This window comes from Enterobacter cloacae complex sp. P17RS, from assembly GCF_014895885.1.
Taxonomy (GTDB): Bacteria; Pseudomonadota; Gammaproteobacteria; order Enterobacterales; family Enterobacteriaceae; genus Enterobacter; species Enterobacter bugandensis.
Genome location: NZ_JADBQK010000017.1, coordinates 1 through 88,258, shown reverse-complemented (window position 1 = coordinate 88,258; position 88,258 = coordinate 1). Strand labels below are relative to the sequence as shown.

Here is an 88,258-nt window from a genome sequence, read left to right as displayed (position 1 = left end):
GACTGTACAGTGGGAGAGGGCCGGGGTGAGGGCATCATGCTGCACCGCACAATTCATCCCAAACGCTTCTCCCACCCGCTCTCCTGCGCCGTAAACCCTAACGCCTGCATAAACGCTGCCATCACGCCGCGGTCTTCCACGCCCACGTCGGCCATCCACCATGAGTTTACGTTCAGGTTTTCGCGGATCACTTCTTCAATTAAATACTGTCCCACACCGCGACGACGGGTCACGTCACGCACGCGCAGCGAGTCCAGCGCTCCCTCCGTGCCGCTCAGGGTCACGCGAACCGCGGCCAGCAGGCGCTCGTTGAAGCGCGCGGCATAAATGCGATGGTTCTCGTCGACATGCAGCGACGAAGGGGAATATTCCGGCCAGATCTTGCCCAGGTCGATATGATCCTGGTCGCTAAAGGTCACCAGACGCACGATAGTCAGTTTCATTAGCAGCTTGTCCAAATCAAATTGAGTAGAGGCAGTGTACTCAATTTATTCACTCAGCGGCTTCCTCTTTTTATTCTCATTAATCAGGTGATTAGTTTTTTAGCAATGCAATGGGCAGTGTGAAAACACATGGATCGAAAAATAAGCAGAATTTTAACCTGAATGGCAGCGATTTATTCGGCGCTTTGTACCGTTATTTTATGCTGCAAACTGCACTTTTATTTGTTTATCTCTGCCTGATTTCAGAATATTATCTTTCCTTAATCGCCTGAAAAATAGAGATTTTAGTCTGGTTTTTGACAAAGAACTGCGCTAAACCATTAAAGGCACTGGTAAAAATAGCGTTGTTCATTAAAAGTACAGAATGCTTTTTAACCATAATAAAACAAAATATAAACACGACATCACGAATGGGGATTCTGAGATGAAAAGGAACGCGAAGACATTTATCGCGGGAATGGTTGCACTGGCGATCTCGCATGCGGCCATGGCGGAAGAGATTAAAGTTGCGGTAGTCGGTGCGATGTCCGGCCCTGTTGCCCAGTGGGGTGACATGGAGTTTAACGGCGCGCGTCAGGCCATCAAAGACATCAACGCCAAAGGCGGCATCAAGGGCGACAAGCTGGTAGGCGTGGAGTATGACGACGCCTGCGATCCGAAACAGGCCGTTGCGGTCGCCAACAAAATCGTCAACGACGGGATTCAGTACGTCATCGGCCACCTGTGCTCATCCTCCACCCAGCCCGCGTCCGATATCTACGAAGACGAAGGTATTTTGATGATCACTCCGGGCGCCACCAACCCTGAGCTGACCCAGCGCGGCTACCAGCACATCATGCGTACCGCCGGTCTGGACTCCTCTCAGGGGCCAACCGCGGCCAAATACATCCTCGAAACCGTTAAGCCACAGCGTATCGCCATCATTCATGACAAGCAGCAGTACGGCGAAGGCCTGGCGCGCTCCGTGCAGGACGGCCTGAAAAAAGGCGGCGCGAACATCGTCTTCTTCGACGGCATTACCGCAGGCGAAAAAGACTTCTCCGCGCTGATCGCCCGTCTGCAAAAAGAGAACATCGACTTCGTCTACTACGGCGGCTACTACCCGGAAATGGGCCAGATGCTGCGCCAGGCGCGCGCCACCGGTCTGAAAACCCAGTTTATGGGGCCAGAGGGCGTGGGCAACGCCTCCCTGTCAAACATCGCAGGGGATTCTGCCGAAGGCATGCTGGTGACGATGCCAAAACGCTATGACCAGGATCCGGCCAACAAGGCTATCGTGGATGCGCTCAAGGCGCAGAAGAAAGATCCGAGTGGTCCATACGTCTGGATCACCTACGCGGCCGTGCAGTCTCTGGCAACCGCACTGGAGCGTACCGGCAGCAAAGAGCCGCTGGATCTGGTGAAAGATTTAAAAGCACACGGGGCGAACACCGTGATTGGGCCGCTGAACTGGGATGAGAAAGGCGATCTGAAGGGATTTGAGTTTGGTGTCTTTAAGTGGCACGCCGACGGTTCGTCCTCGGTCGCCAAATAATTATCCCACCGCCCGGCTCACCGGGCGGGTATAAAAAGGTTTGCATATGTCCGAGCAGTTTCTCTACTTTTTGCAGCAGATGTTTAACGGCGTCACGCTGGGAAGCACCTACGCGCTGATCGCCATCGGCTATACGATGGTTTACGGCATTATCGGCATGATCAACTTCGCCCACGGCGAGGTGTACATGATCGGTAGCTACGTCTCCTTCATGATTATCGCCGCGCTGATGATGATGGGCATCGACAGCAGCTGGCTGCTGGTCGCCGCCGGTTTTGTTGGCGCGATCGTGATCGCCAGCGCCTACGGCTGGAGCATCGAACGCGTGGCCTACCGGCCGGTGCGCAGCTCCAAGCGTCTTATTGCGCTGATTTCCGCGATCGGGATGTCGATCTTCCTGCAAAACTACGTCAGCCTGACCGAAGGTTCGCGCGACGTGGCGCTGCCAAGCCTGTTTAACGGCCAGTGGATTGTGGGGGCCAGCGAAAACTTCTCTGCCTCTATTACCACGATGCAGCTGGTGATCTGGGTCGTGACCTTTGTCGCCATGCTCGCCCTGACCCTGTTCATCCGCTACTCCCGCATGGGACGCGCCTGCCGCGCGTGTGCGGAAGACCTGAAGATGGCGAGCCTGCTCGGCATCAACACCGACCGCGTAATCGCCCTGACCTTCGTGATTGGCGCGGCGATGGCGGCGGTGGCTGGCGTGCTGCTCGGCCAGTTCTACGGCGTAATTAACCCGTACATCGGCTTTATGGCCGGGATGAAAGCCTTCACCGCGGCGGTACTGGGCGGCATCGGCAGTATTCCGGGCGCGATGATTGGCGGCCTGATCCTGGGCGTGGCGGAAGCGCTCTCCTCGGCGTACCTGAGCACCGAATATAAAGACGTGGTGTCGTTTGCCCTGCTGATTCTGGTTCTGCTGGTGATGCCTACCGGTATTCTGGGCCGTCCGGAGGTAGAGAAAGTATGAAACCGATGCATTTTGCAATGGCGCTGCTGTCTGCCGCCATGTTCTTCGTGCTGGCCAGCGTCTTTATGGGCGTCCAGCTTGAGCTGAATGGCACCAAACTCGTTGTCGATACTGCAGCTGATATTCGCTGGCAGTGGGTCTTTATCGGCACCGCCGTGGTGTTCCTGTTCCAGCTGCTGCGCCCGCTGTTCCAGAAAACGCTGAAAAATGTCTCCGGACCGAAATTCGTTCTGCCGGCGATCGACGGTACAACGGTAAAACAGAAGCTGTTCCTCGTGGCGCTGCTGGTCGCCGCCGTGGCGTGGCCGTTTATGGTGTCGCGCGGCACGGTGGACATCGCCACCCTGACCATGATTTACGTGATCCTCGGCCTCGGTCTGAACGTGGTGGTGGGGCTGTCCGGCCTGCTGGTGCTGGGCTACGGCGGTTTCTACGCTATCGGCGCGTATACCTTCGCGCTGCTGAACCACTATTACGGCCTGGGCTTCTGGACCTGCCTGCCGCTGGCGGGACTGGTCTCTGCCGCCGCAGGCTTCCTGCTCGGCTTCCCGGTGCTGCGCCTGCGCGGTGACTACCTGGCGATTGTGACCTTAGGCTTCGGTGAAATCGTCCGTATCCTGCTGCTCAACAACACCGAAGTGACCGGCGGCCCGAACGGCATCAGCCAGATCCCAAAACCGACCTTCTTCGGCCTGGAGTTCAGCCGTACCGCCCGCGAAGGCGGCTGGGATACCTTCAGCAACTTCTTTGGCATCAAATATGATCCCTCTGACCGCGTGATCTGGCTCTATCTGGTGGCGCTGCTGCTGGTGGTCATCACCCTATTCGTGATCAACCGCCTGCTGCGCATGCCGCTGGGCCGAGCGTGGGAAGCGCTGCGCGAAGATGAGATCGCCTGCCGCTCTCTGGGCCTGAACCCGACCCGCATCAAACTGACCGCGTTCACCATCAGCGCCGCGTTTGCCGGTTTCGCCGGCACGTTGTTCGCCGCGCGTCAGGGCTTCGTCAGCCCCGAGTCGTTCACCTTTGCCGAATCGGCCTTTGTGCTGGCGATTGTGGTACTCGGCGGGATGGGCTCGCAGTTCGCCGTTATCCTCGCGGCTATCCTGCTGGTGGTCTCTCGCGAGCTGATGCGCGACTTTAACGAATACAGCATGCTGATGCTGGGTGGTTTGATGGTGCTGATGATGATCTGGCGTCCGCAGGGTCTGCTGCCGATGACGCGTCCACAGCTGAAGCTTAAGAATGTGGAAGCGAAAGGAGAGCAGGCATGAGTCAGCCATTATTATCCGTAAACGGTCTGATGATGCGTTTTGGCGGCCTGCTGGCGGTCAACAACGTGAACCTGGACCTGCATAAAAAGGAGATCGTCTCCCTGATTGGCCCGAACGGCGCGGGGAAAACCACGGTCTTTAACTGCCTGACCGGCTTCTACAAGCCGACGGGCGGCACCATCATGCTGCGCGACCAGCACCTGGAAGGGTTGCCGGGCCAGCAGATTGCCCGCATGGGCGTGGTACGTACCTTCCAGCACGTGCGTTTGTTCCGCGAGATGACGGTGATTGAGAACCTGCTGGTGGCACAGCATCAGCAGCTGAAAACCGGCCTGTTCTCCGGCCTGCTGAAAACCCCGGCCTTCCGCCGCGCGCAGGAGGAGGCGCTCGATCGCGCCGCCACCTGGCTCGACCGCATCGGCCTGCTGCAGCACGCCAACCGTCAGGCGAGCAACCTGGCCTATGGCGACCAGCGTCGACTGGAGATCGTGCGCTGCATGGTGACCCAGCCGGAGATCCTGATGCTCGACGAACCGGCGGCGGGCCTCAACCCGAAAGAGACCAAAGAGCTGGACGAGCTGATTGCCGAGCTGCGCGATCATCACGACACCACCATCCTGCTGATTGAGCACGACATGAAGCTGGTGATGGGCATTTCGGACCGTATCTACGTGGTAAACCAGGGCACGCCGCTGGCAAACGGCACGCCGGAAGAGATCCGCAACAACCCGGACGTGATCCGCGCATACCTTGGTGAGGCATAAGATGGAAAAAGCGATGTTAACGTTCGACAAGGTCAATGCGCACTACGGCAAGATCCAGGCGCTGCACGACGTCAGCCTGCACATCAATCAGGGGGAAATCGTCACCCTGATTGGCGCCAACGGCGCGGGCAAAACCACGCTGCTCGGCACCCTGTGCGGTGACCCGCGCGCCACCAGCGGGCGGATTGTGTTCGATGGTAAAGACATTACCGACTGGCAGACCGCCAGAATCATGCGTGAGGCGGTGGCGATTGTCCCGGAAGGGCGCCGCGTCTTCTCCCGCATGACGGTGGAAGAGAACCTGGCGATGGGCGGGTTCTTCGCTCACCGCGATGAATACCAGACCCGCATCAAGTGGGTGTACGAACTCTTCCCGCGCCTGTGGGAGCGCCGCATTCAGCGTGCGGGCACCATGTCCGGCGGTGAACAGCAGATGCTGGCGATTGGCCGCGCGCTGATGAGCCAGCCGCGTCTGCTGCTTCTGGATGAACCGTCGCTCGGTCTGGCACCGATCATCATCCAGCAGATCTTCGACACCATTGAGCAGCTGCGCAAAGAGGGGATGACCATCTTCCTCGTCGAGCAGAACGCCAACCAGGCGCTGAAGCTCGCTGACCGTGGCTACGTGCTGGAGAACGGCCGCGTGGTGCTGGAAGACACCGGCGACGCGCTGCTGGCGAACGAAGCGGTGCGGAGCGCGTATTTAGGCGGGTAGATAAAAGCAAAAAGGCAACGCAAGTTGCCTTTTTTTAGTGTTTTCTCCCTCTCCCACAGGGAGAGGGCCGGGGTGAGGGCACCAGACCGCACCCAATCATGCACCTAATTCCCTTCACACAACCATCATCCCCCTGACCTTTTACTGTCACTTATCTGTAAACAAACAGTTATTTTTCTGTCATTCGAGCATGTCATGTTACCTCGCGAGCATAAAACGCGTGATATCGCGCATCCGGCACAATAAGAGAGATGACAATGACATCGTTACGACACACAGCTTTGGGTCTGGCACTGGGTCTGGCTTTTGCGACGAACGCAATGGCTGTGACCACCATTCCGTTCTGGCATTCCATGGAAGGGGAGTTGGGTAAAGAAGTTGACTCCCTGGCGCAGCGTTTCAACGACACCCATCCGGATTACAAAATTGTGCCGGTGTACAAAGGTAACTACGAGCAGAGCCTGAGCGCGGGCATCGCCGCCTTCCGTACCGGCAACGCGCCTGCACTGTTACAGGTTTATGAAGTGGGCACCGCCACCATGATGGCCTCCAAAGCTATCAAGCCGGTGTATGAAGTGTTCAAAGAGGCGGGTATCAACTTCGATGAATCCCGGTTCGTGCCGACCGTAGCGGGTTACTATACCGATTCCAAAACCGGTCACCTGCTGTCCCAGCCGTTTAACAGCTCCACGCCGGTGCTGTACTACAACAAAGACGCCTTCAAAAAAGCCGGTTTAGATCCGGAGCAGCCGCCAAAAACCTGGCAGGACCTGGCCGAATACACCGCGAAGCTGAAAGCGGCGGGGATGAAGTGCGGCTACGCCAGCGGCTGGCAGGGCTGGATCCAGATTGAAAACTTCAGCGCCTGGCACGGCCTGCCGGTTGCCACCAAAAACAATGGCTTCGACGGCACCGACGCGGTACTGGAGTTCAACAAGCCGGAGCAGGTGAAGCACATTGCGCTGCTGGAAGCACTGAACAAGAAGGGCGATTTCAGCTACTTCGGGCGTAAAGACGAATCCACCGAGAAGTTCTACAACGGCGACTGCGCCATTACCACCGCCTCGTCCGGCTCGCTGGCGGATATTCGTCACTACGCCAAATTTAACTACGGCGTGGGCATGATGCCGTACGACGCCGACGTAAAAGGCGCGCCGCAGAACGCCATCATCGGCGGGGCGAGCCTGTGGGTGATGCAGGGTAAAGATAAGGGCACCTACAAAGGCGTCGCCGAATTCCTCGACTTCCTGGCGAAGCCGGAAAACGCTGCTGAATGGCACCAGAAGACCGGCTACCTGCCGATCACCAAAGCCGCGTACGACCTGACCCGCGAGCAGGGCTTCTACAGCAAAAACCCGGGTGCGGACATCGCGACGCGTCAGATGCTGAACAAGCCGCCGTTGCCGTTCACTAAAGGCCTGCGTCTGGGCAACATGCCGCAGATCCGCACCATCGTGGATGAAGAGCTGGAAAGCGTGTGGACCGGGAAGAAAACGCCACAGCAGGCGCTGGATTCCGCAGTAGAGCGTGGGAATCAGCTGCTGCGCCGCTTTGAGCAGTCGACGAAATCGTAATCTGTGATTCGCCCGGTGGCGCTGCGCTTACCGGGCCTACGACGTGCCCCATCCAGGCCGGGTAAGGCGCAGCCGCCACCCGGCATTGTTCAGGAACCCAATCTCCATGTCCTCATCCCGTCCGGTGTTTCGCTCCCGCTGGCTGCCGTACCTGTTGGTCGCGCCTCAGCTGGTCATCACCGTTATCTTCTTTATCTGGCCTGCGGGCGAAGCGCTGTGGTACTCGGTACAAAGCGTCGATCCGTTCGGGCTCTCCAGCCAGTTCGTCGGGCTGGACAACTTTACCGCGCTATTCCATGACAGCTACTACCTGGACTCCTTCTGGACGACGATGAAGTTCAGCGCGCTGGTGACCGTCAGCGGCCTTGTTGCCTCGCTGTTTTTCGCCGCGCTGGTGGACTACGTGGTGCGTGGCAGCCGCCTGTATCAGACCCTGATGCTGCTGCCTTACGCCGTGGCCCCCGCCGTTGCCGCCGTGCTGTGGATCTTCCTGTTTAACCCCGGACGCGGGCTGATTACTCACTTCCTGGCAGAGTTCGGCTACGACTGGAACCACGCCCAGAACAGCGGTCAGGCGATGTTCCTGGTGGTGTTCGCCTCGGTGTGGAAGCAGATCAGCTATAACTTCCTGTTTTTCTTTGCCGCGCTGCAGTCCATTCCGCGCTCGCTGGTGGAGGCCGCCGCGATTGACGGCGCAGGGCCGATTCGGCGCTTCTTCAGGCTGTCCCTGCCGCTGATTGCCCCGGTGAGCTTCTTCCTGCTGGTGGTTAACCTCGTCTACGCCTTTTTCGACACCTTCCCGGTGATCGACGCCGCCACCGCGGGCGGCCCGGTCCAGGCGACCACCACGCTGATTTACAAGATCTACCGCGAAGGTTTTGCGGGGCTGGATCTCTCTGCTTCTGCCGCCCAGTCCGTCGTGCTGATGTTCCTCGTCATCATCCTCACGGTGGTGCAGTTCCGCTATGTTGAAAGTAAGGTGCGCTACCAATGATTGAGAACCGTCGCGGGCTGACGATTTTCAGCCATACCATGCTGATTTTAGGGATTATCGTCATCCTGTTCCCGCTGTACGTGGCCTTTGTCGCCGCCACGCTGGACACCAAAGCGGTGTTCGATACGCCGATGACGCTGATCCCGGGCGGGCATCTTTTCGAGAACATGAAAACCATCTGGACCCAGGGCGTGGGCGCCAATAGCGCGCCGTTCTGGCTGATGATGCTCAACAGCTTCATCATGGCGTTCGGCATTACGGTTGGCAAAATTACGGTGTCGATGCTCTCGGCCTTCGCCATCGTCTGGTTTCGCTTTCCGCTGCGTAACCTGTTCTTCTGGATGATTTTTATCACCCTGATGCTGCCGGTGGAGGTGCGTATCTTCCCGACGGTGGAGGTGATCGCCAACCTGAAGATGCTGGACAGCTACGCGGGCTTAACCCTGCCGCTGATGGCCTCGGCGACCGCCACCTTCCTGTTCCGCCAGTTCTTTATGACCCTGCCGGACGAGCTGATTGAGGCCGCGCGCATCGACGGCGCCTCCCCGATGCGCTTCTTCCGCGACATCGTGCTGCCGCTGTCGAAAACCAACCTTGCGGCGCTGTTTGTGATCACCTTTATCTACGGCTGGAACCAGTACCTGTGGCCACTGCTGATTATTCAGGACGTCAACCTTGGCACCGCCGTGGCGGGCATCAAAGGCATGATTGCCACCGGTGAAGGTACCACCCTCTGGAACCAGGTGATGGCGGCGATGCTGCTCACCCTAATCCCACCCGTAGTCATTGTTTTAGCCATGCAGCGCGCGTTTGTCCGCGGCCTGGTCGATAGCGAGAAATAAGATGGCAGGTTTAAAACTTCAGGCAGTTACCAAAAGCTGGGACGGTAAAACCCAGGTCATTCAGCCGCTGACGCTCGACGTGGCGGATGGCGAATTTATCGTGATGGTCGGCCCGTCCGGCTGCGGGAAGTCCACGCTGCTGCGCATGGTGGCGGGGCTGGAGCGCGTGACCTCGGGGGATATCTGGATTGACCGCCAGCGCGTCACCGAGATGGAGCCGAAAGACAGGGGCATCGCGATGGTGTTTCAGAACTACGCCCTCTATCCGCACATGAGCGTGGAAGAGAACATGGCCTGGGGGCTGAAAATCCGCGGCATGGGCAAAGGCCATATCGAGGAGCGCGTGAAAGAAGCCGCCCGCATTCTGGAACTCGACGGCCTGCTGAAGCGCCGCCCGCGCGAGCTCTCCGGCGGCCAGCGCCAGCGCGTGGCAATGGGGCGCGCTATCGTGCGTGACCCGGCGGTATTCCTGTTCGACGAGCCGCTGTCTAACCTCGACGCCAAGCTGCGCGTGCAGATGCGCCTTGAGCTGCAGCAACTGCACCGTCGTCTGAAAACAACGTCTCTGTACGTGACTCACGATCAGGTCGAAGCCATGACTCTCGCCCAGCGCGTAATGGTGATGAACAAAGGCGTTGCCGAGCAGATTGGCACCCCGGTGGAAGTGTACGAAAAACCGGCCACCCGCTTTGTGGCGAGCTTTATCGGCAGCCCGGCGATGAACCTGCTGGAAGGGCGCATCAGCAGCGCGGGCACCCACTTTGAACTGGAAAGCGGGATGGCGCTGCCGATCAACTGGTACTATCGTGGCTACGCCGGGCGTAAGATGACGCTCGGTATCCGCCCCGAGCATATTGGTTTAACCTCTCAGGCGGACGGCGGCGTGCCGCTGGTGATGGACACGCTGGAGATGTTGGGTGCAGATAACCTGGCGCACGGACGCTGGGGCGAGCAAAAAATTGTGGTGCGCCTGGCGCATCAGGAGCGCCCGAAAGCGGGCAGCACGCTGTGGCTCCACCTGCCGGAAAACCATCTGCACCTTTTTGACGGTGAAACAGGACAACGAGTATGAGCAACTGGCCTTATCCCCACGTCGTCGCCCACCGTGGCGGCGGTAAGCTGGCCCCGGAAAACACCCTGGCGGCGATCGATGTCGGCGCGCGCTACGGCCACACGATGATCGAGTTCGACGCCAAGCTGTCGAAGGACGGCGAAATTTTCCTGCTGCATGACGACAATCTTGAACGCACCAGCAACGGCTGGGGCGTGGCGGGTGAACTGCCGTGGTGCGATCTGCTGAAGGTGGACGCCGGAAGCTGGTATAGCGGCGAGTTCAAAGGCGAACCGCTGCCCCTGCTGGCGGAAGTGGCCGATCGCTGTCGGCAGCATGGCATGATGGCGAACATCGAAATCAAACCGACCACCGGCACCGGGCCGCTGACGGGCAAAGTGATTGCCCTTGCCGCGCGCGAGCTGTGGGAAGGCATGACCGCGCCGCTGCTGTCGTCGTTTGACATCGACGCGCTGGAGGCCGCACAGGCAGCTGTACCGGAGCTGCCGCGCGGGCTGCTGCTGGACGAGTGGCGTGAGGACTGGCGTGAACTGACGGGCCGCTTAGGCTGCGTCTCTATCCATCTGAACCACAAGCTGCTGGATGAGGCGCGGGTGAAAATGCTGAAAGACGCGGGTCTGCATATTCTGGTCTACACCGTTAACAAACCCCAGCGCGCAGCCGAGCTGCTGCGCTGGGGCGTGGACAGTATCTGTACCGATGCGATTGACCAGCTCGGCCCGAAATTTATTTATTGAGCATACTGCCGTTCTGCTGGGTCGGCAGCATATGCTGCTGACCGCTGCTTTGCGACATCCCGCCCCCTAACATCCCGCCGTTTTTATTTGGCAGCGGCTGCTCGCGCACCTGTCCCTGCTGCACGCGCTGGGTGTTGGCGTTCATCTGGTTTTGCAGGCTCTGCTGCTGCATCTGGGTCTGTGTTCTCAGCTGCTGATTGAGCATCCCTTTCTGCTGCTGTTGCTGGCTCATCATCTCGGTCTGCATGCGCTGCTGGCTCGGGATAACGTAACCCTGCTGGTTCGGGTTATTCATGGTGTTGAGTGGCTGTGCGAGCGCGGCAAACGGGATCAGCGCCGCAATAATCATCAAGCGTTTCATTGTCATTTCCTCCTCTTGAGGCCTCTCTTAAGTTTACCCTGATTTCACCATGACGATGATTTTTTAGGAGTTGTGAACCAGGCTTAAGCGGGGAATATGGATCCCTTCACCTGGAGAACAATAATGATGAAACCAACCTTCTTGCGCTGGGTCGCCATCGCCGCGCTGATGGCAGGCGGCACATTTACCGTGGCGGCCAACCCGCCCGCCGCTCCTCCCGTCTCTTACGGCGTGGAAGAGGATGTTTTTCACCCCGTGCGGGCCACGCACGGCATGGTGGCCTCGGTTGACGCGCTGGCGACCCAAGTGGGCGTCGATATTCTCAAGCAGGGCGGTAACGCGGTGGATGCGGCGGTCGCGGTCGGGTACGCGCTGGCGGTAACGCATCCGCAGGCGGGGAATCTGGGCGGCGGCGGCTTTATGATGCTGCGCACTAAAGACGGCAAAACCACGGCCATCGACTTCCGAGAAATGGCGCCTTCTCAGGCGTCCCGCGATATGTTCCTCGACGACCAGGGTAACCCGGACAGCAAAAAATCCCTGACCTCGCACCTCGCCTCCGGCACGCCGGGCACCGTTGCGGGCTTCTCGCTGGCGCTGGAAAAATACGGCACGATGCCGCTGAACAAGGTGGTGCAGCCTGCCATCAGGCTGGCGCGGGAGGGTTTTGTGGTCAATGACGCCCTGGCGGACGACCTCAAGACCTACGGCAGTGAAGTCATTCCCAATCACGAAAACAGCAAGGCGATCTTCTGGAAAGACGGTGAACCGCTGAAGAAGGGCGATAAGCTGGTGCAGAAGAACCTCGCCAAAAGCCTGGAGCTGATTGCGGAGCACGGCCCGGACGCGTTCTACAAAGGGGCGATTGCCGACCAGATTGCGGAAGAGATGCAGAAGAACGGCGGGCTTATCACCAAAGCTGACCTGGCGGAATACAGGGCGGTCGAGCGCGAGCCGATTAGCGGCACCTACCGCGGCTACGAGGTCTTCTCCATGCCGCCGCCGTCCTCCGGGGGCATTCACATCGTGCAGATCCTCAATATTCTTGAAAACTTTGATATGCACAAGTTCGGCTTCGGCAGCGCGGATGCCATGCAGGTGATGGCGGAGGCGGAAAAACGCGCCTATGCCGACCGCTCGGAATACCTCGGTGATCCGGACTTCGTGAAGGTGCCGTGGCAGGCGCTGACCAACAAGGCGTATGCAAAATCCATTGCCGATCAGATCGACATCAACAAGGCTAAGCCGTCGAGCGAGATCCGCCCCGGCAAGCTGGCGCCGTATGAAAGCAACCAGACGACCCACTTCTCGGTGGTGGATAAAGACGGCAATGCGGTGGCGGTAACCTATACGCTCAACACCACCTTTGGCACCGGGATTGTGGCGGGCAACAGCGGCATTCTGCTGAACAACGAGATGGATGACTTCTCCGCCAAGCCGGGCGTGCCAAACGTCTACGGGCTGGTCGGCGGCGATGCGAATGCGGTGGGGCCGAAGAAGCGTCCGCTGTCGTCCATGTCGCCAACCATCGTGGTGAAAGACGGGAAAACCTGGCTGGTGACCGGCAGCCCTGGCGGGAGCCGCATCATAACTACCGTGCTACAGATGGTGGTGAACAGCATCGACTTTGGCATGAACGTCGCCGAGGCGACCAATGCGCCGCGTTTCCATCATCAGTGGCTGCCGGACGAGCTGCGCGTGGAGAAGGGCTTTAGCCCGGACACCATCAAGCTGCTGGAGCAGCGCGGACAGAAGGTGGCTGTGAAAGAGGCGATGGGCAGCACCCAGAGCATTATGGTGGGGCCAGACGGCGCGCTGTTTGGCGCGTCGGATCCGCGTTCGGTGGATGATTTGACGGCGGGGTATTGATTATTCCCCTCACTCTAACCCTCTCCCCATAGGGGAGAGGGGAGTGTGTCACTTCATTCTCGCCATGAAGTACGCGTCCACATATTCGCCGTTGCGCAGGGCGTAGCGCTTGCCGGTGCCTTCAATTACGAACCCGTGCTTTTTGTACACCGCGATTGCCGGTTCGTTATCAACAAATACCGTTAACTCAATGCGATCGACGCGCAGCCAGTTGTCGCACATATCAATCATGGTTCGCATCAGCGCGCTGGCAACGCCCCGATTTTGCCATTGCGCACCCACACAAATACCGAAATCGGCAACGTGGCTGCGACGCGGGCGTTGTGCGACGGCAATGCACAGGTGCCCGGCGACGGTCCCGTCGATACAAGCCACCAGCTGTTTAATGCCGGGCTGATCGGTTAGCCGGTCATGCCACATCTGCTCTGAGGGATGAGGAACCTGTAGCGTGTTGTGGTACACCTCCGGCTGGGCGTGGATCTGACGAATGGCATCGTAATCTCTCGGTTCAGCGTGGCGTATCACTATCTCACTCATTCCTTGTTCCTCAGTCGGTTAAAAGTCCCCTCCAACATCAATGACTTTAAAATTTGAGTCAACCGCTATTTTTTGCAAAAAGTATTGGACAAGTGCGAATGAGAATGATTATTATTGCTTTGCATTCAGGAGGACCCCTACGGGAACCTGAAAGCACGACATTGCTCACATTGCTTCCAGTATTACTTTAGCCAGCTTCTCGCTGGCTTTTTTTTTGTTATGGTTAAACTCAGTAACCTTCCAAAAGGACTGAGCCATGACACTACATTGCGCATTTATTGGATTTGGCAAAAGCACCACGCGTTACCACCTTCCGTATGTCCTCCACCGTAAAGACACCTGGCATGTGGCCCAGATTTACCGCCGCCGCGCGAAGCCGGAAGAGCAATCCCCGCAGTACTCCCACATTCACTTCACCAGCGATCTCGATGAAGTATTGAATGACCCGCAGGTAAAGCTGGTGGTTGTCTGCACCCATGCCGACAGCCATTTTGACTATGCGAAACGCGCGCTCGAAGCGGGCAAGAACGTGCTGGTGGAAAAGCCGTTCACCCCGACCATTGCCGAAGCGAAAGCGCTGTTTACGCTGGCGAAAAGCAAAGGACTAACCGTTACCCCGTATCAGAACCGTCGCTTTGACAGCTGTTTTCTGACGGCGAAAAAGGCGATTGAGAGCGGCAAGCTTGGCGACATTGTGGAAATCGAAAGCCACTTCGATTACTACCGCCCGGTGGCGGAAACCCAGCCCGGCCTGCCGCAGGACGGCTCGTTCTATGGTCTGGGCGTACACACCATGGACCAGATCATCTCCCTGTTTGGCCGCCCGGACCACGTAGCGTATGACATTCGCAGCCTGCGCAACAAAGCCAACCCGGACGATACCTTCGAGGCCCAGCTGTTCTACGGCGACCTTAAGGCTATAGTTAAAACCAGTCACCTGGTGAAAATCGATTACCCGAAATTTATCGTTCATGGCACCAAAGGCTCGTTCATTAAGTACGGCATTGACCAGCAGGAGACCAGCCTGAAGGCCAACATCATGCCGGGCGAACCGGGCTTTGCAGCGGACGATTCCGTAGGCGTGCTGGAGTACGTGAACGATGAGGGCGTAACGGTCAAAGAAGAGCTGAAACCGGAAACCGGCGACTATGGCCGCGTCTACGATGCACTGTATGAAACCCTCACCAGCGGCGCGCCGAATTACGTCAAGGAATCTGACGTTCTGACCAACCTTGAAATCCTTGAACGGGCCTTCGAACAGGCTTCTCCTGCCACGGTAACCCTCGCGAAATAAGCAAAAACGGCTCCTCTGGGCTTGTTCATAATTTTTGAACAGAGGAGTCAATTTTCACCCTCTATGATCCCCGACCGTTTGAGTCCACACTTACTCCATCGAAACGAACTGAGGGTGAAAACAATGCTCTACTTACGCAAAGCAAACGAACGCGGTCACGCAAATCATGGCTGGCTGGACTCATGGCATTCATTCTCGTTTGCCGACTACTACGACCCGAACTTCATGGGCTTCTCCGCGCTGCGCGTGATTAACGACGACGTGATTGATGCAGGCCAGGGCTTCGGTACCCACCCGCACAAAGACATGGAAATCCTGACCTATGTGCTGGAAGGGGCGGTTGAGCACCAGGACAGCATGGGCAACAAAGAGCAGGTGCCGGCGGGCGAGTTCCAGATTATGAGCGCGGGTACCGGGGTGCGTCACTCTGAGTACAACCCGAGCAAAACGGAAAAACTGCACCTGTATCAAATCTGGATCATTCCAGAAGAGACCGGCATCACGCCACGCTACGAGCAGCGCCGCTTCGACGCGAAACAGGGCAAACAGCTGGTGCTGTCCCCGGACGCGCGTGAAGGTTCCCTGAAAGTGCATCAGGATATGGAGCTGTACCGCTGGGCGCTGGCGAAAGACGAGCAGTCCGTGCACCAGATTGCCGCCAACCGCCGCGTCTGGATCCAGGTGGTGAAAGGGGAAGTGTCTATCAACGGCACCAAAGCCACCACCGCCGATGGTCTGGCCGTCTGGGATGAGCAGGCGCTCTCCGTGCACGCCGACAGCGAAAGCGAAATCCTGCTGTTTGACCTGCCTCCGGTCTAAATAATTTCTCAACCTTCCCTTTTAAACGGGGAAGGTTGAGCTTTGTCCGTGATAAACTGAGCAAATCTCTCACTTCAAGATTTCTCAGGACGATGAAAAAGAAACGCCCCGTACTTCAGGATGTCGCCGATCGCGTCGGTGTGACCAAAATGACGGTCAGCCGTTTTTTACGTAACCCGGAACAGGTTTCCGTGGCGTTGCGTGGCAAGATTGCCGCCGCCCTTGATGAACTGGGTTATATTCCCAACCGCGCCCCCGATATTCTCTCCAATGCGACCAGCCGTGCGGTGGGCGTTCTGCTTCCTTCCCTGACCAACCAGGTTTTCGCTGAAGTTCTGCGCGGCATTGAAAGCGTCACCGATGCGTTTGGCTACCAGACCATGCTCGCTCACTATGGGTACAAGCCGGAACTGGAAGAGGAACGTCTTGAATCAATGCTTTCCTGGAACATTGACGGCCTGATTTTAACCGAACGTACCCACACGCCGCGCACGCTCAAAATGATTGAAGTCGCCGGTATTCCGGTGGTGGAGCTCATGGACAGCCAGTCGCCATGCCTCGACATCGCCGTTGGGTTCGATAACTTTGAAGCGGCTCGTCAGATGACAGCGGCGATCATCGCCCGCGGTCATCGTCATATTGCCTATCTGGGTGCGCGTCTTGATGAACGTACTATCATCAAACAGAAGGGATACGAGCAGGCGATGCTCGACGCAAATTTAACCCCGTACAGCGTGATGGTGGAGCAGTCCTCATCTTACACCTCGGGTATTGAGCTGATGCGTCAGGCACGACGCGAGTATCCGCAACTGGACGGTATTTTCTGTACCAACGATGACCTTGCGGTGGGCGCGGCGTTTGAATGCCAGCGTCTGGGGCTGAAGATCCCTGATGACATGGCGATTGCCGGCTTCCACGGTCACGACATCGGTCAGGTGATGGAGCCGCGTCTGGCGAGCGTTCTGACACCGCGTGAACGCATGGGCCGCATTGGTGCAGAACGCCTGCTGGCGCGCATTCGTGGAGAGACGGTTACCCCTAAAATGTTAGATTTAGGTTTCACCTTGTCACCGGGTGGATCTATTTGAACTGACAAATTTGAAGTAGCTCACACTTATTCACTTCGCGCACGTTTGGATATTGCTTCTCTTTTGCCCCAGCAGGACAATGTTACCGATAACTGTTACCCGTAACAATTGACTGAGGGACACCCTTTGAGCACGACTAATCACGATCACCACGTTTACGTCCTGATGGGCGTGTCCGGTAGCGGTAAATCTGCCGTGGCGAGCGAAGTGGCGCATCAACTTCAGGCTGCGTTTCTTGATGGTGACTTCCTCCATCCGCGCAGCAACATCATGAAAATGGCCTCCGGCGAACCGCTGAACGATGACGACCGCAAACCGTGGTTGCAGGCGCTGAATGACGCCGCGTTCGCGATGCAGCGCACCAACAAAGTCTCCCTGATCGTCTGCTCCGCGCTGAAAAAAACCTACCGCGACCTGCTGCGCGACGGCAATCCGAACCTCTCGTTCATCTACCTGAAAGGCGATTTCGGGGTGATTGAAAGCCGTCTGAAAGCGCGTAAAGGCCACTTCTTTAAAACCCAGATGCTGGTGACGCAGTTCGAAGCGCTTCAGGAGCCGGGTGAAGATGAAAAAGACGTCTTAGTGGTTGATATCGATCAGCCGCTGGAAGGTGTTGTAGCCAGCACCATCGAGGTCATTAACAAAAGGCAGTAAGTTTTGAGTACATTAACGCTAGTTTTGACAGCAGTGGGTTCGGTATTGCTGCTGCTGTTTTTAGTGATGAAGGCGCGTATGCACGCCTTCGTTGCTTTGATGGTGGTTTCTATTGGTGCAGGTCTCTTTTCCGGTATGCCGCTCGACAAGATCGCCGCGACGATGGAAAAAGGGATGGGAGGCACGCTGGGCTTCCTGGCGATTGTGGTCGCGCTGGGCGCGATGTTTGGCAAGATTCTGCATGAGACGGGCGCGGTCGACCAGATTGCCGTCAAAATGCTCAAATCCTTCGGGCACAGCCGCGCGCATTACGCGATTGGCCTGGCCGGTCTGATTTGCGCACTGCCGCTGTTCTTTGAAGTGGCGGTGGTGCTGCTCATCAGCGTCGCCTTCTCCATGGCGCGCCATACCGGCACTAACCTCGTGAAGCTGGTCATTCCGCTGTTTGCGGGCGTGGCGGCGGCTGCGGCGTTTCTGCTGCCAGGGCCGGCGCCGATGCTGCTGGCCTCCCAGATGCACGCCGATTTTGGCTGGATGATCCTGATTGGCCTGTGTGCGGCCATCCCGGGGATGATTATCGCCGGTCCGCTGTGGGGCAATTTCATCAGCCGTTACGTTGAGCTGCACATCCCGGACGACATCACCGAGCCGCACCTGGGCGAAGGCAAAATGCCGTCATTCGGCTTTAGCCTTTCTTTGATCCTGCTCCCGCTGGTGCTGGTGGGTCTGAAAACCATTGCCGCGCGCTTTGTGCCGGTCGGTTCTACCGCGTACGAATGGTTTGAGTTCATTGGTCACCCGTTCACGGCGATTCTGGTGGCGTGTCTGGTGGCGATTTACGGCCTGGCGATGCGCCAGGGTATGCCGAAAGACCGCGTGATGGAGATCTGCGGTGCCGCGCTGCAGCCTGCGGGTATTATCCTGCTGGTGATCGGTGCCGGCGGCGTGTTCAAGCAGGTGCTGGTGGATTCCGGCGTGGGCCCGGCTCTGGGTGAAGCACTGACCGGAATGGGCCTGCCGATTGCGGTAACCTGCTTCGTGCTGGCTGCGGCGGTGCGTATCATTCAGGGGTCTGCAACCGTGGCGTGCTTAACCGCCGTGGGTCTGGTGATGCCGGTGATTGAACAGCTGAACTACTCCGGTGCGCAGATGGCCGCGCTGTCTATCTGCATCGCGGGCGGTTCGATTGTCGTCTCGCACGTTAACGACGCTGGCTTCTGGCTGTTCGGCAAGTTTACTGGTGCGACCGAAGCGCAAACCCTGAAAACCTGGACGCTGATGGAAACCATCCTCGGCACCACCGGGGCCATTGTCGGGATGATTGCCTTTACGCTGCTCAGCTAAATGCAATGATTTAACAAGTCAAAAAGGCCCGGTAGCGTCAGCGCTTACCGGGCCTTTTTTATTATCCAGGGCATCAGGCCGGGCCATAACCCGGCATTGTGTTACTCGCCCTGCGTCGCGCTCTCAATCGTCAAGCGCACATCCGACGTAATCAGTTCAGCCAGCATCTGGTAAACCTTCAGCGTCTCTTCCGGCTCGGCATCGCCCGTATCGCTGATGAAGCCTTCGTCACGCAGCGTCAGCACCAGCGAGCTGAATACCGCCTTGTCGAAGAATTCCGGGGCGTTAATGCCGTGCAGAACAGACAGGCGCTGCGCCAGCGTCCGGCTCTCTTTCTCCAGCGTGCCGCGGTTGATGGACGGGTTCGCGCTCAGCAGCCAGAACGTAATGGCGTAGCGCTGCAGCGTTTCGCGCGCACCGGCCGCCAGCAGTTGCAGGGTACGGGAGCGTGACGGATTGATGTGCAGCTCGTCGTTCGCAACGGTGATCAGCCCCTGACGGCGCAGCTCTTCCGTCAGTTTATCCAGCTCAACGGCCAGTTCTTCCTTGCTCCAGCGCAGGAATAGCTCCGCTTTAAGCATTGGGTAGAGCGTCTCAACGTGGCGCAACAGCTCCTGACGTGAAATACGGCGATGCTGGGTGATAATGGCCGCCATGAGCGACGGCAGCATCAGCATATGAGCGATGTTGTTGCGGTAGTACGTCATCAGTACGGCCTGCTCGCGCGGCAGAATGATGATATCGCCGATCGTATCTTTCTCGACTTCGAACTTATTCATCTGCAGCGCGTGATCGATAAGCTCGCTGGCGGTAGCAGAAGGAGCTGTCGAATCAACCGAGTATGGCACGTTGCGCATCATGTCCAGATAGCAGTCCAGCTGCTCCGTGAGCTGTTCACGGGTCAGGGAACGCTGACGTGAAGCCAGCAGCGCCGTACAGCACAGGTTCATCGCATTGGCCGCACCGGCGTTGTTAATGCGCACCATCAGTTCGGACGCGATACCGTTCACCGTTGGCGTCAGCCAGGCCGGACGCACCGCTTCGATAGGGTCGATAGACTCGCGCCAATCCGGAACATGATGGTTCAGATACGTCATCAGCGGCATCGGCTCGCCAAAGTTTACGTAGCCCTGACCCAGGTTGCGTAACTTGCTCAGGCCGCGCAGCATCTGCGGCAGGCTCTCTTTCTCTTTGGTCGCACCGCGCAGTTCTTTGGCGTACGTGCCCACTTCCATCACGTGCTCATAGCCAATGTAAATTGGCACAAGCGTGATTGGACGCGTACCGCCGCGCAGCATCGCCTGAATGGTCATTGACAGCGTGCCGGTCTTCGGATCGAGCAGACGACCGGTACGGGAGCGCCCGCCCTCAACGAAGTACTCTACGGAGTAGCCGCGGCTGAACAGCTCGCCGAGATACTCGCGGAACACGGTGGAGTAGAGCTTGTTGCCCTTGAAGGTACGACGAATAAAGAACGCGCCCAGGCGGCGGAAAATCGGGCCTGCTGGCCAGAAGTTCAGGTTAATACCGGCGGCAATGTGCGGCGGTACCAGCCCCTGGTGATAGAGCACGTAGGAGAGAAGCAGGTAGTCCATGTGGCTGCGGTGGCAGGGGACATAGACAATCTCATGACCATCGTGCGCCAGCTGACGTACACGCTCAGCGTTATGCACGTTGAGGCCCTGATACAGGCGGTTCCAGGTAAAGCCGAGAATACGATCGGACAGGCGAATCATCTCGTAGGAGAAGTTCGCTGCGATCTCTTCCATCAGCGCAATGGCGTTCTGCTGGGCTTTCTCATGGGAAATTTTCTTGCTGCGCGCTTCGTCTTCAACGGCGCGGGCGATCGCTTTGGAGGCCAGCAGCTTGTTGAACAGGTCCTGACGCGCCGGAAGACGTGGCCCTACGGCCGCCAGGCGCTGACGGGCAAAGTGCATACGCGCCACGCGCGCCAGTTTTTGCGCGATGATCTTGTCAGTGCCGTGCTCGTCCGCCATTCGGCGAAGGGAGACGGAAGGGGAGAAGCGCACAAAGCTGTCGCGTCCCAGCCAGGAGACCGCGAAGAACTTCTGGATGCCGTTAAGCATGCGCAGCGGCGGGTTCTCTTCGCCTTTTTCGCGGCCCGGACGGCGACCAAACATCACCGATACCGGCACCATCTGCACATCCAGGTCAGGATTGCTGCGGTGCAGGTCGAGATAGTCGTGGAACAGCTTGATGGACTCTTCTTTCGGTGTGTAATAGGTAAACACGCGCGGCCCGCCGTGAATGAACACGTAGCGCGGCAGCAAAGTGCCGTCAACTTCCAGTGGTTCAAGCGGATCGGGTAAATCATGCGCCAGACACTGGGCACGGAGCGTTAGCAGGTCGGCCTTAGAGTTATAAGGCAAAACGTACATAATAGGGCGCGACGTATCGAGCCCCAGTTCCAGCGCGGGTTCTGCTGGGATAGACTTGCTTTTTACCAGTATGCTTAATGGTAAATTAAGTAATTTGTAGTAAATTCGTGGCCAGCCGGACATAAACGATGTAAAGCCTCTGGTTAATAATGCAATTGCGGCGCAAGGATAACAGAAAGCGCGCAAAATTTCTGTTGTTACCCGTCATACTTCAGGCGGCAGCGAAACGCGCTGCAGCTCCTGTTACTGACGCTCTTTTTTAAAAAAGGTTCTTTTAATGGCCAATAATACCACTGGGTTGACGCGTATCATCAAAGCCGCCGGCTATTCATGGAAAGGTTTCCGTGCCGCGTGGGTCAATGAAGCTGCTTTTCGCCAGGAAAGTGTCGCCGCTATCGTCGCGGTTATCATTGCCTGTTTCCTTGATGTAGATGCCATTACCCGCGTGCTTCTCATCGGTTCCGTACTTCTGGTGATGATAGTGGAAATTCTCAATAGCGCTATTGAGGCCGTGGTCGACCGGATCGGCTCTGATTTTCACGAGCTCTCTGGCCGCGCGAAAGATATGGGCTCCGCCGCTGTCCTGCTGGCGATTATCACCGCAGCCATTACCTGGGTCACGCTGCTTTGGTCACATTTCCGATGATGCTCGAGGAATAATTAAGTCCCTGGTTTTTTGTGCAGTTTTTGGTTCCAAAATCGCCTTTGACTGTATATACTCACAGCATAACTGTATATACACCCAGGGGGCGGAATGAAAGCATTAACGACCAGGCAGCAAGAGGTGTTTGATCTCATTCGGGATCATATCGGCCAGACGGGTATGCCACCCACGCGTGCGGAAATCGCGCAGCGTCTGGGTTTCCGTTCTCCGAATGCTGCCGAGGAACACCTGAAAGCGCTGGCGCGTAAGGGTGTGATTGAGATTGTGTCAGGCGCGTCGCGTGGTATCCGCCTGCTGGTGGAAGAAGAGACGGGCATTCCGCTGATAGGCCGCGTTGCCGCAGGTGAACCGCTGCTGGCACAACAGCATATTGAAGGTCACTACCAGGTCGATCCTGGTATGTTCAAGCCGAGCGCTGATTTTCTGCTGCGCGTTAGCGGGATGTCGATGAAAGACATCGGCATTCTTGATGGCGACCTTCTGGCCGTTCACAAAACGCAGGATGTGCGAAACGGCCAGGTGGTGGTTGCGCGCATTGATGACGAAGTGACCGTTAAGCGCCTGAAAAAACAGGGTAACACTGTTCAGCTGTTGCCCGAAAACAACGAGTTCACCCCGATTGTGGTCGACCTCCGCGAACAGAGCTTCTCTATTGAAGGTCTGGCTGTTGGCGTGATTCGTAACGGCGAATGGCTGTAATCTCTTCCTGACAGGCTACGCTTCCGCTGTAGCCTGCTTCATTTACCCTTCCCGGTATCTCTCATGTCACTGCTGACGGCATCTGATAAGGCATTGTGGCGTCTTGCCCTGCCGATGATTTTCTCCAATATCACCGTGCCCTTGCTGGGTCTGGTCGATACGGCCGTTATTGGTCATCTCGATTCCCCTGTTTATCTTGGCGGCGTGGCGATTGGCGCGACGGCAACCAGCTTTCTGTTTATGCTGCTGCTCTTTTTACGTATGAGCACCACCGGGCTCACTGCACAGGCGTATGGTGCGAAAGATCCGTTACGTCTGGCGCGTGCGCTGGTGCAGCCGCTGATCCTGGCGCTTGGCGCGGGGGTACTCATTGTTTTACTGCGCACGCCCCTGATAGACCTTGCGCTCCATGTTGTTGGTGGCAGCGAGGCGGTACTGGAGCAGGCGCGTCGCTTCCTGGAAATCCGCTGGCTCAGCGCGCCCGCTTCGCTGGCAAACCTGGTTCTGCTGGGGTGGTTACTGGGTGTGCAATACGCCCGTGCGCCAGTGATTTTGCTGGTCGTGGGAAACCTTCTCAACATTGTGCTCGATCTCTGGCTGGTGATGGGCCTGCATATGGACGTGCGCGGTGCGGCACTGGCGACGGCGATTGCCGAATACGGAACCTTACTCATTGGGCTGTGGATGGTCTGGCGCGTGCTGGCCCTGCGCGGGATATCCCTTGTAATGCTGAAAAGCGCATGGCGCGGCAATATCCGTAAACTGCTGGCGCTCAACCGTGACATCATGCTGCGCTCGCTTCTGCTACAACTCTGTTTTGGCGCATTGACGGTTTTTGGTGCCCGTCTTGGGCCTGAGATCGTCGCGGTGAATGCGGTCCTGATGACATTGCTGACGTTTACCGCCTACGCGCTGGACGGCTTCGCCTACGCCGTTGAGGCGCATTCCGGGCAGGCGTACGGCGCGCGGGAAAGTGGCCAGCTTAGGGATGTCTGGCGGGCAGCCTGTCGACAAGCGGGACTGGTGGCACTGGCGTTTGCACTCATTTATGCCTGTTTTGGCCGTGACATTATTGCATTACTCACTTCGATCCCGGCTTTACGTGAACTGGCGGACCACTACATCGTCTGGCAGGTGATCTTGCCGGTGGTGGGGGTGTGGTGTTATCTGCTGGACGGCATGTTTATCGGTGCGACGCGCGGAGCGGAAATGCGCAACAGTATGGCGGTTGCGGCGGCGGGGTTTGGTTTGACGCTGCTGACGCTTCCGTGGCTGGATAATCACGGTTTGTGGCTGGCGCTTGCGGTCTTTCTCTCACTGCGCGGCCTCTCGCTTGCCTTTATCTGGCATCGCCACTGGCAAAATAATACCTGGCTTCCTTCCCGTCACGATATATCGTGACGGTTAAAGATTCCGAATATGAAATCAACTGCCGAATCCTCAACTACTATTATTATCACGTCCAGCAGAAAAGAACGTAACGGACGTTACGACCCGACGCTTAACTAAGAGGACACGATGATGAATAAAGACGAAATCGGCGGCAACTGGAAGCAGTTCAAAGGTAAAGCGAAAGAACAGTGGGGTAAGCTGACTGATGACGATATGACCGTCATTGAAGGCAAGCGCGATCAGCTTGTCGGTAAAATTCAGGAACGTTACGGCTACGCGAAAGATCAGGCGGAAAACGAAGTCAAAGACTGGGAAACGCGTAACGACTACCGCTGGTAACGCTGAATAACCCACAGAGGCGGCTTAAGAGCCGCCTTTCTTTTGCTGCTAACGCGGCTTTTTCTTTATCAGAATTGAGTGGTCGTGCTGACACGCATCCTGATGTCGACAGGCTTCCACCTCAACGCATGCAGAACACAGCCCGTGCGCTTCAATCACGTTATGACGCAGGGCAAAACCCATTTTTGCCGCCAGCGTGTGCATAATGTCCTCTACGCCTTCCGCTCCCTCTTCTTTCACTACGCCGCAACGATCGCAGATAAACATGGCCGATGTATGCGTTGGCTGATCGAAAAGATGGCACAGGACATAGCTGTTTGTGGATTCGACTTTATGCACAAACCCTTGTTCCAGCAGGAAATCCAGCGCGCGATACACCGTGGGCGGTTTAGCCTGCGGCTCGCTTTCGCGGAGCAGGTCGAGCAGATCGTAGGCGCTGATCGCCCCCTGTTGCAGGCTCATCAGGCGCAAGACTTCAAGGCGCTGCGGGGTCAGGCGCACATTGCGTTGCGCGCACAGCTTTTCGGCCTGCGCTAACAGCTCTTTTGTGGACTTATCCATTTAGCACCTCGGATGTTCTGGGAGATAAAACCCTCACTTTATCATGTTCTGGCAAAAACACCGATATCCGCCAGGCTGTGCTATACCTGACGCATCGCAAACCGGGAATGTAACAATGAAAAAACCAGACTGTATCAAGCACTGGCGCGACGTAGAAGGGCCAGATGACGCCACCTACCCCGACAGTAACGAGCTTTTTTCCATCGGATCGCCGCTGGCGCGCAGCCTGGGCCTCAGGCGTATAGGCATTCATCATGAACGTTTACCGCCGGGGCGTCGGACGTCCTATCCCCATGCGGAAAGTGACGAAGAAGAGTTTATCTACGTGCTTGAGGGCTATCCTGAAGCCTGGATTAATGGCTATTTGTGGAAACTCGAACCCGGAGACAGCGTGGGCTTTCCCGCCGGAACGGGGGTATGCCACACCTTTATCAACAACACAGAGGAAGAGGTTCGGCTACTGGTGGTGGGGGAGGCCAACAAGAAGCACAACCGCATCTACTATCCGCTTAACCCGGTTTATGCCGCCACGCGGGAAGATCGCTGGGTAGACCATCCGCCACAGTTTTTTGGGCCGCACGATGGAAAACCTGGGAAAAAATAATTTCCTCTTCTATAAATATTGAGGGCCGTCACAAATTACAACAGGCCGTAAGGAAGTTTTACTTAGGGAATGAATTAGCGGGTCTTTTTATCTTTATTCACAGCAATAGTTCGCGCCTGTTTGGGGGATAACAGACAGGGGTTATTTCATAACAGACTATAAGACGGGCATACTGTGAAAAAACATTTTAAATTTTCGGTGGTTAGCATCGCTGTCTCCTTGTTTATGGCAAATCAGGCGGGAGCAGCCAATACCTGGACAGAATCACGTAGCGACGCGATGGGGGGCACCGGCGTTGCTTCGGGCAATTATGGTAGCGGGGCGTTAATTAACCCCGCGCTGCTGGCAAAGGCAAAACCGGACGATGACGTGACGGTCATTTTGCCGTCCGTTGGGGTGCAGGTAACGGATGAGGACAATCTTCAGGATGAGATTGATACCATCAACGACAAAATCAATCACTATAAGGATGTGGTTGATAACCTTACGCCAATCGAGGTTATTACTAATCCGTTAGGCTCCATCAACCAGTTCCAGGGCGCGGCCAAAGATCTGGCCGATGAGCTGGACTATCTCAAAGGCAAAACCGCTCGCGCGACGGCAGGAGCAGGCCTTGCAGTAAGTATCCCTAACGATGTGCTTTCAGTGGCCTTTATGGCGAAAGGGTACGCCCATGGCCGGGTAAGTTCGTCTATCGACCAGCAGGATATTGATTATCTGCGCGGTATTCAAAGAAGCAATCTGGTGGCTGCCGGCGTTGCCCTGGACGCTGCGCTGAACGGCACGGACCAGATCACTAAAAACCTCAACTCAACGGCGTCCGGTCGGGCGGCGATTATCTCCGACTACGGTATTGCCGTTGCCCGCCAGTTTGACCTTGGCGGCGTTCCGGTTTCCGTGGGCGTGACGCCAAAACTGCAAAAAAGCTGGATCTATAACTACACCACCTCGATCTACGATTACGACAGTAATAAGTGGAACGATAGCCGCTACCGTACAGACGATACCGGCTTTAACGTCGATGCCGGTATTGCCGCTGATTTTGGCGAAAACTGGACGGTCGGCGTGAGCGGGCAAAACCTGATGTCGCGCGATATCGACACCAAAGATATCCGCATCCGCAACGGGCGTACGGGGGAAGTGGTGAGCTATAAAGACACCTACCAGATCCGTCCGCTGGTGACCGCGGGCGCTGCCTGGCACAACGATCTGGTGACCCTGACCGCCGATGGCGATCTGACCGAAACCAAAGGCTTTAAGAGCGAAGATACGTCGCAGTATGTTGGGGTCGGTGCTGAAGTGACTCCGCTGAGCTGGCTGGCGGTGCGTGCCGGTTATCGTGCGGATATGAAAGGGAACGACAGCAACGTCTTTACCGGCGGTGTCGGTTTCGCGCCGTTCAATACCGTTCATGTTGACCTGATGGGCCTGTATGGCGAGGACGAAACCTGGGGCGCAGGGGCTCAGCTGAGCATGACGTTCTAAAGTACACCGGAGGCGCTGCGCCTCCGGCTTTTCTTTGTGCTATAGTAGCGCCCCTTTTCCACCAGATGCTTAAAACTTCGCCATGTCGTCAGAACACCAGACCGCTTTTCCTGCACACCGTTTCTCTATTGCGCCAATGCTCGACTGGACGGACAGACACTGCCGCTATTTCCTGCGCCAGCTCTCCCGCCATACGCTGCTGTACACCGAAATGGTGACCACGGGCGCAATTATTCACGGTAAGGGCGACTACCTGGCATACAGTGAAGAAGAGCATCCGGTTGCGCTGCAGCTGGGGGGCAGCGATCCGGTCGCGCTGGCCCAGTGTGCAAAGCTGGCGGAAGAACGCGGCTACGACGAGATCAACCTGAACGTTGGCTGCCCTTCCGACCGCGTGCAAAACGGCATGTTCGGCGCCTGTCTGATGGGTAACGCACAGCTGGTGGCGGACTGCATTAAAGCGATGCGCGATGTGGTCTCCATTCCTGTGACGGTCAAAACCCGTATCGGCATTGACGACCAGGACAGCTACGAATTCCTGTGCGATTTCATCAATACGGTGTCAGGGAAAGGCGAGTGTGAGATGTTTATCATCCACGCCCGCAAAGCCTGGCTTTCAGGCCTTAGCCCGAAAGAGAACCGTGAGATCCCGCCGCTGGACTACCCGCGCGTGTACCAGCTGAAACGTGATTTCCCGCACCTGACGATGTCAATCAACGGCGGTATTACGTCGCTGGAAGAGGCGAAAGCGCACCTTGAGCATATGGATGGCGTGATGGTCGGGCGCGAGGCGTATCAAAATCCGGGCATTCTGGCGACGGTCGATCGCGAAATCTTTGGCGTTGCAGGCGCAGACACCGATCCGGTTACCGTCGTGCGTGCCATGTACCCTTACATTGAGCGCGAGTTGAGCAATGGCACCTATCTAGGCCACATCACCCGCCATATGCTTGGCCTGTTCCAGGGTATTCCGGGCGCGCGCCAGTGGCGTCGCTACCTCAGTGAGAACGCGCATAAAGCCGGTGCCGATATTGAGGTGCTGGAACATGCGCTGCGGCTGGTGGCGGATAAGCGATAATTTCGCTAAAAGATCGTCAAATTCACCACGCCCTGCGGATCCTCGCGGGGCGTTTTGCTTTAAGAACAATAGGTTAGTTTTGGCATGATTCTTGTAATGATTGCAGCATCATTCGGGAACTCGTGGGAGAGCACCATGCTTGAACTACTTTTTGTGATTGGCTTTTTTGTCATGCTGATGGTCACGGGCGTGTCGCTGCTCGGCATTCTGGCCGCGCTCGTTGTGGCCACGGTGGTTATGTTTATTGGCGGATTATTTGCCCTGACGATCAAACTGCTGCCGTGGCTGCTGCTGGCTATCGCCGTGGTGTGGGTAATACGGGCGATTAAAGCGCCAAAACTGCCGACTTATCAGCGCAATAACCGCTTCCGTTACTAAGGTATTGAGGGGTTCGTCACATACTTGTAACTTTTCCGGCAGCATGGCTTAGAACAGAATAGGATTTACTTATCGAATCTGTCACTATGGCTGCCGCTACAGAATTCATCGAGCTGTACCCTACATACAGCCGAACTAAAAAAAGAAAGGGCTTCCCACGGGAAGCCCAATTTCTTTTTGGGGGTCAGGGAATTAGCAAACTGGAACCCTGCGTCGCCCGGCTTTCCAGCACCTCATGCGCGCGCTGCGCATCGGTTAGCGGGTATTTCTGCGCATCCGCCACATCCACCTTAATCACGCCGCTGGCTATTAGCGAGAACAACTCGTTGCTGGCTTCCTCCAGTTCTTCCCGGTTGGTGATGTAACCCTGCAAAGAAGGGCGCGTCACGTACAGCGACCCTTTCTGATTCAGAATGCCGAGATTGATGCCGGTGACAGCGCCTGAGGCGTTACCAAAGCTCACCATCAGCCCGCGACGCTGCAGGCAGTCCAGCGACGCTTCCCAGGTGTCTTTCCCCACCGAGTCATACACGACGCGTACTTTTTTGCCGCCGGTAATCTCTTTTAGCCGCTCGACGATGCTCTCTTCCCGGTAGTTGATCACCTGCCACGCGCCCGCGTCCAGCGCACGCTGGGCTTTTTGCGCACTGCCTGTGGTGCCGATCAGCTTCGCGCCTAAGGCTTTCGCCCACTGGCAGGCAATCAGCCCCACGCCACCGGCGGCAGCATGGAACAGGAACTGCTCATCGGGCTTAATTTCGTAGGTTTTGCGCAGCAGGTAATAGACCGTCAGCCCTTTCAGGAATGAGGCGGCCGCCTGCTCAAAGGAGATGGCGTTCGGCAGCAGGGCGGCTTTGTCCGCCGGGACGTTGTGGATGGAGCTATAAGCGCCCAGGGCAGACTGTGCATACACCACACGATCGCCTTCTTTAATGTGCTTAACCGCACTGCCCACTTTGCTGACGATGCCGGCCGCCTCAGTGCCCAGGCCACTCGGCATTGACGGAGGCGGGTAGAGACCGCCGCGAATATAGGTATCAATGTAGTTAATGCCGATAGCTCTGTTTTCCACCTGAATTTCGTTCTCGCCAGGCGCGGTGGGGGTAAACTCCACCGCTTTCAGCACTTCAGGACCGCCGTGTTTCTGGAACTCAATGCGCGTTGCCATGCTCCCTCCGTAAGAAAAATATGGTAATCTTTCGACCCACTCTTTATCTCGGTAACTCCATTCACTATGGCAGGAAACAAACCCTTCAACAAACAGACTGAACCTCGCGAGCGTGATTTCCAGGTCGCAGGGTTAAAAGTCCCGCCGCACTCGATTGAAGCGGAACAGTCGGTGTTGGGCGGTTTAATGCTGGATAACGAACGCTGGGACGACGTCGCCGAGCGCGTAGTGTCTGAAGATTTCTACACACGTCCGCACCGCCATATCTTTACCGAAATGGCGCGCCTGCAGGAGTCCGGCAGCCCGATTGACCTGATCACGCTCGCGGAGTCGCTGGAGCGTCAGGGGCAGCTGGACAGCGTCGGCGGCTTTGCCTACCTGGCAGAGCTGTCAAAAAACACGCCAAGTGCGGCGAACATCAGCGCTTACGCCGACATCGTGCGCGAACGTGCCGTCGTCCGCGAGATGATCTCGGTAGCGAACGAAATCGCCGAAGCCGGATTCGACCCGCAGGGCCGCACCAGCGAAGACCTGCTCGACCTTGCTGAGTCCCGCGTCTTTAAAATCGCCGAAAGCCGTGCCAACAAAGATGAAGGCCCGAAAAACATCGCCGACGTACTCGACGCCACCGTTGCGCGTATAGAGCAGCTTTTCCAGCAGCCGCACGACGGCGTGACCGGGGTGAACACAGGCTATGACGATCTCAACAAAAAAACGGCGGGTCTTCAGCCGTCGGATTTGATTATCGTCGCGGCGCGTCCGTCGATGGGTAAAACGACATTTGCGATGAACCTCGTCGAAAATGCGGCGATGTTGCAGGATAAGCCGGTGCTTATTTTCAGTCTCGAGATGCCCTCGGAGCAGATTATGATGCGTTCTCTGGCATCCCTGTCGCGCGTGGATCAGACCCGCATCCGTACCGGCCAGCTCGACGACGAGGACTGGGCGCGCATCTCCGGCACCATGGGCATTTTGCTGGAAAAACGGAACATCTATATCGATGACTCCTCCGGCCTGACGCCGACGGAAGTGCGCTCCCGCGCGCGCCGCATCGCCCGTGAACACGGCGGCATCGGCCTTATCATGATCGACTACCTTCAGCTGATGCGCGTCCCGTCGCTCTCCGACAACCGTACGCTGGAAATTGCAGAGATTTCCCGCTCGCTCAAGGCGTTAGCTAAAGAGCTTCACGTGCCGGTAGTGGCGCTGTCGCAGCTTAACCGCTCCCTGGAACAGCGTGCAGACAAACGCCCGGTCAACTCCGACCTGCGTGAATCCGGCTCCATTGAGCAGGATGCCGACTTAATCATGTTCATCTACCGTGATGAGGTCTATCACGAGAACAGCGACCTGAAAGGGATCGCCGAAATTATTATTGGTAAGCAACGTAACGGCCCCATCGGTACGGTACGTCTGACCTTTAACGGACAGTGGTCGCGTTTCGACAACTATGCCGGTCCTCAATATGATGATGAGTAATTTCTAAGGAATTCAAATGCAAGCGGCAACTGTTGTTATTAACCGCCGCGCTCTGCGACACAACCTGCAACGTCTGCGTGAACTGGCGCCCGCCAGCAGGCTCGTTGCAGTCGTGAAAGCGAACGCTTACGGACACGGTCTTCTTGAGACCGCGCGAACGCTCCCCGATGCCGACGCCTTTGGCGTCGCCCGTCTCGAAGAAGCTCTCCGCCTGCGCGCAGGCGGCATTACGCAACCGATTCTGCTCCTCGAAGGTTTTTTTGAAGCCTCAGATCTGCCGACCATTGCAGACCAGCAGCTGCATACGGCTGTCCATAACGAAGAACAACTGGCCGCGCTGGAAACGGCTGAACTGAGCGAGCCGGTCACCGTCTGGATGAAGCTCGATACGGGCATGCACAGGCTGGGCGTGCGTCCGGAAAACGCGGAGGCGTTTTATCAGCGTTTGTGCCAGTGCAAAAATGTGCGTCAGCCGGTCAATATCGTCAGCCACTTCGCCCGTGCCGATGAGCCCGAATGTGGCGCAACCGAGCAGCAGCTTGATATCTTCAACACCTTCTGCGAAGGCAAGCCGGGAATGCGCTCCATTGCGGCATCCGGCGGCATTCTGCTGTGGCCGCAATCCCACTTCGACTGGGCGCGTCCGGGGATTATCCTGTATGGCGTTTCCCCGCTTGAGAATAAACCCTGGGGGCCGGACTTAGGCTTTAAGCCGGTGATGTCGCTGGTATCAAAGCTGATTGCCGTGCGGGAGCACAAAGCGGGCGAGCCGGTGGGTTACGGCGGTACCTGGACCAGCGAGCGCGACACGCGGCTTGGCGTGGTGGCGATGGGCTACGGCGACGGCTATCCGCGCGCGGCACCAACGGGCACGCCGGTGCTGGTCAATGGTCGTGAAGTGAAAATTGTCGGCCGCGTGGCGATGGACATGATTTGCGTGGATCTTGGGCCCGGCGCGCAGGATAAAGCGGGCGACGATGCGGTGATGTGGGGTGAAGGTCTGCCCGTCGAGCGCATTGCTGAGATTACAAAAGTAAGTGCTTACGAACTTATTACGCGTCTGACGTCGCGGGTGGCGATGAAATACATCGACTGAGCTTTAACGGGATGCGATGCATCCCGCTTCTGTTAACATCCCCTCGATCTTATTCCGCTTCCGGTTTATTGTTGAAAACCCTGCCTCATAATAATCCGGAGAACATCGCGTGTTTCAGAAAGTAGACGCCTACGCCGGCGACCCTATTCTCTCCTTAATGGAGCGTTTCAAAGAAGATCCTCGCAGCGATAAAGTGAACCTCAGCATTGGTCTGTATTACAACGAGGATGGCATCATTCCTCAACTGAAAGCCGTTGCCGAAGCCGAAGCACGTCTTAACGCAACCCCGCACGGTGCTTCGCTTTATTTGCCGATGGAAGGGTTAAACACCTACCGTAATACGATTGCGCCGCTGCTGTTTGGTGCGGACCACGCGGTGCTCGCGCAAAAGCGCGTGGCGACTATCCAGACGCTGGGCGGCTCGGGTGCGCTGAAGGTAGGCGCAGATTTCCTGAAAAAATATTTCCCGGATTCCGGCGTGTGGGTCAGCGACCCGACGTGGGAAAACCACGTGGCCATCTTTGAAGGTGCGGGCTTTAAGGTCGAGACCTATCCGTGGTTCGACAGCGAAACCAACGGCGTGCGCGTCGAAGCGCTGCTGGAAAAACTGAACACCCTGCCGGCGCGCAGCATCGTGCTGCTGCACCCATGCTGCCATAACCCGACCGGGGCGGACCTCACCAATGCCCAGTGGGATGCGGTGATCGAGGTGCTGAAGGCACGTAATTTGATCCCGTTCCTCGACATCGCCTATCAGGGCTTTGGCGCGGGCATGGAAGAAGATGCTTACGCCATCCGCGCCGTTGCCAGCGCCGGGCTGCCAGCGCTGGTCAGCAACTCCTTCTCAAAGATCTTCTCTCTCTACGGCGAGCGCGTTGGCGGTCTGTCCGTGGTGTGTGAAGACGCCGAAGCCGCGGGGCGCGTTCTCGGCCAACTGAAAGCGACGGTCCGCCGTATTTACTCCAGCCCGCCGAACTTTGGTGCGCAGGTGGTGGCGACCGTTCTGGGCGACGAACAGCTGAAAGCCACCTGGCTTGCGGAAGTGGAAGCGATGCGCAAGCGCATTCTGTCGATGCGTCAGGAACTTGTTAACGTGCTGAAAGAGGCGGTGCCGGGGCATAACTTCGACTATCTGCTCAAGCAGCGCGGGATGTTCAGCTATACCGGACTGAGCGCGGCACAGGTCGATCGCCTGCGTGACGAGTTCGGCGTCTACCTGATCGCCAGCGGCCGTATGTGCGTGGCGGGCCTGAATGCCGGCAACGTCCAGCGCGTGGCGCAGGCGTTTGCTGCTGTAATGTAAATGCTCACTAACCCAGCCCTCTCCCCGTGGGAGAGGGCTGGGGTGAGGGCATCAGACCGCATAAACACGTCCCCCGGCACTTTGTGATCGTCTTCTTTTTATTCATCTTTATAAGTAAAAACTCCTTTCCTTCCCCTCCCGCCGGGGTTATGGTCGGATAGATTTTTGACCATCCACTCAAAATATAAAGATAACAAACTGAATATTCAGGGGAAAATATGCGCAAGATCACACTGGCGCTCAGCGCCGCCTGCTTATTGTTCTCGCTTAATAGCGCCGTCGTCGCGCGAGCTTCCGCACCGACGCCGCTTTACACCGGCACCACCGCCGCCATCCTTGCCGAGCAGGCACCCATTCACTGGGTTTCCGTGGCCCAAATCGAAAACAGCCTGATGGGCCGCCCGCCAATGGCCGTGGGCTTCGACATTGACGATACCGTGCTGTTCTCAAGCCCTGGCTTCTGGCGTGGCAAGAAAACGTATTCTCCGGACAGCGAAGCGTATCTGAAGAACCCGGAGTTCTGGGAAAAAATGAATAACGGCTGGGATGAGTTCAGCATTCCGAAAGAGGTGGCCCGCGCGCTGATCGCCATGCACGTTAAGCGCGGCGACAGCATTTACTTTGTCACCGGCCGTAGCCAGACCAAAACGGAGACCGTATCCAAAACCCTGCAGGACGATTTTCAGATCCCGGCGGCCAGCATGAATCCGGTCATTTTTGCCGGTGATAAAGAGGGACAAAACACCAAAACCCAGTGGCTGGAGCAGAAAAACATCAAAGTGTTCTACGGTGATTCGGATAACGACATTACCGCGGCGCAGGATGTGGGGGCCAGAGCGATCCGGGTGCTGCGTGCCTCTAACTCTACCTATCGACCGCTGCCGATGGCAGGCAAGTTTGGCGAGGAGGTGATTGTTAACTCCGAGTATTAGTTCTAGAGCGGCGGGTTTGATTCTTTTTTGAACAAATCCGCCGCTGCGGGTTTTACCTTTCGCCTTCTTGCTGCACACTTAGAAAGATTCATCTTTCAGAACGGAGCAGCTCATGTGGTATCAACAGACCCTGACCTTAAGCGCTAAACCCCGCGGGTTTCACCTGGTGACGGACGAAGTCATCGGGCAACTCCGCGACCTGTCGCGCGTCAAAACGGGTTTACTGCATCTGCTGCTTCAGCACACGTCAGCCTCCCTCACGCTTAATGAAAATTGCGACCCTACCGTCCGGTCTGATATGGAACACCATTTCCTGAAGACGGTTCCGGACAACGCCCCCTACGAGCACGATTATGAAGGCGCAGATGACATGCCTTCGCATATCAAATCTTCTCTGCTGGGCGTATCGCTGATGCTGCCGGTTCATAACGGGCGGCTAATGCTGGGAACGTGGCAAGGGATCTGGCTGGGAGAACATCGCATTCACGGTGGTTCGCGTAAAATTATCGCAACGCTACAAGGGGAATAAAGATGACAATTTCGGAGATACTTCAGTACTGCATGAGCAAGCCTGGCGCGGAACAAAGCGTTCACAGCGACTGGAAAGCCACGCAGATCAAAGTGGGAGACGTGCTGTTTGCGATGGTGAAAGAGGTTGAAGGGCGCCCGGCGGCGTCGCTGAAAACCAGCCCGGAACTGGCGGATCTATTACGTCAGCAGCATGATGATGTGAGGCCGAGCCAGCACCTCAATAAGGCGCACTGGAGTACCGTTTATCTGGACGGCTCGCTGCCCGGCTCGCAAATTTACTATCTGGTGGATGCGTCCTACAAGCAGGCGGTTGAACTGCTGCCGGAAGCGACCCGACAGCAGCTCTCCGTGTAACAATTACAGCAACGGTTTAAGGAAGCGCGCGGTGTGCGAGGCTTCGCACTCTGCAACGGTCTCTGGCGTACCGGAGACGAGGATTTCACCCCCGCCGCTACCGCCTTCCGGGCCGAGATCGACAATCCAGTCCGCGGTTTTAATCACGTCCAGATTATGTTCGATGACCACAATCGTGTTGCCCTGATCGCGCAGCTGATGCAGCACCTCAAGCAACTGCTGTATATCCGCAAAGTGCAGGCCGGTGGTCGGCTCATCCAGAATGTAGAGCGTCTGGCCGGTACCACGCTTGGACAGCTCGCGCGCCAGCTTCACGCGCTGCGCCTCACCGCCGGACAGGGTTGTTGCTGACTGCCCCAGGCGAATGTAGGTCAGGCCTACGTCCATCAGCGTCTGCAGCTTACGCGCCAGCGCAGGGACGGCGTCAAAGAACTCGCGCGCCTCTTCGATGGTCATGTCCAGCACTTCGTGAATGGTCTTGCCTTTGTATTTAATCTCCAGCGTTTCGCGGTTATAGCGCTTGCCTTTGCACTGGTCGCACGGCACGTAGATATCCGGCAGGAAGTGCATCTCAACCTTGATCACGCCGTCGCCCTGACACGCTTCACAGCGGCCGCCGCGCACGTTAAAGCTGAAACGTCCTGGCGTATACCCGCGCGAACGCGCTTCCGGTACGCCGGCGAAGAGTTCACGTACGGGCGTGAAGACGCCGGTATAGGTTGCCGGGTTAGAGCGCGGCGTACGGCCAATCGGGCTCTGGTCGATGTCGATAACCTTGTCGAAATGCTCCAGCCCCTGAATATCGCGGTACGGTGCAGGCTCGGCCAGCGTCGCGCCGTTCAGCGCCGTCTGCGCAATCGGGAACAGCGTATCGTTGATCAGCGTCGATTTACCGGAACCGGACACGCCGGTAATGCAGGTAAACAGGCCAACCGGCAGCGTCAGGGTGACGTCCTTCAGGTTGTTGCCGCGCGCCCCTGTGAGCTCCAGCACTTTTTCCGGGTTCGCCGCGACGCGCTGTTTTGGTACTTCAATTTTGCGCTTGCCGCTCATGTACTGGCCGGTCAGCGACTCGGGCACCGCCATAATGTCCTTCAGCGTACCTTCCGCCACCACCTGGCCGCCGTGCACGCCCGCGCCCGGGCCGATGTCGATCACGTGGTCTGCGGCGCGAATTGCGTCTTCGTCGTGCTCCACCACGATTACCGTGTTGCCGAGATTGCGCAGGTGGATCAGCGTGCCGAGCAGACGCTCGTTGTCGCGCTGGTGCAGGCCGATGGACGGTTCATCCAGCACGTACATCACGCCGACTAAGCCCGCGCCAATCTGGCTCGCCAGACGGATACGCTGGGCTTCACCGCCGGAGAGCGTTTCCGCCGAGCGGGAAAGCGTCAGGTAGTTCAGGCCAACGTTCACGAGGAACTTGAGGCGATCGCCGATCTCTTTCAGCACTTTTTCGGCGATTTTCGCACGCTGGCCGGAAAGCTTCAGGTTGTTGAAGAAGTCCATTGCGTGGCCGATGCTCATGTCTGAGATGGTCGGCAGCGCCGTGTTTTCCACAAACACGTGGCGCGCTTCGCGACGCAGACGCGTGCCCTCACAGGTGGCGCAGGAGCGGTTGCTGATGAACTTCGCCAGCTCCTCGCGCACCGCGCTGGATTCGGTCTCTTTGTAGCGGCGCTCCATATTGTGCAGCACCCCTTCGAACGGGTGGCGACGCACGGAGGTATCGCCGCGATCGTTCATGTATTTGAACTCGATGTTCTCTTTGCCGGAACCGAACAGGATCACTTTGTGCACGTTCGGGCTCAGGCTCGCCCACGGCGCTTCAACGTCGAATTTGTAGTGCTCCGCCAGCGACTTCAGCATCTGGAAGTAGTAGAAGTTACGCTTATCCCAGCCGCGAATCGCACCGCCCGCGAGCGACAGCTCGGGGTTCTGGATCACGCGATCCGGATCGAAATACTGCTGCACGCCCAGACCGTCACAGGTCGGGCACGCGCCCGCCGGGTTGTTGAACGAGAACAGGCGCGGTTCCAGCTCGCGCATGCTGTAGCCGCAAATCGGGCAGGCGAAGTTGGCGGAGAAGAGCAGCTCTTCCGCTTTCGGGTCGTCCATGTCGGAGACCACGGCCGTGCCGCCAGAGAGTTCCAGCGCGGTTTCAAAGGATTCAGCCAGACGCGTGGCGAGATCGTCACGCACCTTAAAGCGGTCAATCACCACTTCGATGGTGTGTTTCTTTTGCAGCTCAAGCTTTGGCGGATCGGACAGGTCACACACTTCGCCGTCGATACGGGCGCGGATATAGCCCTGGCTTGCCAGGTTCTCCAGCGTTTTGGTGTGCTCGCCTTTACGCTCTTTGATGATCGGTGCCAGCAGCATCAGGCGTTTGCCTTCCGGCTGCGACAGCACGTTATCCACCATCTGGCTCACGGTCTGTGCCGCCAGCGGGACATCGTGGTCCGGGCAGCGCGGCTCACCCACGCGGGCATACAGCAGACGCAGGTAGTCATGGATTTCGGTAATGGTACCGACCGTTGAACGCGGGTTATGCGAGGTAGACTTCTGCTCAATAGAGATAGCAGGCGATAACCCTTCAATATGGTCGACATCCGGTTTTTCCATCAGCGACAGGAACTGACGCGCGTACGCCGAGAGCGATTCAACGTAACGACGCTGTCCTTCGGCATACAAGGTGTCGAAAGCCAGTGAGGATTTGCCAGACCCCGAAAGCCCGGTCACGACGATGAGTTTGTCGCGAGGGATTATGAGGTTGATATTCTTGAGATTATGGGTGCGGGCGCCCCGAACTTCGATCTTATCCATTCACCTTTCCCGGTTGGAACACGGATTGCCTGGTTTGTTTGAAGGACAAACGGCTGTCAGAAACGGCTAATTATGACACAAAATGACCTGTTTGAATATACAGTATTGGAATGCATTTTCTGATTCACTGTGTAACAATGTTGAGTTCGCGGGAGAACTCTGGAACGTGCTACGCAACTATCAAAGTGCAGCATGGAAATGGTACACTCGCGCGTTTACACTATTAAGAAACGTATTCAGGAGACACGAACATGGCCAGCAGAGGCGTAAACAAGGTGATTCTCGTCGGTAATCTGGGCCAGGACCCGGAAGTACGCTACATGCCGAGTGGTGGCGCAGTTGCCAACATTACGCTGGCTACTTCCGAATCCTGGCGTGATAAAGCGACCGGTGAAATGAAAGAGCAGACCGAATGGCACCGCGTTGTGCTGTTTGGCAAACTGGCCGAAGTAGCCGGTGAGTATCTGCGTAAAGGTTCTCAGGTCTATATCGAAGGCCAGCTGCGTACCCGCAAATGGACCGACCAATCCGGTCAGGAAAAATACACCACGGAAGTGGTGGTGAACGTGGGCGGCACCATGCAAATGCTGGGTGGCCGTCAGGGCGGTGGCGCACCGGCAGGTGGCGGTCAGAACCAGCAGCAGGGCGGTTGGGGTCAGCCTCAGCAGCCGCAGGGCGGCAACCAGTTCAGCGGCGGCGCGCAGTCTCGTCCGCAGCAGCAGTCTGCTCCGGCACCGTCTAACGAACCGCCAATGGACTTCGACGACGATATCCCGTTCTGATCAACGGATGCTAAAACAAAAAACCCAGACATCGTCTGGGTTTTTTTATTGCTGAAGGGATCAGGTAATCACCATCGGCCAGTCTGGTGGGGTGTGGTTCATCGCCTCAACCATCACCACTTTTATATTTTCCCAGACCGCGGCCATATCCAGCAGGGTAATGCCCAGCAGGCCCGTTGCGAACCAGCAGGCCGCGCCAAGCCCTAACAGGGTACTTATGACGGCAAGACCCGCGTAGTCGGATTTACGAAACTGAATGTTCAGCGTGCTGGCTAAAAACATCAAAACCGCGCTCAACAAGGGCCAGCGCAGGAGAACCATGCTGGTAGTAATGGTTGCCATAAAACCCATCCTCTACAAAACAGACGAACTGAATGAAACAGTGTTTCTCGTTACACAATATGTGTGAACTATATCACATTTGTTGATTTATTCGCCAGTGTCTGCGTAGCCAAAAAAGGGGATTTTATTACCCGAAAAAAAGAGCATGCGGTTCGGGACCGCCTTCGCACAGGGGGAGGCGGATCCACAACGCGCTGAGGTAATCCCGTCGGGTGAGTGGGGAAGAGCATCTGGAGGCAGAGAGACGGCCAGTCGTGCCGTTTTTAGGGGGCGCATTATTTTCTGATAATATTGTGGTGATGTCTGATTATTTATAAAACAACGAACAAAATATACCCGCAGAAATAGGATGAAACGTCACGTTGGTGTTGTACTTTTTTCATGCCGCCAGAAGTTTTGCTTAATCAGCGATCCTCTGTTGTGTTCTCTTCAAACCTCCCGTACGCGATGGATAATTATTTTCCTTAATTAAAACGGAACGAATACTTACAGTTTAGCTTACGGGAAAATATTATCGTCATAACGAAATTTAAGATTTTTAATACTAAAAGTCAGTTGCTAACTTCGCATGATTCATGCAACGTAATCACCTGTTTAACAAAGCATCCGGCCTTCATTACTACAGGCGTACAACATGCAGGGATATAGGGCGGGAAATGAATCGTAGCGCGCGGCGCAAAATGCTCAGAGTGGTAGGGATCATCATGGTAGTTATGCTGCCGGTGATGCTTGCTCTATGGTTTGCCCAGCTACGAGCCGAGTCGGAAACGAGCGCTCAGCTACGGACATTTGCTGAACTGGCTTTAGACAAAACAGAACTGGTAATTCAACAAGTTGAACTGGCCAGGGGCGAGGCAGAAAAATATCAGGGTGAACGTTGTACGCCGGAACATCGTCAATATATGTTGAACGTTGTTCGTGGCCGCCTGTTTGTCGCCGATTTAATTTATGCTGAAGGTCAGAATTTTCTTTGTTCGACCGTTTTTACACCGGATCAACCCTACGTCATTCCGGTCGCTAATTACACGCGTAAACCTGACGTTGCTATCTATTATTTTCGCGATACGCCATTTTATACTGGCTATAAAATGACATATATGCAGCGCGGAAATTATGTCGTGGTGGTCAATCCGCTTTCTTACAGTGAAGTGATGTCTACCGATCATTCCCTTGCATGGGGGGTATACGACACGGTAACTAATGCCTTCTTTTCCGTCAGCCAGAAAGCCAATGCGACTTTATTAAATTCGATGATTCGGGATAAGGAATCGGTATTTCAAAAAGATAACCGTTTCTATACCGTCGTGAAATCGACAAATCGGCCTATTGCCGCCATCGTGTCGACGTCAGATAAACGTTTTTATGAAACGCTCTATCACCAGGCGACGTTGACGCTACCGCTGGGAATGATCTGCAGCATTATTATTTTGCTGGTGTGGTCCCGCACCCATCGTGAGCTTAATTCGCCGGGGCGCTTACTGCACCGGGCGCTGAACAAGCGCCAGCTTTGTGTGCACTATCAGCCGATTATTGATATCAAGAACAACCAGTGTGTGGGGGCAGAGGCGCTGTTGCGCTGGCCTGGTTTCAATGGGCAGGTAATGAGCCCGGCTGAGTTTATTCCGCTTGCGGAAAAAGAGGGAATGAGCGAGCGGATTACGGATTATGTCGTTGAGGAGGTGTTCAGCGATCTGGGCCATTTCCTGGCGGCGCATCCGCATCTCTATATTTCGATCAACCTGTCGGCCACGGACTTCCACTCCTCGCGGCTGATCGCCATGATTTCTGACAAGGCCCGGCACTACGCCGTACGCGCCCAGCAAATTAAAATTGAAGTGACGGAGCGCGGCTTTATCGATGTGCCAAAAACCACGCCGGTGATTCAGGCCTTCCGTCAGGCGGGCTATGAAGTGGCGATCGATGATTTCGGGACCGGTTATTCCAACCTGCACAACCTCTACTCGTTGAACGTGGATATTCTGAAAATCGATAAATCGTTTATCGACACTTTAACCACCAACAGCACCAGCCACCTGATCGCCGAGCATATTATCGAGATGGCGCAAAGCCTGCGGCTTAAAACCATTGCGGAAGGGGTTGAGACGGCTGAGCAGGTGAGCTGGCTGTTGAAGCGCGGCGTTGAGTTCTGTCAGGGATGGCACTTCGCGAAAGCGATGCCGCCCCAGGAGTTTATGACCTGGCAGCAGCAACCTTTGCACTGATATGCATTAATTCAACTGGTGGCGATAATCGCTCGGCGTACGGTCAAACTCGCGGCGAAACACGCGGGAAAAGGTTTGTTGCGAGACATAGCCAAGATCCATCGCGATATCAAAAATCGGCCGCTGCGTTGAGCGTAACGCCTGCGCCGCCAGCAGGAGCCTGCGCTGACGAATGTACTCCCCCAGCGTCTGGTGCATGACCGTGCGGAACATTCTCTGTAAATACCATTTCGAATAGCCCGATTTTTTTGCGACCACATCAATGTTCAACGGTTGGTCGATATGATCGTCAATCCATTCAATAAGTGTCTGAATAATTTGCTGATGCGACATAAGGTTGCCCCTCTGTAGATACAACTTTCTCGGTTGATTCGTCGTTTTCTCTGCGGGGGAGTATAATTCCTCAAGTTAACTTGAGGTAAAGAGGTTTTATGGAAAAGAGATTGCCGCGCATTAAAGCGCTTTTAACCCCCGGCGAAGTGGCAAAGCGAAGCGGCGTTGCGGTATCGGCGCTCCACTTCTATGAAAGCAAAGGGTTAATTAAAAGCATCCGTAACGGCGGAAACCAGCGCCGCTATACCCGTGACGTGCTCCGCTACGTGGCGATTATCAAAATTGCTCAACGCATCGGCATTCCCCTGGCGACGATCGGTGAGGCATTCGGCGTGTTGCCGGAAGGGCATACGCTTAGCCCGAAAGAGTGGAAAGAGCTTTCGTCCCAGTGGCGTGAAGAGCTGGACAGGCGTATCCACACGCTGGTGGCGCTGCGTGACGAGCTGGACGGCTGTATCGGCTGCGGCTGCCTGTCCCGTAGCGACTGCCCGCTACGTAACCCTGGCGACAGGTTGGGCGAGCAGGGGACCGGGGCGCGACTGCTGGAGGAGGATTGAGTTCTTGCGGCAAAAAGCATAATAAAGAACTAAAGCGCCACTAAGGGCGCTTTAGTTTTTCCCGGTCTTTGTCTTTCTCTCTATCCCGCTGGTTCACGGGAGGGTTTCCCCCGACATCAGCACCCCTCGTGTCGAGCTGGTTGGGGAGGTTCCGGATTGTGCTGACACTTTAATTCTATGCAAGACCCGTTTTTTCGCCAGCCGCGCTAGCCGTTTTTTAGACGAAATTTTTTCGCGGTGTTGTTCGATTTTCTATAGTTAAAAAGTATGAATAACAGGAGAAAATCATGCTCACGGTACATCACCTTAACCAGTCGCGCTCGCACCGCGTGATCTGGGCGCTGGAAGAGCTCGCCCTGCCTTATGAGATTGTTCACTACCAGCGCGAAAAGAACATGCTGGCACCCGAGTCCCTCAAAAAGGTGCATCCGTTGGGCAAATCGCCGGTCATTGAAGATAACGGGCTGATCCTTGCGGAGTCAGGCGCCATTCTGGAGTATCTGCAGGAAACCTATGATGCCGAATCGCGGCTGAAGCCTTTAGACCCCGCGCATAAGGTGCAATACCGCTTCTGGCTGCATTACGCAGAAGGGTCGCTGATGCCGCTGCTGCTCATGAAGCTGGTCTTCAGCAGCCTGGGCAAGCCGCCCGTGCCGTTTGGCATCCGAACACTGGGCAAGGCGCTGGGGCAGGGGGTACAGAAAGCGTATCTCAACCCCCAGCTGGAGACCCATGCGCGCTTTATTGACTCACATCTTGCTAAAAACAGCTGGTTTGCCGGAGAGACGTTAAGCATGGCCGACATTCAGATGAGCTTCCCCCTCTTTGCCCTGCTGGCGCGCGGCGGCATTGCTAATCTGCCGCATATTCAGGCATGGAAGCAAAAAGTGGAAACTAGTCCTGGCTGGCAAAGAGCCCTGCAACAAGGTGGCCCGTTAACGATCCCGGGCGAGGATTGAAATGTAAACAAATTGCGCATAGACGATAACGTTTGCGCATCCTCTGTTTATTTCTTCATCGTCATAAGTGAATTTTAGCGAAAAACGATAAAGTTCAGTTGAAAAGGGCGGGTATTAGGCTGGATAATCGTTTGCCTTAATTTGACCACCCGTTTTATAAGCGCGGAGCTAAACGTTTGCTTTTTTTGTGACGCCCTTTCGTCGCAAACGCAACACACGGATTTGACGTTTTAGCTGGCAGCGGTGTCTCCACCACGCTTATGGACGTTCTATAAAAACTCTCAGGGGATGTTTTCTATGTCTACGCCATCTGCGCGTACCGGCGGTTCACTTGACGCCATGTTTAAAATTTCGGCTCGTGGCAGCACCGTGCGCCAGGAAGTCGTTGCCGGTCTGACCACGTTTCTGGCGATGGTTTACTCCGTCATCGTGGTGCCGGGCATGCTGGGCAAGGCGGGCTTCCCGCCTGCGGCTGTCTTTGTCGCCACCTGCCTGGTGGCCGGCGTGGGCTCCATCGTAATGGGCCTGTGGGCGAACCTGCCGCTGGCGATTGGTTGCGCCATCTCTTTGACCGCCTTTACCGCGTTCAGTCTGGTGCTGGGCCAGCAGATCAGCGTACCGGTTGCCCTCGGCGCCGTGTTCCTGATGGGTGTACTGTTTACCATTATTTCTGCCACCGGCATCCGTAGCTGGATTTTGCGCAACCTGCCGCAGGGCGTGGCGCACGGCACCGGTATCGGTATCGGCCTGTTCCTGCTGCTGATCGCTGCCAACGGCGTGGGTCTGGTCATCAAGAACCCGCTGGACGGCCTGCCGGTAGCGCTCGGTCATTTTGCGAGTTTCCCGGTCATTATGTCGCTCATCGGTCTGGCGGTGATTATCGGCCTGGAAAAACTGAAGGTGCCGGGCGGCATTTTGCTGACCATTATTGGCATTTCCATCGTCGGCCTGATTTTCGATCCGACCGTTCACTTCTCCGGTATTTTCGCCATGCCGTCGCTGAGCGATGACAAAGGCAACTCCCTGATCGGCAGCCTGGATATCGTCGGCGCGCTGAACCCGGTGATCCTGCCAAGCGTGCTGGCGCTGGTGATGACCGCGGTATTTGACGCCACCGGTACCATTCGCGCGGTGGCCGGTCAAGCCAACCTGCTGGATAAAGACGGTCAGATTATTGATGGCGGCAAAGCGCTGACCACCGACTCCCTGAGCAGCGTCTTCTCTGGTCTGGTGGGTGCGGCGCCTGCGGCGGTGTATATCGAATCTGCAGCGGGTACGGCGGCAGGCGGTAAAACCGGCCTGACGGCCATCACCGTTGGCGTGCTGTTCCTGCTGATCCTGTTCCTCTCTCCGCTCTCCTACCTGGTGCCTGCGTATGCGACCGCGCCAGCGCTGATGTACGTCGGCCTGCTGATGCTGAGCAACGTGGCGAAAATCGATTTTGCGGACTTCGTGGATGCCATGTCCGGCCTGATTACCGCAGTGTTTATCGTCCTGACCTGTAACATCGTGACCGGCATCATGATCGGTTTCGCGTCGCTGGTGATTGGTCGTCTGGTTTCCGGTGAGTGGCGCAAGCTGAACATCGGCACCGTGGTGATCGCCGTTGCGTTGGTCGCCTTCTACGCGGGCGGCTGGGCAATCTAAATTATCCATTGATGCGAAAACGGGTGGCTCAGGCCGCCCGTTTTTATTTTCAGGACTCATCCCGTTGCCTTTTGCGTTACTCTGGAGAGGATAGAATAAGAGGCACGACGCCTCAGGTTTGGCTTAAAAAGAAACACAGCAAACAGGGAACGCATGGAAATTTTCTTCACAATACTCATCATGACCCTTGTGGTCTCGTTATCCGGGGTAGTCACACGCGTACTGCCCTTCCAGGTCCCCCTGCCTTTAATGCAAATAGCCATCGGCGCGCTGCTGGCGTGGCCGACGTTCGGTCTGCACGTGGAGTTCGATCCGGAACTTTTCCTCGTGCTGTTTATCCCGCCGCTGCTGTTTGCCGATGGGTGGAAAACGCCGACGCGCGAATTTCTTGAGCACGGGCGAGAGATCTTCGGCCTGGCGCTGGCGCTGGTGGTCGTTACCGTGGTTGGGATTGGTTTCCTGATCTACTGGGCCGTACCGGGTATCCCGTTAATTCCCGCCTTTGCGCTGGCCGCCGTGCTGTCGCCGACCGACGCCGTGGCCCTTTCCGGCATTGTGGGTGAAGGGCGCATTCCGAAGAAAATAATGGGCATTTTGCAGGGCGAGGCGTTAATGAACGACGCTTCCGGCCTGGTGGCCCTGAAGTTTGCCGTGGCGGTAGCCATGGGCACCATGGTCTTTACCATTGGTGGCGCGACCCTGGAATTCTTCAAGGTGGCGATTGGCGGTATTCTCGCGGGTTTCGTGGTGAGCTGGCTGTATGGTCGTTCGCTGCGCTTCCTCAGCCGCTGGGGCGGCGATGAACCGGCGACGCAAATCGTTCTGCTGTTCCTGCTGCCGTTTGCCTCTTACCTTATCGCTGAACATATCGGCGTCTCGGGCATTCTGGCGGCGGTAGCGGCGGGGATGACCATCACCCGCTCCGGCGTGATGCGCCGCGCGCCGCTGGCGATGCGCCTGCGCGCCAACAGCACCTGGGCGATGCTGGAGTTTGTCTTTAACGGCATGGTCTTCCTGCTGCTGGGCCTGCAGCTGCCGGGCATTATGGAATCCTCGCTGATCGCGGCGGAGGCGGATCCAAACGTTGAAGTCTGGATGCTGTTTACCGATATCGTGCTGATCTACATGGCATTAATGCTGGTGCGTTTCGGCTGGCTGTGGACGATGAAAAAGTTCAGCGTCCGCTTCCTGACGAAAAAGCCGATGGAGTTCGGCTCCTGGACCACGCGCGAGCTGCTGATTGCCTCCTTCGCGGGCGTACGCGGGGCGATAACCCTCGCCGGTGTGCTCTCTATTCCGCTGCTGCTGCCGACGGGCGACGTCTTCCCGGCGCGCTACGAACTGGTGTTCCTGGCGGCGGGCGTGATTCTCTTCTCGCTGTTTGTCGGCGTGATTATGCTGCCGATTTTACTCCAGCACATTGATGCCGGTGACTCGACCCAACAGCACAAAGAGGAGCGGATAGCCCGTGCGGCGACGGCAGAAGTCGCGATTGTCGCCATTGAGAAGATGGAGGAGCGTCTGGCTGCCGATGCCGAAGAGAACATTGATAACCAGCTGCTGAAGGAAGTCAGTTCACGCGTGATTGGTAATTTGCGCCGTCGTGCTGACGGACGTAACGACGTGGAAAGTTCGTTGCAGGAAGAGAACCTCGAGCGTCGTTTCCGTCTGGCGGCGCTGCGCTCCGAGCGTGCCGAGCTGTATCACCTGCGCGCGACGCGTCAGATCAGCAACGAGACGCTGCAAAAGCTGCTGCACGATCTGGACCTGCTGGAAGCGCTGCTGATAGAGAATCAGTAGCGCGTTGTTGCCCGGTGGCGCTGCGCTTACCGGGCCTACATTTGAACCGTAGGCCGGGTAAGGCGAAGCCGCCACCCGGCACTATTCAGACCGCACCCAAAACCCCTCACAACATTGCAGCCACGCCTGTGCGCTGTGCGAAAGATACACCCCTTCACGCCAGATCATCCCTAACTGCCAGTGCAGGTCGCTCTCCAGCGGGATCCAGCGCAGCGTGTTTTTATCCAGCCGCTCGCAGATCGGCTGCGGCAGAATGGCAATTCCCACGCCCGCCTGCACCATTGCCGCGAGGAAATCCCACTGGCCGCTGCGCACCGCAATGCGCGGCTTCACGTTATGGTGGTTAAACAGGGTCATCAGCTGGCGGCTTAAGGCGAAGTCTTCGTTGTAGATCAGCAGCGGGTGTTCACCGAGCAGATCGGGCTTCACTGAGTCTATCTTCAGCCAGTCGCCGGAGCGGGGCACCAGCACGCACAGTGGATGGCTGAACAGCGGCAGCGTTGCCAGCCCGCTCTCTTCCTCCACGGGAAGGGCCGTCATCGCCACGTCCAGCTCGCCGTTGATCACCGCCTGCTGCACGGTCAGGCCGCCAAACTCAGATATTTTAAGCTCAACGCCGGGGTAGCGCTGGCGAAACAGGCTTATCGGCCCGGCCATCATCATGCCAACCATCGGCGGAATGCCGAGCCGCAGCAGACCTTTCGTCAGGTGGTTGATGTCCGCAAGCTCGGCCTCAAGCTGGCGGAACTCCGCCAGGATCGCCAGCCCGCGCTCGAACACCACGCGTCCGGTATCGGTCAGCAGCAGCTTGCGTCCGTCGCGGATCAGCAGGGTACAGTTCAGCTCGTCTTCGAGGTTTTTCAGCATTTTGCTGATGGTTGGCTGGGTAACGAACAACTTCTCCGCTGCGCGGGTAAAACTTTGCTGGCGAACCACCTCGACAAAATAGCGCAGCGTTCTTATGTCCATGATTATTCCTCGAAACTATACCTTCGATGATTTTAATTCATTTCAGTCGATGACGTACGCTCACTATACTGGCGCCTCGTCTCATTTCTGAGGAAAACCCCCATGGCCGTGGCGTTAAGCCGTGTTACGCCTGCCGTTGTGCAACGACTCCAGGTCCCGGTTCAGGTACTGCTCTACGCGGGACTGTTTATTTTTGCGGAATACCTTGTCGACTGGCTGCATCTGCCTTTACCCGCCAACCTGGTGGGGATGGTGCTGATGCTGGCGCTGATCCTCTGCCGCGCGTTGCCCCTCAGCTGGGTGCGCGCCGGCGCGCGCTGGCTGCTGGCGGAGATGCTGCTGTTCTTCGTTCCGGCCGTGGTGGCGGTGGTGAACTATGCGCAGCTGCTGATGGTCGACGGCTGGCGCATCTTCACGGTTATTGCCCTGAGCACGCTGATGGTGCTGGGTGCCACCGCCTGGGTGGTGGATAAGGTGTACCGGTTCGAAATCAGCAGGCAAAAGCATGACTAACTTTCAGATAAGCGTGCTGTGCCTGATCGTGACGATCGCCATCTACTTTGCCAACAAGCGCCTGTATCGCCGCTTTCGCACGCTGCCGCTGATGCCGCTGGTCTTTACGCCGATCCTGCTGGTGCTGATGCTGGTCTTCGGCCATATCTCCTGGCAGAACTACATTGGTGAATCCCACTGGCTGCTGTGGCTGCTCGGCCCGGCGACTATCGCCTTTGCGGTGCCGGTGTATGACAACCTGGCCATTATCAAACGCCACTGGATGTCGCTCAGCGCGGGCGTCGTCACCGCGACGGTGGTGGCGGTCTGTAGCTCCGTCTGGCTGGCGCGGCTGTTTACCCTCTCCGATGAAATTCAGCGCAGCCTGGCCGTGCGCTCGGTGACCACGCCGTTTGCGCTGGCGGCCGCCAAACCGCTCGGCGGGCAGCCGGATCTGGTGGCGCTGTTTGTGGTCGTCACCGGCGTATTCGGCATGGCGGTGGGGGATGTGCTGTTTCTGCGGCTGTCCATTCGGGAAGGGATGGCGAAAGGAGCAGGGTTTGGCGCGGCATCTCACGGGGCAGGCACGGCGCGTTCGTATGAGCTGGGTCAGCAGGAAGGGGTCGTTGCAAGCCTGGTGATGATGCTCTCGGGCGTAACGATGGTGCTGATTGCGCCGCTGGTGGCGTGGGTGATGTTTTAAGCTCCCCGGCCAGAGCAACCGGGGAGAAAGGCTTAGTGCGCGCGGCCCTGCTCAACGCCGAGGCCGGTTTGTGAGCGGATAAACTGGGCGCGGAATTTCTCACGCTCCAGGTTACCCTCCGGCGAGTTGTCGGTAGCCGAGAAGACCCAGATACCGATAAACGCCACGGCAATGGAGAACAGCGCCGGGTACTCGTACGGGAAGATAGCGCTTTCGTGACCGAGGATCTGCACCCAGATGGTCGGGCCGAGGATCATCAGAATTACCGCTGTCAGCAGGCCGAGCCAGCCGCCTATCATCGCCCCACGGGTGGTCAGTTTGGACCAGTACATGGAGAGCAGAATGATTGGGAAGTTACAGCTTGCCGCAATCGAGAAGGCCAGTCCCACCATAAAGGCGATGTTCTGCTTCTCAAACAGGATCCCCAGCAGAATAGCGACCACGCCCAGCACCAGCACGGTGATTTTGGAAACCTTCAGCTCGTCGCGCTCGCTCGCGCCTTTACGGAAGACGTTGGCGTAGAGGTCGTGCGATACCGCAGACGCGCCCGCCAGCGTCAGCCCGGCGACCACCGCAAGGATGGTGGCGAAGGCCACGGCGGAGATAAAGCCGAGGAACAGGTTGCCGCCCACCGCGTCGGCCAGGTGCACCGCCGCCATGTTGTTACCGCCAATCAGCGCGCCCGCCGCGTCTTTAAACGCCGGGTTCGCGCCCACCAGCATGATCGCGCCGAAGCCGATGATAAAGGTCAGGATGTAGAAGTAACCCATAAAGCCGGTGGCGTAGAAGACGCTCTTACGCGCTTCACGCGCGTCTGACACCGTGAAGAAACGCATCAGAATGTGCGGCAGGCCAGCGGTACCAAACATCAGGCCGAGACCGAGAGAGAGCGCGGAGATCGGATCTTTCACCAGCCCGCCCGGGCTCATGATCGCTTCTCCTTTCGGGTGGACAGCCATCGCTTCGGTGAACAGGTTATTGAAGCTGAAGCCGACGTGTTTCATCACCATAAAGGCCATAAAGCTCGCGCCGAACAGCAGCAGTACGGCTTTGATGATCTGCACCCAGGTGGTGGCCAGCATGCCGCCGAACAGAACGTACATCACCATCAGCACGCCCACCAGCACCACCGCGACGTGGTAGTTCAGGCCAAACAGCAGTTCGATAAGCTTGCCCGCGCCCACCATCTGGGCGATCAGATACAGCGCCACCACTACCAGCGAGCCGCAGGCGGAGAGGGTACGAATCGGCCCCTGCTTCAGGCGATAGGATGCCACGTCAGCGAAGGTGTAACGTCCCAGGTTGCGCAAGCGTTCGGCAATCAGGAACAGAATGATCGGCCAGCCGACGAGGAAGCCGAGGGAGTAGATCAGACCGTCATAGCCGGAGGTGTACACCAGCGCGGAGATCCCGAGGAACGAGGCGGCGGACATAAAGTCACCCGCAATCGCCAGGCCGTTCTGGAAACCGGTAATGTTGCCGCCCGCGGTGTAGTAATCGTTACGGGAGCGCACGCGTTTCGATGCCCAGTACGTAATGTACAGCGTCAGCACCACGAAAATCAGGAACATGATAATCGCCTGCCAGTTGGTTGGCTGGCGCTGTACCTCGCCGGTAATGGCATCCGCCGCGTGGGCGGCAAAGGGAAGTGTGGCGGCTAGCGCCGTCAGGACTCGCTTCATGATGCTTTTACCTCTTGCAGTACCGCTTTATTAAGACGATCGAACTCACCGTTCGCGCGCCAGACGTAGACGCCGGTCAGCACAAATGAAATCACGATCACGCCAATGCCAATGGGGATACCGCGCGTCACGCTGGTGCCCTCATGTAACGGGGTGCCCAGCCAGTGCGGCGCAAAGGCGATCAGCAGAATAAAGCCGACGTAGATAATCAGCATGATGATGGAAAGGGTGAAGGCAAACCGTTGCCGCTTATCGACGAGCTCCCTGTAGTGCGCACTATTCTCTATCTGCTGACAAATATCGTTATTCATCACAGAAATCTCCAGAGGTAAGGTTGGTTTGTTTTATCCCCTCTCCCCTATGGGGAGAGGGTTAGGGTGAGGGGAGGAAGGTGCGGTCTGATGCCCTCACCCCGGCCCTCTCCCACGGGGAGAGGGAGAAAACATTACGATGGCATTGCGATGGCCTGCTTCTCTTCGAGCAGTTTGTCCACCACGCCAGGATCGGCAAGCGTTGAGGTATCGCCGAGGTTGCTGGTATCGCCTGCCGCGATTTTGCGCAGGATACGGCGCATAATCTTGCCGGAACGGGTTTTCGGCAGCGAGTCTGTCCAGTGCAGTACGTCCGGCGTGGCAAGCGGGCCAATCTCTTTACGTACCCAGTTGCGCACCTCGGTATACAGCTCCGGCGACGGCTCTTCACCGTGGTTCAGGGTGACGTAGGCGTAGATCGCCTGGCCCTTGATGTTGTGAGGAATGCCGACCACCGCCGCTTCGGCAATCTTCGGATGCGACACCAGCGCGGACTCAATTTCTGCCGTACCCAGACGGTGGCCGGAAACGTTCAGCACGTCGTCCACGCGTCCGGTGATCCAGTAATAACCATCTTCATCCCGGCGCGCGCCGTCGCCGCTGAAGTACATGTTTTTGAAGGTCGAGAAGTAGGTCTGCTCGAAGCGCTCGTGATCGCCAAACAGCGTGCGCGCCTGGCCCGGCCAGGAGTCTGTGATCACCAGGTTACCCTCGGTAGCGCCTTCCTGCGGATTACCTTCGTTATCCACCAGCGCAGGCTGCACGCCGAAGAACGGACGGGTTGCCGAGCCGGCCTTCAGCTGCGTGGCACCCGGCATTGGGGTGATCATGAAGCCGCCGGTTTCGGTCTGCCACCAGGTGTCCATCACCGGGCACTTCTCGTTACCGATTTTCTTCCAGTACCACTCCCAGGCTTCCGGGTTGATGGGCTCGCCCACGGAGCCGAGGATGCGCAATGAGGAGCGGTCGGTGCCCTCGATGGCCTTATCGCCTTCCGCCATTAACGCGCGGATCGCCGTTGGCGCGGTGTAAAGAATGTTGACCTGGTGCTTATCGACCACCTGACACATGCGCGCCGGGGTCGGCCAGTTCGGTACGCCCTCAAACATCAGCGTCGTTGCGCCGCAGGCCAGCGGGCCGTACAGCAGGTAGCTGTGTCCGGTGACCCAGCCCACGTCGGCGGTACACCAGTAGATGTCGCCCGGATGGTAGTCGAAGACGTATTTAAAGGTGGTGGCCGCATAGACCAGATAGCCGCCGGTGGTGTGCAGTACGCCTTTCGGTTTACCGGTTGAGCCGGAGGTGTAAAGAATAAACAGCGGATCTTCCGCGTTCATCTCTTCCGGCTGATGCTGGTCGCTCGCTTTTTCAATCAGGTCGCTCCACCACAGGTCACGCCCCTCATGCCAGTCGATCTTGCCGCCGGTACGCTTGAGGACAATGACGTTGCTGACCGTTTTGACGTTCGGGTTTTTCAGCGCTTCATCGACGTTTTTCTTCAGCGGAATACCGCGCCCGGCGCGTACGCCCTCGTCGGCGGTGATCACCAGCTTCGAGTTCGAGTCAACGATGCGCCCGGCAACCGCTTCAGGGGAGAAGCCGCCGAAGATGACGGAGTGGATCGCGCCAATACGCGCGCAGGCGAGCATAGCTACTGCCGCTTCCGGCACCATCGGCATGTAGATCGCCACCACGTCGCCTTTTTTAATCCCCTGGTCCAGCAGCACGTTAGCGAAGCGGCAGACGTCGCGGTACAGCTCTTTATAAGAGATATGTTTGCTCTGAGAGGCATCGTCGCCTTCCCAGATAATGGCCGTTTCGTTGCCGCGTTCGGCAAGATGGCGGTCCAGGCAGTTCGCCGCCAGGTTCAGCGTGCCGTCTTCATACCATTTAATGGAGACGTTGCCTGGCGCGAAAGAAGTATTCTTCACCTTCTGATAAGGTTTGATCCAGTCAAGGATGTGACCCTGCTCGCCCCAGAAGGCGTCCGGGTTGGTAACAGATTGCTGATATTTCTCGTGGTACTGCTCCGGGGTGATCAGGCAACGGTCCGCAATGTTTGCGGGAATGTCGTGTTTGTGTATTTGGCTCATGGCTTTTTTTCTCCTTGTAAGATGTTAATAATATGTCGCAAAAACGTTAATAGTAGGGGCTTTACAAGCTTTGTTTAGTATTTGGGCGACAGATCACGCATTGTTTGAACAGGTTGAAAATTGAGCGAATGAAACTTTGAAGGGAAATAATTCACGATGCCGATTATTCACAATTCTTTATAAAAAAGCGTTTTTATAACAAAAGGTTATTTATCAGAATTATGACAAACTCGCGTCATAACCGCTTTTGATAGTGAAATGCGTCGTTCTTTAAGGCTTGCGCAACAGGTCGTGCAAATGATACTCATACGCCGCGTTAAAAAATCCCATAAACCAACGCAACACAATTCATACCCTTTCAGTATGTCTCCATATTCATGCAGTTTTGCTGGTGCGGAGATTTCATTGAGGAAGTCAGTTTCTATGAAAAATTTGAAAGTCAGCCTGGCCTGGCAGATCCTGCTGGCCCTTGTGCTGGGCATCTTGCTGGGCAGTTATCTTCATTATCATAGCGACAGCCGCGAGTGGCTGATTGCGAACCTGCTCTCTCCGGCAGGCGATATTTTTATTCATCTGATTAAGATGATTGTGGTGCCCATTGTGATCTCGACGCTGGTGGTCGGTATCGCGGGCGTCGGCGATGCGAAGCAATTAGGTCGCATTGGCGCGAAAACTATTCTCTATTTCGAAGTGATCACCACGGTTGCGATTATCCTCGGCATAACGCTGGCGAACGTATTCCAGCCAGGCTCCGGGATCGATATGTCGCAGCTGGCGACGGTGGATATTTCGAAATACCAAAGCACCACCGCTGACGTGCAGAGCCATTCCCATGGTCTGATGGGGACTATCCTGTCGCTGGTGCCGACCAACATCATTGCTTCCATGGCGAAAGGCGAGATGCTGCCGATCATCTTCTTCTCGGTGCTGTTTGGTCTGGGGCTCTCCTCCCTGCCGGCAACGCACCGTGAGCCGCTGGTCACCGTGTTCCGCTCAATCTCCGAAACCATGTTCAAAGTGACCCACATGGTGATGCGCTACGCGCCGGTTGGTGTGTTCGCGCTTATCGCCGTGACCGTGGCGAACTTTGGTTTTGCCTCCCTGTGGCCGCTGGCGAAGCTGGTGATCCTGGTGCACTTCGCCATTCTGTTCTTCGCACTGGTGGTGCTGGGGATTGTGGCGCGCCTGTGCGGGCTGAGTATCTGGATTCTGATCCGCATCCTGAAGGATGAACTGATTCTGGCGTACTCCACCGCAAGCTCTGAGAGCGTGCTGCCGCGCATCATTGAGAAGATGGAGGCGTACGGTGCGCCAGCGTCGATAACGAGCTTCGTGGTGCCGACCGGCTACTCCTTTAACCTGGATGGCTCGACGCTGTACCAGAGTATTGCGGCGATCTTTATCGCGCAGCTGTACGGCATTGACCTGTCGCTGTGGCAGGAGATCGTACTGGTTCTGACGCTGATGGTGACCTCAAAGGGCATCGCAGGCGTGCCGGGCGTCTCCTTCGTGGTGCTGCTGGCGACGCTGGGCAGCGTGGGTATTCCGCTGGAAGGCCTGGCGTTTATCGCCGGTGTGGACCGTATCCTCGATATGGCGCGTACGGCGCTGAACGTCGTGGGTAACGCGCTGGCGGTGCTGGTTATCGCCAAGTGGGAACACAAATTCGACCGTAAAAAAGCGCTGGCGTATGAACGCGAAGTGCTGGGTCGTTTTGATAAGACGGCTGACCAGTAACATCCTAAGCCCGGTGGCGCTGCGCTTACCGGGCCTACGGGTTTTGTAGGCCGGGTAAGGCGAAGCCGCCACCCGGCACGTTATTCTCCGCTCAACGCATCAAACTCCTCACACCCCGTATCAAACCCTTCGGTACAGCTCAGGTTTAGCCAGTAGAGCGCTTTCTGCTTATTCGGCGTGATAAAGCCTTTCTCACCCTGCTGGAACAGCATTCCTGCCCAGTATTCCGCATAGCCCGTACGTGACAGGGACGAGCTGCGCTTAAACCATGACGCCGCCTGTACGTCATCCTGCGGCACCTCTACGCCGTTGGCATAAATCAGCCCCAGCAGCAGCTGCGCATCGACCGCCGAGTCGTTGTCGATATCTTCGGCCGCCGTTTGCAGGAGCTTGATGGCCTGAGGATAGTCGGTTTTACCCGCCTGCGTGTTCACCATAATACGCGCCAGCATAATCGTGCCGCGCTTGCTGCCGGCGATGGTGGCCTGCTGCGCCAGCGCTTTAGCCTGAGCGTAATCCCCCTGCGTAAAGAGGATCTGCGAGAGTAAACCCATGGCGTCGACATCACCGCCTTTTGCGGCTTTCTCGGCCCACAGCGCTGCCTGCTTTCTGTCACCGGAGCTGAAGTAGGTATCGGCGAGATAATACTGGGCGCGGGCATCGCCGGCTTCCGCCTGCTTCTGATACTGGCTGCCTATCTCATCCGCGCGGGCGAACGACGTAAAAAATAACAACAACAGAAAAATGGCTTTCATGGATTCTTATCATCTGGGTACACGCCGCGCAGTATAATCGCGGTAGCAAAAGAAAAAAATGGGTGCATTAAGACCTCAGCATCCCACAAGCCGGGCGAAACCGTGGTTTCGCCCGTAGAGGTTAGCCTGCCACGCAGGCTAATTTCGCCGCCACCTCCTGATGTTCACTCTTTATTGAAAACTCGCACAGTCTACCGCGAGTAATAAAGGTAAATATCACTATCGTCAGGCAGATAATAAAGACGATGCCTAACGCAGTTTTTAATGGCGTCATGCCTTTTACTCCTTGTCAAAAAAAGAATAAGAGGCTACTCTCAACCTGTTGGTAGTTGAGGGGTAGCCTCGGGCGAATGAAAATTTCCCGGGGCTTTCCACTTTCTGTCCCTCAACAATGCTCAAGACAGAAAGTCTTAAGCACCCGCCGCACATCTTATCCTTCTGAATTAAAATGCAAAGATGTAATTCTGTTCTGCGCGAATTACATTATTTTGCGAGCCGCTTTCCAGAATAATAATTTATATTTTTAATGTTTTAAGCGGAAATAAAAAGGGAGTGAATAACTCACTCCCTTTATTCAACGATTAATTAACGGCTTCAACCCATTGCGCTTTCACGCAGCCGTGCTTTCAGCTTGTTATATTCGTCGATCACATACTGTTCCGCCGCGTGCTGATCCGCAATCGGCTCCACGTTGACGGCGCAGTATTTGTACTCCGGCGTTTTGGTTATCGGGCTGAGGTTCTCCGTCACCAGCTCGTTACAGGCACCAATCCACCACTGGTAGGTCATATAGACCGCCCCTTTGTTTGGACGGTCGCTGACCTGCGCGCGGGTAATGATGCGGCCTTTGCGCGAATTCACCCACACCAGCGCTTCATCCTCAATGCCGAGGCGCTCCGCATCGGCGGTGTTGATCTGCGCGTAGCCCGGTTCGTCCGCCAGCGCCGCCAGCGCGGCGCAGTTGCCGGTCATCGAACGGCAGGAGTAGTGGCCTACTTCACGCACGGTAGAGAGCACCATCGGGTATTCGTCGGTGAGTTTATCGATCGGCGCAACCCAGTCGCAGGTGAAGAACTGCGCCAGCCCGTTCGGGGTGTCAAATTTCTCTTTAAAGAGATACGACGTCCCCTGGTCGGCCTCCGACTCGTCCCGGCACGGCCACTGGATGTAGCCCAGCTCACCCATTTTTTCATAGGTTGCCCCATAAAAGTCCGGGCACAGATGCCGCAGCTCGTCCCAGATCTCCTGGGTGTTGTTGTAGTGCATCGGGTAGCCCATGCGGGTGGCGATTTCGCTGATGATCTGCCAGTCCGTTTTCAAATCCCACTTCGGCTCGACCGCCTTAAAGAAGCGCTGGAAGCCGCGGTCCGCCGCCGTATAGACGCCTTCATGCTCGCCCCAGGAGGTCGACGGGAGAATCACATCCGCCGCCGCCGCGGTTTTGGTCATGAAGATATCCTGGACAATCACCAGCTCCAGATCCTCAAAGCCTTTGCGCACCGCAGACAGCTCGGCGTCGGTCTGGAGCGGATCTTCACCCATGATGTAGGCCGCCCGCACTTCACCGTGCGCCGCGCGGTGCGGCAGCTCGCTGATGCGATAGCCGGTGTGTGCCGGCAGGCTCTCCACGCCCCAGGCCTTCGCGAACTTCTCGCGGTTTTCCGGGTACTTCACGTACTGATAGCCCGGATACGTGTCCGGCAGCGCGCCCATGTCGCAGGCACCCTGGACGTTATTCTGGCCGCGAACCGGGTTAACGCCGACGTGCGCTTTGCCCAGATTCCCGGTCAGCATCGCGAGGCTGGTCAGGGAGCGCACGGTTTCCACGCCCTGGTAGAACTGGGTCACGCCCATGCCCCACAGGATGGCGGCGGTTTTCGCTCCGGCATACATCCGTGCCGCCTGGCGGATCTCCTGCGCGCTGACGCCGGTTATCGCCTCTACCGACTCCGGCGTGTAGCCTTCGACAATTTTCCGGTACTCTTCAAACCCTTCCGTACGCGTGGCGACAAACGCCTGGTCGTACAGGTTCTCCTCAATAATGACGTGCCCCATCGCATTCAACAGCGCGATATTCGAGCCGTTTTTCAGCGCAATGTGCATATCCGCAATGCGCGCGGTTTCGATTTTGCGCGGATCGCAGACGATGATTTTCGCCCCGTTCTGTTTAGCGCGAATCACGTGGTTCGCGACGATAGGGTGAGAATCCGCTGGGTTATAACCGAAGATAAACACCAGATCGGTGTTATCTATCTCGTTGATAGCATTACTCATTGCGCCGTTACCGACCGACTGGTGCAGACCTGCAACCGATGGGCCGTGTCAGACGCGAGCGCAGCAGTCGACGTTATTGGTACCAATAACGGCGCGCGCGAATTTTTGCATCACGTAGTTGGTTTCATTCCCGGTCCCGCGTGAGGAGCCGGTGGTCTGAATGGCATCCGGGCCATACTTGGCCTTAATGGCACTCAGGCGCGTGGCGACGTAATCCAGCGCCTCGTTCCAGGAGACGGCTTCCAGCTTGCCGCCGCGCTCGCGGCGGATCATAGGGTTTTTCAGGCGCGGGGTGAGGATTTGTGTATCGTTAATAAAATCCCAGCCGTAATACCCCTTCAGGCACAGCGTGCCCTGGTTGGTTTTCCCCTGCGCGGCCTCCGCCCGGACGATTTTGCCGTTATCGACCACCAGGTGGATCTTGCAACCTGAGGCACAATAAGGGCAAACCGTGACGACTTTTTTCATCAGTCTGCTCCAGTTAATCAAATCTTTCGCACCGACTAATGCAGCTTCTATGCCATGTTTTTAGTGGGGTTACTCACAGGCTTTACGGTGCATTCCCGACGAAATCCCTGACGAAAAGCAGACAATCGTCAAAATTGACGTGTCGAATGAGCGGCGGATGTGACATGGGTTGAATTTCCGTCACGGAAAAATTCATTTCACTGGAGCCGACGGCAGAATGGTTCAGACTTAACATAATCCCCTGACGGAAGCATATGATGAAACCGGCGATTCTGGTGGTTGATGACGATATGGCAGTGTGTGAACTGCTGCAGGATGTGCTGAGCGAGCACGTCTTTAGCGTGCTTGTCTGCCACAACGGCCAGGATGCGCTGCGGCAGGTTCAACAGGAGCCGGCTATCGCCCTTGTTCTGCTGGATATGATGCTGCCGGACATCAACGGCCTGCAGGTTTTGCTGCAGCTGCAAAAGCAGCGCCCGGCGCTACCGGTGATCATGTTAACCGGGCTGGGCAGTGAATCAGACGTGGTAGTGGGGCTGGAGATGGGGGCTGACGATTATATTGGCAAACCGTTTAATCCACGCGTGGTGGTGGCCCGCGTTAAGGCCGTGCTGCGTCGTACCGGAGCGCTGGCAGCCGAAGCGCCGATGCCACGTGCGGCGGGGATAACCTTCAACGACTGGACGCTGGACACCGCCCGCTGTGAACTGATTGATCCGCAGCGTAACGCCGTGCCACTGACTCAGGGTGAATATGGCCTGCTGCTGGCGCTCACGCAAAATGCCCGCCGGGTACTGAGCCGCGAGCAGCTGCTTGAGCTCACCCACAGCGAAAGTACCGAGGTATTCGACCGCACGATTGACGTGTTGATCATGCGCCTGCGGCGAAAAATCGAGGTCAACCCGCATCAGCCTAAGCTCATCAAAACCATGCGCGGTCTGGGCTACGTTTTTGCCGCCGATGTGTCTCATAGCGAGAAAGCGGCCTAAGTATTCTCTTTAATAAACAGCTGCAGCTCGGCCAGCGTTTTCGCGCCGTCAATCGCATTGGCCGCCAGCAGGCTTGCCCGCGCGCAGGCGTGCGCCAGATAAATACTTTCTGTCAGCGGCAGCGATTCATGGCAGCCGTATAAAAAGCCCGCGCAAAAGGCATCGCCCGCGCCGACGCTGCCGATAATCTCGTTCTGCTCCAGCTTCCAGGACGGAACCCATCGGCCTGCTTCTCCCGGTGTTTCACCCCATGCCCCTTCCGGGCAGTGGATTACCACCCGCTGACGAACGCCTGCCGCCAGCAGCTGCGCCGCGGCATCGGCGATATGGACGATGTTCAGGGCATCGTTGCCGTCGCGCATCTCCAGCCCGCTAAATTCACCGGCCTCGAGTTCATTAATCACCAGATAATCCAGATGGCGCAGGGCAGGGAGCACCAGCGGCTGGTAGCGCGGGTCGCCCTTGCGGGACACCAGGTCAAGGGAGGTTTCATACCCCTGCTCGCGCATCTGCGCCAGCAGCCGCGCGCTGCGGGTGCCAAACTCGTCATCCGGCATATCCAGGCTGTCGAGCAGCAGCAGGTAGCCGAGATGGAAGATCTTCATCGATCCATCGAGACGATCGAAGGCGGGAAGATCCAGCAGACGGTTGGCCCCCGGCGAGTGGAAAAAGGTGCGCTGCCCGCTGGGATCGGTCATCACCTGCGACATGGAGGTTGGGGCGAAGGTGGTGCGCTGCACGCGCTGGCGGTTGACGTGGTACTGGTCGAGCATCGCCAGAATGTAGTCCCCGTCGCCGTCTTCCCCGATCAGCCCCACCGCCTGCAGCGGCAGGCCAACGTGCATTTTCGCCAGCGTCAGCAGGACGTTGAGCGGCGCGCCGCCGGTTGAGCGCTCGCTGTGGGTGATTTCCGCCAGCCAGCCGCGCTCCGGCCACTGCACGATCTGGTGAACGTGATCCACCAGCATATTGCCTGCGGCGATGATGCCTTTGCGTTCCATTATGCCTGCCCCGCGCTGCCGAAGATGCGCATCTGCTCGGCGACCGTATCGGTTATCGCCTCTTCTATCCCCAGCAGCAGTTCGGCAAACTCATCGTACAGCGGCTGGCGGTTCGCCATGCGCTGCTCAACGGCGGCGAGCGCGGCCTGCGACATGCCGGTGTAGAAGTTGATTTTATGAATGCCCAGCTCGATGGCGCGGCGGAAGTCTGCATCGCTAATCCCGGAGCCGCCGTGCAGCACCAGCGGCAGCCCCGTCTGCTGACGAATGGCGTCCAGGCGCGGGAAATCGAGCTTCGGCTCGCCTTTGTATTTGCCGTGCGCGTTGCCGATGGCGACCGCCAGCGCGTCGATGCCGGTCTTATCGACAAACTCCCGCGCCAGCTGCGGGTCGGTAAAGAACGCTTCATCCGCATGTCCGTACAGCGCGCCGCCTTCATCCCCGCCGACCGCGCCCAGCTCCGCCTCCACCGAGACGCCCACCGCGTGGCACATCTTCACCACTTCCCGGGTCTGGCGAATGTTCTCCTCGTAGCTCAGCGTCGAGCCGTCGAACATCACCGAGCTAAACCCCAGGCGCAGGGCGCGCACGACGGCCTCGAAATGCAGGCCGTGGTCGAGATTCAGCACTACGGGAATATCATGACGGGCGGCTTCGAACTTGACCGCTTCGACCAGCGAATCCAGGGAAACATACTTAAAGTGCACTTCGGCGATGTTGATGATAAACGGCGAGCGTTCCTGCTTTGCGGCGGCAAACAGCGCGCGCAGGAAATGGGAGTCGAGCACGTTGAACGCGCCCAGCGCGTAGCGGTGTTTCCTGGCGTGCTCAAGACCGTCGGCAAGAGAAATCAGTGGCATCATTCACTCCTTATCTCCGAAACAGGTTGTACTCGTTGCACAGCACCAGCACCGCCGGTTCGTCTTCTTCGATGTTGTTATAGCGGGCAACGGGCTGCAAAAAGTGGTTGTCGTGCTCGTCGTCATTCACCGACGACACTTCGCCCACCAGCACGTCGCCAAAGCCGCGTTCGCCCCAGAAGCTGTGATACAGGCCGGGCGTGAGACAGATGCTTTCTCCTGGTGTGAGGCGCAGCTGGCTGCCGGGAGCGTGGGTTTGCCGACAGCCGTCAATCGTGACGGTCACGTCGGTGTTTTCGGTCTCTTCATGCGCTCCCGCATTCCATAACTCAATAATCAGGTTCCCGCCGCCCCGGTTAATGATGTCTTCCCGCTTGCGCCAGTGAAAATGCATCGGCGTCACCTGGCCGTCGCGCACGTGCATGATTTTTTCGGCGTAGCATTTCTCATACGGCACGCCGTTGGGGGAGCCGTTGCGCAGGGTAAACAGGGTCAGACCCTGCGCGGCAAAGCTGTTGCCGCCGAAAGCGGTCACGTCCCAGCCGAGCTTGAGGTCAAACACTTCCTGCCATGCGGCCCGATCAAGCTGCTGCCATTTGGTTGGCGGAAAGCTGGCAAACGGCGGGAGATGCACGTCGTGCATGGAAAAGAACTGCCGCGTGTGGCCGAGGATTTCATTGATGTCGGAGCGTTTCATGGGGACTCCTTGAAAACAGTTCCCTCTCCCTGTGGGAGAGGGAAAAGGATCATTTAACCGTCCACCCCTTATACGTGCCGACGTTCTTTTTATCGATCATCGTCACTGGGATCAGCACAGGCTCTTTCGGCGCGGGTTTGCCCTGCAGAATGTCATAGCCGATCTCCACCGCCTTCGCCGCCATCACCTGCGGATCCTGCGCCGGGGTCGCCACAAACAGGGAGTTTTCGCGCTTCAGCGCCTCTTCACCGTCCGGGGAACCGTCCACGCCGACGATAAAGAACTCGTTGCGCTGGGCCTGTTTCGCCGCCAGATCGGCGCCGATCGCGGTCGGATCGTTAATCGCGAATACGCCGTCGATCTTCGGATTGGCCGCCAGCAGGGAGGTCATCACTTCCAGCCCGCCTTCACGACTGCCTTTGGCATTCTGGTTGTCCGAGAGCACCTTGATGTCCGGATGTTTTTTGAATTCCGTCTGGCAGCCTTCCACGCGGTTCTGCACCGCGGAGACCGGCGGTCCGTTGATGATCACCACGTTGCCTTTGCCTTTCAGGCGGTCGGTAATGTACTTACAGGCCATTTCCCCCGCCTGAGTATTATCGGAGGTGATGGTCGCATCGGCCCCTTCCGCCGCCACGTCCACCGCCACGACCACGATCCCCGCTTCTTTGGCCCGCTTCACCGCCGGGCCGATCCCTTTGGAATCCGCAGCGTTGAGGATGATCATGTCCACCTTCGCGGCGATGAAGTTATCGATCTGCGACACCTGCTGGCCCAGATCGTAACCGCTGGAAACCAGCGTCACCTTGACGTTATCGCCAGCCAGCTTGCGCGCTTCCAGCTCGGCACCTTTGGTGATCTGCACGAAGAACGGGTTAGCCAGGTCGCCCACCGTCACGCCGATGGACTTCAGATCTTTTGCCTGCGCAAACGGCGTTGCGGCCAGCAGCGCGCCAGCACAGAGCGCGGTCACTAAGGGTTTCAAACGCATCTTGTCTTCCTCGCTTGTAGGGTATTGTTGTTATGCACTTTGATGATGTCGGGTACGGTATTTGTCGATTAGCACCGCTATGATGATCACCGCCCCTTTGATCACCAGCTGCCAGAAGTAGGAGACGCCCATCAGCGTCATGCCGTTGTTGAGGGTGGCTATGATCAATGCCCCCACCAGCGTGCCGGTGATCGTGCCGATCCCGCCGACGAAGCTGGTGCCGCCGAGGATCACTGCCGCAATCGCATCCAACTCGTAACCCGTGCCGAGGTTACCGTTGGCGCTGTAGAGGCGCGAGGCGCTCATCACCCCGCCGAGGCCGGAGAGCAGGCCGCTCATGCCGTAGACAAACAGCAGCACCAGCCAGACTTTGATGCCGGTTAAGCGCGCCGCCTGCATGTTGCCGCCGACCGCGTAGATATGAACGCCGAGCGTGGTGCGGCGCAGGATGAACCAGCAGATAGCGATGACCGCCAGGGCAATGACGACGAGCCACGGAATCGGGCCGAGATAGTTATTGCCGATCCACTCGAAGCTGATGCTGGAGTTAATCACCGTGGTGCCGTCCGCCAGCAGATACGCCGCGCCTCGCAGCGCCGTATAGGTGCCGAGCGTGACGATAAACGGCGGCAGCCCGGCGAAGGCCACCAGCGCGCCGTTGAACAGCCCCAGCACCATGCCGAGCATCAGCGCCGCCGGAATGGAGAGCATCGCGAATTCAGGAATAAGCGAGACCACCATCGCCGCCACCGCCGTGGTGCCCAGAATCGAGCCCACGGAGAGGTCAATCCCGCCGGTCAGAATGATGAAGGTCATCCCCGCCGCCAGCACGATGTTGATCGACGCCTGACGGGTAATGTTGAGCAGGTTACTTTCGGTAAAGAAGTTCGGGGCGATAAAGCCAAACACCGCCACAATCAGGATTAAAATCGGCAAAATGCCGACCGTTTGCATCAGATCGCTCATCAGCATTTTTTTGGCGGAGGCGGATTTCGCCACCTGCTGCGGATGGGTTGGAGTTGTCATGATTGCACCGCCTGATGATGTGTGTCGTTCACGCCGGTTGCCAGCGTCATAATATTTTCCTGAGAGATGTCGCGCCCGTGCAGTTCACCCGCAATGCTGCCTTCCCGCATTACGTACACCCGGTCGCTCATCCCCACCACTTCCGGCAGCTCGCTGGAGATCATCAAAATCGCCACGCCCTTGCGCGCCATCTGGTTCATGATGCGGTAGATCTCGCTTTTGGCACCGACGTCCACCCCGCGCGTGGGTTCGTCGAGAATCAGAATGCGCGGGCCAATCGCCACCCAGCGGGAGATCAGCAGCTTTTGCTGGTTGCCGCCGGAGAGCCCGCCCGCGCGCACCTGAGAATGGGGCACGCGGATGTTAAGCAGGGCGATAGCATCATCGGAAATGGACTGGGCTTTTTTGCGGTTAAGCATGCCGAAGGTGGCGTCGCGCTCCAGCGTCGCCATGGTGATGTTCTCCTGCGCCGCCAGCTCCAGAAACAGCCCCTGCTCCTTGCGGTTCTCGGTGAGAAAACCAATCCCGTTTTCAATGGCCGCGCGCGGGGAGTGGATCACCACCGGCTCGCCGTCCACCTCAATCATCCCGCCGGTGGCCTTGCGCACGCCGAAAATCAACTGCGCCAGCTCGGAGCGTCCGGCCCCGACCAGCCCCGCCAGCCCGACGATTTCACCGGAGCGCACCTGCAGGCTGCATGGCTGCACTTTTTTACCGTCGGTGAGGTGGTGCACGTTGAGACGCGGGCTGCCGAGAGGGATATCGCGCTCTTTGTTGAACAGATCGCTGAGCGGGCGGCCCACCATCATCTTCACCAGTTCAGACGCGTTCAGCTTGTCGCGCGTCAGGCTGCCGACGTACTGCCCGTCGCGCAGAACGCTCACGCGGTCAGAGAGTTCATACACTTCCGCCATGCGGTGGCTGATATAGATAATCGCCATGCCTTCATCGCGCAGGCGCAAAATCAGTTCAAACAGGCGATGGGTTTCGCGGGAGGAGAGGGCGGCGGTGGGTTCGTCCATCACCAGGATGCGGCTGTTGCGGTGCAGCGCGCGGGCGATTTCCACCTGCTGCTGCTCGGCGATGGTCAGCTTCATCACCAGGTCGGTGGCGCTGAACTGCGCGCCGAGACGGTCAATCACCGCCTGCGCCTGGGCGGCCATCTCCTTGCGCTGCACCAGCCCGCCGCGCGACAACTCGCTGCCGAGGAAGATATTTTCCGCGACGGTCAGATTGGGGGCGAGCTGCATCTCCTGGTAAATCAGGGTAATGCCTGCGGCCAGCGCGTCCTTCGGCCCTTTGATGTGAAACGGCTGGCCGTCGATCAGGATCTCGCCGCCGGTGGCGGTATAGGCCCCCGCGAGGATCTTCATCAGCGTGCTTTTTCCCGCGCCGTTTTCCCCCATCAGCGCGTGGATCTCACCGGGGAAGACCGTCAAATCCACGCCCTTGAGCGCGTGGAAATTGCCAAAGGTTTTGGCAATGTGGCGCATCTCTAAAACCGGGGTTCTGCTCATGGCGGATCTCCTGTGAATGTCGATATCTGCACTTCATCACAGGTGCGTAAATGCAAAATGTCAGAAGCTGTTCATATTTGTCATAGTTATGAATAGCGAATGTGGATCACAGTTACGGAGTCAACATGTCTTCACGCCCCCCGTTCTTCTCCAGCGCCCGCGGTCGCCTGCTGATATTTAACCTGCTGGTGGTCGCCGTCACGCTGATGGTGAGCGGCGTGGCGGTGCTCGGCTTTCGTCATGCCAGCCAGATCCAGGAGCAGGTCCAACAGCAAACGCTGGACGACATGACCGGGAGCATGAACCTCGCGCGCGACACGGCCAACGTGGCAACGGCGGCGGTGCGGCTTTCGCAGGTAGTGGGGGCGCTGGAGTACAAAGGCGAGGCCGAGCGGCTGAAGCAGATGCAAACGGCGCTGCGCCGCTCGCTGGAACAGCTGGCGGATGCCCCGCTGGCGCAGCAGGAGCCGGCGCTGGTGGCGCGGATTATTCGCAGAAGCAATGAATTACAGCAAAGCGTAACGGGGATGTTGGAGCGCGGGCAAAAGCGGCATCTTGAGCGTAACGCGCTGCTGAGCTCGCTCTATCAAAGCCAGAGCTATTTACGCCATCTTCAGGACATCAACCGTCGCTTCGGCAGCAACGTGCCGGACGCGCGGCAGCTGATGGAGATGGATCGGCTGATCGCGGCCGCGATTGATACACCTTCGCCGCGTGCTACCGTTCAGCAGCTGGACGCCGTGACCGCCACGCTGCCCCGAAGCGCCATACAGCCGGTCGTGGAGGGCGTTTTGCCCGATTTTAACGCCGAGCTGCGCAAGCTTGCCCCGCTGTCGAAGCAACTGGAGGAGAGCGATCTGTCCATCAGCTGGTATATGTTCCACATTAAGGCGCTGGTGGCGATCCTTAATAGCGATATTAATCAGTACGTTGAGCAGGTGGCGCAGGCTTCCCGGCTTCGCACGGCCCAGAGCCATCACGAGTTGCAATCCATCAGCGTGTTTATCAGCATCTTCGCCGTGCTGGCGCTGATCATCACCGGCTGCGCCTGCTGGTATATCTACCGCAATCTGGGCTCCAACCTGACGGCCATCTCCCGGGCGATGTCGCGACTTGCCCACGGTGAACAGGATGTTTCTGTTCCTGCGCTGCAGCGGCGCGACGAGCTGGGCGAGCTGGCGCGCGCGTTTAACGTTTTTGCCCGCAACACCGCCTCGCTTGAGCACACCACGCGTCTGCTGAAAGAGAAAACCACGCAGATGGAGATCGACCGCATCGAGCGTCAGGGGCTGGAAGAGGCGCTGCTGCACAGCCAGAAGATGAAGGCCGTCGGACAGCTGACAGGCGGGCTGGCGCATGATTTTAACAACCTGCTGGCGGTGATCATCGGCAGCCTTGAGCTGACAGACCCCGAATCAAACGACGCACCGCGCATTACCCGTGCGCTGAAGGCAGCCGAACGCGGCGCGCTGCTGACCCAGCGGCTGCTGGCGTTTTCCCGCAAACAGTCCCTGACGCCGCATGCAGTAGAGATGCTGCCCCTGCTGGAAAACCTACGGGAACTGATGCGCCACTCGCTGCCCGCCACGCTTACCCTGGAGATTGAAGCGCAAACCCCGGCATGGCCCGCGTGGATTGACGTCAGCCAGCTGGAAAACGCCATTATCAACCTGGTGATGAACGCCCGGGATGCGATGGAAGGCCAGAGCGGGGCGATCAAAATTCGCACCTGGAACCAGCGCGTGACCCGCAGCGACGGACGCAGGCAGGATATGGTAGCGCTGGAGGTCATCGATCGCGGCAGCGGGATGTCGCAGGAGGTGAAATCCCGGGTTTTTGAACCGTTCTTCACCACCAAGCAGACCGGGAGCGGAAGTGGGCTGGGCCTGTCGATGGTGTACGGTTTTGTGCGTCAGTCCGGGGGGCGGGTAGAGATCGAAAGCGCGCCGGGACAAGGAACGACCGTGCGGCTCCACCTCCCGCGCTCGACGCTGCCCGCCGTTTCGGAGGATGAAGCGCTGGCTGCCACAACGTCCGTGGATCACGAGCGGCTTGTACTGGTGCTGGAAGATGAGGCGGACGTTCGCCAGACCCTGTGCGAACAGCTGCATCAGCTTGGCTACCTGACGCTCGAAGCGGACAGCGGCGAGCAGGCCCTGAGCATGCTGGCGGCGTCGCCGGATATTGGTATGTTTATCAGCGATCTGATGTTGCCCGGAAGCCTGAGCGGGGCCGAGGTGATTAACCATGTGCGCAGCCATTACCCGCAGCTTCCGGTGCTGCTGATCAGCGGGCAGGATTTGCGCCCGGCGCATAACCCGCAGCTGCCGGACGTTCCGTTACTGCGTAAGCCGTTTACCCGCCAGCAGCTGGCGCAGGTGCTGCGGAAGGTGATGGTAATTTGAGATTCCTCCGCTACCCCGGTTCCCAGCCATTCATTACCGTAAGACCAGTTCCCCTGCGAGTCTGGCCTTATGAAACGTTACTCTACCGTCCTGTTATTTGGTCTGCTGACTTTAACCAGCCAACTGGCGCATGCCGATGTGATTGATGACGCCATTGGCAACATTCAGCAGGCGATCAACGATGCCTACAACCCCAGCAGCAGCCGTAATGACGATGACGACGATCGTTACGACCGCAGCCGTCAAATCGACAGCCGACAGTACGACGATCGTCGTCGGCAGCTCGAAGACAGACGCCGCCGCTTAGACGAGCGTCAGCGCCAGCTGGACGACGACAGGCGTCGGTTAGAAGAGGACGAGCGCAGGTTGGAAGATGATTACGATCGCGGCTAAGTGCGGCCTGTTGCCCTCACCCCAGCCCTCTCCCACGGGAGAGGGAGAAAACCTAATCCAGCACCAGTACCATCCCGTCATATCCCGCTTCAATGCCGTCCGGCAGCGGGTTATCCATCATCCATGCGTCAAACTGATGGCTAATGTGCGTCAGGATCACCTGCGGACAGCCAATCACCTCGTTCAGGGCAATCACCGTATTTAAATCACTGTGGTTGCGCGGCGTCTCCGGACGCGGTTCATGGCTGCAGTCGATGATTATCGCCTGTGGCTGATTGTTGAGCAGAAACGTCACCGTTTTATCCGGCAACCCGGCGGTATCAGAAAGCCACGCCACGCGGCTATGGGCCGATTCCAGCAGATACCCGAAGGTCAGTTTTGAATGGTTGAGCGGCAGCGGCGTGACCCGCAGCCCCTGCAGCTCAAACATCACGAACGGCTCGACCGTGTGGATGAAATCCAGAATGCCGGGGTGTTTAAACAGATCGTCACAGCCTGCGTCGTCCGGCGGGCCGTACACCGGGATGGTCGCGCCCACGCCCCAGCGCAGGGGGAATAGCCCCTGGACGTGATCCATATGATAGTGCGTGAGTAAAAACTGCTGGAAACTGCCCGCCGGCCAGTCGTCCATCAGGTGCGGAATGCCCGCATCCAGCAGGGTGACTGCATCGTTGAATTTGACCACCGCGCTACAGGGGCGACGGCGATAGTTGTCCTGCAGGCGCGCCCTGCGACACGCCGCGCAGTCGCAGCCAAAGACCGGGACCAGCTGGGCGCTTCCTGTTCCCGTTAACGTGATGGTCAGACTCATAACGCACCTCTACAGCGGTTTGGTGAATCGAAAATGGCTCTGCGTATATCCCTCACGAACGTAAAAGCGGTGGGCGTCCGTGCGCTTCACGCTGGTGGAGAGTTCGGTCAACTCCGCGCCCGCCTCTCGTGCTACGTCTTCCGCCCAGGCCAGCAGCTGGCTGCCAATCTTTAACCCGCGCGCCTGCGGCATCACCACCAGCTCCTGGATCTCGCCGATCCAGCGGGCGTGGTGCAGGTGAAACTGCATGTGCAGGCCGATCATGCCGACGACCTGTCCGTCCAGCTCGGCAAGCTGGTAGCGCATGTTGTGATCCTGAAGGTTGGCCAGAAATCCGGCGTGAAACGCCTGGTGATCGAACTCTGCCTGCTTCAGTTCACAGATCAGGGCGTAAACAATTTGTGCATCGTCGGTGGTGGCGGGGCGAAGCTGGCAGTCAGGCATGCTGTCTCTCCTTCTGGCGAATAAGCGATAAAAAGGTCTCGACTGACTGTAGCAAACTTCCGTCATTATTGAGGACATGACAGCCCGACGGAGTGTAGCGCGCCGCACGTTCCAGCCGCTGGTCGATCTCACGCGCATTTTCGCGCCCCCGGCTTTGCAGGCGGCTGCGCAGAATATCCGGAGAAACCTGCAAACAGACCGGCAGCAGCGCCGCTTCGTACCGGGCTTTTGCCTGCGGCAGATGCGCGCGCGAGCCGTTAACCAGCACGTCGAAGCCTGCGTGCAGCCAGAGGTCGATCTCGATGCCGACGCCGTAATAAAAGCCGTTCGCGTGCCAGCTCAGCGCCAGCAGATTTTGCCCGGCGCGGGTAAAAAACTCCTGCTCGCTCAGGGCGATATGGTTTTCACTGCCAGCGTTCGCCGCGCGGGTAATGTAGCGGTGCGCCACCAGCAGCTGTGAATGTTCCCGCTGCCGTAATGCCGACAGCAGGCTGTCTTTTCCCGAGCCGGACGGGCCCATTAACCAGATGAGTCTTCCCATCAGAACACCCTTTTTCCCTGACGCCAGACGTGGTCGATATGAACGTGCTCGCCCTTGCGGTGCGCCAGCACCAGGTCTGCCCGTTTGCCTTCGGCAATCTCACCGCGGTCGTGAAGGTTGAGCGCGCTGGCCGGGTTTTTCGTCACCAGTCGAATCGCCTGCGGCAGCGTAAAGCGGTTGTCCTCGTCGTCTGCAACGCGGAAGGCCGCGTCCAGCAGGCTGGCGGGGTAGTAGTCAGACGAGAGGATATCCAGCAGGCCGAGGGAAGCGAGTTTGCTTGCCGCCACGTTGCCGGAGTGCGAGCCGCCGCGCACGATGTTCGGCGCGCCCATCAGCACGTTCATACCGTGCTCACGGGAGGCTTCAGCCGCCTCGAACGTGGTGGGAAATTCGGCGATCACGCTACCAAGCTGGTGGGATTCCCGTACGTGATCGTGCGTGGCGTCGTCATGGCTGGCCAGCACAATGTTGCGGTCCCGACACATCGCGGCAATGGAGAGACGGTTCGGCTGCGACCATTGTGCCGCAAGCGCCAGCTGCTCTTCTTCGTAGCGCGCCATCTCCGCGTCGTTGAGCGAGTATTTGCCCTGATAGTATTCGCGATATTTTTCAATGTTGGCGAACTGGCGCTGTCCCGGGGAGTGATCCATCAGCGAAACCAGCGAGACCGGCTCGCGGCCGACCAGCTTTTCAAACAGCGGCAGGGTGGTGTGGTGCGGCAGCTCGCAGCGCAGGTGCAGGCGGTGCTCGGCGCGGTTGAGGCCGCGCTTTTGCGTCTCCTCCACGGCGTTGATCATCTTCTCCAGATTTTCCAGACGATCGCCGCCGTCGCGCACGTCGCCGATCGCCACCGCGTCCAGCACCGTGGTGATGCCGCTGGCGACCATCAGCGCGTCGTGGCTGCTCATCGCCGAATGGGCGGGCCAGTCCACCTTCGGGCGCGGGGTGAAGAATTTATCCAGATTATCGGTATGCAGCTCAATCAGCCCCGGCAGCAGCCAGCCGCCGTCGCCGTCCATCGCTTCAGGAGAACGGCTTTGGGTTTCGGCAAAGGCGCGGATGACGCCATCCTGGATTTCAACCGAACCCTTCACGACCTCATTTTCCAGCACCAGCCTGACATTATTGATAATCATGCGTTTGTCCCCATCGGGTGCAGCCTGTCCGCTACGCGATTGCGGACGGCGTCGTCGTGGAAGATCCCGACGATCGCCGCCCCGCGCGCTTTGGCCTGTTCGATCAGTGCTATCACCGCTGCGCTGTTTTTAGCGTCGAGCGAGGCGGTGGGTTCATCCAGCAGTAATATCGGATAGTCGACGATAAACCCGCGCGCGATATTCACGCGCTGCTGCTCGCCGCCGGAAAAGGTCGACGGGGCGAGGTGCCACAGGCGCTCCGGCACGTTGAGGCGCGTCAGCAGGCTGGCGGCCCTGGCGGCGCAGGTTTCGCGCGGCACGCCGAGATCCAGCAGGGGCTGCATCACCACATCCAGGGCGGAGATCCGCGGGATCACCCGCAGGAACTGGCTGACCCAGCCGATCGTTGAGCGGCGCACTTCCAGCACCTTGCGCGCCGGGGCCTGAACCAGATCGACCCACTCTTCGTTATGGCGAATATGGATGTGGCCTTCGTCCGGTAAATAGTTGGCGTACAGGGAGCGCAGCAGGGTCGATTTACCGCTGCCGGAGTGGCCGTGCAGCACCACGCATTCACCCTGACTCACCTCTAACGAGGCATTTTGCAGCACCGGCAGGCGCACGCCATTTTGCTGGTGGAGCACAAAGGTCTTACTGACATTTTCAACGTGGATCATGTTGGCCTCTTAATTCTGTAATACCGACGACACCAGCAGCTGGGTGTACGGATGATGCGGGTCGTCGAGCACGCGGTCGGTCAGCCCACTTTCCACCACCTGACCCTGCTTCATCACCAGCAGGCGGTCCGCCAGCAGGCGCGCAACGCCCAGATCGTGGGTGACAATCACCACCGCCAGGTTCAGCTCCACCACCAGGCCGCGCAGCAGGTCGAGCAGGCGGGCCTGCACGGAGACGTCCAGCCCGCCGGTGGGTTCATCCATAAACACCAGCTTTGGATGGGTGACCAGATTGCGGGCAATTTGCAAACGCTGCTGCATACCGCCGGAAAAGGTGGTTGGCAGGTCGTCAATGCGCGAGGCGGGGATCTCCACCTCCTCCAGCCAGTGCTGTGCGGTGGCGCGGATGTTGCCGTAGTGGCGCGCGCCGGTGGCCATCAGCCGTTCGCCGATATTGCCTCCCGCCGACACCTGACGGCGCAGGCCGTCCATCGGGTGCTGATGCACCACGCCCCACTCGGTGCGCAGCAGGCGCCGGCGCTCGGCCTCGCTTATGTCGTAGAGGGAGCGTCCCTGATACAGGATCTCGCCGTGTTGCGGCGTCAGGCGCGCGGAGATGGACTTCAGCAGGGTGGTTTTGCCGGAGCCGGACTCGCCGACAATGCCCAGCACTTCGCCCGGCCACAGCTCGAACGACACGTCGCTGAAGCCTTTTCCCGGCGCATAAAGGTGGGTCAGGTTATTAACCGAAAGCAGCGGTTTCATTGGCCGTTCGCCTCGCTCTGTTGGCGGCAGTAATCGGTGTCGGAGCAGACAAACATCCGTTTGCCCGTATCGTCCAGCACCACTTCATCAAGATAGCTGTGTTTGGATCCGCAGATGGCGCACGGCTCGTCCCACTCCTGCACCGTAAACGGGTGATCGTCGAAATCCAGGCTTTCGACACGCGTATACGGCGGCACGGCGTAGATGCGTTTTTCACGTCCGGCACCAAAGAGCTGCAGGGCAGGCATCATGTCCATCTTCGGGTTATCGAATTTTGGGATTGGCGACGGGTCCATGACGTAGCGCCCGTTGACCTTCACCGGGTAGGCGTAGGTGGTGGCGATATGGCCGAAGCGGGCGATGTCTTCATAAAGTTTGACCTGCATGATCCCGTACTCTTCCAGCGCGTGCATGGTGCGGGTCTCGGTTTCGCGCGGCTCGATAAAGCGCAGCGGCTCCGGGATCGGCACCTGGAAAATCAGAATCTGATCTTCCGTCAGCGGAGTCTCCGGAATGCGGTGGCGGGTCTGGATCAGCGTCGCGTCTTCGGTTTTTTCGGTGGTGTTGACGCCCGTCACGCGCTTAAAGAAGTTGCGGATCGACACAGCGTTGGTGGTATCGTCCGCGCCCTGGTCGATAACCTTCAGCACGTCCGCTTCGCCAATCACGCTGGCGGTGATCTGAATGCCGCCCGTGCCCCAGCCGTACGGCATCGGCATTTCACGGCCACCAAACGGCACCTGATAGCCGGGGATCGCCACTGCCTTAAGGATGGCGCGGCGGATCATGCGTTTAGTTTGCTCATCCAGATAGGCAAAGTTGTAGCCGCTTAAGTTAGCCATTGGCGCGCTCCCGTTGCAGGCGTTTCAGCAGTTCCAGTTCGGCCTGGAAATCGACGTAGTGCGGCAGCTTGAGGTGCGAGACAAAGCCTGCGGCCTCGACGTTGTCCGCGTGGGCCAGCACGAACTCTTCGTCCTGCGCCGGGCCGGCAATGTGCTCGCCGTAGTCCGGCGCCTGCAGGGCGCGGTCAACCAGCGCCATCGCCATCGCCTTGCGCTCGCCGAGGCCAAACACCAGCCCGTAGCCGCGGGTAAAATGCGGGTCTTCATTCTCTGGCGCGACGAAACCATTGACCATTTCGCACTCGGTCATCAGCAGTTCGCCGACGTTCACCGCAAAACCCAGCTCTTCCGGCACGATTTCGACGTCGAGATAGCCGCTGCGGATCTCTGCCGCGAACGGGTGGTTGCGCCCGTAGCCGCGCTGTGTGGAGTAGGCCAGCGCCAGCAGATACCCTTCGTCGCCGCGCATCAGCTGTTGCAGACGGGACGAGCGTGAGCACGGGTAGACCGGCGGCGTGCGGGTGACGTCGTCCGGCGTGGCGCCAGTGTCTTCTTCCGCTTTCGCCAGCCCCTGGTTTGCCAGCAGGCTGAAGACGTGCGGAGACGGTTCCTGTTCGACGTCTGAAGTGCTGAGCGTTGGGGCTTCGCCGTTCGCCAGCAGCGTGAAGTCCAGCAGACGATGGGTGTAGTCGTAAGTCGGGCCAAGCAGCTGGCCGCCGGGAATGTCTTTATAAACGGCAGAGATTCTGCGCTCCAGGCGCATTTCCGCCGTGTTCACCGGCTCGCTGACTGCCAGACGTGGAACGGTGGTGCGCCAGGCGCGCAGCAGGAAGATGGCTTCCACGTTATCGCCGCTGGCCTGCTTCAGCGCCAGCGCTGCAAGCTCGCGGTCAGCAACGCCGCCCTCGGTCATCACGCGGTCAACCGCGAGGTTAAGCTGTTGCTCAATCTGGGCGACGCTCAGCTCGGGAAGCTGTTCATCGCCCCGGCGTCTGTGCTCCTGTAAGGCATGAGCGGCGGCGATCGCCTTTTCGCCTCCTTTGACGGCTACGTACATCAGCACACCTCCACGTGGGTAGTCCGCGGGATTGCCAGCAGGCGCTCGCCGCAGGTCAGGATCAGGTCAATGCCGAGCGGGAACGGGTGCGGGCGCTCGGTCAGCTCATGGATGATGCACTCCGGCAGCTGGGGCGCGACCATCCGCTCGTCGGCGATGCCTGCGCCCGTCAGGCGAAGCATGCGGCCACCGCTCAGGCTGGAGACCTGCAAAATCAGCGTGGCGCTGGTTTCCGGTGCGACGGCGCTGCCTTCGCTAAGGGCGTTAAGCTGTTCATGGCTGATTTGCTCGTCGGCCACGGCAAAGACCGCCTGCTGGGGCTGATCGACCAGCGGCGCGCTGGTGTGAAAGCGCAGGTTCTGGCTGGCGATATCGTTCAGCAATGCGCCTGACAGCCATACCGGGGTGTCGTTGTCCGCCAGCGTCAGCAGCACGCTGGTGGAGGCGAGGTTCAGCGGCAGCCAGCCCTGCGAGAGCTGGTGCAGCGAGACGATCACGCCGGGCTCGCTCATGGCCTTCAGCAGGCGACGGAAACTCTGTTGGGCATCCTGGACGGCCAGGGTAAAAGCAGGTTGAAGCGTCATGCGTTGTCTCCGCGAACGAGCGTAAAGAAGTCGACCCGGCTGGTGTTCACTTCGGCCTGACGCGCGGCAAGGCGTGCGGCGCGGTCGGCTTCCAGCGGGGCAATAAGGGTTTCCATTAACGTCTGGAAATGCGGGTGTTCCTGTAAAAGCGCGTCGATCACCGCGCAGCGCTCGGCGTGCGTTTTGTCTCGCCCAAGTACGTAGCTATAACCCAGCGTGCCGCTGTTAAGGCGGATAGCCGCGCGGGTGAGGGTGGCATCGCCGGCGAAGAAGCGCTCGCCGGTGCCGCCCATGCGTGCCTGGATTTGCACCAGGCCGATCTCCGGCGCGCGGATCGTGTCGTAGTCCGGCATCAGGCCGAGTGCGTTCATGCGGGCGGCCAGCGCAGCAGGCTGGCTATGGGACAGCACGCGCATCCAGCGCTGTCGGGTGGAGGTGTCGAAGTGCATTCAGTGCTCCATGGTGAATTCAATCATGTCGGCGCGGGTCAGGCTGACGGAGTATTCCGTCGCGTTGATCTCGCCGTCACGGTGGTTGAGGGTGCGCACGCAGAGCAGCGGAGCCATATTGGGGATCTCCAGCACCTTGCTCTCTTTCGCCTGTGCACGGCGGGCGCTGATGCGCGTCTGGGTGCGTTTGAGCGCGATACCCGTCGCGTCCTGAAGGAAATCATGCAGGGAACCGCTGGCGAAATGTTGCAGCACTGGCCAGAGGGCCAGGTCCGCGAAGTAGTGGTCGATCTGGCAGACCGCCACGCCGTTGACCCGGCGCAACGTACGCAGGTGTACGACGTTGTCACCCTCCTGAATCCCGAGCGCATCCGCCACGTGATGGGAGGCCGGGCGCAGAACCGAGAGCAGCTTTTCGCTGGTTGGATGGCTACCCTGATCCAGCAGATTCTGGCTAAAACGCGCCTGGGCGTTGAGCGGGTAGTCAAACGGGCGCATCAGCACCAGCACGCCAACGCCCTGACGGCGCTGGACCCAGCCGCGCTCCACCAGCTGGTCAATGGCGCGGCGCAGGGTGTGGCGGTTCACTTCGTAGCGGTCGGCAAGCTGCTGCTCGGCGGGCAGGTAGTCACCGCAGCGGTAATGCGTGCGCAGCTCCACTTCGAGCCTGGCCGCAATCTCTTGCCAGCGGGTAGGGTAACTGGTCGGATGTCTGGATAAGTGCATACCAATCAAAGCCTCGCTAATCAGATGAAGTGCTTACGCAAGCGTTGAGAGAGGAAATCCAGCAGGCTGACGGTGACGATGATAAGCACCATCAGGGCGCAGGTTTGCTGGAACTGGAAACCGCGAATCGCTTCCCACAGGGTGACGCCAATCCCGCCTGCGCCCACCATACCGACCACGGTGGCGGAGCGAACGTTGGACTCGAAGCGGTACAGGGAGTAGGAGATCAGCAGCGGCATCACCTGCGGCAGGACGCCGTAGAGGATCTCTTCGATTTTGTTGGCGCCCGTTGCGCGGATGCCTTCGACCGGGCCGGGCTCGATGGCTTCGACCGCTTCCGAGAGCAGCTTGGAGAGCACGCCGGTGGTGTGGATGAACAGTGCCATCACGCCGGCGAACGGACCCAGGCCAACGGCGACCACAAATAGCATCGCAAAGACCATTTCGTTGATGGCGCGACAGGCGTCCATCAGGCGACGCATCGGCTGGTAAACCCACCACGGTACGATGTTTTCGGCGCTCATCAGGCCGAACGGAATGGAGAGAACGACGGCGAGGGCGGTGCCCCAGACGGCGATTTGCAGGGTGATGGCCATTTCGCTGAGGTAGTCCTGCCACTGGCTGAAATCCGGCGGGAAGAAGTCGGCGGCGAAGGTCGCCATGTTGCCGGAATCTTTGAAGAGCAGCAGCGGATCCATCTCCGCGCCCTTCCAGGAGATAACGAGTACCGCCAGCAGGATGGCCCAGCTTATGAGCGAGAACCAGCTGCGCTTCGGCGGCGGGAGGGTGATGGTTTGCATGTTGGCTCCTTAATCTGTTCCCCCTCTCCCCCAAGGGAGAGGGGACTTGTGTTACTGCACCGCTTTATTCACGCTCGTCATCGCACCCAGCGCGGCGGTCAGGCGGTCGAGGTCTTCCAGCTGGGCCTGAATTTCAGAGACTTTGCTGGTCTTCTCCTCTTCCTTCAGCCCTTTGTTGTCCTTCACGGCCTGCATCTGCTTAAACAGCGCCAACTGGCGAATCGGGACCAGCTGCAGATCGCTGGACGCGCGGAACGGTGCCCAGCCCAGACGTTCCAGAACCGCTTTCTCTTCCGGTGTTTTGCCGTAGTTCATAAAGAAGTCGTAGACCTTGTCCTTGGTGCTTTCGGAGAGATTTTTGCGCCAGACGATCGGGTCGCCGGGGATCAGCGGGGATTTCCAGATGACCTTCAGCTCTTTCAGCTTGTCAGGCGCGGAAATTTTCAGCTTGTCGAGGTTTTCGGTGTTGTTGGTGGCAACGTCCACCTGCTTGTTCGCCACGGCCAGCGCGTTGGTTTCGTGGCTGGCGTTGACGGTGCGCTTAAAGTCGCTGGCGGAGATGTTGTTTTTCGCGAAGACGTAGTAGCCAGGGACGAGGAAGCCGGAGGTGGAGTTCGGATCGCCGTTACCAAAGGTCAGATCTTTGCGTTTGGCGATCATGTCGTTGAGGTTGTTGATCGGGCTGTCTTTGTTGACGATCAGCACGCTCCAGTATCCTGGAGAACCATCTGCCGCAACGGTCTGGGCAAAGACCTGACCGTTGGCGCGGTCCACCGCTTCCATGGCGGAAAGGTTGCCGTACCAGGCGATGTCCACTTTGTTGAAGCGCATCCCCTGGATGATGCCCGCGTAGTCCGGGGCGAAGAAGGCGTTCACTTTGATCCCCAGTTTGGTTTCCATATCTTTCAGGAACGGTTCCCACTGCGGCTTCAGGTTTTGCTGTGATTCCGTTGAAATGATGCCAAAGTTCAATGCTTTTTCCTGCTCTTCGGCGTACGCCGGGCTTAACAGGGTGCTGATGCTGAACATGCTGGTGAAGGCCAGCGCGGCAACGGCTTTGTAGTTCATTTCCATTCCTCGTTATCGGGGCGTTAAGCAGCCTGCGCGCGTTCTTCGACGCGGTTTACGCTGCGGTAGAGATGGTCAAAACGTTCGTTATCAAACAGATGGCTGGCGCCATCGAAGAACACGTGGCCCTGACGCAGGGCGACAATGCGCTCGCAGTAGCGCAGGGCGTAATCCACCTGATGCAGCGTCACCACCACGGTGATGCCGTCGTTCTGGTTGATGTCGCGCAGGGTTTCCATCACGATGCGGGCTGACTCCGGATCCAACGAGGCGATGGGCTCATCGGCCAGAATGATTTTGGCTTTCTGCATCAGGGCGCGGGCGATAGCGACGCGCTGCTGCTGCCCGCCGGACAGCGTGGACACGCGCTGGTGGGCGAAGTGCGCCATGCCGACGCGGGTCAGCGCCTGTAAGGCTTCCTGCTTCTGTGATGGGGAGAACCAGCGCAGGCAGGTGCGCCAGAACGGGGTGCTGCCGAGCGCGCCAATCAGCACGTTCTCCAGCACCGTCAGGCGGTTCACCAGGTTGAACTGCTGAAAGATGTAGCCCGTCCGGGCGCGGCTTTTGCGAATATCGCTCGCCAGACGGCCCGCATGCTGCACGGTGTTACCCAGCAGCTCGACGCGGCTTTCCGGCGTTTTATCGCAGGTAATAAGGCCGCTTAAGTGACGCAGAAGGGTGGATTTTCCTGAACCGGACGGCCCCAGCAGCGCCACCATTTCGCCCTGCTGGACGGTCAGATCAACGGCATGCAGCGCCTTGTTGTGATTGAAGGTCTTGCTCAGTTTCTCGACGCGGATGACAGTGTGCATGTGCTGGGCCTCACGATAAATGTGGCCTCATGCTGGCGCATCAATATGACATTTGGGTTAAGTGCAGGTTGCGGGAGTTTGAAGAGTTGAGGGGAGTTTGATGACAGGCGGAGGCAGACCGCCCACCGCCCGAAAATTAGTGCTGCTGCTTAACGACGTTAATCATCCACGGCACGCCGTACTTGTCGGTGACCTTACCGAAGCCGTGCGCCCAGAAGGTTTCCTGCCAGGCCATGTCGATATTCCCGCCATCGGCAAGGTTGTCGAACCAGCGCTTGCCTTCTGACACATCCTGCGTGTCGAGCACCAGCGTGAAGCCCGCGTACTGTGCGCTGCTGCCCGGCGGCAGCCCGTCGCTCATCATGATATCGCTGCCCGCAATGCGAACGTTGGAGTGAGCGATAGCCGAATCCGGAAACTGCATGCCGGACGGACAGCCTTCTTCGCTGTTATCGCTTTTTGGCATTTCGCCGAAGGTGATTTTATAGAGGAGTTCTGCGCCGACGGCCTGCTGATAGAAGGCGGTAGCCTCTGCACAGTTGCCGGCAAAAGAGATGTAGGGACTTAACGGCATAATCTTTACCTCACGTAAGAAAAGCCCGTTAAGTGTAGTTCCCGAAAGCCCGGTAAGCGAAGCGCTACCGGGCGGGTTAAATCAGTTCTTTTTCACGAACTCAGATTTCAGTTTCATCGGACCGAAGCCGTCAATTTTGCAATCGATATTATGATCGCCTTCCACCAGACGGATATTCTTCACTTTGGTGCCGATCTTCAGCATGGAAGAGCTGCCTTTCACCTTAAGATCTTTCACCACGGTGACGCTGTCGCCATCCGCCAGCAGATTACCGTTGGCATCTTTGACGACCAGCGCATCAGCGTCCTGCGCTGGCTCGGCATCATTCCATTCGTGTGCACATTCCGGGCAGATGAACATGCCATTATCTTCGTATGTGTATTCAGAATTGCATTGTGGGCAGTGTGGGAGTTGCATGTCGGTATCCTCAAAAGTGTTAACGCGCTGGAAAGTGCCAGCTAAATGACGGCAGAGTGCCGAAAAAGGCGGCAAGTATAACGCAAATCCACACTTTTGTCGGTGCTATTGTGAATTTAAAAAACGCAGAAAATGTGTTGCGAGTGACACTTACTGTCAGTCAGCTAAGCGATGCTAACGTCATTAACACGGTGGAAAGAGAAGTCGCTAAATATATCGAATATTTTATTGCGGCAAATTGCTACGCACCTTCATTTCGGATAAGGTGAAGCAACGCATTGTTATTTATCTTCGAACTTTACTGCCATGCATTTCTTATGTTGGCGGCCTATCCCTCTCTTTTTAGGTGGGTAAATAATGATGATATATCCTGAAGCTTCTTAAAATGGGCCAGGCTTTTTATCTTTTGGCTTTCAGGCCTTGAGGAGAGCTTTACACGCCATGCAGGGATAGCCATTTATTTCTGATTATCTTCAATTAGTTATATTTTGGTGAACATGTTTTCCACACGTGATCATATAAGCCTGAACATCATAATTAATACAAGTGGCTTAATAAAAGTAATAAATTTGCGTTAAGGAAAGGCTTTTATCATGCACACACAGACCATTTTTGAATTAAGTCAGGAAGCTGAGCGTTTGTTACAGCTTGCCCTGCAAAATCTCGATACCCTGAAATCAATGCCGACAGCGAAGCTGGAGAGCACGACGGCTGCTATTACAGGTGAAAAGAACAACGTGCTGCCTTTGCATTTTAGTGCGCGCGGCGTCGAAGCGCAGCAGGCAACGCTGAATAATGAATTACGCAAAATAACACGTCTGGAAATGGTTCTGGCTATCGTTGGCACGATGAAAGCGGGGAAATCGACCACCATTAATGCCATTGTGGGTACCGAAGTGTTGCCGAACCGCAACCGCCCAATGACGGCGCTGCCTACGTTGATCCGTCATACGCCAGGCCAGAAAGAGCCGGTGCTCCACTTCTCACATGTCTCTCCTATTGATGATTTGATTCACCTGCTGCAGAAAAAGCTTGGCGATTACGATCGCGGCAAGCTGGCTCTGCAACTGGAAATTGATAAGGACATGAATACGCTGCTGGAGCGTATTGAGAAAGGCGAGGCCTTTGAAAAGCATCATCTCGGGGCGCAGCCAATATTTCATTGCCTGAAAAGTCTCAATGACCTGGTGAGGCTCTCCCAGGCGCTGGGCGTGGCGTTTCCGTTCTCTGAATACGCGGCCATCGAACATATTCCGGTGATTGAAGTGGAGTTCGTGCATCTTGCGGGTCTGGATGCGCACCTCGGGCAGCTGACGCTGCTCGATACCCCCGGCCCCAATGAGGCCGGACAACCGCATCTGCAAAAAATGCTTAGCGAACAGCTAGCCCGCGCGTCGGCGGTGCTGGCGGTGATGGATTATACCCAGCTTAAATCTATTTCTGATGAAGAGGTCCGTCAGGCTATTTCGGTTGCGGGGAAATCAGTGCCTCTGTATGCGCTGGTGAATAAATTCGACCAGAAGGATCGCAATAGCGACGATGAAGAGCAGGTCAGGGCGATGATCTCCGGTACCTTAATGAAAGGCACTATTTCGCCTGGCCAGATCTACCCTGTTTCCTCTATGTGGGCGTATCTGGCAAACCGCGCCCGCAACGAGATGAATGCCCGTGGACGCCTGCCGGATCATCAGGAGCAGCCCTGGGTGCAGGATTTTGCCGAAGCCGCACTCGGACGCCGCTGGCGTTCGGCGGACCTGGACGATATAAACCATATCCGTCACGCAGCCGATTTGCTCTGGGAAGATTCGCTGTTTGAACAGCCGATACGCAAACTGATTTACGCCGCCTATGCCAATGCCTCGCTATTCGCGCTGCGCTCGGCCTCGCATAAGCTGCTCAACTACGCGCAAAATGCCCGGGAGTATCTCGACTTCCGCTATCAGGGGCTGACGGTGGCCTTTGAGGGGCTGGAACTGAACATCGCGCGTCTTGAAGAGGATATGGCGCTGCTGCAGACGCGCCAGAGCGCGGTGAGCGATGAGGTGAAACATGAAGTTGACCAGGCGCTGAACGCGACCGCGGACTTTATGGAGGCCGAAAAATCGGCGCTTCACCAGGCAGTGGGCCATGTATTCAGCCCTCAAAATATTCTTGATTTGGCAGGTATTGAGCGGCTGAATCGCCGCAGTGACAAACTGCAAGAGCGGGAACCGCTGGTTCTGGATGATGAAGGTCAGGCGCAGATCGTCCTGAGTAAAATTCGCTCCTCCTGTGAACTCATCATGCTGGATGCGCAGGCAAAAATCGCCCGGGAGCTGGCGTTACGCTTCGATCAGCTGGAATCTACGCTGGCGCGCTCGCTGAATGACGCTATCCGCCCCATTGAAACGCGTATAAAAGAGCATCTGAGCCATGCCGGCTTCCGGGCGCGGATCAGCTTCCCGGCTTTTCAGGCAAACCAGCTTGACTTCAATACGCGTGCACTGTTTAACGATGCCATTGCACAGGATAACCGCCCGGCAGGTCAACTTTCCGCCGGGAGCAGTATGCGTGAAACCGTTTCGCGTTGGCTCAATAATCCGGGCTGGGGCTGGGATGAGTACGTGGTCACGCGCACGCACTATGTTATCGACATTGCGCAACTGCATGACAAATTTAAGCAACATATTGATCAGTTTTGTGAACAAATACGTAAAGCTTTGTCCGCGCAGGTCGATGTCTCTGTTACGGCCGGAATGGCGACGTTCTTTGCAGAATTTTCGTTATGCCTGACCGGGTTACAGGAAAGCTTGCGTGATAGCCTCGCAGTGCGTCAACAAAATGAGCATTCAACCCGAGCGCTCAGCCAGCTGTTGAAGCAAAGCATTACGACTGCGACGTGGATTCAGGAAGATACCCGACTGTTACGCGATGACATTCAAACTCTATTCGCAGCAGAGCAACCATGACAACACAGCTACTGGACGGTCCCGGGCGGACGCTGGAGTGTATTCATCCCAGGTTTATGGTCGATCTTGTGCAGGGCGTGGACGCGGCGCGCCATCCCCATCTGGGGCCGCAGCAGCTGCAGTTTCGTGAACGTTTGACTCAGGAGATCATGACGCATACCCGGCTACGGCCCTGGGCGATGGCGGGAATGCTTAACGAGAACGCGGCCCTGCGCCTGGGGCTGGCGGAAAAACTCGCCGGCATGTTGGATCCAGGCCATCTTGCGCTGACGCTGATGGCCGATAAACTGACTGCACTGTGCCAGCAGGCTCACCTGCGCGCTCAGCCATCTCCCGGCCTGCTTGAACAGTATGCGGAGCTCTCCTCTCATTTTACCCAACGTGCCGCCTATAAAGAAAAGGCGCTGACCCAGCGTGGACTGACGGTACAGGCGGGCGAGCACAGTGAACAAATTTTCACCCGCTGGCGAGCCGGTCACTATGATGGCTGGTCTTTAGCCGGGCGCTGCTTCATTGTTCTGGAAGAGCTGCGCTGGGGAGCATTTGGCGATGCCTGCCGTCTGGCGAACAACGATGTGTCGGCAATGCTCAAGGATAATTTACGCAGCATGGCCGCCAACTACCTCGCGCAGGGCATCAATGCGTCTCCCACGACGCGCCATTTCTATCATCAATGGCTGACCACACCCGCTTCGGCGGGTTTAATCGATCACAAAGACATGCTGGGCTGGCTGGGCGACTGGTGTCAGGCGGATATACACCCGGTGAGTTGGTCAGTGACGCAAAACTGGCAGACCGTCGCGCTGGGTATGCCGAGGCTGTGTTCGGCAAAACGGCTGGTGGATGCAATGGTGGAAGAGATTTTTGGTTGAACCCCTCATCCTGACCCTCTCCCCCCAGGGGAGAGAGGATGGCTGGCGCGGTGTGTTAGTGATTCATTTCTATCGGTTTCGGTTCAGGCGGGATCTCTTGCACATTTCCGTAGCGTTTCGCGTATAGCGCCGTGATGATGGGCACCAGGATTGCGGTGACAATCACGCTGGCGGCAACCAGTGCCGTCGCGGACGCGGCCACCGGTTCGAAGGCCGGGTTAATCTGGGCGATAATAACCGGATTTGCAACGGCAGCGCCTGCGGCTGAAGAGGCGGCGACGCCCGCCGTGCCGTTTCCTCCCCCGATGACGCGGTCAGCAATGATCAGCGGAATACCGGTGATGATGATAACCGCGACACCCAGCACAATCCCCAGCAGTCCCGTATCAAGAATCACGTTCAGGTTGATGGTGTTACCCAGCGCAAAGCCAAAGAATGGGATCAGCACCGGCGTGGCTTTGCTGAAGAAATCACGCAGATCGTGATCCAGATTGCCCAGCGCGAAGCCGATCAGGAATGGCAGGATCGCGCCGACAAAATGATGGGGCTCAAAAGAAGCCAGGCCAGCGGACCCCAGGATCAACATCGTCATGAGCGGGCCGGACTCCAGAGACATCAAAACAAACGCGCCGGACTCCTCTTTCGTTCCGTACTGGTTCATCAGGCTGGCATACAGCCCGCCGTTGGTCATGTCCATCGCCGAGACAATCGCCAGGACGGATAACCCGGCGAAGAAACCGGTCTGAATTCCATTTTCAGGAATGAACATCGCGCATATCATTGCGACCACCCAGGCAACCGCTATTTTGGTTATCACCAGCGTTCCGGATTTGCGTAATACGGTACCGGTTGCCCGCAAATTAATGGATGCGCCGATACAAAAGAACCAGACCGCCAGGATGGGAACGGTACCCGTAATCATCCCCTTTGTGAAACCACCAAAATAAGCCCCGGTTTCAGGTGCTAATGTATTCAGAATAGCACCGAGAACCAGCGGCACCAGCATCATACCACCCGGTATGCGTTCTATCGTGGCTTTAATCTTCATCTCTAACCCTCACAATTTCGCCTCTCATGGTGAGCGGCAGGTGCGAATAAAAAAATCAATAAATTCAATTTGATGAAGGGTGCTCTTGATGATTGGTTTGTGATAACCCTGCACCGAAATTCAGTTAGCGCTCTCGTTTCCTCTCGTCAGAAAACATGCGTCGCTATGTTTCAGGAATTATCATGCGATCGATGGAATATTGATTCAATGAAAATAAAACGGTGTTTTAGTTATCTTCATCACATATTGAATGTAAACTTTACGGCGCGTTGTGAGAGCTGAAAATTTATGTAAATCTCTTGTAAAAAATATGGCTTTTTATTCTGTTGGGAAAAGAAAAAGGATGAGGCCGAAAATGGGGGCTCTGGAAGGTTGAGAAAGTACTTATTTGCGGTAGTTGACAAAAACTGTCTTCACCTGACGCAGTATAAATATATGTGTGAAGTTGATCACAAATATAAACGCTGGTAGGGTAAAAAGGTCATTAACTGCCCAGACAGGCGTCAACAGGTTCGGTTGTATCGACGGAAAACGTCAATGTAAGTAAACCTGCTACGCTTGAAGATGGAGGTTCGCATGGAGCGGATCTCGGGTTCACAGAGTGCGAGTTGGCTGTGGAACGGACAGGGCTAAGTCTACGAGGAAAGCTATGCTAAGAAGGAAAAAGGTTAAACCCATTACGCTTCGCGACGTCACCATTATTGATGACGCTAAACTGCGTAAAGCGATCACCGCCGCCTCGCTCGGTAATGCGATGGAATGGTTCGATTTCGGTGTCTACGGCTTTGTTGCCTATGCATTAGGTAAAGTGTTCTTCCCCGGTGCTGACCCAAGCCTGCAGATGATTGCCGCGCTGGGTACATTCTCCGTTCCTTTCCTGATCCGCCCGCTGGGTGGTCTGTTCTTCGGTATGCTCGGTGACAAATACGGTCGCCAGAAAATACTCGCTATCACCATTGTCATTATGTCGATCAGTACGTTCTGTATCGGCCTAATACCGTCCTATGCCACGATCGGCATCTGGGCACCTATTCTGCTGTTGCTCTGTAAGATGGCGCAGGGCTTCTCCGTCGGGGGCGAGTATACCGGGGCGTCGATCTTCGTCGCGGAGTATTCTCCTGACCGTAAGCGCGGCTTTATGGGCAGCTGGCTGGACTTCGGTTCGATTGCCGGGTTCGTGATGGGCGCGGGCGTCGTGGTTCTGATTTCAACCGTGGTCGGTGAGGAGAACTTCCTCGACTGGGGCTGGCGTATTCCGTTCTTTATCGCGCTCCCGCTGGGTATTATCGGTCTTTATCTGCGACATGCGCTGGAAGAGACACCTGCGTTCCAGCAGCACGTTGAGAAACTGGAGCAGGGCGACCGCGAAGGGCTGCAGGACGGCCCGAAAGTGTCCTTTAAAGAGATCGCGACAAAGCACTGGCGCAGCCTGCTGACCTGTATTGGTCTGGTGATTTCCACCAACGTCACTTACTACATGCTGCTGACCTACATGCCGAGCTATCTGTCGCATAACCTGCACTACTCGGAAGATCACGGCGTGCTGATTATTATCGCCATCATGGTGGGTATGCTGTTTGTACAGCCGATTATGGGTCTGCTGAGTGACCGCTTTGGCCGTCGACCGTTTATCATCCTGGGTAGCGTAGCGCTGTTCGCGCTGGCGATCCCGGCGTTTATTCTGATCAACAGTAACGTGCTGGGTCTGATTTTCGCGGGTCTGCTGATGCTGGCGGTGATCCTGAACTGCTTTATCGGGGTGATGGCATCCACATTACCTGCGATGTTCCCGACGCACATTCGTTATAGTGCGCTGGCGGCGGCGTTCAACATCTCCGTTCTGATTGCCGGCCTGACGCCTACGCTTGCCGCCTCTCTGGTGGAAAGCACGCAGAACCTGATGATGCCAGCCTACTACCTGATGGTTATTGCGGTAGTCGGCCTGGCGACCGGCCTGACCATGAAGGAGACGGCGAACCGTCCTCTGAAAGGGGCGACGCCTGCGGCATCTGATATTCAGGAAGCGAAAGAAATCCTGCGCGAGCACTACGATAACGTTGAGCAGAAAATTGAGGATATCGACGCAGAGATTGAAGAGCTGCAGAAGAAACGCTCCCGTCTTGTTGATCAACATCCACGCATTAACGAGTAATAAAGAAACCCGCCAACGGCGGGTTTTCTTTTATTAGCATCCGGCGGCGATGTAGTCGCCGTTGGCGCTAATGGGGATGACGGTCAGGAACAGGACGGTCGCGAACAGGATCAGGATGATACCTCCGGCAATTTTAACTGCCGGCACCAGCCACCTGAACGCGCTATCTCCCCCGAACCATGCCACTGTGCGTTCACGGGCATAACGAACTGCCAGTGATAGCCCCATAATAGCGAGTGCCGTTCCTAAAGACATGGTCATAACGGCCGCCATTCCCCAGGTGACAATGCCCAGCGCGTTCGAAAACATCAGAATCATGATTGCACCGCTGCACGGACGTGCGCCAATCGCCAGAATGACGCCCAGACGCGTTTTCCAGTCACCTTGTGTCAGATCTGCGCCCACGCCGTGATGACCACAGCCACAGTGTTCATCGTGCTGATGAAGGGGAGTGATGGCTGAGATCCTCATTCTTTGAGGCCGCAGGCTTTTCAGCGCCTGGTAAATGATGAAAGCACCAAATGCGCCAATCAGCACGGCGCTTATCTTCTCGACATACCAGCGGCTGGTGCTGATATCCCCTGACGCGAGGTTAAATCCTACTGCCAGAATAAAGACAAACAGAATGGCGCTGACGCCCTGCATCAGGCTGCCAAGAAAGGGAACGGTGCGTGCAGCCAGTTCGCTCTCCTTATTTGTGCTCAGGTAGGTTGTCACGATGAACTTCCCGTGCCCCGGCCCGATGGCGTGAAGGACGCCATAAAAGAAAGCGCCTGTTAAGAGCCATAATCCACCGCTGTACTGATTGTTATTAAGCTGCAGGAGATACATCACCAGATAACGGTGCAGCGTAATCTGCGTGGCAAGGCACCACTGGATAAAGGCGTTCCAGTGCGCATGCAGCGTAAAAGCGGCGAAGAGGATGGTCAGCAGCATCAATCCGGCCGTAGGGAGGCGCCAGTCGCGAGGCAGGCGTTGTGTATTCATCAGGGGGAGCTCTGCGGAGAAGAATATTTGCCGCTAGTATAGTTGATCTTCTCTTTCAGTTCGCAGGATCGCATCAGGATCTTGCTGTAATTGTGGATAAGTCTGTGCGTAAAAGGGTATAAGGCGGGGTTTTGCTGGGGAATGCAGCAGTCAGTCATTTTTTTGCAACTTTTCTGTTGCGGGCTGCGGAGAACTCCCTATAATGCGCCTCCATCGACACGGCGGATGTGAATCACTTCACAGCTAACCCGGTCGGTTGAAGAGAAAAAATCCTGAAATAACGGGTTGACTCTGAAAGAGGAAAGCGTAATATACGCCACCTCGCAACGATGATCGAAAGCCGCGTTGCACTGCTCTTTAACAATTT

85 protein-coding genes are annotated in these 88,258 nt (G+C 57.4%); 45 read left to right on the top strand and 40 right to left on the bottom strand.

What is annotated here, in order from left to right:
• Window positions 1-53: 53 nt before the first annotated feature.
• The gene (panM, locus tag IM265_RS14370) at window positions 54-443 is read right to left on the bottom strand and encodes an aspartate 1-decarboxylase autocleavage activator PanM (RefSeq protein WP_193032046.1); all 390 of its coding nucleotides are present in this window, start codon (window positions 441-443) and stop codon (window positions 54-56) included.
• Between the two features lie 424 nt (window positions 444-867).
• Between panM and livK the strand changes: the two genes are divergently transcribed.
• The 10 genes from livK (at window position 868) to ugpQ (ending at window position 10,922) form a co-directional block, all read left to right on the top strand.
• On the top strand, window positions 868-1,977 hold the full coding sequence (livK, locus tag IM265_RS14365) for a high-affinity branched-chain amino acid ABC transporter substrate-binding protein LivK (protein ID WP_028015146.1): 1,110 nt from the start codon (window positions 868-870) through the stop codon (window positions 1,975-1,977).
• Between the two features lie 46 nt (window positions 1,978-2,023).
• On the top strand, window positions 2,024-2,950 hold the full coding sequence (gene livH / locus IM265_RS14360; protein ID WP_028015147.1) for a high-affinity branched-chain amino acid ABC transporter permease LivH: 927 nt from the start codon (window positions 2,024-2,026) through the stop codon (window positions 2,948-2,950).
• On the top strand, window positions 2,947-4,224 hold the full coding sequence (locus IM265_RS14355; protein ID WP_045631383.1) for a high-affinity branched-chain amino acid ABC transporter permease LivM: 1,278 nt from the start codon (window positions 2,947-2,949) through the stop codon (window positions 4,222-4,224). Before livH ends, IM265_RS14355 begins: the two co-directional genes overlap by 4 nt.
• Window positions 4,221-4,988, top strand: coding sequence for a high-affinity branched-chain amino acid ABC transporter ATP-binding protein LivG (gene livG / locus IM265_RS14350; protein WP_028015149.1), 768 nt, complete (start codon window positions 4,221-4,223; stop codon window positions 4,986-4,988). The genes IM265_RS14355 and livG overlap by 4 nt, the downstream gene beginning before the upstream one ends.
• A 1-nt stretch (window position 4,989) precedes the next feature.
• On the top strand, window positions 4,990-5,703 hold the full coding sequence (gene livF / locus IM265_RS14345; protein ID WP_008500102.1) for a high-affinity branched-chain amino acid ABC transporter ATP-binding protein LivF: 714 nt from the start codon (window positions 4,990-4,992) through the stop codon (window positions 5,701-5,703).
• A 257-nt stretch (window positions 5,704-5,960) separates the two neighbouring features.
• Complete coding sequence (gene ugpB, locus IM265_RS14340) at window positions 5,961-7,277, top strand: sn-glycerol-3-phosphate ABC transporter substrate-binding protein UgpB (protein ID WP_193032037.1); 1,317 nt, start codon at window positions 5,961-5,963, stop codon at window positions 7,275-7,277.
• A gap of 106 nt (window positions 7,278-7,383) precedes the next feature.
• Window positions 7,384-8,271, top strand: coding sequence for a sn-glycerol-3-phosphate ABC transporter permease UgpA (ugpA, locus tag IM265_RS14335; RefSeq protein ID WP_023618241.1), 888 nt, complete (start codon window positions 7,384-7,386; stop codon window positions 8,269-8,271).
• The gene (ugpE, locus tag IM265_RS14330) at window positions 8,268-9,113 is read left to right on the top strand and encodes a sn-glycerol-3-phosphate ABC transporter permease UgpE (protein ID WP_028015153.1); all 846 of its coding nucleotides are present in this window, start codon (window positions 8,268-8,270) and stop codon (window positions 9,111-9,113) included. Before ugpA ends, ugpE begins: the two co-directional genes overlap by 4 nt.
• A 1-nt stretch (window position 9,114) precedes the next feature.
• Window positions 9,115-10,185 (top strand): sn-glycerol-3-phosphate import ATP-binding protein UgpC, encoded by a 1,071-nt coding sequence (locus tag IM265_RS14325; RefSeq protein ID WP_048957463.1) that lies wholly within the window; start codon window positions 9,115-9,117, stop codon window positions 10,183-10,185.
• Window positions 10,182-10,922, top strand: coding sequence for a glycerophosphodiester phosphodiesterase (gene ugpQ / locus IM265_RS14320; protein ID WP_193032035.1), 741 nt, complete (start codon window positions 10,182-10,184; stop codon window positions 10,920-10,922). Before IM265_RS14325 ends, ugpQ begins: the two co-directional genes overlap by 4 nt.
• Here ugpQ and IM265_RS14315 read toward each other — a convergent pair.
• Window positions 10,912-11,283, bottom strand: a complete 372-nt coding sequence (locus IM265_RS14315) for a DUF2756 family protein (protein ID WP_045260950.1) — start codon at window positions 11,281-11,283, stop codon at window positions 10,912-10,914. The two genes, ugpQ and IM265_RS14315, sit on opposite strands and share 11 nt — an antisense overlap.
• 123 nt (window positions 11,284-11,406) lie before the next feature.
• On the opposite strand from IM265_RS14315, the gene ggt reads away from it, so the two are divergent.
• Window positions 11,407-13,152, top strand: coding sequence for a gamma-glutamyltransferase (gene ggt / locus IM265_RS14310; protein WP_074171895.1), 1,746 nt, complete (start codon window positions 11,407-11,409; stop codon window positions 13,150-13,152).
• Window positions 13,153-13,200: 48 nt separating this feature from the next.
• Here ggt and yhhY read toward each other — a convergent pair whose 3' ends face one another.
• The gene (gene yhhY, locus IM265_RS14305) at window positions 13,201-13,689 is read right to left on the bottom strand and encodes an N-acetyltransferase (RefSeq protein ID WP_063155548.1); all 489 of its coding nucleotides are present in this window, start codon (window positions 13,687-13,689) and stop codon (window positions 13,201-13,203) included.
• A gap of 256 nt (window positions 13,690-13,945) precedes the next feature.
• Between yhhY and IM265_RS14300 the strand changes: the two genes are divergently transcribed.
• The 5 genes from IM265_RS14300 to gntU all read left to right on the top strand — a co-directional run bounded on the left by IM265_RS14300 (window position 13,946) and on the right by gntU (window position 18,888).
• Window positions 13,946-14,983 carry an oxidoreductase gene (locus IM265_RS14300; RefSeq protein ID WP_193032033.1) on the top strand — a complete coding sequence of 346 codons (1,038 nt, stop codon included), beginning with the start codon at window positions 13,946-13,948 and terminating at the stop codon, window positions 14,981-14,983.
• A gap of 123 nt (window positions 14,984-15,106) precedes the next feature.
• Window positions 15,107-15,802 (top strand): pirin family protein, encoded by a 696-nt coding sequence (locus IM265_RS14295; protein WP_136484530.1) that lies wholly within the window; start codon window positions 15,107-15,109, stop codon window positions 15,800-15,802.
• Between the two features lie 92 nt (window positions 15,803-15,894).
• Complete coding sequence (gene gntR, locus IM265_RS14290; protein ID WP_025757824.1) at window positions 15,895-16,890, top strand: gluconate operon transcriptional repressor GntR; 996 nt, start codon at window positions 15,895-15,897, stop codon at window positions 16,888-16,890.
• Between the two features lie 126 nt (window positions 16,891-17,016).
• Window positions 17,017-17,544, top strand: coding sequence for a gluconokinase (gene gntK, locus IM265_RS14285; RefSeq protein WP_045260947.1), 528 nt, complete (start codon window positions 17,017-17,019; stop codon window positions 17,542-17,544).
• 3 nt (window positions 17,545-17,547) lie between these two features.
• Window positions 17,548-18,888, top strand: coding sequence for a gluconate transporter (gntU, locus tag IM265_RS14280; RefSeq protein ID WP_014833577.1), 1,341 nt, complete (start codon window positions 17,548-17,550; stop codon window positions 18,886-18,888).
• Window positions 18,889-18,989: 101 nt separating this feature from the next.
• Here gntU and plsB read toward each other — a convergent pair whose 3' ends face one another.
• The gene (gene plsB / locus IM265_RS14275) at window positions 18,990-21,410 is read right to left on the bottom strand and encodes a glycerol-3-phosphate 1-O-acyltransferase PlsB (protein WP_193032031.1); all 2,421 of its coding nucleotides are present in this window, start codon (window positions 21,408-21,410) and stop codon (window positions 18,990-18,992) included.
• A gap of 154 nt (window positions 21,411-21,564) precedes the next feature.
• Between plsB and IM265_RS14270 the strand changes: the two genes are divergently transcribed.
• The 4 genes from IM265_RS14270 (at window position 21,565) to IM265_RS14255 (ending at window position 24,381) form a co-directional block, all read left to right on the top strand.
• Window positions 21,565-21,933, top strand: a complete 369-nt coding sequence (locus IM265_RS14270) for a diacylglycerol kinase (RefSeq protein ID WP_193032021.1) — start codon at window positions 21,565-21,567, stop codon at window positions 21,931-21,933.
• 108 nt (window positions 21,934-22,041) lie between these two features.
• A complete protein-coding gene (lexA, locus tag IM265_RS14265) occupies window positions 22,042-22,650 on the top strand; it encodes a transcriptional repressor LexA (protein ID WP_028015162.1) in 609 nt (202 codons plus the stop codon).
• A gap of 63 nt (window positions 22,651-22,713) precedes the next feature.
• The gene (gene dinF / locus IM265_RS14260; protein ID WP_193032019.1) at window positions 22,714-24,051 is read left to right on the top strand and encodes an MATE family efflux transporter DinF; all 1,338 of its coding nucleotides are present in this window, start codon (window positions 22,714-22,716) and stop codon (window positions 24,049-24,051) included.
• A 120-nt stretch (window positions 24,052-24,171) separates the two neighbouring features.
• The gene (locus IM265_RS14255) at window positions 24,172-24,381 is read left to right on the top strand and encodes a CsbD family protein (protein ID WP_014882139.1); all 210 of its coding nucleotides are present in this window, start codon (window positions 24,172-24,174) and stop codon (window positions 24,379-24,381) included.
• 48 nt (window positions 24,382-24,429) lie between these two features.
• On the opposite strand, the gene zur is transcribed toward IM265_RS14255, so the two are convergent.
• Window positions 24,430-24,942 (bottom strand): zinc uptake transcriptional repressor Zur, encoded by a 513-nt coding sequence (zur, locus tag IM265_RS14250; protein ID WP_028015164.1) that lies wholly within the window; start codon window positions 24,940-24,942, stop codon window positions 24,430-24,432.
• Between the two features lie 115 nt (window positions 24,943-25,057).
• On the opposite strand from zur, the gene IM265_RS14245 reads away from it, so the two are divergent.
• The 4 genes from IM265_RS14245 (at window position 25,058) to pspG (ending at window position 28,487) form a co-directional block, all read left to right on the top strand.
• Window positions 25,058-25,546 (top strand): cupin domain-containing protein, encoded by a 489-nt coding sequence (locus IM265_RS14245; protein ID WP_045260944.1) that lies wholly within the window; start codon window positions 25,058-25,060, stop codon window positions 25,544-25,546.
• 225 nt (window positions 25,547-25,771) lie between these two features.
• Window positions 25,772-27,031 carry a conjugal transfer protein TraF gene (gene traF, locus IM265_RS14240; RefSeq protein ID WP_153657273.1) on the top strand — a complete coding sequence of 420 codons (1,260 nt, stop codon included), beginning with the start codon at window positions 25,772-25,774 and terminating at the stop codon, window positions 27,029-27,031.
• 82 nt (window positions 27,032-27,113) lie between these two features.
• On the top strand, window positions 27,114-28,109 hold the full coding sequence (gene dusA / locus IM265_RS14235; protein ID WP_048959355.1) for a tRNA dihydrouridine(20/20a) synthase DusA: 996 nt from the start codon (window positions 27,114-27,116) through the stop codon (window positions 28,107-28,109).
• 135 nt (window positions 28,110-28,244) lie between these two features.
• Entirely contained in the window at window positions 28,245-28,487 is a 243-nt protein-coding gene (pspG, locus tag IM265_RS14230) for an envelope stress response protein PspG (RefSeq protein ID WP_028015168.1), read from the top strand.
• A 184-nt stretch (window positions 28,488-28,671) separates the two neighbouring features.
• Here pspG and IM265_RS14225 read toward each other — a convergent pair whose 3' ends face one another.
• Window positions 28,672-29,655 carry a quinone oxidoreductase gene (locus IM265_RS14225; RefSeq protein ID WP_193032011.1) on the bottom strand — a complete coding sequence of 328 codons (984 nt, stop codon included), beginning with the start codon at window positions 29,653-29,655 and terminating at the stop codon, window positions 28,672-28,674.
• 66 nt (window positions 29,656-29,721) lie between these two features.
• On the opposite strand from IM265_RS14225, the gene dnaB reads away from it, so the two are divergent.
• The 6 genes from dnaB to IM265_RS14195 all read left to right on the top strand — a co-directional run bounded on the left by dnaB (window position 29,722) and on the right by IM265_RS14195 (window position 35,350).
• Window positions 29,722-31,134, top strand: coding sequence for a replicative DNA helicase (dnaB, locus tag IM265_RS14220; protein ID WP_008503375.1), 1,413 nt, complete (start codon window positions 29,722-29,724; stop codon window positions 31,132-31,134).
• Between the two features lie 16 nt (window positions 31,135-31,150).
• Window positions 31,151-32,230, top strand: a complete 1,080-nt coding sequence (gene alr, locus IM265_RS14215) for an alanine racemase (RefSeq protein ID WP_028015170.1) — start codon at window positions 31,151-31,153, stop codon at window positions 32,228-32,230.
• A 109-nt stretch (window positions 32,231-32,339) separates the two neighbouring features.
• Window positions 32,340-33,533, top strand: a complete 1,194-nt coding sequence (gene tyrB, locus IM265_RS14210) for an aromatic amino acid transaminase (protein WP_045260940.1) — start codon at window positions 32,340-32,342, stop codon at window positions 33,531-33,533.
• Window positions 33,534-33,751: 218 nt separating this feature from the next.
• On the top strand, window positions 33,752-34,465 hold the full coding sequence (gene aphA, locus IM265_RS14205; protein WP_041911537.1) for an acid phosphatase AphA: 714 nt from the start codon (window positions 33,752-33,754) through the stop codon (window positions 34,463-34,465).
• Window positions 34,466-34,577: 112 nt separating this feature from the next.
• The gene (locus IM265_RS14200) at window positions 34,578-34,994 is read left to right on the top strand and encodes a secondary thiamine-phosphate synthase enzyme YjbQ (RefSeq protein WP_041911536.1); all 417 of its coding nucleotides are present in this window, start codon (window positions 34,578-34,580) and stop codon (window positions 34,992-34,994) included.
• Window positions 34,995-34,996: 2 nt separating this feature from the next.
• A complete protein-coding gene (locus tag IM265_RS14195; RefSeq protein ID WP_028015174.1) occupies window positions 34,997-35,350 on the top strand; it encodes an MmcQ/YjbR family DNA-binding protein in 354 nt (117 codons plus the stop codon).
• A 3-nt stretch (window positions 35,351-35,353) separates the two neighbouring features.
• On the opposite strand, the gene uvrA is transcribed toward IM265_RS14195, so the two are convergent.
• Window positions 35,354-38,176 (bottom strand): excinuclease ABC subunit UvrA, encoded by a 2,823-nt coding sequence (gene uvrA / locus IM265_RS14190; RefSeq protein ID WP_193032009.1) that lies wholly within the window; start codon window positions 38,174-38,176, stop codon window positions 35,354-35,356.
• A gap of 251 nt (window positions 38,177-38,427) precedes the next feature.
• Here uvrA and ssb1 point away from each other — a divergent pair, with 251 nt between their 5' ends.
• Window positions 38,428-38,958, top strand: a complete 531-nt coding sequence (ssb1, locus tag IM265_RS14185; RefSeq protein WP_006810470.1) for a single-stranded DNA-binding protein SSB1 — start codon at window positions 38,428-38,430, stop codon at window positions 38,956-38,958.
• Between the two features lie 60 nt (window positions 38,959-39,018).
• Here the strand turns inward: ssb1 and IM265_RS14180 are convergent, their stop codons facing one another.
• Entirely contained in the window at window positions 39,019-39,300 is a 282-nt protein-coding gene (locus tag IM265_RS14180; RefSeq protein WP_028015176.1) for a YjcB family protein, read from the bottom strand.
• 656 nt (window positions 39,301-39,956) lie between these two features.
• On the opposite strand from IM265_RS14180, the gene IM265_RS14175 reads away from it, so the two are divergent.
• A complete protein-coding gene (locus IM265_RS14175) occupies window positions 39,957-41,522 on the top strand; it encodes an EAL domain-containing protein (protein WP_028015177.1) in 1,566 nt (521 codons plus the stop codon).
• Window positions 41,523-41,528: 6 nt separating this feature from the next.
• On the opposite strand, the gene soxS is transcribed toward IM265_RS14175, so the two are convergent.
• Window positions 41,529-41,855, bottom strand: a complete 327-nt coding sequence (gene soxS, locus IM265_RS14170; protein WP_008503387.1) for a superoxide response transcriptional regulator SoxS — start codon at window positions 41,853-41,855, stop codon at window positions 41,529-41,531.
• A gap of 98 nt (window positions 41,856-41,953) precedes the next feature.
• Between soxS and soxR the strand changes: the two genes are divergently transcribed.
• From soxR to IM265_RS14150, 4 genes are all read left to right on the top strand, one after another.
• Window positions 41,954-42,412, top strand: a complete 459-nt coding sequence (gene soxR, locus IM265_RS14165) for a redox-sensitive transcriptional activator SoxR (RefSeq protein ID WP_023331806.1) — start codon at window positions 41,954-41,956, stop codon at window positions 42,410-42,412.
• Window positions 42,413-42,699: 287 nt separating this feature from the next.
• Entirely contained in the window at window positions 42,700-43,371 is a 672-nt protein-coding gene (locus IM265_RS14160) for a glutathione S-transferase family protein (protein WP_193032001.1), read from the top strand.
• A gap of 297 nt (window positions 43,372-43,668) precedes the next feature.
• Window positions 43,669-45,018 carry a guanine/hypoxanthine transporter GhxP gene (gene ghxP, locus IM265_RS14155; RefSeq protein ID WP_193031998.1) on the top strand — a complete coding sequence of 450 codons (1,350 nt, stop codon included), beginning with the start codon at window positions 43,669-43,671 and terminating at the stop codon, window positions 45,016-45,018.
• A gap of 153 nt (window positions 45,019-45,171) precedes the next feature.
• Complete coding sequence (locus tag IM265_RS14150) at window positions 45,172-46,818, top strand: Na+/H+ antiporter (RefSeq protein ID WP_028015180.1); 1,647 nt, start codon at window positions 45,172-45,174, stop codon at window positions 46,816-46,818.
• 81 nt (window positions 46,819-46,899) lie between these two features.
• Here IM265_RS14150 and IM265_RS14145 read toward each other — a convergent pair whose 3' ends face one another.
• Window positions 46,900-47,787, bottom strand: coding sequence for a LysR family transcriptional regulator (locus tag IM265_RS14145; RefSeq protein WP_041911529.1), 888 nt, complete (start codon window positions 47,785-47,787; stop codon window positions 46,900-46,902).
• Between the two features lie 102 nt (window positions 47,788-47,889).
• Here IM265_RS14145 and IM265_RS14140 point away from each other — a divergent pair, with 102 nt between their 5' ends.
• Window positions 47,890-48,300, top strand: coding sequence for a CidA/LrgA family protein (locus IM265_RS14140; protein WP_155026727.1), 411 nt, complete (start codon window positions 47,890-47,892; stop codon window positions 48,298-48,300).
• A complete protein-coding gene (locus IM265_RS14135; protein ID WP_193031996.1) occupies window positions 48,293-48,982 on the top strand; it encodes an LrgB family protein in 690 nt (229 codons plus the stop codon). The genes IM265_RS14140 and IM265_RS14135 overlap by 8 nt, the downstream gene beginning before the upstream one ends.
• A 32-nt stretch (window positions 48,983-49,014) precedes the next feature.
• On the opposite strand, the gene actP is transcribed toward IM265_RS14135, so the two are convergent.
• From actP to acs, 3 genes are all read right to left on the bottom strand, one after another.
• A complete protein-coding gene (gene actP / locus IM265_RS14130; protein WP_045261053.1) occupies window positions 49,015-50,664 on the bottom strand; it encodes a cation/acetate symporter ActP in 1,650 nt (549 codons plus the stop codon).
• Window positions 50,661-50,975 carry a DUF485 domain-containing protein gene (locus tag IM265_RS14125; RefSeq protein ID WP_028015185.1) on the bottom strand — a complete coding sequence of 105 codons (315 nt, stop codon included), beginning with the start codon at window positions 50,973-50,975 and terminating at the stop codon, window positions 50,661-50,663. Before IM265_RS14125 ends, actP begins: the two co-directional genes overlap by 4 nt.
• Window positions 50,976-51,109: 134 nt before the next feature.
• A complete protein-coding gene (gene acs / locus IM265_RS14120; RefSeq protein ID WP_193031994.1) occupies window positions 51,110-53,068 on the bottom strand; it encodes an acetate--CoA ligase in 1,959 nt (652 codons plus the stop codon).
• A 423-nt stretch (window positions 53,069-53,491) separates the two neighbouring features.
• Between acs and gltP the strand changes: the two genes are divergently transcribed.
• Window positions 53,492-54,805 carry a glutamate/aspartate:proton symporter GltP gene (gene gltP / locus IM265_RS14115; RefSeq protein ID WP_028015187.1) on the top strand — a complete coding sequence of 438 codons (1,314 nt, stop codon included), beginning with the start codon at window positions 53,492-53,494 and terminating at the stop codon, window positions 54,803-54,805.
• Between the two features lie 80 nt (window positions 54,806-54,885).
• On the opposite strand, the gene IM265_RS14110 is transcribed toward gltP, so the two are convergent.
• The 3 genes from IM265_RS14110 to fdhF all read right to left on the bottom strand — a co-directional run bounded on the left by IM265_RS14110 (window position 54,886) and on the right by fdhF (window position 58,302).
• Window positions 54,886-55,560, bottom strand: a complete 675-nt coding sequence (locus tag IM265_RS14110) for a tetratricopeptide repeat protein (protein ID WP_045261055.1) — start codon at window positions 55,558-55,560, stop codon at window positions 54,886-54,888.
• A 121-nt stretch (window positions 55,561-55,681) separates the two neighbouring features.
• Window positions 55,682-55,834: a Hok/Gef family protein gene (locus IM265_RS14105; protein ID WP_028015189.1), complete on the bottom strand. Its 153-nt coding sequence runs from the start codon at window positions 55,832-55,834 to the stop codon at window positions 55,682-55,684.
• Between the two features lie 320 nt (window positions 55,835-56,154).
• Window positions 56,155-58,302: a formate dehydrogenase subunit alpha gene (gene fdhF, locus IM265_RS14100; RefSeq protein ID WP_080350978.1), complete on the bottom strand. Its 2,148-nt coding sequence runs from the start codon at window positions 58,300-58,302 to the stop codon at window positions 56,155-56,157.
• 257 nt (window positions 58,303-58,559) lie between these two features.
• Between fdhF and IM265_RS14095 the strand changes: the two genes are divergently transcribed.
• On the top strand, window positions 58,560-59,291 hold the full coding sequence (locus IM265_RS14095; RefSeq protein WP_048960190.1) for a response regulator: 732 nt from the start codon (window positions 58,560-58,562) through the stop codon (window positions 59,289-59,291).
• Here IM265_RS14095 and IM265_RS14090 read toward each other — a convergent pair.
• From IM265_RS14090 to IM265_RS14065, 6 genes are read right to left on the bottom strand one after another with little or no spacing between them, the layout of a single operon-like run.
• On the bottom strand, window positions 59,288-60,295 hold the full coding sequence (locus tag IM265_RS14090; RefSeq protein ID WP_193032048.1) for a carbohydrate kinase family protein: 1,008 nt from the start codon (window positions 60,293-60,295) through the stop codon (window positions 59,288-59,290). The genes IM265_RS14095 and IM265_RS14090 overlap by 4 nt on opposite strands.
• A complete protein-coding gene (locus IM265_RS14085) occupies window positions 60,292-61,152 on the bottom strand; it encodes a ketose 1,6-bisphosphate aldolase (protein WP_028015195.1) in 861 nt (286 codons plus the stop codon). The genes IM265_RS14090 and IM265_RS14085 overlap by 4 nt, the downstream gene beginning before the upstream one ends.
• Before the next feature lie 10 nt (window positions 61,153-61,162).
• Entirely contained in the window at window positions 61,163-61,849 is a 687-nt protein-coding gene (locus tag IM265_RS14080; protein ID WP_041911521.1) for a D-lyxose/D-mannose family sugar isomerase, read from the bottom strand.
• A 49-nt stretch (window positions 61,850-61,898) separates the two neighbouring features.
• Entirely contained in the window at window positions 61,899-62,840 is a 942-nt protein-coding gene (locus tag IM265_RS14075; RefSeq protein WP_028015197.1) for an ABC transporter substrate-binding protein, read from the bottom strand.
• Between the two features lie 30 nt (window positions 62,841-62,870).
• Window positions 62,871-63,866: a ribose ABC transporter permease gene (locus IM265_RS14070; protein WP_028015198.1), complete on the bottom strand. Its 996-nt coding sequence runs from the start codon at window positions 63,864-63,866 to the stop codon at window positions 62,871-62,873.
• Window positions 63,863-65,383 carry a sugar ABC transporter ATP-binding protein gene (locus tag IM265_RS14065; protein WP_028015199.1) on the bottom strand — a complete coding sequence of 507 codons (1,521 nt, stop codon included), beginning with the start codon at window positions 65,381-65,383 and terminating at the stop codon, window positions 63,863-63,865. Before IM265_RS14065 ends, IM265_RS14070 begins: the two co-directional genes overlap by 4 nt.
• A 125-nt stretch (window positions 65,384-65,508) precedes the next feature.
• Here IM265_RS14065 and IM265_RS14060 point away from each other — a divergent pair, with 125 nt between their 5' ends.
• Together IM265_RS14060 and yjdP are read left to right on the top strand one after the other, a co-directional pair.
• Entirely contained in the window at window positions 65,509-67,788 is a 2,280-nt protein-coding gene (locus tag IM265_RS14060; RefSeq protein ID WP_182034393.1) for an ATP-binding protein, read from the top strand.
• A 69-nt stretch (window positions 67,789-67,857) separates the two neighbouring features.
• Window positions 67,858-68,181: a DDRRRQL repeat protein YjdP gene (gene yjdP / locus IM265_RS14055; RefSeq protein ID WP_028015201.1), complete on the top strand. Its 324-nt coding sequence runs from the start codon at window positions 67,858-67,860 to the stop codon at window positions 68,179-68,181.
• 52 nt (window positions 68,182-68,233) lie between these two features.
• Here yjdP and phnP read toward each other — a convergent pair whose 3' ends face one another.
• The 16 genes from phnP to IM265_RS13975 form a co-directional block, all read right to left on the bottom strand.
• Complete coding sequence (phnP, locus tag IM265_RS14050; RefSeq protein WP_182034391.1) at window positions 68,234-68,992, bottom strand: phosphonate metabolism protein PhnP; 759 nt, start codon at window positions 68,990-68,992, stop codon at window positions 68,234-68,236.
• Between the two features lie 9 nt (window positions 68,993-69,001).
• Window positions 69,002-69,436, bottom strand: a complete 435-nt coding sequence (phnO, locus tag IM265_RS14045; RefSeq protein ID WP_182034389.1) for an aminoalkylphosphonate N-acetyltransferase — start codon at window positions 69,434-69,436, stop codon at window positions 69,002-69,004.
• A complete protein-coding gene (gene phnN / locus IM265_RS14040) occupies window positions 69,429-69,980 on the bottom strand; it encodes a ribose 1,5-bisphosphokinase (protein ID WP_028015204.1) in 552 nt (183 codons plus the stop codon). The genes phnO and phnN overlap by 8 nt, the downstream gene beginning before the upstream one ends.
• Complete coding sequence (gene phnM, locus IM265_RS14035; RefSeq protein WP_193031992.1) at window positions 69,977-71,113, bottom strand: alpha-D-ribose 1-methylphosphonate 5-triphosphate diphosphatase; 1,137 nt, start codon at window positions 71,111-71,113, stop codon at window positions 69,977-69,979. Before phnM ends, phnN begins: the two co-directional genes overlap by 4 nt.
• Window positions 71,110-71,790, bottom strand: coding sequence for a phosphonate C-P lyase system protein PhnL (gene phnL / locus IM265_RS14030; protein WP_047366876.1), 681 nt, complete (start codon window positions 71,788-71,790; stop codon window positions 71,110-71,112). The genes phnM and phnL overlap by 4 nt, the downstream gene beginning before the upstream one ends.
• 9 nt (window positions 71,791-71,799) lie before the next feature.
• Complete coding sequence (gene phnK, locus IM265_RS14025) at window positions 71,800-72,555, bottom strand: phosphonate C-P lyase system protein PhnK (protein ID WP_045261067.1); 756 nt, start codon at window positions 72,553-72,555, stop codon at window positions 71,800-71,802.
• A complete protein-coding gene (gene phnJ / locus IM265_RS14020) occupies window positions 72,552-73,397 on the bottom strand; it encodes an alpha-D-ribose 1-methylphosphonate 5-phosphate C-P-lyase PhnJ (protein ID WP_041911512.1) in 846 nt (281 codons plus the stop codon). The genes phnK and phnJ overlap by 4 nt, the downstream gene beginning before the upstream one ends.
• Window positions 73,390-74,454 carry a carbon-phosphorus lyase complex subunit PhnI gene (locus IM265_RS14015; RefSeq protein WP_028015209.1) on the bottom strand — a complete coding sequence of 355 codons (1,065 nt, stop codon included), beginning with the start codon at window positions 74,452-74,454 and terminating at the stop codon, window positions 73,390-73,392. Before IM265_RS14015 ends, phnJ begins: the two co-directional genes overlap by 8 nt.
• A complete protein-coding gene (gene phnH / locus IM265_RS14010; protein WP_045630769.1) occupies window positions 74,454-75,038 on the bottom strand; it encodes a phosphonate C-P lyase system protein PhnH in 585 nt (194 codons plus the stop codon). The genes IM265_RS14015 and phnH overlap by 1 nt, the downstream gene beginning before the upstream one ends.
• Window positions 75,035-75,487 (bottom strand): phosphonate C-P lyase system protein PhnG, encoded by a 453-nt coding sequence (gene phnG, locus IM265_RS14005; protein WP_193031990.1) that lies wholly within the window; start codon window positions 75,485-75,487, stop codon window positions 75,035-75,037. The genes phnH and phnG overlap by 4 nt, the downstream gene beginning before the upstream one ends.
• Window positions 75,488-76,213, bottom strand: coding sequence for a phosphonate metabolism transcriptional regulator PhnF (phnF, locus tag IM265_RS14000; RefSeq protein ID WP_048958895.1), 726 nt, complete (start codon window positions 76,211-76,213; stop codon window positions 75,488-75,490).
• A gap of 20 nt (window positions 76,214-76,233) precedes the next feature.
• On the bottom strand, window positions 76,234-77,013 hold the full coding sequence (gene phnE, locus IM265_RS13995; RefSeq protein ID WP_028015213.1) for a phosphonate ABC transporter, permease protein PhnE: 780 nt from the start codon (window positions 77,011-77,013) through the stop codon (window positions 76,234-76,236).
• 51 nt (window positions 77,014-77,064) lie between these two features.
• Window positions 77,065-78,081: a phosphonate ABC transporter substrate-binding protein gene (phnD, locus tag IM265_RS13990; protein ID WP_193031988.1), complete on the bottom strand. Its 1,017-nt coding sequence runs from the start codon at window positions 78,079-78,081 to the stop codon at window positions 77,065-77,067.
• Between the two features lie 23 nt (window positions 78,082-78,104).
• A complete protein-coding gene (gene phnC, locus IM265_RS13985) occupies window positions 78,105-78,893 on the bottom strand; it encodes a phosphonate ABC transporter ATP-binding protein (RefSeq protein WP_193031986.1) in 789 nt (262 codons plus the stop codon).
• A gap of 136 nt (window positions 78,894-79,029) precedes the next feature.
• Window positions 79,030-79,467, bottom strand: coding sequence for a VOC family metalloprotein YjdN (gene yjdN / locus IM265_RS13980; RefSeq protein WP_028015216.1), 438 nt, complete (start codon window positions 79,465-79,467; stop codon window positions 79,030-79,032).
• An 81-nt stretch (window positions 79,468-79,548) separates the two neighbouring features.
• Window positions 79,549-79,884: a zinc ribbon domain-containing protein YjdM gene (locus IM265_RS13975; RefSeq protein ID WP_193031984.1), complete on the bottom strand. Its 336-nt coding sequence runs from the start codon at window positions 79,882-79,884 to the stop codon at window positions 79,549-79,551.
• Between the two features lie 593 nt (window positions 79,885-80,477).
• On the opposite strand from IM265_RS13975, the gene crfC reads away from it, so the two are divergent.
• Window positions 80,478-82,832: a clamp-binding protein CrfC gene (gene crfC, locus IM265_RS13970; RefSeq protein WP_192979156.1), complete on the top strand. Its 2,355-nt coding sequence runs from the start codon at window positions 80,478-80,480 to the stop codon at window positions 82,830-82,832.
• A complete protein-coding gene (locus IM265_RS13965) occupies window positions 82,829-83,704 on the top strand; it encodes a diguanylate cyclase regulator RdcB family protein (RefSeq protein ID WP_028015219.1) in 876 nt (291 codons plus the stop codon). The genes crfC and IM265_RS13965 overlap by 4 nt, the downstream gene beginning before the upstream one ends.
• A 55-nt stretch (window positions 83,705-83,759) precedes the next feature.
• Here the strand turns inward: IM265_RS13965 and kdgT are convergent, their stop codons facing one another.
• Complete coding sequence (kdgT, locus tag IM265_RS13960) at window positions 83,760-84,752, bottom strand: 2-keto-3-deoxygluconate transporter (RefSeq protein ID WP_028015220.1); 993 nt, start codon at window positions 84,750-84,752, stop codon at window positions 83,760-83,762.
• Window positions 84,753-85,401: 649 nt separating this feature from the next.
• On the opposite strand from kdgT, the gene proP reads away from it, so the two are divergent.
• Window positions 85,402-86,904: a glycine betaine/L-proline transporter ProP gene (proP, locus tag IM265_RS13955; RefSeq protein WP_041911505.1), complete on the top strand. Its 1,503-nt coding sequence runs from the start codon at window positions 85,402-85,404 to the stop codon at window positions 86,902-86,904.
• A 33-nt stretch (window positions 86,905-86,937) separates the two neighbouring features.
• Here proP and IM265_RS13950 read toward each other — a convergent pair whose 3' ends face one another.
• Window positions 86,938-87,891 (bottom strand): nickel/cobalt transporter, encoded by a 954-nt coding sequence (locus IM265_RS13950; RefSeq protein WP_193031982.1) that lies wholly within the window; start codon window positions 87,889-87,891, stop codon window positions 86,938-86,940.
• Window positions 87,892-88,258: the final 367 nt, after the last annotated feature.

Coding starts and splice junctions, on each gene's coding strand:
- ssb1 (WP_006810470.1), top strand. CDS start 38,428: ATGGCCAGCAGAGGCGTAAACAAGGTGATTCTCGTCGGTAATCTGGGC.
- IM265_RS14200 (WP_041911536.1), top strand. CDS start 34,578: ATGTGGTATCAACAGACCCTGACCTTAAGCGCTAAACCCCGCGGGTTT.
- IM265_RS14080 (WP_041911521.1), bottom strand. CDS start 61,849: ATGAAACGCTCCGACATCAATGAAATCCTCGGCCACACGCGGCAGTTC.
- dinF (WP_193032019.1), top strand. CDS start 22,714: ATGTCACTGCTGACGGCATCTGATAAGGCATTGTGGCGTCTTGCCCTG.
- IM265_RS14070 (WP_028015198.1), bottom strand. CDS start 63,866: ATGACAACTCCAACCCATCCGCAGCAGGTGGCGAAATCCGCCTCCGCC.
- traF (WP_153657273.1), top strand. CDS start 25,772: ATGGCAAATCAGGCGGGAGCAGCCAATACCTGGACAGAATCACGTAGC.
- phnK (WP_045261067.1), bottom strand. CDS start 72,555: ATGAAACCGCTGCTTTCGGTTAATAACCTGACCCACCTTTATGCGCCG.
- phnO (WP_182034389.1), bottom strand. CDS start 69,436: ATGCCTGACTGCCAGCTTCGCCCCGCCACCACCGACGATGCACAAATT.
- IM265_RS14140 (WP_155026727.1), top strand. CDS start 47,890: ATGGCCGTGGCGTTAAGCCGTGTTACGCCTGCCGTTGTGCAACGACTC.
- acs (WP_193031994.1), bottom strand. CDS start 53,068: ATGAGCCAAATACACAAACACGACATTCCCGCAAACATTGCGGACCGT.
- IM265_RS14315 (WP_045260950.1), bottom strand. CDS start 11,283: ATGAAACGCTTGATGATTATTGCGGCGCTGATCCCGTTTGCCGCGCTC.
- livH (WP_028015147.1), top strand. CDS start 2,024: ATGTCCGAGCAGTTTCTCTACTTTTTGCAGCAGATGTTTAACGGCGTC.
- IM265_RS14180 (WP_028015176.1), bottom strand. CDS start 39,300: ATGGCAACCATTACTACCAGCATGGTTCTCCTGCGCTGGCCCTTGTTG.
- IM265_RS14325 (WP_048957463.1), top strand. CDS start 9,115: ATGGCAGGTTTAAAACTTCAGGCAGTTACCAAAAGCTGGGACGGTAAA.
- kdgT (WP_028015220.1), bottom strand. CDS start 84,752: ATGAAGATTAAAGCCACGATAGAACGCATACCGGGTGGTATGATGCTG.
- livF (WP_008500102.1), top strand. CDS start 4,990: ATGGAAAAAGCGATGTTAACGTTCGACAAGGTCAATGCGCACTACGGC.
- phnJ (WP_041911512.1), bottom strand. CDS start 73,397: ATGGCTAACTTAAGCGGCTACAACTTTGCCTATCTGGATGAGCAAACT.
- IM265_RS13965 (WP_028015219.1), top strand. CDS start 82,829: ATGACAACACAGCTACTGGACGGTCCCGGGCGGACGCTGGAGTGTATT.
- lexA (WP_028015162.1), top strand. CDS start 22,042: ATGAAAGCATTAACGACCAGGCAGCAAGAGGTGTTTGATCTCATTCGG.
- IM265_RS14195 (WP_028015174.1), top strand. CDS start 34,997: ATGACAATTTCGGAGATACTTCAGTACTGCATGAGCAAGCCTGGCGCG.
- yhhY (WP_063155548.1), bottom strand. CDS start 13,689: ATGAGTGAGATAGTGATACGCCACGCTGAACCGAGAGATTACGATGCC.
- dusA (WP_048959355.1), top strand. CDS start 27,114: ATGTCGTCAGAACACCAGACCGCTTTTCCTGCACACCGTTTCTCTATT.
- IM265_RS14175 (WP_028015177.1), top strand. CDS start 39,957: ATGAATCGTAGCGCGCGGCGCAAAATGCTCAGAGTGGTAGGGATCATC.
- phnG (WP_193031990.1), bottom strand. CDS start 75,487: ATGCACTTCGACACCTCCACCCGACAGCGCTGGATGCGCGTGCTGTCC.
- crfC (WP_192979156.1), top strand. CDS start 80,478: ATGCACACACAGACCATTTTTGAATTAAGTCAGGAAGCTGAGCGTTTG.
- panM (WP_193032046.1), bottom strand. CDS start 443: ATGAAACTGACTATCGTGCGTCTGGTGACCTTTAGCGACCAGGATCAT.
- ugpB (WP_193032037.1), top strand. CDS start 5,961: ATGACATCGTTACGACACACAGCTTTGGGTCTGGCACTGGGTCTGGCT.
- IM265_RS14245 (WP_045260944.1), top strand. CDS start 25,058: ATGAAAAAACCAGACTGTATCAAGCACTGGCGCGACGTAGAAGGGCCA.
- phnE (WP_028015213.1), bottom strand. CDS start 77,013: ATGCAAACCATCACCCTCCCGCCGCCGAAGCGCAGCTGGTTCTCGCTC.
- IM265_RS14135 (WP_193031996.1), top strand. CDS start 48,293: ATGACTAACTTTCAGATAAGCGTGCTGTGCCTGATCGTGACGATCGCC.
- IM265_RS14225 (WP_193032011.1), bottom strand. CDS start 29,655: ATGGCAACGCGCATTGAGTTCCAGAAACACGGCGGTCCTGAAGTGCTG.
- livK (WP_028015146.1), top strand. CDS start 868: ATGAAAAGGAACGCGAAGACATTTATCGCGGGAATGGTTGCACTGGCG.
- phnF (WP_048958895.1), bottom strand. CDS start 76,213: ATGCACTTATCCAGACATCCGACCAGTTACCCTACCCGCTGGCAAGAG.
- phnP (WP_182034391.1), bottom strand. CDS start 68,992: ATGAGTCTGACCATCACGTTAACGGGAACAGGAAGCGCCCAGCTGGTC.
- ggt (WP_074171895.1), top strand. CDS start 11,407: ATGATGAAACCAACCTTCTTGCGCTGGGTCGCCATCGCCGCGCTGATG.
- soxR (WP_023331806.1), top strand. CDS start 41,954: ATGGAAAAGAGATTGCCGCGCATTAAAGCGCTTTTAACCCCCGGCGAA.
- gltP (WP_028015187.1), top strand. CDS start 53,492: ATGAAAAATTTGAAAGTCAGCCTGGCCTGGCAGATCCTGCTGGCCCTT.
- ghxP (WP_193031998.1), top strand. CDS start 43,669: ATGTCTACGCCATCTGCGCGTACCGGCGGTTCACTTGACGCCATGTTT.
- plsB (WP_193032031.1), bottom strand. CDS start 21,410: ATGTCCGGCTGGCCACGAATTTACTACAAATTACTTAATTTACCATTA.
- phnL (WP_047366876.1), bottom strand. CDS start 71,790: ATGATCCACGTTGAAAATGTCAGTAAGACCTTTGTGCTCCACCAGCAA.
- IM265_RS14150 (WP_028015180.1), top strand. CDS start 45,172: ATGGAAATTTTCTTCACAATACTCATCATGACCCTTGTGGTCTCGTTA.
- pspG (WP_028015168.1), top strand. CDS start 28,245: ATGCTTGAACTACTTTTTGTGATTGGCTTTTTTGTCATGCTGATGGTC.
- IM265_RS14295 (WP_136484530.1), top strand. CDS start 15,107: ATGCTCTACTTACGCAAAGCAAACGAACGCGGTCACGCAAATCATGGC.
- phnC (WP_193031986.1), bottom strand. CDS start 78,893: ATGCACACTGTCATCCGCGTCGAGAAACTGAGCAAGACCTTCAATCAC.
- phnM (WP_193031992.1), bottom strand. CDS start 71,113: ATGATTATCAATAATGTCAGGCTGGTGCTGGAAAATGAGGTCGTGAAG.
- IM265_RS14085 (WP_028015195.1), bottom strand. CDS start 61,152: ATGCCACTGATTTCTCTTGCCGACGGTCTTGAGCACGCCAGGAAACAC.
- ugpQ (WP_193032035.1), top strand. CDS start 10,182: ATGAGCAACTGGCCTTATCCCCACGTCGTCGCCCACCGTGGCGGCGGT.
- IM265_RS14110 (WP_045261055.1), bottom strand. CDS start 55,560: ATGAAAGCCATTTTTCTGTTGTTGTTATTTTTTACGTCGTTCGCCCGC.
- IM265_RS14125 (WP_028015185.1), bottom strand. CDS start 50,975: ATGAATAACGATATTTGTCAGCAGATAGAGAATAGTGCGCACTACAGG.
- gntR (WP_025757824.1), top strand. CDS start 15,895: ATGAAAAAGAAACGCCCCGTACTTCAGGATGTCGCCGATCGCGTCGGT.
- ugpE (WP_028015153.1), top strand. CDS start 8,268: ATGATTGAGAACCGTCGCGGGCTGACGATTTTCAGCCATACCATGCTG.
- IM265_RS13975 (WP_193031984.1), bottom strand. CDS start 79,884: ATGCAACTCCCACACTGCCCACAATGCAATTCTGAATACACATACGAA.
- alr (WP_028015170.1), top strand. CDS start 31,151: ATGCAAGCGGCAACTGTTGTTATTAACCGCCGCGCTCTGCGACACAAC.
- IM265_RS14145 (WP_041911529.1), bottom strand. CDS start 47,787: ATGGACATAAGAACGCTGCGCTATTTTGTCGAGGTGGTTCGCCAGCAA.
- IM265_RS14255 (WP_014882139.1), top strand. CDS start 24,172: ATGAATAAAGACGAAATCGGCGGCAACTGGAAGCAGTTCAAAGGTAAA.
- IM265_RS13950 (WP_193031982.1), bottom strand. CDS start 87,891: ATGAATACACAACGCCTGCCTCGCGACTGGCGCCTCCCTACGGCCGGA.
- IM265_RS14160 (WP_193032001.1), top strand. CDS start 42,700: ATGCTCACGGTACATCACCTTAACCAGTCGCGCTCGCACCGCGTGATC.
- IM265_RS14075 (WP_028015197.1), bottom strand. CDS start 62,840: ATGCGTTTGAAACCCTTAGTGACCGCGCTCTGTGCTGGCGCGCTGCTG.
- proP (WP_041911505.1), top strand. CDS start 85,402: ATGCTAAGAAGGAAAAAGGTTAAACCCATTACGCTTCGCGACGTCACC.
- livG (WP_028015149.1), top strand. CDS start 4,221: ATGAGTCAGCCATTATTATCCGTAAACGGTCTGATGATGCGTTTTGGC.
- IM265_RS14105 (WP_028015189.1), bottom strand. CDS start 55,834: ATGACGCCATTAAAAACTGCGTTAGGCATCGTCTTTATTATCTGCCTG.
- IM265_RS14270 (WP_193032021.1), top strand. CDS start 21,565: ATGGCCAATAATACCACTGGGTTGACGCGTATCATCAAAGCCGCCGGC.
- IM265_RS14355 (WP_045631383.1), top strand. CDS start 2,947: ATGAAACCGATGCATTTTGCAATGGCGCTGCTGTCTGCCGCCATGTTC.
- IM265_RS14095 (WP_048960190.1), top strand. CDS start 58,560: ATGAAACCGGCGATTCTGGTGGTTGATGACGATATGGCAGTGTGTGAA.
- dnaB (WP_008503375.1), top strand. CDS start 29,722: ATGGCAGGAAACAAACCCTTCAACAAACAGACTGAACCTCGCGAGCGT.
- IM265_RS14060 (WP_182034393.1), top strand. CDS start 65,509: ATGTCTTCACGCCCCCCGTTCTTCTCCAGCGCCCGCGGTCGCCTGCTG.
- IM265_RS14015 (WP_028015209.1), bottom strand. CDS start 74,454: ATGTACGTAGCCGTCAAAGGAGGCGAAAAGGCGATCGCCGCCGCTCAT.
- zur (WP_028015164.1), bottom strand. CDS start 24,942: ATGGATAAGTCCACAAAAGAGCTGTTAGCGCAGGCCGAAAAGCTGTGC.
- yjdN (WP_028015216.1), bottom strand. CDS start 79,467: ATGCCGTTAAGTCCCTACATCTCTTTTGCCGGCAACTGTGCAGAGGCT.
- soxS (WP_008503387.1), bottom strand. CDS start 41,855: ATGTCGCATCAGCAAATTATTCAGACACTTATTGAATGGATTGACGAT.
- yjdP (WP_028015201.1), top strand. CDS start 67,858: ATGAAACGTTACTCTACCGTCCTGTTATTTGGTCTGCTGACTTTAACC.
- IM265_RS14300 (WP_193032033.1), top strand. CDS start 13,946: ATGACACTACATTGCGCATTTATTGGATTTGGCAAAAGCACCACGCGT.
- IM265_RS14065 (WP_028015199.1), bottom strand. CDS start 65,383: ATGAGCAGAACCCCGGTTTTAGAGATGCGCCACATTGCCAAAACCTTT.
- aphA (WP_041911537.1), top strand. CDS start 33,752: ATGCGCAAGATCACACTGGCGCTCAGCGCCGCCTGCTTATTGTTCTCG.
- actP (WP_045261053.1), bottom strand. CDS start 50,664: ATGAAGCGAGTCCTGACGGCGCTAGCCGCCACACTTCCCTTTGCCGCC.
- phnH (WP_045630769.1), bottom strand. CDS start 75,038: ATGACGCTTCAACCTGCTTTTACCCTGGCCGTCCAGGATGCCCAACAG.
- ugpA (WP_023618241.1), top strand. CDS start 7,384: ATGTCCTCATCCCGTCCGGTGTTTCGCTCCCGCTGGCTGCCGTACCTG.
- phnD (WP_193031988.1), bottom strand. CDS start 78,081: ATGAACTACAAAGCCGTTGCCGCGCTGGCCTTCACCAGCATGTTCAGC.
- uvrA (WP_193032009.1), bottom strand. CDS start 38,176: ATGGATAAGATCGAAGTTCGGGGCGCCCGCACCCATAATCTCAAGAAT.